Genomic DNA, 113,441 nt, shown 5'->3' with positions numbered 1-113,441 from the left:
GGCCTCGCCGCCCGTCTGCCATGTCGCGCCCGCGAGCGGCTGGCTTCTCAAGGCAAGTCGCTCGATCGATCTGCAGCGCGGCTCAGGCCTTGATCCCGCAAACCTCCGATTGTTTCTTTTCGCAGGGCAATCTTAGCGGAAAAATAGGCTGCCTTCTCTGGACCACTCCGTCGAATGCTCCATCTCCTCTTCTGAGCATGTGCTCTGGCGCTAAGGAGGGATGCTGAGAATGGGTATTTTCGACAAGATCAAGCACGCGATTTTTGGTGAAGCCGTGGCCGCTCCGGTCACACCGTCCGCGACACCCACGCCACCGCCGACCGCAGCAGCGCCAAGCGCCGCGCCCTCAGCCCCATCGCAGCCGACACCGGCCACCGCTTCGCCCGCCGCAGCTGCGATCGATATCGTGCCGCTGCTCGATGCCGCTGTGAAGAAGAGCGGACAGAAGCTGGATTGGCGCCGTTCGATCGTCGATCTTATGAAGGCTGTCGGTATGGACGCGAGCCTTGCTGAGCGCAAGGAACTTGCGGCAGAGCTTGGCTTTACCGGCGATCCGCACGACACCGCCACCATGAACATGTTCCTGCACAAGGCATTGATGAAACGGCTTGCCGAGAATGGCGGAAGAGTTCCGGCAGACCTCCTTGATTGACAGCTCAATGCTGGCGGCGCCGCACCGAAATTCTTCGAAAGCTCTTGGTTGCGGCGCTCCTGATATATTTTAGCAAAATCAACTATTGGAGATGGTGCCGTTGTGTCCTGCCCGAAGAAAACAGGCGTGGATGCAAGTTAGGGTTGTTTTGCAATGCACAATCGTGCTTGACTATTTGTGCGTTGCAGCTACGCTTCATCCTGCTTGCAAAGGCCAAGGAGGATGATGGTCATGTTGAATTTCGATGACGCCAACCGGAAGAGCAAGGAAGCCATGGATACCATGCTGAAAAGCTATTCGGACACAGCCAAGGGCTTCCAGGCGATTGCCGCTGAAGCCGTGGAGTATTCCAAGAAGTCCTTTCAGGACACGGTCACACATTTTGAAAGTCTTTCCGGAGCACGCAGCTTTGAAGCTGCCTTCGAGTTGCAGACCAACTATGTGAAAAGCGCATACGAGAACTTCGTGAGCGAGGCGACCAAGCTCGGCGAAATGTATTCCGATCTCGCCAAAAGCGCTTACAAACCATACGAAGCGCCTGTTGCTGCAGCGACCGCGAAGGCGACGAAAGCAGCCACAGTTGTCGCGCCCGCAGCGGCGTAACGATAGGCGGCAATCGCCGCATAGCCCTTGAAAATCGAGGACCGGCTACGCATCTGCGGCCGGTCTTTTCTTTTTTCGCGACGTCCGTCATCTGCTTTCGCCAGTTTCTGTGTCTTTGCGTCGGCACCGGCCGAAATGTGATTGCAGTGTGAAACGAGGGGCTTAAAATCGCGCAAGGATGGACTAAGTTAGTAGTTCGAATATTCGGTGGGTAATCACGCCTCCCAGGCCCACCGGAATGATCGAGGAATGATAGAAAATGATCGCCAAGCCGATCCGGATGCAAAACGACAGCGAAAGGAACGGGGACAACGGAAATCGCGGAACCTCGGTCATCACGCGCACGAAGCCAAAGACCAAGAAGCCCAATCTCTACCGCGTGCTGCTCCTGAATGACGATTACACACCCATGGAATTTGTCATTCATATCCTCGAGCGTTTTTTTCAGAAGGATCGTGAAAGTGCCACCCGCATCATGCTCCACGTCCACAACCACGGCGTCGGTGAATGCGGGATATTTACATACGAGGTGGCGGAGACGAAGGTGAGCCAGGTGATGGACTTCGCCCGACAGCACCAGCATCCGCTGCAATGCGTCATGGAAAAGAAGTGAGGATCTGAACGTGCCAACATTTTCGCCTAGTCTTGAGAAGGCGCTCCATCAGGCACTGACCTTTGCCAACGAGCGGCATCATGAATATGCCACGCTCGAGCATTTGCTGCTCGCCCTGATCGACGATGCCGATGCGGCCGCGGTCATGGGTGCCTGCAATGTCGACCTCGACGCGCTGCGCAAAACGCTTGTTGAATATGTCGATAACGAACTTTCCAATTTGGTCACTGGCTATGACGAGGATTCCAAGCCGACATCAGGCTTCCAGCGTGTCATCCAGCGAGCGGTGATCCATGTGCAGTCTTCCGGTCGCGAAGAGGTTACGGGGGCAAACGTCCTTGTTGCCATTTTCGCCGAGCGCGAGAGCCATGCTGCCTACTTCCTGCAGGAGCAGGAAATGACCCGCTACGACGCCGTCAACTATATCTCGCACGGGATCGGCAAGCGGCCGGGCTCGTCCGAGTCCCGTCCGCCGCGTGGCGCGGACGACGGCGAGTCCGAGAGCAAGCCGGCTTCTCGCAACAGCGGTGATCAGGAGGAGGGCGGTCCGAAGAAACAGCAGGACGCCCTGAAGGCCTACTGCGTGAACCTCAACGAGAAAGCCAAAAGCGGCAAGATCGATCCGCTGATCGGCCGCCAGGCTGAAGTCAACCGCACCATCCAGGTTCTGTGCCGTCGCTCGAAGAATAACCCGCTCTACGTCGGTGATCCCGGCGTCGGCAAGACGGCGATTGCCGAGGGCCTTGCCAAGCGCATCGTCGAGGGCAAGGTGCCGGAAGCGCTGGCCGATGCCACCATCTTCTCGCTGGATATGGGCACGCTGCTGGCCGGCACACGCTATCGCGGCGATTTCGAGGAGCGCCTGAAGCAGGTCGTCAAGGAACTGGAAGAATATCCGGGCGCCGTGCTGTTCATCGACGAGATCCACACCGTCATCGGGGCGGGTGCGACGTCGGGCGGCGCGATGGATGCATCGAACCTGCTGAAGCCGGCTCTGTCCTCGGGCGCGATCCGCTGCATCGGTTCGACCACCTATAAGGAATACCGCCAGTTCTTCGAGAAGGACCGTGCCCTGGTTCGTCGTTTCCAGAAGATCGACGTCAATGAACCTTCGATCGACGATGCGATCGAGATCATGAAGGGCCTGAAGCCTTACTTCGAGGAATATCATCACCTGCGTTATTCGAACGAAGCGATCAAGACCGCCGTCGAGCTGTCCGCCCGTTACATTTCGGACCGCAAGCTGCCTGACAAGGCAATCGATGTGATCGATGAGACTGGTGCTGCTCAGATGCTGCTGCCGCCGTCCAAGCGCCGCAAGCTGATCACCGAGAAGGAGATTGAGGCGACGGTCGCGACGATGGCGCGAATCCCGCCGAAGACAGTGTCGAAGGACGACGAAGCCGTTCTTGCCAATCTCGAGCAGGAACTGCGCTCGGTCGTCTACGGCCAGGACAATGCGATCGAAGCGTTGTCGACGTCGATCAAGCTCGCCCGTGCGGGCCTGCGTGAACCGAACAAGCCGATTGGCTCCTACGTCTTTTCCGGCCCGACAGGCGTCGGCAAGACCGAGGTTGCAAAGCAGCTGGCGTCGTCTTTGGGTGTTGAGCTTCTGCGCTTCGACATGTCCGAGTACATGGAGCGGCACACGGTATCGCGCCTGCTCGGTGCACCTCCCGGCTATGTCGGCTTCGACCAGGGCGGTCTCCTGACCGATGGCGTTGACCAGCATCCGCATTGCGTTGTGCTGCTCGATGAGATCGAGAAGGCGCATCCCGACATCTACAACATCCTGTTGCAGGTGATGGACCACGGCGCGCTGACGGACCACAACGGCAAGAAGATCGACTTCCGCAACGTCATCCTGATCATGACGACCAACGCGGGCGCATCGGAGATGGCCAAGGCCGCGATTGGCTTCGGGTCGTCCAAGCGGACAGGCGAAGACGAAGAGGCGCTGACCCGCCTGTTCACGCCCGAGTTCCGCAACCGCCTCGACGCGATCATCCCGTTCGCGGCGCTGCCGACGGAAGTCATCTACAAGGTCGTGCAGAAGTTCATCATGCAGCTCGAAGCACAGCTTTCCGAACGGAACGTCACCTTCGATCTGCACAAGGACGCCATCGCCTGGCTGGCCGAGAAGGGTTACGACGACAAGATGGGTGCTCGCCCGCTTGCCCGCGTCATCCAGGACGTCATCAAGAAGCCGCTTGCCAACGAGATCCTCTTCGGCAAGCTGCGCAAGGGCGGCGTCGTCAACGTCACGGTCGGTCCGAAGGAAGATGGCAAGCCCGGCATCATCCTCGAAGCTGTGTCGGACAGCGCTCCGATCAAGCCGAAGCCGGAAGCCGAAGTCGTCCATTCCGAGGCCGATGATGAGGATGACGGCGAGTTGAAGACGAAGGCCCGCCCGAGAAAGGCAACGGCCAAGAAGGCGAAGGCAGCAGCCGAACCGGTAACCAAGAGCTTGCCCAAGAAGGGAAGCGCGGTTCCGAGGGTTCCGAAGAAGTAAACTGAGCAAAAGGCGGCCGAAGGCCGCCTTTTGTCTTTCCACTAGCGGTTGCTTAGACGATTCTTAAGTGAACCGGCTTTATATCGGCTCCAGCAAGGAGCCTTATGATGGTGTTTCTGCCGGCTGAACGTTTCATTGTTTTCATCATCGCGACCTTGGCACTTCTTGATGCCTGCCTGTTGTTGTTGAAGGGCGTTGGCATAGACTTTGTAGGATATGCGAGCCTCATTGCTTGCGGCGCGTTCCTGGTTGCCCTTGGCCAATTTTATCGGCGTGTCCGCCACAATGACCGGATCGCGGCACCGGCGACCGCTGCGGGTCTCTTCGTGCTCTTCACGATTGCCGGTTCTATCTTCAACTATCTGTTGTTGCCTTCCTACTTCGCGCAGATTGACGGCACGCTAACGCAGATCGACGGCATGCTTGGGTATTCCTGGCCCGCTATCGTCGAATGGGCTGCGCGCCATCCGTTGGTTGGTCTCGTGTTGTACGCGGTCTACACGAGTTCGCTGATGCAGCTGTTGGGCGTGATCCTGGTTCTTGGTTTTTCTGGAAGAACAACGAGACTGCAGCATTTTCTGCTGACGGGAGTTATCGGGGCGCTGCTGGCAATCATGTTCTGGTTTTTCTTGCCGTCGATCGGTCCCGCTGCATTCCAGCGGCTCCCTCGGCAGGTCGTCGAGGCAATGCCGCTGGCTGTTAGTCCCGCCTATGGAACGGAACTCGGCCGCGTGTTGCGCGAAGGAAGCACTTATCTGACGCCAGCCAATGTGCTCGGCCTGATCGCATTCCCTTCCTTCCACATGGTCATGGCGTGCATGTCGGTCTGCTTCCTTGCCCGTGTCCGGTTCGTCTTCGTTCCAGCGGCCATCCTGAATGCGCTGATGATGCCCGCAATTCTCGTACACGGAGGGCATCATCTGGTCGATCTTGTCGGCGGTGGTGTGACCTTTGCTATCGCCTATGCACTGGCGCGATCTCTACTTGAGAAGGCGACGCCGGCGGATGCGCAAAATTCAACAATACGGCTGGCGGACTAGAGCTCAGCCTTAATCTTCTCCGCGTTCGCCGCGAGTACGGCATTGTCTTCCATCTGCCCGGAATGCGGACGCAGGGCCGTACCTTCATAACGCGGGATTATGTGGAAGTGCAGGTGAAAGACGGTCTGGCCGGCGGCTGGTTCGTTGAACTGGCAGACGAAGACGCCGTCGGCGTCGAAGGCTTCCTTGACGGCATTGGCGATCTTCTGGACGACGGGGATGGTCTTGGCGAGAACGGTCGGATCCGCATCGAGCAGGTTGCGTGACGCCGCCTTGGGAAGGACAAGCACATGGCCCGGAGCCTGCGGCATCACATCCATGAAGGCGATCGTGTCGCTGTCTTCGTAAATGCGGTGCGAGGGAATTTCGCCACGCAGGATCTTGGCGAAAATGTTGTTGCTGTCGTAGGCGGCGCTGGTCATACGAACTCTCCTCGTTGCTGCTGTGATCGCGTAGCGCGGCAGGGGCGAAAGCGTCAATCCTCCTGCTGGCGCTCGCCCTTTCGAAACGGGCTGTGCTCCGTCAGGATCTCGTTCATGTGCTCTACGTCGTCACGCTCGCGCTCGAGATAGTCGGCTATCGCCCGCCGCAACCCAGCATGAGCAACATAATGCGCGGAGTGAGTTGTCACCGGCAGGTAACCTCGTGCTAGCTTGTGCTCGCCCTGGGCGCCGGCTTCCACCCGTTTGAGGCCTTTCGCCAATGCAAAGTCGACTGCCTGATGATAGCAGACTTCGAAATGCAGGAACGGATGGTCCTCGATGCAGCCCCAATGACGGCCATATAGCGTATCGCCGCCGATGAAGTTGATCGCACCGGCAATATAGCGACCGTCACGCTTTGCCATGACGAGCAGGATGTCATCGGGCATGCGCTCGCCGATCAGGGAGTAGAACTTGCGCGTCAGGTAAGGCCGGCCCCATTTTCGTCCGCCCGTGTCCATATAGAATTCGAAGAACTGATCCCAGATCCGTTCTGTCAGATCGCGACCGGTCAGCCAATCAATTTCAATGCCCTGTTCGAGTGCGGTGCGGCGTTCCTTGCGAAGTGCTTTGCGCTTGCGCGACGCGAGCGTTTCCAGAAACTCATCGTGATTGGCGTAGCCTTCGTTGATGAAGTGGAACTGCTGATCCGTCCTGTGCAGGTAGTCCTCATCTTCGAAGATGCCGATCTCGTCTTCGGGCAGGAATGTGATGTGGGCGGAAGAGACGCCAAGCCGTCGCACGACCTCCTTGAGGCTCTCGGCAATGGCGTGCTGGATCGGCAGGCGCTGCAGACCTTCGGCGACAAGCAGGCGCGGGCCGGTCGCAGGGGTAAAGGGGATGGAGCATTGCAGCTTCGGATAGTAGCGTCCGCCGGCTCGTTCGAAAGCATCGGCCCAGCCGTGGTCGAAAACATATTCTCCCTGGCTGTGGTTCTTGAGATAACCGGGCAGGGCGCCGATGAGTTCGCCTTTGTCGGTTTCCAATAGAAGATGATGACCCATCCAGCCGGTTTGTGCGGTCGCCGAACCTGATTCCTCCAGCGAAGACAGGAAAGCATGCGACACGAACGGATTGTAGGCGAGAACGCTGCCTTTGCGGGAGGCCCCGGAAAGCTGAGACCAGCTCTCCGGGGAAATCGCGGTGAAAGACCGCTCGATGCGGATTGAAAGTTCGTCTGTCATGGAGCGAATGCGAGACCGTTTGGGAGGAAAATAGGGCTCACCAACAGTCTGAGCATGATCTTGTCCAAAAAGCGAGCGTCAAACCGAAACGCGCGGATCGAATCCTTCGAACGTCATCTGATCGGCATTCTCGAAGGTATGCTTTCGCCCCTTTTCGTCGCGGACGGTCCAGGTGATGACAACCATGCCCTTTTCGCGCTGGGCGGTTATGAACGGGTTCGGCAGGTCGGCGACGAAATAGGAAATGAAGTCAAGGCCGAGTTTAATCGCCTTTTCATGCACTTCGAATTCTTCCGGCTTGTTGCCGCCTGCCGTCAGCCCGAGAGGATAGGGGGCATTGAGCGCCTTCAGATCGCGAAGCAGCCAGTGGTCGAAGCTCATGAGGGCGACCTTGCCTTCATAGCCCTCAAGCACTTCGAGAACTGCTTCGGCAAAGCCCTCGTCATCGGCCTCGCGGCCTTTCAGCTCGATGACCAAGGGAACCTGACCCTTCACGAGATCGAGCAGCTGCCGCAGCGTCGGGATCTTGTCGGTCGTCCCGCCGACGGAGATGAGACCGAGCTCCTTGGACGTGCGTTCGCGCACGTCTCCCTTCAGATTGCACAGACGCTCCAAATCCTCGTCATGGAAGACAACAGGAACGCCGTCGGACGCATAGTGCAGATCGCACTCGATCGCGAATCCTGCATCGACTGCGCGCGTGAAGGCGGAGAGTGTGTTTTCCCAGACCGTCTTGTTGAGGTCATGATAGCCGCGATGGGCGACCGGTTGCTCCTTGAGCCATACTGCTGAGGTCATCAGGCAATTTCCACGATCGCATCGATTTCGACAGCGGCGTTCATCGGCAACGCGGCCATGCCGACGGCGGCGCGCGCATGCTTTCCGGCCTCGCCAAGCACGCCCGCAATCAGGTTGGAGGCGCCATTGATGACGAGGTGCTGTTCGACGAAATCAGGAGTTGAGGCCACGAAGCCGTTGAGCTTGATGACGCGCTTGATGCGACCGAGATCGCCGCCGAGGGCAGCGCTTGCTTGGGCGAGGATGTTGATGGCGCAGAGTTCCGCGGCGCGCTGGCCGGTTGCGACGTCTACATTCTTGCCCAGGTGACCGAGAACAGCAATCTTTCCGCCCTCGAGCGGCAGCTGTCCGGAGATGTAGAGAAGGTTCCCGCTGATGACGTAGGGGACGTAGTTGGCGGCCGGTGCAGCAGCCTCAGGCAGGGATATCCCCATTTCTTTCAGGCGCGCAGCGATTTGATCGGGCATTTTCCTCTCCGCTTTTATTGTCAATAGTTCTAAAATTATGCATCAAGGCTTGGAATCTGCTTTGTGACATTTTCGAGCCTCGATTTGGCCGAAAGCGTTCTTATAACATTGCAGGCGAGTCCAACAGGAGATTGTCAATGTTCCGATCGAGTCTTGCCGCACTTCTTCTGGCGAGCGTTTCGACGACCGTCCATGCGGCCGCGCCGGTAACGAGTGCGGCGATCGCGACTGGCCTCGTTGCTCACCGGGCGGTCTACGATCTGGAATTGAAGGATGCCTCCGAGCGCTCCGGCATTTCGGGCATGTCGGGCCGCATGGTTTATGAGTTCGACGGCAATTACTGCACGGGCTTCACCACTAACTTCCGTTTCGTGACCCAGATCGATACGGGCGATGCCGTACGCGTCAGCGACCAGCAGACAAAGACCTTCGAGAACCTCAAGGACCGCCGGTTCACCTTCGACACCAAATCCTTCACCGACGACCAGCTCGACAAGGAGGTTAACGGTGCCGCGCAGGACCAGGCTGAAGGTGTCAAAGTTGCCTTAACCCAGCCGACCAGCAAGGAGTTGCAGCTGGCGGCAAGCCGGTTCCCGACGGAACATATGCTGGACGTGATCCAGAACGCCAAGGCTGGCAAGCGCCTGTTCGAGGCGCGCGTCTTTGACGGCTCGGACGATGGAGACAAGGCGTTGGTGACGACGACGGTGGTCGGAAAGCAGGTGGCGCCCGCAACCGACGAGGCCGATGCGGGCAATGCTGGCGCCTTCTCGAAGGCAGCCTTCTGGCCGGTCACGATCTCGTATTTCAACGAGAATACGAAGACGGACGCTTTGCCGGTCTACCGTATGTCGTTCAAGCTCTATGAAAATGGCATCACGCGTGATCTGACGATGGACTATGGCGATTTTGTATTGAGCGGCAGGCTTGCGAAGCTCGAACTGCTCGACAGCAAATCGGCTGCCTGCAAATAACCGGAATGTAGCAAGTGCAACAAGCAGGACATCCCTACCTGAACTCGCACTTCATGGACTTTGTCGCGGGCTGAAGGTTCGATTTCCCAGCTTGAACGGGCCTGCTCAGTCTGAAACAGGCGCCCTTTGAACAACCTCTAGAACGTCACGCGTCCGTGTGGCGCGTGAGCCCCATGTGACATCGAATTCTTGGCCCGGCGATCCCATCGCGGCGTTCGCTGCCTCCAAACTAGAGAATTCATAGAAGGCAGTGTGCTTCGAGGGATTTGTTCGGCTCCAAGCGCGCCACGCGTGGAGTGCCCCAAAAGCGCGTAATGCGTCTGGCATATGGCGATCATACCATTCGTCGAAAGGCGCTCGGTCCGCTTCGTTAGGAATATCTGCCTGCACTATTAACAGCGCTAGAGTGGACATTTTCCGTCCCTTCTCAGATCGCGCATGACAGGGCGCTCGCCGCTAAGCATATAGGAGATCCGCACGGTTCGCGACAACGCTCTGTCGCATTGCCTCCGACCTTCGACGAACGCTTGGACACGGCTTTGAGCAGCAATTTTTTATGGCATTCGCTGTCTAGTTTCGCAAATAACCGTCACGAATGCGCACGCCGACGATTGTCGCTAAGTAAACCCTCTCTATGCTAATAATTCGAAAGGCGCGTTGATTTGGGCGCTAGAGTCGGATTGGAGTGAGAATCTTGACGATGCGGCATGGTGTTTTGAGTGGTGGACTCTATGGTATTTCAACGGGACTGGTTGCGCTGACGTTGTTCGTGAGCCCTCCGGCCCTCGCTGCAGATTGCGGCAGCACGCCGGCGGCAGGAGTTAATTGGAGTGAATGCACCAAGAGGAATCTCATGTTGCAAGGGAGCGACTTCCAGGGTGCCAACCTGGGAGATGCCGATCTCAGCCTGACCAATCTCAGCCACACCAACCTGACCGGAGCGAATTTCGAGAAGGCAACACTGGTGCGGGCATGGTTTACGGGAGCGCAGGCCGGCAAGGCGAACTTCTCGAAAATCGAGGCCTATCGATCCGGCTTCGAGAACGTCTTCGCAGAAGGAGCGTCGTTCGCCGGCGCGGAACTCCAACGCTCCAATTTCAATGGTGCAAAGCTCAGTGGTGCGAATTTTGAGAAGGCCGAACTTGGCCGCGCAAGTTTTGACCGAGCCGTTCTAACGGGCGCACGGTTCTCGCTCGCCAATCTATCTCGCGCTGACCTCAGCGAGGCAACATTTGAAGGACCGGTGGCGTTCGATCGCGCCTTCATGTTTCTGACGCGGATCGAAGGGCTTGATTTGTCCGCCGCGACTGGTCTCGAGCAGGCTCAGGTCGATCTTGCCTGCGGGGATGCCAAGACCAAGTTGCCCGCCGGTCTCTCCGCGCCGACAAGCTGGCCCTGCGAGTCCGATTGACGCTTGGCGCGGTGGTGGACGCCAAGGGCCTGCCGGTCCATCCTCTCCACCCCACGCCGGCTGCCGGCTCCGAATGTCGCTTTTTTCGCAGGAAGCCTTGATTTTCTGCGGAAGGGAGGGTAAGGCCACCCGCATTCCACACGTAAGGCATGGGATGGTCCGGGAGAAATCCGGATTGTTCCGCCCGGTGGCATCCTCGAAGAGGGTGCTGTTAGCCTTGCGGAGGTTCAACCGGAAAAGGATAACAAGGCATGGCATTGCCCGATTTTTCTATGCGCCAGCTCCTCGAAGCAGGCGTCCACTTCGGCCACCAGACGCACCGCTGGAACCCGAAGATGAAGCCGTACATTTTCGGCGATCGTAACAACATCCACATCATCGACTTGGCTCAGACCGTTCCGATGCTGTCGCGCGCCCTGCAGGTTGTCTCCGACACCGTTGCTCGTGGCGGCCGCGTTCTCTTCGTCGGCACCAAGCGCCAGGCTTCCGAGCTGATCGCTGACTCGGCCAAGCGTTCCGCTCAGTACTATGTCAACTCGCGTTGGCTCGGCGGCATGATGACCAACTGGAAGACGATCTCCAACTCGATCCAGCGCCTGCGCAAGCTCGATGAAATCCTGTCTTCGGAACAGTCCGGCTACAACAAGAAAGAGCGCCTGAACCTCGAGCGCGAGCGCGAAAAGCTCGACAAGGCTCTCGGTGGTATCAAGGATATGGGCGGCACGCCGGACCTGATGTTCATCATCGACACCAACAAGGAAAAGATCGCGATCGACGAAGCCAAGCGCCTCGGCATCCCGGTTGTCGCAATCATCGACTCGAACTGCGATCCTGATCTGATCGACTATCCGATCCCGGGCAACGACGACGCCTCGCGCGCCATCGCTCTCTACTGCGACCTGATCGCACGCGCTGCCATCGACGGTATCGCTCGCCAGCAGAGCTCGTCGGGCCGCGATCTCGGCGCATCGATCGAAGCTCCGGTTGAGCCGGCGCTCGAAGGCGAAGCCGAAGCCTGATAAAAGAAGCAGTCGGGCTGGATGGCCCGTCATGCTTTCCAGAGATTGGGAAAAGGCCGCTCGCGACTTTCTAAAGTTCGGCGGCCTTGACCGTTTCAGGCGAGGGCGATCAGTCTCTCGCCATTTGAGTTTCGTATGAGGCGTCTTTCATCACGCTGTCATACATACAGGTACATTTCGTGCCTCAATCCGGTGTTGTACCGCCTTTGCGGGCCACCGTTTGAACCGACAAGAGGAAGCTTATGACCGAGATTACGGCTGCACTGGTGAAGGAACTGCGCGAGAAGTCCGGCGCAGGAATGATGGACTGCAAGAAGGCGCTGCTCGAAAACAACGGCGACATCGAAGCATCGATCGACTGGCTGCGCGCCAAGGGCATCTCCAAGGCCGACAAGAAGGCCGGCCGCGCTGCTGCTGAAGGCCTGATTGCCATTGCCGGCGCCGGTCACAAGGCTGTTGTCGTCGAGCTGAACTCGGAAACGGACTTCGTTGCCCGCAACGATGCCTTCCAGGATCTCGTTCGCGGCATCGCCAACGTTGCCCTGTCCACCGATGGCACGGTTGAAGCCATTGCTGCCGCGACATACCCGGCATCCGGCAAGCCGGTCGCCGACACCATCAAGGACGCGATCGCGACCATCGGCGAAAACATGACGCTCCGTCGCGCTGCCAAGCTCGAAGTCGAGCACGGCGTTGTTGCGACCTACATCCACAACGCTGCTGGCGACGGCATCGGCAAGCTCGGCGTGCTCGTCGCCCTGAAGTCGGAAGGTGACAAGGCCGTCCTGACCTCGATCGGCCGCCAGGTTGCCATGCACATCGCTGCGACCAACCCGCTCGCCATCCGCGCCGAAGAAGTCGACGCTGCCGTTGCCGAGCGCGAACGCAACGTCTTCATCGAGCAGGCCCGCGAATCCGGCAAGCCGGAAGCCATCATCGAAAAGATGGTCGAAGGCCGTATGCGCAAGTTCTTCGAAGAAGTTGCTCTGCTCTCGCAGGCTTTCGTCATCAACCCCGACCTGACGGTCGGCGCTGCTGTCAAGGAAGCAGAAAAGGAAGCCGGCGCCAAGATCGAAGTCGTCGGCATGGCACGCCTTCTCCTCGGCGAAGGCGTCGAGAAGGAAGAGAGCGACTTCGCTGCTGAAGTGGCCGCTGTCGCCAAGGGCTGATCGACCTATACATGTGAAAACCGAAGGGCATCGCGTGACAACGCGGTGCCCTTCGTGTATCCGGCACACAGCGGTAATATACGAGGAGCCACGATGTCGTCAGAGCCTGTCTACAAACGCGTTCTACTCAAGGCTTCCGGCGAAGCCCTCATGGGCAGCCAGGGATTTGGAATTGATGTAGCGGTCGCAGACCGCATTGCGGCTGACATAGCCGAAGCGCGGCAGATGGGTGTGGAAGTCGGCGTCGTCGTCGGCGGCGGCAACATCTTCCGCGGTGTCGCAGTTGCCTCCAAGGGTGGCGATCGCGTTACCGGCGACCACATGGGCATGCTCGCGACCGTCATCAACGCGCTGGCGCTGGCAACGTCGCTGCGCAAGCTGAACATCGACACTGTTGTGCTCTCGGCGATTGCGATGCCGGAGATCTGCGAGAGTTTCTCGCAGCGCGCGACGCTCTACCATCTGTCGCTCGGCCGCGTCGTGATCTTCGCAGGCGGCACCGGCAACCCGTTCTTCACGACGGACTCGGCAGCCGCGTTGCGCGCCGCCGAAATGGGAGCGGAAGCGATCTTCAAGGGAACGCAAGTCGATGGTATTTATTCGGCTGATCCGAAAAAAGATCCCGAGGCGACGCGCTTCGACCACCTGACGCACAAGGAAGTCCTCGACAAGGGACTGGCCGTCATGGACGTCGCGGCAGTGGCGCTTGCACGGGAGAATTCCATTCCGATCATCGTCTTCTCGATCCACGAGAAGGGTGGTTTTGCTGAAATCCTCAAGGGCGGTGGCCTCAAGACCATCGTCTCTGATAACTGATTGAGTGGGCGGCCTGCTTTGCCGCAGCTTCTACCAAGACGGGAGCAATAAAATGAGTGAAGGCATCGACATCAAGGAACTCAAGCGCCGCATGGATGGCGCGATTTCCGCGTTCAAGCACGATATCGCATCGCTGCGCACCGGCCGCGCCTCGGCCAACATTCTCGACCCTGTCATGGTCGAGGCCTATGGTTCGCGCGTGCCGCTGAACCAGGTGGCAAACGTGACCGTTCCAGAGCCGCGTATGCTTGGCATCTCCGTCTGGGACAAGTCGATGGTCAACGCCGTCGATCGCGCGATCCGCGAGGCCAACCTCGGCCTCAATCCGATCATCGATGGCCAGAACCTGCGTATCCCGCTGCCGGAGCTCAACGAGGAGCGCCGCAAATCGCTGGTGAAGGTCGCCCACGACTATGCCGAGAAGAGCAAGGTTGCGATTCGCCATGTACGTCGTGACGGCATGGACGGCCTTAAGAAAGCCGAAAAAGACGGTGCGATTGGCCAGGACGAAAGCCGGGCACAATCAGATCGTGTGCAGAAGATGACCGACGAGACGATTTCTGAGGTCGACCGCTTGCTTGGCGAGAAGGAAAAGGAAATCATGCAGGTTTAAGGCGCGCTGCGGCTGCGCCTTGGCTGCAAGAACCGGACGGGAAATGTCGGAACGAACATTTTTGACTGTGCCAGAACACGTTGCCATCATCATGGACGGCAACGGCCGATGGGCAAAGCAGCGCGGGCTTCCGCGGACGATGGGGCATCGAAAGGGCGTTGACGCTGTGCGCGAGGCCGTGCGCGCAGCGGGCGACGTCGGGATCAAATATCTCACGCTCTTCGCCTTCTCGTCGGAAAACTGGCGGCGTCCGGAAACGGAGGTCTCGGATCTCCTCGGATTGCTGAAAGCCTTCATTCGTCGTGACTTGGCGGAACTGCATCGCCAGAACGTGCGCGTGAAAGTGATTGGCGACCGGCACAGCCTCAAGAGCGACATCCTCGATCTTCTCGTGGATGCGGAAGAGACCACAAAGACGAATACCGCGCTGACGCTCATCATCGCCTTCAACTATGGCTCGCGCGACGAGATCGCGCGTGCGATGGCGAGCCTTGCACGGGATGTCGAGGCAGGCCGGCTGAAGCCGCAGGATATTTCTCCGGCGCTGATCGATGCGCGGCTCGACACGGCCGGGATCCCGGATCCGGACCTGATCATCCGCACAAGCGGTGAAGAACGCCTTTCCAACTTCCTGCTCTGGCAGGCGGCCTACTCCGAGTTCATTTTCGTGCCCGAGTACTGGCCCGATTTCAGCCGGGAGATCTTCTACTCGGCATTGGAAACCTTCGCGTCGCGCGACCGTCGCTTTGGCGGACTGGTGGCACAGACGGCTGCGGCAGTGGGCACCTGATGCAGCAGGAGCTGAAGCTACGCATTATTTCGGGCGTAATCCTTGCCGTTATTGTTCTGCTCGCCACCTGGTACGGCGGCGTTGCCTTCAGCCTGCTGTCGGCAGCGATCGGACTGCTGATCTACTATGAATGGTCGACCATTACGAAGCTTGCCACGGAACAGCCGGTCGCCAATGCGATCGGTTGGATAGGGCAGGCGGCAATCGCGGTGGCCGTCGTTGCGGGGACGCTCGGATATTCCCTGTCACTACTGGTGCTGTTCTTCCTGATTGCTGTCGGCTTCGTGCTTGTGTCCGGCGTATCGCGCTGGTTTCCCACGGGGATCGTGTACGCCGGTCTTACGGGAATTGCCCTTTCGAGCATCCGCGGCTCCGATAGCGTCGGCCTTTTCGCGATGCTCTTTGTATTCGCAGTCGTGTGGTCGACCGACATTCTTGCTTATTTCGTCGGGCGCGCCATCGGTGGCCCGAAGCTGGCGCCGAAGATATCTCCCGGAAAGACATGGTCCGGCGCTATTGGCGGCGCCGTTTCCGCTGTGATCGCCGGTAGCCTGGTTGCCTATTTTGCCTTTCCGCAGAGCCTCGTGCTCGCGGCTCCGGTTGCGTTCATCCTATCGGTATGCAGTCAGAGCGGCGATCTCTTCGAATCCTTCATCAAGCGTCGCTTCGGCGTCAAGGATTCGAGCCACCTGATTCCAGGGCATGGCGGCGTCATGGACCGTGTCGACGGGCTCATTTTCGCCTGCTTTGCGGCGTTCTTGCTAGCTGGGCTTTTTTCGCTGATAAGGGGCGGCGAAATAACGTCGCTCGGTGCAGCCCTGTTCGGCGTATAATGTCTGCAAAGGCTGGCGGAAAAATCAGATGCTTGGCTTGACCGGTATATTGGCATTCCTGACGGGCTATATCGTGCCCTTTGTCCTCGTGCTGTCATTGCTCGTTTTCGTGCATGAAATGGGCCACTATCTGGTGGGGCGATGGAGCGGCATCCGCATATTGGCGTTCTCGATCGGCTTTGGTCCGGAATTGCTCGGCTTCACCGACAAGCATGGAACCCGCTGGAAGCTCTCACTGATACCGCTGGGCGGCTATGTCCGCTTCTTCGGCGACGAGGATGTATCGAGCAGGCCCGATGACGACAAGCTCGCGTCAATGTCGGAAGAGGATCGTGCGCGGTCCTTCGCCGGCGCGAAGCTGTGGAAGCGTGCCGCAACGGTTGCTGCTGGCCCGATAGCGAATTTCATCCTGGCGATTGCGATTTTTGCGGTTCTCTTCTCGATCTACGGTCGATCGGTTGCTGATCCTGTGGTTGCGGAAGTCAAGCCGGGCAGCGTTGCAGCCGAAGCGGGCGTCGTGCCTGGCGACCTTCTGATCGCCATCGATGGAACGAGGGTCGAGACTTTTGACGACGTCCGGCGCTACGTCAGCATTCGGCCCGAGCAGCAAATTGTCGTGACGATCGAGCGCAACGGCCAGAAGCTGGATGTGCCGATGGTGCCGGCGCGAACCGATATGACCGACCAGTTCGGCAACAAGATCGAAATCGGCCTGATCGGCATCGTCACCAACCAGGAGGTCGGCCACTTCCGGGTACAGACCTACTCGCCGCTGGAGGCGGTCAAGGAAGGCGCGATCCAGACCTGGCACATCGTAACTGGCACCTTCAAGTATATTGGTAACCTGATCTCCGGTTATATGAAGCCAGACCAGCTTGGCGGACCGATCCGCGTGGCTCAGGCTTCCGGTCAGATGGCGACGTTGGGCGTTGCAGCTTTGCTTCAGCTTGCCGCTGTCTTGTCTGTTTCCATCGGATTACTGAACTTGATGCCGGTTCCGGTACTTGATGGCGGACATTTGATGTTCTATGCGATTGAAGCGGTGAGGGGAAAACCGTTGGGTTCGTCTGCGCAGGACATTGCGTTTCGCATTGGCTTGGCGATGGTTTTGAGCTTGATGGTTTTTGCCACCTGGAACGATATAAGCGCTTTGATTGGTTGATTGCTCGACGAGGGAAATTACCATTTATTTACGATGTTTCAAAGCTGTAGTGGCGAATGCGTCACGCTTTGAAATGAAGTAAACAGAAATTAACTTGCTCCCTTGCTTGTAAGGCAAAAGCGGGTAAAACGACACACGTGACCGGAATCGGGGGACGCCTGGGGCCGGGGACGAGAAAAAAGGTAATGGGTGAAATGAAGGCTGGTTCAAGATTTTTGAACGCAGTATCGGCGGTTGCGCTGTCTGCAGGTATTGTTGCTTCGGGAGCAGGTGCAGCGGTTTTCGTCTCCGCTACGACGGCAGAAGCTGCAGTGATTCAGCGCATCGATGTGCGCGGCGCCAGCCGTGTCGGCGCTGAGGCCGTTCGCTCGAACCTCACAATCCAGCCTGGCCAGAGCTTCTCCAACACCGACATCGATGACTCGGTGAAGCAGCTTTACGACACGGGCTATTTCTCCGACGTCAAGATTTCCGTTTCCGGCGGCACGCTGGTCGTGACGGTCCAGGAAGCGCAGCTCATCAACCAGGTCGTCTTCAACGGCAACCGGAAGATCAAGGACGACAAGCTTGCTGCGATCGTGAAGACGCACGCGGCCGGACCTTTTAACGACGCGCAGATCCAGGCGGACATTCAGTCGATCAAGGACGCGTATGCGGCAACCGGTCGCAGCGAGGTCCAGGTGACCACGCAGGTCGTGCCGCTCGGCGAAGGTCGCGTCAATCTGGCTTTCGTCATTGACGAAGGTGATCGCACCAAGATCGGCGCCATCAATTTCGTTGGCAACAATGCCTATAGCTCCGGCCGTCTCGCTTCGGTCATCAACACGAAGCGCTCCAACTTCCTGTCGTTCCTGACCCGCAAGGACGTCTACAGCGAAGACAAGCTTCGCGCTGACGAAGAGGCGCTGCGTCAGTTCTATTACAATCGCGGCTTTGCCGACTTCCGTATCATCTCGTCGGACGCGACCTTCGACGAGGCGACCAACAAGTACACGTTGACCTTCAATATCGAAGAAGGTCCGCGCTACAATTTCGGCGCCGTAACCGTGCAGTCGACGGTTCCCGGAGTTGATGCCACGCAGTTGCAGGGGCTCGTCCGCACTCGCGAGGGCCAGGTCTACAGCGCCAAGGAAGTCCAGAAGTCGATGGAAGCGATCTCTGACCAGGTCGCCTCCGCTGGATATCCTTTTGCGCGCGTAACGCCGCGCGGCAATCGTGACCTGGCGAACAACACGATCGGCGTCGAATACCTCGTTGACCAGGGCGAGCGCGCCTATGTCGAGCGTATCGAAATCCGCGGCAACAGCCGCACGCGCGACTTTGTCATTCGTCGCGAGTTCGACATGAGCGAAGGGGACGCCTTCAATCAGCAGATGATCACGAGGGCAAAGCGCCGTCTCGAAGCTCTCGGCTACTTCTCGTCGGTCAACATCTCGACGCAGCCGGGCAGCTCTCCGGACCGCGTTGTCGTTGTGGTCGATGTGCAGGACCAGTCGACGGGTTCGTTCGGTATCGGCGCGGGCTATGCGGCCGGCGGCGACGGCCTGCTGCTTGAAGCCTCGGTCGAGGAAAAGAACTTCCTGGGTCGCGGTCAGTATATCAAGATCAGCGCTGGTGGTGGTCAGGAAGGTTCTCGTACCTATGGCCTGAACTTCACTGAGCCTTACTTCCTCGGTTACCGTTTGGCTGTCGGTTTCGACCTCAATCACAGCGAGACGTCGAGCAACGATAACTACGACTACGAAGAAAACAGCGGTGTTCTTCGTGCCACGGCGCCGATCACGGAAGATCTGGCGACGACGTTCCGCTACAACTACAAGCAGATGAAGTACGATCCCTCGGGTTCGCTGAGCGATCTGTCTGCGCCGTATCAGAACCTTGTTGAGAATAGCCCATGGGTAAAGTCGTCTGTTTCGCAGACGCTGACCTACAACACGCTTGACGACATGACGCTGCCGCGCGAAGGCATCTACGCAAGCGTTACGCAGGAAATTGCTGGTATCGGCGGTGACTCGCAGTTCTATAAGATCTACGGCAAGGCGCGGTATTTCCATCTGCTGGCCGATGATGCTGACATTATCGGCTCGGTTACGGGTTCGGCGGGTTATGTTGTAGGCTTTGACAAGAGCCTGAACGTCTTTGACCAGTTCACGCTGACCAACGGCGATATCAGAGGCTTCGAAAACAAGGGCATCGGCCCGCGCATTGCCGGGGCAAACGACGATCCGCTCGGCGGTACAACCTATTTCACGGTCTCGGCTGAAGCGACGTTCCCGCTCCCGTTGGTTCCGCGCGACTTTGGCCTGCGTGGCGCCTTGTTCGCCGACGCTGGCACGTTGTTCGGCAATGATGTCGACCCGCTCGGTGATACTGTGAACGGCGAAGATGCGTCACTCCGTGCGTCCGTCGGCGTTGGTCTTATGTGGGCGTCGCCATTCGGTACGCTGCGCGTCGACTACGCTATTCCGGTCGCCAAGGAAGACTTCGACAAGACGCAGCACTTCAAGTTTGGCATAAACAACCAATTCTGATATCGGCAGTCCGGAACCGTAAAGCCGAATTCCGTTCTGGAGATTTGCCGATGGAGCAAAATAGCTTTTTTCTGCCCCATGATGGCGTGAAACTCTCGGAGTTAGCGCAGTATCTTGGGGCAGAGCTTGCTGACCCCAAAAATGCAGATGTCGTGATCCGTTCCGTTTCCCCCGTAAGTCGGGCGAAGGCGGGCGATCTCTGTTACATCATCTCGAAGCGGAGCAAGGACGAGCTTGCGACATGCGCAGCGTCTGCAGTGCTTTGCAGCGCGGGGCTGCGCTCGCTGGTGCCGGATCATCTGCCTGTTCTGATTTCGAAGAATGCCCATGCGGCCTTTGCGATGGCGGGTGGATTCCTCTACCCGAAGGCGCTGCGGCCAGATGCCCTTTTTTCCGAAGCCCCTGGTATTTCGGATCGCGCGGTTGTTGATCCTACGGCCCGTCTCGAAGGGAAGGTTTCGATCGAGCCGATGGCGGTGGTCGGTGCGCACGCTGAAATCGGCGAGGGCACACATATTGGCGCCGGCGCTATCATTGGCCCCAACGTCAAGATCGGCCGCAATTGTACGATCGCGGCTGGCGCAAGCGTGCTCTGCGCACTCATTGGCAACAGCGTCATCATTCACAATGGTGCACGGATCGGCCAGGATGGTTTCGGCTACGCTCCGGGTCCACGCGGGATGATCAAAATCGTTCAGATCGGCCGGGTGATCATCCAGGATCATGTCGAGATTGGCGCGAATACAACGATTGATCGTGGTACGATGGATGATACGGTCGTCGGCGAGGGCACGAAGATCGACAATCAGGTCCAGATCGGCCACAACGTCCGCATCGGGCGTCACTGTGCCATCGTTTCGCAGGTCGGCATTGCCGGCAGCACGGTGCTTGGCGACGGCGTGCAGATCGGCGGTCAGGCAGGACTGAACGGACATATCAAGATTGGCGACGGGGTGCAGATCGCTGCAAAGAGCGGCGTGATCGGAGACATCCCCGCTGGTGAGCGCTACGGCGGTGTGCCGGCCCGCCCCATCAACGATTTTCTACGGGAGACGGCCGCGATTTTGGCGCGATCAACCGGCGGCAAGAAAACGGGAGAAAAGAATGACTGAGGAAGCAAAGACTTCGCTCTCTTCGGCAGATATCATCGAGATCATGAAGCTGCTGCCACACCGGTATCCGTTCTTGCTCGTAGACCGGATTATCGAGATCGATGGCGACGAATCCGCGGTCGGTATCAAGAACGTGACTGCAAACGAACCGCATTTCACCGGTCACTTTCCGGAATCGCCAATTATGCCGGGAGTTCTGCTCATCGAGGGGATGGCGCAGACGGCCGGCGCGATCTGCGCCAAGAAGCAGGGCGAAACCGGCAATCTCGTCTACTTCATGACGATCGATAACGCGCGTTTCCGCAAGCCGGTCGTTCCCGGCGATCGCGTCGAATACCACGTGAAGAAACAGAAACAGCGCGGTAATATCTGGAAGTTCCATTGCGATGCTAAGGTTGATGGAGCGCTCGTCGCCGAAGCCGACATCGGGGCGATGATCGTTCGCAAGGATCAGGCATGAGCACGATAGCAGCCAGCGCCAGCATTCACGCCATGGCGGTCGTCGAAGATGGCGCCGTGATTGGCGAGAACGTGAAGATCGGCCCTTTCTGCCATGTCGGGTCGAAGGTCGTGCTGGGTGATAACGTGGAGTTGCTGGCGCATTCGGTCGTATCCGGCAGGACGACGCTCGGTAAGGGGTGCCGCGTTTTCCCGATGGCCGTGATCGGCGGCGATCCGCAGAGCGTCCATCACGGCGGCGAAGAAACGACCTTGACGGTCGGCGACAACTGCACGTTCCGCGAGGGCGTCACGGTGAACACGGGTACCGCCGATTTTGGTGGCCAGACGATTGTCGGCGACAACAACCTTTTCCTGGCGAATTCGCATATCGCCCATGACTGCCGGGTAGGAAACAACGTCATCATGTCCAACAACGTGATGCTCGCCGGCCATGTGACTATTGAGGACCGTGTCATTCTTGGTGGTGGCTGTGCCGTGCACCAATTCACGCGTGTCGGTCGCCAGGCGTTCGTCGGCGGTCTCTCTGCGGTCAGCTATGACGTCATTCCCTATGGCATGCTGAACGGCAATCCGGGCCTTCTGAGTGGACTGAACGTCGTTGGCATGACTCGCGCCGGTGTTGACCGGGCGACGATTCATGCCGTGCGGCGCGCCTACAAGGCGATCTTCGAAGGCGCCGGTTCGATCCGTGCCAACGCCGCCGCGATCCGGGATGAATACGCCGATTGCGAGCAGGTCCTTCAGATCCTCGACTTCATCGCAGCCGATAGCGATCGCGCTCTTTCCTCTCCGACCAGGGGACAGAAAGGGTGATGCTTGGCTCTCGCGGGTGACATGGCAAAAGGCCGCTTGGCCATCATCGCAGGTAGCGGGCTTCTGCCGTCCTATGTCGCCACCGCGGCGCGGCAAGCAGGTGAAAATCCCTTTATTATCGCTCTGAAGGACGAGGCCGATCGCTCTTGGGAAGGCTTTGACCATGCGGTTATCGGGGTCGGAGATTTTGCCGCTCTCAGTCGGATATTCGAAGGCAACGGCATCGACCGCGTCGTGATGTCAGGTGGTGTACGCCGGCGTCCGGAATGGCGCGAAGTGCGGCCGACGCTGAGGACCCTCGTGAAATTACCGTCGACAATCCGGACGCTGCTCGCTGGTGGCGACGATACCGTGTTGCGGATGGTCATCACGCTGATCGAAGAGAATGGGCGCCGGGTCGTCGGCGCGCACGAGATCGCACCGGATCTGCTGGCATCGGTCGGTCCGCTGGGCGCTGTGCGACCAAGCCTCGATGATGCGAAGGACATCGCGCGAGCCGCAGAAGCAGCGGATGCGCTCGGCAGGCTGGACGTCGGCCAAGGGTCGGTGTCGGTCGGCGGTCGCATTGTCGCGCTCGAAGGCGTGGAAGGCACGGACAGCATGCTGGAGCGTGTCACCGAGCTGCGGTCGGCGGGGCGAATTTCTCAGCGCCGCCGCGGCGTGCTGGTGAAACTGTGCAAACCGCAGCAGGATATCCGCGCGGACCTGCCATCGATCGGCATTTCGACCATCGAGAACGTGCAGAGAGCAGGACTTGCCGGAGTGGCTGTGGAGGCAGGCCGCTCGCTCATCCTGGAGCGCGACGCCGTCATCAAGGCTGCCGATGAAGCCGGTATCTTTGTATGCGGACTGGATAGGGGATTGTCATCCTGGGGGCTGGCGTGAGCGAAGCTTCACTGAGAGTTGCCATTGTTGTTGGAGAGGTTTCGGGCGACCTCCTGGGTGCCGACCTGATCGCCGCTCTGAAACGAAAGTTTCCTGGCGACGTGGAACTCATCGGCGTTGGCGGCGAGGGGCTGGAGGCGCAGGGTCTGCGCTCGCTTTTCGATTTCGCCGACCTTCAGGTCATGGGCATCACCCAGGTGCTTTCGAAGCTGCCGCGGCTCGTTCGGCGTATCGGTGAGACGGCGTCGGCCATCATCGCCGCAAAGCCTGATGTGCTTATTATCGTCGACAGTCCCGACTTCACGCACAGAGTCGCAAAGCGTGTTCGCACGGCGCTGCCCAGCTTGCCTGTCGTCAACTACGTTTGCCCCAGCGTATGGGCGTGGAAGGAATACCGGGCGCAGCGCATGCTCGCCTATGTCGACCATGTGCTCGCTGTGTTGCCATTCGAACCGGACGTGATGCGCAAGCTGGGCGGGCCGCCGACAACTTATGTCGGCCACCGCTTGACAGCCGATCCCAACCTGTTGGATGCACGACGCCAGCGCGCGCAGACGAAGCCGCGAAACCAGGCCGACCGCAAGACAGTCATGCTTCTGCCGGGTTCGCGCTCGTCGGAGATCGCCAAGCTGCTGCCACACTTTGGCGATGCCATTAGCGAGTTGGTAGCGCGCAACGGCGAGATGCGTTTCATCTTGCCGACGATGCCACGCCGTGAAGCCATGATCCGTGAGCTCGTCAAGGATTGGACGGCCAAGCCGGAGATCGTGACGGGAGCCGAGGCGAAGTGGCGAGCATTCACGGAGGCCGATGCCGCCATGGCTGCCTCCGGCACTGTCGTGCTTGAGCTGGCTTTGACGGGCGTTCCCTGTGTTTCGGCGTACAAGACGGACTGGATCATCAGGCTCATGACCAGCAAGATCAAAACGTGGAGTGCTGCGCTTCCGAACTTGATCGCCGATTACGCTGTTGTGCCCGAGTATATCAACGACGTGGTCCGCGGCGGCAGCTTCGCTCGCTGGATGGAGAAGCTTTCAGCGGATAGCCTGCCACGGCAGGCAATGATGCAGGGCTTCGACGTTCTCTGGCAGAGAATGCAGACCGAGAAGCCGCCGGGAGAACATGCGGCAGAGATTGTTCTCGACGTTCTCCAAAAGAAAAAGCCCGGTCGTTTCTGACCGGGCTTTTTGCTGTCTGTGATCGCCGATTAGCGCTTGGAAACCGGCACGTAGTCGCGCTCCGGTTCGCCGACATAAAGCTGGCGCGGGCGACCGATACGCTGCTCCGGATCTTCGATCATCTCGTTCCACTGGGCAATCCAGCCGACCGTACGGGCCAGGGCAAACAGCACGGTGAACATGGTCGTGGGGAATCCCAGGGCCTTCAGCGTGATGCCGGAGTAGAAGTCGATGTTCGGATAGAGCTTCTTCTCGATGAAGTATTCATCGGTCAGGGCGATGCGCTCGAGTTCCATCGCAACTTCGAGCAACGGATCGTCCTTGACGCCGAGTTCGCCGAGAACCTCATGCGTCGTCTTCTGCATGATCTTGGCGCGCGGATCGTAGTTCTTGTAGACGCGGTGACCGAAGCCCATCAGGCGGAACGGATCGTTCTTGTCCTTGGCGCGGGCGATGTATTCCGGAATGCGGTCAACAGTGCCGATCTCAGTCAGCATGTTCAGCGCTGCCTCGTTGGCGCCGCCGTGTGCCGGGCCCCAGAGGCATGCAATGCCGGCTGCGATGCAGGCAAACGGGTTTGCACCCGACGAGCCGGCGAGGCGGACGGTCGAGGTCGACGCGTTCTGCTCGTGGTCGGCGTGCAGGATGAAGATGCGGTCCATGGCGCGGGCCAGAACCGGATTGACCACATATTCCTCGCAAGGAACTGCAAAGCACATGCGCAGGAAGTTCGACGCGTAGTCGAGATCGTTCTTCGGGTAAACGAAGGGCTGGCCGATGTGATACTTGTAGGCCATGGCGGCCAGCGTTGGCATCTTGGCGATCATACGCAGGCTTGCGACCATGCGCTGATGCGGATCGGTGATGTCGGTGGAGTCGTGGTAGAACGCCGACAGCGCGCCGACGCAACCGCACATGACAGCCATCGGATGTGCATCGCGGCGGAAGCCCGTGAAGAACCGGCTCATCTGCTCATGCACCATCGTGTGATGCGTCACGCGATAGTCGAAGTCCTTCTTCTGGGCTGCGGTCGGCAGTTCTCCGTAGAGAAGCAGATAGCAGACTTCGAGGAAGTCGCCGTGCTCGGCGAGCTGCTCGATCGGATAGCCGCGATGCAGCAGTACGCCGGCGTCACCGTCGATATAGGTGATTTTCGATTCACAGGACGCGGTCGAGGTGAAACCAGGATCGTACGTGAAGGAAGCCGTGTTCTTGTACAGGGCGCCGATATCGATGACGTCAGGACCGATCGTGCCGCTCTTGACGGCGAGATCGACTGATTTGTCACCGATTTTCAGTGTTGCGCTTTGTTCCGTCATTATGATCCTCCAAACTGGCGGTTGGCGCCATAAAAGCGCCATAGGGTTAAGCGTCGTCGATGATTGCTATATGATCGCGCGCCTAATGCCAAGTTACCGTGACGCCATTTTGTGCATCGCAGTATCAACTTTTGGGCACTTCTGCGATGACCCCTGCGCATAGCAGAAGCTGATGATTATCCTTAGCTTTTCCGGCTTCCGATTTTCCTTCAGATTTTCAATCGATTATTCTTGCTTGGAAGCCCGTGAGCTTTCATTCTGGTTGTAGGGGCGGCTGTTTTTGGGCGCAATGCATGCCGGGGTTGAGGCCATTGGAGGTGAGGGAAGCCACACCCGGCGCGGACGCGTTTGGGCGCGCGGCACAGCCTTCTTTCCTCGTGCCACGAGTTCCTGCGGAACCACCGCTAACTTTCCGGACGCAATCCTTCGTGCCGTGGCCGACACGGATAAGGACTGCGTCGGATCGTTGTACCTTGTGGCTTCGGCTCGCCGTGGCAACGGAGATAGAGCATGGGGGGTTCTTCCTGGTTTCGCCCGTCTTCGCTGGGGCGGGCGCGATCCTCTGGTTCGTGCTTGGAAGTGCCCCGGCCGAGCTCCCGATGGTGGCGTGGTTCGCGGCATTCGCCGTTGTCGCGCTGATGGCGGGCCCGGGGCGCAAGCTCATTCGAAATCTCGCATTGGCGGGCTTGCTCTGCGTAACGGGGATGTTCGCGGCCCAGTTCGAGACGTGGAGCAAGGCGACCATCATATTGGACAGCGGTGACGACGACGATCATCGGCCGTGTCGAGCGCCGGGAAGGGGATGGCCGTGGCCGGTGGCGTTACATCGTCTCCGTCTCATCGACGCAATCGCCCGAGATAAAGCGGCCACCTGAGCGTGTTTCCATGGTCGCGCGAGGGCAGGCGGAACCTTTCGCCATCGGTGAGTGGGTGACGGGCCGGGCGCGATTGACGCCGCCGGCTGGGCCAGCACTGCCCGGCTCAATGATTTTGCCTTCAGCGCCTATTTCGATGGCATCGGCGCGAATGGCTTCTTCTATGGCGCGCCAAGCGCTTCATCGCCTGTAACCACCGATCAGCGGTCCGTTTGGGACAGCGCTGTGAACTGGTTGGACGTGCTTCGAAGCGGAATAGGGGACCGTATCCGCGAAATCCTGCAGGGCGACACCGGCGCCTTCGCCGCTTCTCTTGTCACCGATGAGCGACGTGCGATCTCGCAAGAATCGACCGAGGCTCTGCGGCAGGCGGGGCTGGCTCATATCGTGGCAATCTCCGGCCTCAACATGGCGCTGTCTGCCGGCATCTTCTTCGTCGGCCTGCGCCAGTTGCTGAGCCTGTTTCCATCGTGCAGGCATACCCGACCAAGAAGATTGCCGCTGCCGGAGCGCTCGTGGCGCTGACGACCTACTACATGATCTCGGGCTTCGCGGTATCGGCGGAGCGTGCACTCATCATGATGGCGATCATGCTCGCCGCGGTGTTCTTCGATCGCCCGTCGATAAGCTTGCGCGACATTGTCTTGTCCGCGAGGGTGATCCTACTCCTGTTACCATCCGAGGCCCTGGGCCCGAGCTTCCAGATGTCGTTTGCGGAGACGCTTGCTCTCGTCCCGGGTTACGCGATCTGGTCAAGAAGGCCGCCGCGCGAACATCCCTTGCTGCAGGTCGCCGCAGTAAAGCCCGTCGTTTTCATCATACGCTTCTTTGGTGGCATCCTGCTGACCTCGATGATCGGCGGCTTCTCGACCGCGCTTTTCGCCGTCGAGCACTTCCACCGGCTCAGCGCTTATGGTCTGCCGGCAAATCTCATGGCCATGCCGGTGATCTCTTTCGTGGTGATGCCGATGGGCATGTTCGCTATGCTGCTGACACCGTTTGGCCTCGACGTCATTCCGTGGAAAATTGCCGGTTTCGGGCTCGACATCGTGATCGCCATTGCCCAGATGGTCTCGGCCTGGGGCGGCAATATCGATATCGGCAAATTGCCGGGTTGGTATTTTCCTGTGGCGGTTGCAGGGTTCCTCTTACTTGCCATTCTGCGCACCAAGATCCGCTACCTCGGCGCTGGTATTGCGGCGCTGGCAACAGCGCTTGTTGCGGTTGCGCCGAGCGAACCGCCGCCCGACATCGTCATTGCCGAAGACGGCAATCTCGTCGCGATTGTGAGAGGACAAGTCCTTGCACCGAACCGGCCGCATCCGCCTGACTTCATTTTCGACCAATTGCGAAGGGCGCTCGCCGCGGAGCTAGATCAACCACCGCGATTGTTGGAGGGTGTCAACGCTATCAGGCGGCGGGACAGTCAAGGCAGATCGGAAAGGTTATCTGCCGTGGAATTGCGCAATGCCCGCGATGCGTTACGTCAGGCTGCGACGAGCGCTGAGAACCGATTTGTATGCCTGAAAGGCGCCTGGTGCACAGCCACGCACGATAGCGGCTACGTCGTGACGATCGTCGAAAATCCCGCTTACTTCGGCGCTGCGGGCGATACGGCCGATATCGTCGTGACACCCGCTCGCCTCCGCACGACGGGGTGCCGGTCAGGCGCACTTTTGTTCACCGGCGAAACCTTGCGTCGCTTTGGTGGCGCTGAGGTAAGGATCGACGATCAAGGTAGCCCCGTCGTCACGACGGCCTATACGAGGCTCGACCGCCCTTGGATCCGCCATCGGGCGTATAATTGGCGAAGCGGCACCTTTGACGGCGAGCCGCTTGCCTTCAATGATAGCGGCGAATGAGGCCGACAAGCTTGCCCTGGACCTTGACACGGTCAGGCCCGAAAATGCGCGTCTCGTAAGCCGGGTTCGCCGCCTCAAGTGCAATGGAGGCGCCTTTCCGGCGGAAGCGCTTGAGCGTCGCTTCCTCATCATCGACAAGCGCAACAACGATGTCGCCGGCATTGGCGGTGCTGCCGTTGCGGATGATTACCGTGTCGCCATCAAAGATGCCGGCCTCGATCATCGAGTCGCCCTTGACCTCAAGCGCATAGTGCTCGCCTGGGCCAAGCATGTCCGCCGGAACCGTGATGTCATGGGTATTGTTCTGAATTGCCGAAATCGGTACGCCGGCAGCAATCCGTCCCATGACCGGTACAGAGGCAGAACCGCCGTTGTCACCCTGCGGCGCTGGCTTCGGCGCCACAACTGGCTGTGGTTTGCCGAGGCTGCCTTCGATAACGCTCGGCGAAAAACCGCGGCGGGGCTGCAGGCTCGGGTTATATGCCTCGGGCAGTTTGATGACTTCCAGAGCGCGGGCCCGATTCGGCAGTCGGCGAATGAAGCCCCGTTCCTCCAGCGCGGTAATCAGGCGGTGGATGCCTGACTTCGACGCGAGGTCCAAGGCATCCTTCATTTCATCAAAAGAAGGGGGGACACCGGACTCCTTCATTCGCTCGTGAATGAAGAGAAGAAGCTCCTGTTGCTTGCGCGTCAGCATCGAAGTTGAACCCCAGAGTCGTGAAACAAAGCCAGAACAGACACTATATGTTCCATATGTGTTCCGCAAGTACCTAAATTTTCGTAAAACTTGCCTGCAACTTGCTGAGTTTTTGCGTCTCATTTGACCGAAAGCGTAGAAGGGGGTTGCATTGTCCTGTTGCCCGGCGCACATCTTCGCAAATTCCGGAGAAGTTGCCATGAGCGAAGCACATCCGCTGGACCACATCGTGCTGCCGGTTCCAAATATCAGGCTCTCACGCGAGCGTCTCGGAAAGCTGGGATTCACCGTCGCGCCCGACGCCCGGCACCCGTTTGGGACCGAGAATGCCTGCATATTCTTCGCCGACGAAACTTATCTGGAGCCTCTCGGGGTCGCTAATGCCGAACTGCATGAAGCTTCGGCGCAGAAAGGCAATGTCTTCACCGCGCGGGACCGTGCCTTTCGATTCCGATGTGGAGACGATGGGCTGTCTGCCGTGGTCTTTGCGACGGCGGATGCCGATCGCGACCATGCCCGGTTTCTGTCCGAAAAGATCAATGGCGGCGAGATGCTGCAGTTCGAGCGGCCGATGAAGATGCCCGGTGGCTCGGAGGTGACGGCCGCATTCAAGCTCGCCTTTGCAGTTGACCTGCGCGCTCCCGATTTCTTTTTCTTCACATGCCAACGTGTCAACCCGCTGCCAGCCGACCGGAAAGCCCTGCAAGTGCATCCAAATGGGGTGGTTGGGATCGCAGAGATCGTGCTTGGGGCACCCGACCCCAAGGCGTTTGGACCATTCCTGCGCGCCGCCGCCCACAGTTTGGGAACGACCAATGAGGCCTTCGGTGTGAGTGTGACAACTCCGAATGCCAGAGTGAGTGTTCTCTCCCCGGATGGACTGGACGCCTACTTCGACATCCCTGCGCCTTCCGACGATCGCGGTCTGCGTGGTGTTGCCATCGTTTTCAAAGTCGGCGATCTCGCCGTGACAGAAGCGCAATTGGCTGCTAACGGGATGACCTATACGCGCAAGAACAATCGAATTCTGGTGAAGGCCGCGCCCGGACAGGGCGCTCTCTTCGCCTTCGAGGAGAAACGATGAGCCAGACAAATTCCGAAGTCGTGGTCGGCGAAGGCGCCGGCCGCGTCACCTTTTCGAATTCCGGCAAGCTGTCGCTGATTGCCGGGCCTTGTCAGATGGAGAGCCGCGAGCATGCCTTCATGGTCGCCGGTGTGCTGAAGGAACTGTGCGACAAGCTTGGTCTCGGCCTCGTCTACAAGTCCTCCTTTGACAAGGCGAACCGGACGTCGCTGTCAGCGCAGCGCGGTATCGGCCTCGAAACGGCGCTTGAAGTGTTTGCCGATCTCAAGAAGGAATACGGCTTTCCTGTCCTGACCGACATTCATACCGAAGAGCAGTGTGCCAAGGTGTCCACCGTCGTCGACATCCTGCAGATCCCAGCTTTCCTCAGCCGTCAGACCGACCTGCTCGTTGCCGCCGCCAAGACCGGCCGCGTCATCAACGTCAAGAAGGGGCAGTTCCTCGCGCCCTGGGACATGAAGAACGTCCTCAACAAGCTGAATTCGAGCGGAAATCCGAACATCTTGCTTTGCGAACGCGGTGCTTCCTTCGGCTACAATACGCTGGTCTCCGACATGCGATCGCTGCCTATCATGGCGGCGATGGGCGCCCCCGTGGTCTTCGACGCCACGCATTCGGTCCAGCAGCCGGGCGGGCAGGGCGGTTCGAGCGGAGGGCAGCGCGAGTTCGTGGAGACGCTCGCGCGTGCGGCGGTCGCTGTCGGCGTCGCTGGCGTATTCGTGGAAACCCACGAAGATCCTGACAATGCGCCTTCGGATGGTCCCAACATGGTCTATCTGCGGGATATGCCGCGGCTTCTCGAAAAGCTGCTGGCCTTCGATGCGATTGCCAAGGCGGGATAAATGGATGGACGTGCACGCTGTCAACCGGCGAGCGCCAACCTCGTCTTTGTGGGATATGCCGATCCTGCCGTCCTCTCCGTGCCTTCGAGAGCGAAGCGAGAGAGCAGGTGATTGAGGTGTAGAGCCTCGTTGCCAAGCTCGCGGCAGGCTGCGCTGGTTTCCTCCGCCATCGCGGCGTTTTGTTGGGTGACGCTGTCCATGGTGTTGACGGCGGCATTGACCTCGACGAGCGCGGTCGTCTGTTCAGAGGAAGAGCGCACGATCGCCTCGATCAGCGTCGTCACCTTCAGCACCTGCTGATCGATACTGTTCAAGGCTTCGCCGGTGCGGTTCACCAAGGCAACGCCGGTTGACACCTGACTGGACGAAGTCTCGACCAACTGCTTGATTTCCTTCGCCAGCTTGGCAGAGCGGCCGGCGAGGTCGCGCACTTCTTGCGCCACGACGGCAAAACCCTTTCCGGCCTCGCCTGCACGAGCGGCCTCAACACCAGCATTGAGCGCGAGCAAGTTGGTCTGGAAGGCGATCTCGTCGATGACGTTGATGATTTCGCCGATCTGCACGGATGATGCTTCGATCTTCTCCATCGCAGCTACGGCCTCGTGCACGACAGTTGCCGAATAGCTGGCGCTTTCCTTCGTCACCGTCATCATCGCGTTTGCTTCATGGGCGCGTTCCGACGAGTTTTTGACCGTAACCGTGATCTGATCTAACGCCGAGGCTGCCTGCTCCAGCGATGCGGCCTGATGTTCCGTTCGCCGGGCCAGATCATCCGTGCTTGTTGCGATTTCGCTGGTGCCAGTCCTGACCGTAGTGGTTGCTGTCGCGATATCCCTCATTGTGCCGGAAAGCGTGCGGACGCTCGAATTGAACTGCTCGCGTAGCCTCTCGTAGTCTGGCGCGAACGGTTCGTTGAGCTGGACGGTGAGGTCGCCGCGGGAAAGACGGTCCAGGCCGCGGCTTAGGCTCACGATGATGCGTTCGCGGCCGGCATCCTCATCAGCCTTGGAGGCGGCCAGCGCCGCATCGCGCTGGGCTTGGGCCAGGCGCTCCGCATCCTGGTGTTCGCGGATTTTGTTCCGTTCTTGCGCCGATTCGCGAAACACGGTGACGGCGCGTGCCATTTCGCCAATTTCATCGACACGGTGGCTGAAGGGGACTTCCTTGGAATAGTCGCCGCCCGCCAGGATCGCCATGTAGTCGCGCATCGCCGAAAGTGGCACGATTGCGCGCCGGCGGAAGGCGTAGAGGCCGCCAAGAAGCAGGCAAAGCGAGACCGCCGCAGATGCAACCGTAATCGCCGAGAGAATGCTTGTCTGTTCGGCCGCGTCTTTTTCAGCCTTTGCCAGGAAAGCGTTCGCCATATCAACGAGCTGGTTGACCGCCGTTTCGTGGATATGAAAATTTGTCGCAAGCTTCTCGAAGGCTGTCGGGATGACCGCAGAGTCGTGGTTAAGGATGGCGGGCGCGAGTTCGTCCTGCATCACCTTCCAGAACGTATCGCCTTTGATGAGGACGTCGTTCACAAGCTTTTCCTTGAGGTCTGCGCTGAGCGCGGTTGCCTGCCAATACTTGCGGCGATCCTCATAGGCGGGCTTCAGGACATTCTGAATGCGGTCGATGTTCTTTCCGGCGACCTCCGGGCGCTGCACCGCCTCGAGTGCAAGCATGTAGGATTCAACGACATAGAGGGGCGGCGGCAGAATATCGGCAACGAGATCCTTGCCGTAGACGATTTGCCGGTACATCTCGCCGTTCACGCGTAGCTTATTGAAGGCGTAGTTTTGTATGCTGATCGAAGCAATGAGCCCGGCGGCGACGACCACCGCGAAGATGGCAAGGCTTCGTGCAATATTGAGTTTCATCCTATGCCCCGTAAATTGTAATAGTGAACGACGTCGCTTCTGAAACCATTGGAAATTTTCGAGCAGCAGCTACGGATCGTGGCAGGCGGCTTGGCCGCATAAGGAAGCGCATCATGCAATAACGCCTGCCGAAGAAGGTGTTATTTCCTTTCGGCCATTAACTATAAATGTGATTGGTTACTGGTCGATAAATTTGCAACCAGCTTGAAAGTCAAAATTTATATTTCCAAAACTTCAGGTTTTGAAAGTTGATAAGCGTTGTCTCGAACCAACGGCCGGGGCGTGGCTTCAAAAGCCTGACATATTCACCCGTTAGGGCCGTGGCATGCCATCTGTCGTCAGTGTGGCATTGTAATTTGTGTGCCTTCGATTAAACAGGCTTCCAACGTTATCACCCACCGAGCAGGAAGAACCGATGACTGCAATTACCGACATTATCGCCCGCGAGATTCTCGACAGCCGTGGCAATCCGACTGTCGAAGTCGATGTCTATCTCGAAGACGGCAGCATGGGCCGTGCGGCGGTGCCGTCGGGCGCTTCCACCGGTGCTCACGAAGCTGTTGAAGTTCGCGATGGTGGCAATCGCTATCTCGGCAAGGGTGTTGAAAAGGCTGTCGAAGCCGCCAACACCGAAATCTTTGACGCGATCGGCGGCATTGATGCCGAAAACCAGATCCAGATCGACAACATCATGATCGAACTGGACGGCACGCCGAACAAGTCGCGCCTCGGCGCCAACGCCATCCTCGGCGTATCGCTCGCGGTTGCCAAGGCTGCTGCCCAGGCTGCCGGCCTGCCGCTCTACCGTTATGTCGGTGGCGCCAGCGCCCACCTGCTGCCGGTCCCGATGATGAACATCATCAACGGTGGCGCGCATGCCGATAACCCGATCGACTTCCAGGAGTTCATGATCCTGCCGGTCGGCGCCGATTCCATTCGCGAAGCCGTTCGCATGGGTTCGGAAGTTTTCCACGTCCTCAAGAAGGAACTGTCGGCTCAGGGCCACAACACCAACGTCGGCGACGAAGGCGGCTTCGCACCGGGCCTGAAGAGCGCCCCTGAAGCCCTCGACTTCATCATGAAGTCGATCGAGAAAGCCGGCTACAAGCCTGGAGACGATATCTGCCTTGGCCTCGATTGCGCCTCGACGGAATTCTTCAAGGATGGCAAGTACGTTCTCGAAGGCGAAGGCCGCACGCTGGAGCCGGGCGCCATGGCAGAATACCTCGCGCAGCTCGCGGGCCAGTATCCGATCGTCTCGATCGAAGACGGCATGGCCGAGGACGATTGGGACGGCTGGAAGGCGCTGACCGATCTCGCTGGCAAGAAGGTTCAGCTGGTCGGCGATGATCTCTTCGTCACCAACTCGGCTCGCCTGCGCGACGGTATCAAGATGGGCGTCGCCAACTCGATCCTCATCAAGGTCAACCAGATCGGCTCGCTGACGGAAACGCTCGATGCCGTCAACACCGCGCACAAGGCAGCCTACACCGCCGTCATGTCGCACCGTTCGGGCGAAACCGAAGATTCGACGATTGCCGATCTGGCGGTTGCCACCAACTGCGGTCAGATTAAGACCGGCTCGCTGTCGCGCTCGGACCGCCTCGCCAAGTACAACCAGCTGATCCGCATCGAAGAAGGTCTTGGCCCGCAGGCCCGCTATGCCGGTCGCTCGATCATCCGCGGCTAATTGCGCCTGATTTCAACCACTTCGACCCGCGCCTTCGAAAGGCGCGGGTTTTTTCTTGCCCGATTTTTCATAGTCAACGGACAGTTAATCTCTGCCCGGTAGTCTTGAGCGCATCGAGGTAATGCGTTCGAGCGTGCGTTTATGTGGACAAAGCATCACAAGAAGAAAAAGATCGGTCGTTTCGTGGTTCCCGCGATGACGGTCGCGTTTCTCTCCTACTTCGGCTATCATTGCATTCATGGTGATTACGGTCTGCGGGCAACCGAGGGGTTCGAGCGCCAGCGGATAGCGCGCGAAAGGGAGTTGGCGGTTCTGAAAGGCAAGCGCGAGCATCTTGAAAAGCAGGTCGCGCTGCTGAGCGACGGTTCGATGGACAAGGACATGCTGGACGAGAAAGCGCGTCTTCAGCTTAATGTTTCTCGCGCCGATGAGATCGTCATATTCAATCACTATTCGAATTAACCGAAATTCAGTTAATCGAAATAAAGCGTTATTTATCAGTGATTTAATGATGAATACGAGCCATGCATTTATGGCATTGCTGTGGCTAAATTTCTTCCCTATGGTGTGCGCCACCAAAGAACCGACAAACCCATAGGGAGGGTTGAATGGCGCCGCGAAAAACCGCGACCGTTTCCAGCCGTAAAACTAGCGCAAAGCCGGCAAACAAGGCCTCGAATGGTGGTCCTGTCGCTGATTTCACGCGCGACGAGGAGCTCAAGGCCTACCGCGAAATGCTGCTGATCCGCCGCTTCGAAGAGAAGGCCGGGCAGCTCTACGGCATGGGCTTCATTGGCGGTTTCTGTCACCTCTACATCGGTCAGGAAGCTGTCGTCGTCGGCATGCAGATGGCGCAAAAAGAAGGCGATCAGGTTATCACCGCCTATCGCGATCACGGCCATATGCTGGCGACCGGCATGAGCGCGCGTGGCGTCATGGCCGAACTGACCGGCCGCCGTAGCGGTTATTCGCGCGGCAAGGGCGGCTCGATGCACATGTTCTCGAAAGAGAAGCATTTTTACGGCGGTCACGGCATCGTCGGCGCCCAGGTTTCGCTCGGAACGGGTCTCGCTTTCGCCAATCGCTACCGCGGCAACGACAGCGTTTCCGTCGCTTACTTCGGTGACGGTGCTGCGAACCAGGGCCAGGTCTACGAGAGCTTCAACATGGCTGCTCTCTGGAAGCTCCCGATCATCTACATCGTCGAAAACAACCGTTACGCCATGGGCACCTCGACTGCCCGCGCGACCGCGCAGTCGAACTACTCCCTGCGTGGCTCCGGCTTCGGCATCCCCGGCATCCAGGTCGATGGCATGGATGTCCGCGCCGTGAAGGCCGCAGCCGACGAAGCCCTCGAGCATTGCCGCTCCGGCAAGGGTCCGATCATCCTCGAGATGCTGACCTACCGCTATCGCGGTCACTCGATGTCCGACCCGGCGAAGTACCGCACGAAGGAAGAAGTGCAGAAGATGCGCTCCGAGCAGGATCCGATCGAGCAGGTGCGTGCGCGCCTCCTTGAGAAGGGTTGGGCCTCGGAAGACGATCTGAAGGCGATCGACAAGGATGTCCGCGATATCGTTGCCGACAGCGCCGACTTCGCCCAGTCCGATCCTGAGCCGGATGCATCCGAGCTCTACACTGACATTCTGCTCTAATCGGGGAGGGACGACCCATGCCAATCGATATTCTCATGCCCGCCCTCTCTCCGACGATGGAAGAAGGCACGCTTTCCAAGTGGCTCAAGCAGGAAGGCGACGCCGTCAAGTCTGGTGACGTGATCGCCGAAATCGAAACCGACAAGGCAACGATGGAAGTCGAAGCCGTCGATGAAGGCGTCATCGGCAAGCTCCTGGTTCCGGCCGGCACAGAAAACGTGAAGGTCAATGCCAAGATCGCGGTCCTGCTTCAGGACGGCGAATCGGCGTCCGACATCTCTGCCGCACCTGCCGCGCAGCGCGCACCTGCCGCTGCCGCTCCGCAGGCGGAAAAGCCTGCTGCCGCTGCTGCTCCGGTTCCGGCCGAGCCGAAGGCTGCCGTGCCGAACGATCCGGAAATTCCGGCTGGTACGGAAATGGTCTCCATGACTGTTCGCGAAGCGCTTCGCGATGCCATGGCCGAAGAAATGCGCGCCGACGACAGCGTCTTCGTCATGGGCGAAGAAGTTGCCGAATACCAGGGCGCCTACAAGGTCACCCAGGGTCTTCTGCAGGAATTCGGCGCCCGCCGCGTCATCGACACCCCGATCACCGAGCACGGCTTTGCCGGCGTCGGCGTCGGTGCTGCCATGTCCGGTCTGAAGCCGATCGTCGAGTTCATGACCTTCAACTTCGCCATGCAGGCGATCGACCAGATCATCAATTCCGCCGCCAAGACGCTCTACATGTCCGGTGGCCAGATGGGTGCTCCGATCGTCTTCCGCGGCCCGAACGGTGCAGCTGCCCGCGTCGGTGCCCAGCACAGCCAGGACTACTCGGCATGGTACAGCCAGATCCCGGGCCTCAAGGTCGTCATGCCCTACACGGCATCCGACGCAAAGGGTCTGCTCAAGGCTGCCATCCGCGATCCGAACCCTGTTGTCTTCCTCGAGAACGAAATCCTCTACGGTCAGCATTTCGATGTGCCGAAGCTCGATAATTTCGTTCTCCCGATCGGCAAGGCTCGCATCCATCGTCCGGGCAAGGACGTCACGATCGTCTCCTTCGGCATCGGCATGACCTATGCCACCAAGGCCGTCGCCGAACTCGAAAAGATCGGCATCGATGCCGAGCTGATCGATCTGCGCACGCTGCGCCCGATGGACCTTCCAACCGTGATTGAATCGGTCAAGAAGACCGGCCGTCTGGTCACCGTCGAGGAAGGCTATCCGCAGAACTCGGTCGGCACCGAAATCGCTACCCGCGTCATGCAGCAGGCCTTTGACTACCTCGATGCGCCGGTTCTCACGATCGCCGGCAAGGACGTTCCGATGCCCTACGCCGCCAATCTCGAGAAGCTCGCACTGCCGAGCGTCGCCGAGGTCGTCGATGCCGTAAAGGCCGTTTGCTACAAGTAACAAGGGGAGGGTATTTCGATGCCTATCAACATCACGATGCCTGCCCTCTCTCCGACGATGGAAGAAGGCAATCTGGCCAAGTGGCTCGTCAAGGAAGGCGACACGGTCAAGTCGGGCGACATCATTGCGGAAATCGAAACCGACAAGGCAACGATGGAAGTCGAAGCCGTCGATGAGGGCACGGTTGCCAAGATCGTCGTTCCTGCCGGCACGGAAGGCGTCAAGGTCAATGCCTTGATCGCCGTACTTGCTGCCGATGGCGAAGATGTATCCGCTGCTGCAAGCGGTGCAGGCTCTGCCGCACCGGCGCCGAAGGCTGCTGAAGCCCCGAAGACGGAAGCAGCGCCGGCAGCACCGGCTCCGGCTGCTGCCGCACCGGTTCCTGCAGCCGCTCCCGCAGGCGGAAATCGCACCTTCTCCTCGCCGCTTGCGCGTCGACTCGCCAAGGAATCCGGCATCGATCTCTCGGCCATATCAGGCTCCGGCCCTCACGGCCGCGTTGTCAAGAGCGATGTCGAAGCGGCCGTGTCAGGTGGTGGTGCAAAGGCTGCTCCGGCTGCTGCTGCTCCGCAGGCTGCCGCACCGGCTCCTGCTGCAGCCCCGAAGGGCGCATCGGACGAGAGCGTTCTCAAGCTGTTCGAACCGGGCTCTTACGAGCTCGTGCCGCATGATGGCATGCGCAAGGTCATCGCCAAGCGCCTCGTCGAGTCCAAGCAGACTGTGCCGCACTTCTACGTCACCGTGGATTGCGAGCTCGATGCACTGATGTCTCTGCGTGCCCAGCTGAACGATGCCGCTCCCCGCAAGGATGGTGCGCCGTCCTACAAGCTGTCGGTCAACGATATGGTCATCAAGGCTATGGCGCTGGCTCTGCGCGATGTTCCGGATGCGAACGTCTCCTGGACCGAAGCCAACATGGTCAAGCACAAGCACGCCGATGTCGGCGTTGCCGTCTCGATCCCTGGCGGCCTGATCACCCCGATCATCCGCAAGGCCGAGGAGAAGACCCTGTCGGCCATCTCCAACGAGATGCGTGATCTCGGCAAGCGCGCCAAGGATCGCAAGCTGAAGCCCGAAGAATACCAAGGCGGAACCAGCTCGGTCTCCAACATGGGCATGATGGGCGTCAAGCAGTTCGCAGCCGTCATCAACCCGCCGCATGCAACGATCCTCGCAGTCGGCGCAGGCGAGCAGCGCCCCGTCGTCAAGAACGGCCAGCTGGCTGTCGCAACCGTGATGACGGTCACGCTGTCGACCGACCATCGCTGCGTCGACGGCGCGCTTGGTGCGGAACTGCTGCAGGCGTTCAAGGGCTACATCGAAAATCCGATGGGTATGCTCGTCTGAGACCGGAGCGGAGGCGGAAATGACGAAGACCGTTCTTTGCTATGGTGACTCGCTGACTTGGGGCTATGACGCCGACACGATCGGACGTCATGCCTACAAGGATCGTTGGCCAAGTGCGCTTCAGGCGGCACTCGGCAACGAAGTGCGGATCATCGCCGAAGGATTGAATGGGCGAACCACCGCCTTCGACGACCATCTCGCCGACTGCGACCGGAATGGCGCACGCATCCTTCCGACGATTCTGCAGAGCCATGCGCCGATTGATCTCGTCATTTTGCTGCTCGGCACCAACGACATGAAGCCTGTCGTGGCGGGTTCGGCCTTTGCCGCCTGCCAGGGCATCGCCCGGCTGGTGCGGTTGATCCGCAACCATGCCTGGCCCTTCGAATTCGACGGTCCGGACATCCTGATCGTCGCGCCGCCGAAGGTGCGTGAGACGGCAAACGTGCCATTTGCGGCATCGTTCGTCGGCGCTATCGAGGAGTCGGCGAAGCTTCCGACCCTTTATCGTGATCTCGCGGACGAGCTCGGCTGCGGCTTCTTCGACGGCAATTCAGTGGCGAAGACGACACCTCTCGACGGTATTCACCTCGACGCTGAAAATACCCGCGCTCTCGGGCGCGGCATGGAATCGACTGTGCGGATGATGCTGGGGCTTTGAGCATGGGATCCTTCGCTTCGCTTCGTCCCGCGACGCGGGAGGATGCGACGGAGCTGGCTTTACTCACGGACATCGCTTCCCATGGTTTCGCCTCCTGGCTCTGGCTGGTGGAGCTTGGAAACGGTGGGGGCGATACGCCGATGGAGCGTGGACGGCAGAAGCTGCGTGGCGACCAGGGGCAAGGCAACTGGAGCGACGCCGTGATTGCAGAAGCCCATGGCGAGATCGCGGGAGCCGCGATCGGCTACGGTCTCGGCGAAGGCATACGGAATATCGAGGCGGATCGCCCGGCGCTGAAGCCGGTCATCGATCTGCAGAAAATGGTGGTGGGAAGCTGGTTTGTCGGAACGCTCGGTGTCTACAGCCATCTGCGTGGCATCGGGATCGGTCGACGGCTTCTCATGGATCAGATTGAGCGTGCGGAAAATGCGCCGGTCAGCCTGATTACCGCAGGTTACAACGAGGCGGCTCTGTCGCTTTACAAGAAGAATGGATTTTCGGAGGCGGCGCGAACGAATGCCGTGGCCTTCTTCGAAAACGGCAGGAAACACGAGTGGGTGCTTCTCACCCGCGACGCCCGATAGCAAAGGCAGGGAAACATGGCTGAGAACTACGACGTCATCATCATCGGCTCCGGACCCGGGGGCTATGTCGCCGCTGTGCGCGCCAGCCAGCTCGGTCTCAAGACCGCGATCGTCGAACGCGAGCATCTGGGCGGCATTTGCCTGAACTGGGGCTGCATTCCAACCAAGGCTCTGCTCCGCTCGGCCGAAATTCTCGACCATTCCAATCACCTGAAGGACTACGGTCTCGTGCTGGAAGGCAAGGTCAGCGCCGACGTGAAGGCGGTCGTTGCGCGCTCGCGCGCCGTCTCCGCACGCCTCAACGGAGGCGTCGGCTTCCTGATGAAGAAGAACAAGGTCGACGTGATCTGGGGCGAGGCCAAGATCACCAAGCCGGATGAGATCGTCGTCGGCAAGTCGTCGAAGCCGGTCGTCGAGCCACAGCATCCCGTGCCGAAGGGTGTCAAGGGCGAGGGCACTTACACCGCCAAGCACATCATCGTTGCAACAGGTGCGCGTCCCCGCGCCCTGCCGGGCATCGAGCCGGACGGTAAGCTGATCTGGACCTATTTCGAAGCGCTGAAGCCGGATGTACTGCCGAAGTCGTTGATCGTCATGGGCTCGGGCGCGATCGGCATCGAATTCGCAAGCTTCTATCTGTCGATGGGCGTGGACGTGACGGTGGTCGAAGTCTTGCCTACCATCATGCCGGTCGAGGATGCGGAAGTTACTGCGATCGCCCGCAAGCAGATGGAAAAGCGCGGCATGAAGATCTTCACGAGCGCCAAGGTCGCGAAGGTCGAAAAATCCGCCAACAGCATCACCGCGCATGTCGAGACGTCGGATGGCAAGATACAGCAGATCACGGCGGATCGCATGATTTCGGCTGTCGGCGTGCAGGGCAACATCGAAAACCTCGGCCTTGAGGCAGTTGGCGTCAAGACGGATCGCGGCTGCGTCGTCATCGACGGTTACGGCAAGACCAACGTTCCTGGCATTTACGCGATCGGTGACGTCGCCGGCCCGCCGATGCTCGCTCACAAGGCGGAGCACGAAGGCGTCGTCTGCGTCGAGAAGATCGCCGGCCTGCCGAACGTTCATGCGACCGACAAGGGCAAGGTCCCGGGCTGCACCTACTGCAACCCCCAGGTTGCCTCCGTCGGTCTCACGGAAGCCAAGACCAAGGAATTGGGCCGCGACATCCGTGTCGGTCGCTTCTCCTTTGCCGCCAACGGCAAGGCGATCGCGCTTGGCGAAGATCAGGGTCTCTGCAAGGTCATCTTCGACAGGAAGACCGGCGAGCTGCTCGGCGCCCACATGGTTGGCGCTGAGGTCACCGAGCTCATCCAGGGCTTTGTCGTCGCAATGAACCTAGAGACCACGGAAGAGGAACTTATGCACACGATCTTCCCGCATCCGACGGTTTCCGAAACGATGAAGGAAGCGGTTCTGGATGCTTATGGTCGTGTCCTGAACGCTTGATCGTTTCCTCCCTATTGTCGAAGGTGGAAAAAGCAAAAGCCGATCATCATGTTTATGGTGTGTCGGCGCCATCATCGTGGTTCTGATTGCAAGGGCGATATCGTAAAGAGGCGAGGGCAGATGGAAGGCGTAGGCTGGATCGCAGCGATCATCATTGGCGGCTTTGCGGGTTGGCTCGCGGGCAAGCTGATGGAGGTTCGCTACGGAGTATTGCTCAATATCGTGCTCGGCATCGTCGGCTCGGTGGTCGCAACTGCGATTCTGGCGCAATTTCATATAGAGGTGGCCGGCGGCAGGCTCGGCTACTTCATCACGGGTTTTCTTGGTGCCTGCTTGCTGATATTCGTCGCGCGGCTAGTCCGCCGATAGATAGGGCTTTTGCCGCATGGAGCGGCGGAGATTTGAACTGCCATGGTAACCATTCTCGATACGATCAATCCTGACACCAAGCGTGTGCGGCATCCCGAAAAGGCCCATCGGCCTGACCAGGAGGTCCTGCGCAAGCCGGATTGGATCCGCGTCAAGGCGCCAACCTCCAAGGGGTACGCGGAGACGCGCTCGATCGTGAAGGAGCATAAGCTCGTCACCGTTTGCGAAGAGGCTGGTTGCCCCAATATCGGCGAGTGCTGGGACAAGAAGCACGCGACCTTCATGATCATGGGCGAGATCTGTACCCGCGCCTGCGCCTTCTGCAACGTCTCGACCGGCAAGCCGAACGCGCTCGACATGGCCGAGCCGGAGAATGTCGCCAAGGCGGTAAAGGAGATGGGGCTCTCCCACGTCGTCATCACTTCGGTCGACCGCGATGATCTGGAAGACGGCGGCGCCGAGCATTTCGAGAAGGTGATCTGGGCGATCCGTGCTGCCTCGCCGACGACGACCATCGAAATCCTGACGCCCGACTTCCTGAAGAAGCCAGGTGCCCTGGAGCGCGTCGTTGCCGCAAAGCCCGACGTCTTCAATCACAACATGGAAACGGTTGCCGGCAACTACCTGACGGTTCGTCCGGGAGCTCGTTACTTCCACTCCATCCGCCTGCTGCAGCGCGTGAAGGAACTGGACCCCACCATGTTCACCAAATCGGGCATCATGGTCGGTCTCGGCGAGGAACGAAACGAAGTGCTGCAGCTGATGGACGACTTGCGGACCGCAGACGTCGACTTCCTGACTATCGGCCAGTACCTGCAGCCAACCCGCAAGCACCACGCGGTGATGAGCTTCGTTACGCCTGACGAATTCAAGTCCTACGAGACGGTCGCCTATACCAAGGGCTTCCTGATGGTGGCTTCGAGCCCGCTGACGCGTTCGTCGCACCATGCCGGCGACGACTTCGCACGCCTGAAGGCCGCACGCGAGAAAAAGCTGCTGATCGCAGCGGAATAATCAACGAGCGCTTGCATTTTTCAAAAGCCGCGGCGATCTTCCCGCGGCTTTTTGATTGCAGAGGCGACGAGAATGCCGGCTTATATCGACGATATGCGCAAGGTTGCCGGACTGCTGCGCCAGTCCGAGCGCATCATGGTCATCGGCTGCTCCGGCGGCGGCAAGAGCACCTTGTCGCGAAAACTCAGCCGCAAGCTCGATCTTCCTTATTTTTCCATGGATAAAGAGTTCTTCTGGCTGCCGGGCTGGGTCAAGCGCCCGAAAGGGGAAGAGCGCCATCTGATCGGTAACGTCGTCGCCGGCGAACGTTGGCTCATGGACGGAACCGGCCCATCCACCTTCGATATTCGTGTCCCCCGCACGGAGCTGGTCGTCTGGGTACGCATGCCGCGCTGGCTTTGTCTGTGGGGAATCTGCAAACGCGCGTTCCTCCATCTCGGAAGGACGCGGCCAGACATGGCGCCCGGATGCCTGGAGCGAGTGCCGGACCGGGAGCTTCTCACTTACATCTGGATGTTCGAGAAGCGGTTCGCGCCCCTGGTGATTGCTGCTCTCGACAAGCATGGCCCGAATGTTCCGGTTTTTCAGCTGAAAAGCCGGCGGGAGGTGAACCACCTTCTTGATCTTCTCGGCGCTCCTACTTAACTGCCGATCATGCCTCAGTTCGAAACGCATCACTCCGTCCCGCATTCCGCCGATCAGATGTTCGATCTCGTCGCCGACATCGAGCATTATCCCCAGTTTCTTCCGCTCTGCGAGGCGCTAAGCATTCGCAGCCGCAAGGAACGTGACGGCAAGGTTCTGCTGATCGCCGATATGACCGTCGGTTACAAGGCGATCCGCGAAACCTTCACGACGCAGGTGCTGTTGAACCGGGCCGAGCGCCTCATCGAGGTCAAGTATATCGATGGACCATTCCGCTATCTCGACAACCGCTGGCGTTTCGAGGAGACGGCAACAGGCTCCAACATTCACTTCTTCATCGACTACGAGTTCAAGAGCCGCATCCTGGGGGCAGTCATGGGGTCGATGTTCGATCGCGCCTTCCGCATGTTCTCGGAAGCCTTCGAAACGCGGGCGACGAAGATTTACGGCTGAGCCAGTTCCTGGATCATGCCAAGCGCGGTCCTGACCGTCGCAAGCCGCACCTCACCGCGACCGATGTCGCCGTAGAGCATCTTCCGATGAATAAGCCCGCCAGAGCGCGACTTGGCCGCGAGGTGGACGAGACCGACCGGTTTCTCCACCGATCCACCGCTTGGCCCGGCAACGCCCGTTACGGCGACGGCAATGGCCGCGCGGGAGCGGAAGAGGGCGCCGTGCACCATTTGCCGCGCCGTCTCCTCCGAGACCGCGCCGAAGCGGATCAGCGTTTCTTCCTGCACGCCAAGCATCTCCATCTTGGCGGTATTGGTATAAGTGACGAAGCCTCTGTCCACGACAGAAGACGATCCTGAGATTTCCGTGAGCGCGCCAGCGATCAGTCCGCCGGTGCAGGATTCTGCCGTCGAAACCATCAGCCCCGCCGACGTGAAATCGCGAATGATCGCTTCTGCTTGCACGATGATGTCGTTCGGGAAGGTGCTCATCTCATGTGCTCCGATAGGCGACGGTTGCCGTGGCGATCGCGGCGATGCCCTCGCGCCGGCCGACAAAGCCGATCTTCTCGTTGGTCGTCGCCTTGACTGAGCAGCGGTCGATCGAGATGCCCAGGAACTCGGACAGCTTGGCGCGCATCTCGTCGCGATGCGGCCCGACTTTCGGTGCTTCGGCGATCAGCGACACGTCGGCGTTCATGATGGCGCCGCCACGCTCGCGCACGATCTTTGCCGCATGTTCGATGAAGATGCGCGACGGCGCGCCCTTCCACTGCGGATCAGATGGCGGAAAATGATCGCCGATGTCGCCCGCTCCACAGGTCGCAAGCAGTGCGTCAGTCAAAGCGTGGAGCGCTACGTCCGCGTCGGAGTGACCCTTGAGCTTCTGGTCATGCGGTATGAAGACGCCGCAGAGTGTTACGCCGTCGCCCGGCTCGAGCTGATGGACGTCGTAGCCGTTGCCGGTGCGCACATCGGGGAGCGCCTGTACCGAAAGTCTGCTGTCTGCCATTGCGATGTCCCGTTTGACCGTCAGTTTTACATTGTCCGCCAGACCCTCGACGATCCGCACCGGAATACCGGCCCATTCGGCAATGGCGGCGTCGTCGGTGAAATCGGTGAAATTTGCCACGGCCGCCTTTTCGTGGGCGGCAAGGATGGGCTCGAAGGCGAAAGACTGCGGCGTTTGCGCTGCGTAGAGATGATCGCGGGAAACGGTGTCGAGGACCGTTCCATCATGATCTGCTCGCTTCAGCGTGTCGGCGACGGGCATGGCGGGGAGAATTGCCGGCACGCCCTCCGAGAGCAGGCCAGCGATGCGATCGAGAAGCGCATGATCGAAGAAGGGCCGCACTGCGTCGTGGATCAGAACATGCGAGATATTCTTGCCGCGCAAATGGCGCAGTCCCGCTAAGACGGATTGTTGGCGCGTAGCGCCGCCGTGAACCGCATCGATCGGCGTGCCGGACTGGACCTGCCCGGCAGCCTTAGCAAACAGCGCCTCGTCGTCGGGGTGAATGACCACGACGATGTGGCGGGCAAGCTCCCAGCTGGCGAACTTCTCCAGTGTGTGAGTGATGACAGGCCTGCCGCCAATCGCCCGATACTGCTTCGGTCCCTCTTCGGAGGCGCCCGCGCGTTCGCCGCGGCCGGCCGCGACGACGACGATACCTATTGCTGGTTGCTTTTGATGCATTTGCGGCATAAATCCTCAAAGCGCGATTTTTACACCGGTGCTTAGCGGCTTGGCGCATCGAATTCCAGCATTTGCTCGAAAAATGTCAATTCGCGCACTGCCCTCTTGGCAAGCCATTCAAACCTGTCTAAAAATAGTGCACGCATTTTGCGTGCCTGAAAGATAATCAATTGTTGAGCTTCGACCTCGCATCACCTTTGCGGATTGGACCTGTGGAAGTCAGGAACCGTGTTGTGCTGGCGCCTATGTCTGGCGTGACGGACATGCCGTTCCGGCAACTGGCGTGGCGCCATGGCGCAGGGCTTGTGGTCACCGAAATGGTAGCAAGCCGCGAACTGGTCAACAGCACTGCCGAATCATGGGCACGCCTCGAAAGCGCGGGGTTTGAGCCCCACATGGTTCAGCTCGCTGGCCGTGAAGCCCATTGGATGGCGGAGGCCGCGAAGATCGCTGCCGACCATGGCGCCGACATCATCGATATCAACATGGGATGCCCCGCCAAGAAAGTGATTGGCGGTTACTCCGGCTCCGCCTTGATGCGCGATCCCGATCACGCCCTCAGCCTCATCGATGCGACAGTCAAGGCCGTCAGCGTTCCCGTGACCCTGAAGATGCGGCTCGGTTGGGACGAGAATTCGATCAATGCGCCCGAGATTGCGCGCCGCGCCGAAGAGGCTGGCGTTCAGCTTATTACGATTCATGGCCGCACGCGCATGCAGTTTTACGAGGGTCGGGCAGACTGGGATGCGATCCGCGCGGTTCGCGATGCCATTACCGTACCCTTGGTTGCAAACGGCGATGTCGAAACCGTCGAGGATGCACATGAGATTCTGCGTCGCTCGGGAGCCGATGCCGTCATGATCGGTAGGGGCTGCCAGGGCAGGCCGTGGCACGCCGGCGTATTGGCTGGGCAACCGGCGCCCGAAGTGTGGGAAGTCCCCGACATTGCGACCGAGCACTACAGAATGATGCTCGAATTTTACGGTGAGGCAGTCGCCGTTCGCCATGCAAGGAAGCACCTTGGCTGGTATCTCGACCGTTTTGCGCCTGGTCTTGCAGCGCAGGAAAAGGCCGCGATCATGACAGCGCGGGAGCCCGACGACGTAGCTGCAAGGTTTTATAATGCATTTATGGCTGCGGCATCGAACACGCAGACCCGGGAGGCTGCATGACGAATGACGTGCCATCGTCGATCGACAACGGCGGTAGCGCAGTTGCGATCGCTGTGCTCAACGCGATCCAGAATCCGGTCGTGATGGTCAACGAGGCTGGCCTCGTCGCCTTCGCAAATTGGGAAGCGGAAGCCTTCTTCGGTGCCAGCGCCGCCCACCTCGCGCGGTACAAGATCTCGACCTTTATCCCATTTGGCAGTCCGCTGCTGGCCTTGATCGACCAGGTTCGCGAACGGCGAGCACCGATCAACGAGTATCGCGTCGACTTGAGCTCGCCGCGCCTCGGACAGGACAAGCTTGTCGACTTGTATGTTGCCCCTGTCGTCAGCGATCCAGGCTCCGTCGTGATCGTGTTCCAAGAGCGGTCGATGGCGGACAAGATCGACCGGCAGCTGACGCATCGTGCGGCGGCCCGCTCGGTCACGGGGCTTGCCTCCATGCTGGCGCATGAGATCAAGAATCCGCTTTCCGGTATTCGCGGTGCAGCGCAGCTGCTAGAGCAATCGGTCGTCGACGACGACCGCGCATTGACGCGGCTGATCTGCGACGAAACGGACCGCATCGTCTCGCTCGTGGACCGCATGGAAGTCTTCTCGGACGAACGCCCCGTTGATCGGATGCCGGTCAATATCCACTCCGTTCTCGATCACGTGAAGGCCGTGGCGAAGGCGGGATTTGCGCGGCACCTCCGGATCACCGAGAACTACGACCCGTCGTTGCCGTCGGTCTACGCGAACCGCGATCAGCTTGTTCAGGTGTTCCTCAATCTCGTAAAGAATGCCGCCGAAGCCGTCGGCGATCGCCCGGATGGCGAGATCGTTTTGACGACGGCTTACCGCTCCGGCATTCGTCTGTCGGTCGCCGGCACGCGCGAAAAGATTTCGCTGCCGCTGGAGTTTTGTGTTCAGGACAACGGTCCGGGCGTGCCGGCGGACCTTCTGCCGCATCTGTTTGATCCGTTCATTACGACCAAGACGAACGGCAGCGGCCTTGGCCTCGCGCTCGTCGCTAAGATTATTGGGGACCACGGCGGCATTATTGAATGCGACAGCCAGACCAACCGCACGACATTCCGCGTCTTGATGCCGGCCTCCAAGGACGCATCGGTGGACGACGCAACGACCATAACTCCCACAGGACCTACTCGATGACAGCAACGATCCTCGTCGCGGATGATGATGCGGCAATTCGTACCGTGCTTAATCAGGCTCTGAGCCGCGCCGGCTATGACGTGCGAATTACCTCCAACGCCGCCACGCTCTGGCGTTGGGTGTCGGCAGGCGAGGGCGATCTTGTCGTAACCGATGTTGTGATGCCGGATGAAAATGCGTTCGATCTCCTGCCGCGCATCAAGAAGGCCCGCCCGGATCTCCCCGTGCTTGTCATGAGCGCCCAGAACACCTTCATGACGGCGATCAAGGCTTCCGAAAAGGGCGCCTACGATTACCTGCCAAAACCATTCGACTTGACGGAACTGATCGGCATCATCGGCCGTGCGCTGGCCGAGCCGAAGCGCAGGCCAGCCAAGCTTGACGAGGACATGCAGGACGGAATGCCGCTTGTCGGCCGTTCGGCCGCGATGCAGGAAATCTATCGCGTCCTTGCGCGCCTGATGCAGACCGATCTGACGCTGATGATCACCGGCGAGTCCGGTACCGGCAAGGAACTGGTGGCGAGGGCGCTCCATGACTACGGCAAGCGCCGCAACGGGCCGTTTGTCGCGATCAACATGGCGGCGATCCCGCGCGATCTGATCGAATCCGAGCTCTTCGGCCACGAGAAGGGTGCGTTCACCGGCGCTCAGACGCGTTCGACCGGTCGCTTCGAGCAGGCCGAAGGCGGCACGCTTTTCCTCGACGAAATTGGTGATATGCCGATGGATGCCCAGACGCGCCTCCTGCGCGTCTTGCAGCAAGGCGAGTACACCACTGTCGGTGGCCGCACACCGATCCGCACCGACGTTCGGATCGTCGCGGCGACCAACAAGGATCTGAAGCAGGCGATCAATCAGGGACTTTTCCGCGAGGATCTCTACTATCGCCTAAACGTCGTTCCGCTGCGTCTGCCGCCGTTGCGTGATCGTGCGGAGGATATCCCGGATCTTGTGCGCCACTTCGTCCAGCAGGCGGAAAAGGAAGGCCTTGGCTCCAAGCGCTTCGATCAGGAGGCGCTCGATCTGATGAAAGCCTACGCCTGGCCGGGCAACGTGCGCGAGCTCGAGAACCTCATTCGCCGGCTGATGGCGCTTTATCCACAGGATGTGATCACCCGCGAAATCATCGAAGCCGAGCTTCGGTCCGATGTGCCGGATAGCCCGATCGACAAGGGGCCGATGCGTAACGGCAACATGACTATCGCCCAGGCTGTCGAAGAAAATATGCGCACATACTTCGCCGGTTTCGGCGACGGCCTGCCGCCACCGGGGCTTTACGATCGTGTATTGACGGAAATGGAGTATCCGCTGATTCTGGCCGCACTGACGGCGACGCGCGGCAACCAGATCAAGGCGGCTGACCTTTTGGGGTTGAACCGCAATACGCTGCGCAAGAAGATCAGAGAGCTTGGCGTATCGGTGTACAGAAGCTCCCGCACTGCTTGACAATGTGACTGGCGACGTTGCATTTTCGCCACAATGCGTTGCTTAGAAGTCACGCATGGGGTTCGGGTTTTCGGAGCTGTCCAAGAGAGTAGCGGCACTTGCCGTTGCATCGATGGGGCAGGCTGGCGGCTTCCGCCCTGGTCCGCGGGAGCGGCGGAGGCGATTGCCTGCCGCCAGGAGAAACAAGCGAATGGAACAGGATGCAATGCCGCCTGCGGCGGAAGGCGAAGCTGTCACGGCCGTGACCGATCGCCGTGCCCTGTTTGCGCTGCCGGGCCTGATCCTTGCCGGTGGTGCGCTTCTCTGCGCCACGCTGACGCTCTTCGTGCTGCTCGGGCTGACCCCGATCGCGCCGACTTACCATGTCGTCGTCACCTCCGTTGTGGTGAACTCGTTCTTCGTGTTGGGTCTGATGGCCCTGATCGCACGCGAGGTCTCCCGCCTGCTCAAGGCGCGGAAACGCGGGCGAGCGGCGGCGCGCCTTCATATCCGCATCGTTGTGCTCTTCTCAATCGTCGCGATCACCCCGGCGATCCTTGTTGCGATTTTCGCCAGTATTACGCTGAATGCCGGCCTCGACCGGTGGTTTGCGCTCCGCACGCAATCGATCGTCAGTTCCTCCCGAAACATCGGGCAGGCCTACATGATGGAGAATGCGAGCTACCTGCAGGGCCAGACTGTCTCGATGGCGAATGACCTCGAGCGCAACAGGGCTCTGTTCAATCTTGATCGCACGGGCTTTTCCGATTTGATGACGCGGCAGGCGCGCGGGCGCGGGCTACTCGGTGCTTTCCTTGTCCAGTCTGACGGCTCGGTGATCACCCAGGCTGACATCAAGACCGAGAAGCCGTTGCCGGCAATTCCGCAGGATGCGTTGAACAAGGCCGCGGCCGGCCAGCCGACCTTGATTCCGCCGGGCATAACCAACTTGGTGGGCGCCATCATCAAGCTCGATGCGATTGACGGCGCGTTCCTCTACACGGTCCGTGCGGTCGATCCCAAGGTCATGGGCGCAATGCGTCTCATGGAGGAGAACGCCACAGAATACAAATCCATGGAGGCAGGGCGCTTCTCGCTGCAGATCGCCTTCGCGGTTCTCTACATCGGCTTTGCCCTTATCGTTTTGCTGGCCGCCATCTGGACGGCAATTGCCGTGGCTGACCGGATCGTGCGTCCGATCCGTCTGCTAATTACGGCGGCGGACAGCGTGGCCTCCGGCAACATGGACATTGTCGTGCCTGTCCATTCCGTGGACGGCGACGTTGCCAACCTCTCGCGGACCTTCAACAAGATGATCTCGGAAATTCGTACACAGCGCGACGAGATCCTGGAGGCCAAGGATGAGGTGGACGACCGCCGTCGTTTCATCGAAGCGGTTCTATCCGGCGTGACCGCCGCGGTCATCGGTGTCGAGCACGACCGCAGGGTCACCATCGTCAACAGTTCCGCAGAAGCGCTTATGGCATTGCCGGCGTCGGACATGCTCGGCAAGCAACTCTCCGAGATTGCGCCCGAAGTCGACCAGGTACTGACGGAAGCCGCCTCCCGCTATCGTGGCGATTTCCGCAAGCAGATTGCCCTCGTGCGAGCTGGCACCGTGCGGACGCTGAGCGTCCAGGTGACGCGCGAGGAAGTGCGTGACATGAGCGAATCCTATGTCATCACGCTCGATGACATCACCGACCTCGTCATCGCACAGCGCTCGACGGCATGGGGCGACGTCGCCCGCCGCATCGCTCATGAAATCAAGAATCCGTTGACGCCGATTCAGTTGTCTGCAGAACGCATCCAGCGCCGCTACGGCAAGCAGATCAACCAGGATGACCGCAGTGTCTTCGACCAGTGCACGGAGACCATCATCCGGCAAGTGGGTGACATTGGCCGCATGGTGGATGAGTTCTCGTCGTTTGCCCGGATGCCGAAGCCGATCAAGGAGCCGAGCGATCTCCGCAAGATCCTGCATGATGCGGTGTTCCTGCGCGAGATGGGCAACAGTCACGTGAGCTTCCAGCAGGAACTTGGCGACCAGCCGCTGGAAGGGCTGTTCGACAGCCGCATGCTCGGTCAGGCATTCGGCAATCTGATCAAGAATTCCGTGGAGGCGATTGAAGCCGTGCCGAGCGGAGAGCGCGACGAGCGCAAGATCCTCGTTCGTGCCTCGCTCGATCCGGCGCGGGATCGCTTCACCGTCGATGTGATCGACAACGGTCGCGGCCTGCCGGTCGAGAACCGCCACAGCATTCTGGAACCCTATACGACGATGCGCGAGAAGGGCACCGGACTTGGCCTGGCGATCGTAAAGAAGATTATTGAGGAACATGGTGGGCAGCTCGAATTGCATGATGCGCCCGCTGATTTCGACCAGGGAAGAGGGGCCATGATCCGCGTGCATCTGCCACGTCTGGAAACTGCACCTTCTGCTCCGGCCGCAAGTGACAAGGAAAGTGTTTATGGCCTCTGATATTCTGGTCGTCGACGACGAGCACGACATCCGCGAGATCGTCTCCGGTATCCTGTCTGACGAAGGACATGAGACCCGTACAGCACATGACAGCGACAGTGCGCTGGCCGCGATCTCCGATCGTGCGCCGCGGCTGATCTTCCTCGACATCTGGATGCAGGGCAGCAAGCTCGACGGTCTGTCGCTTCTGGACGAGATCAAGACGCGCCACCCGGACATCCCTGTCGTCATGATCTCGGGTCACGGCAACATCGAGACGGCTGTTTCCGCCATCAAGCGGGGCGCGTTCGACTTCATCGAAAAGCCATTCAAGGCCGATCGACTGATCCTGATCGCGGAGCGCGCGCTAGAGAATTCGAAGCTGAAGCGCGAAGTATCCGAACTCAAGCGCAAGGCTGGCGATCCGGTCGAACTTATCGGTACCTCCGTTGCCGTCTCGCAGCTCCGCCAGACGATCGAGAAGGTATCGCCGACCAACAGCCGCATCATGATCCTTGGCTCGTCGGGTTCCGGCAAGGAGCTTGTGGCCCGTATGATCCACAAGAAGTCGACGCGCGCGAATGGTCCCTTCGTGGCACTGAATGCCGCCAATATCACGCCTGATCGCATGGAGATTGCGCTGTTCGGTACGGAAGGGTCGCCTGGCCAGGCGCGCAAGATCGGCGCGCTGGAAGAGGCACACCGTGGCATTCTCTACCTCGACGAAGTCGGCGAAATGCCGCGCGAGACGCAGAACAAGATCCTCCGCGTTCTTGTCGATCAGCAGTTCGAGCGCGTGGGGGGCTCCAAGCGGGTGAAGGTCGATGTGCGCATCATCTCGTCGACGGCCTACAATCTCGAGACCCGCATCGCCGAGGGTTGGTTCCGCGAAGATCTCTATCATCGCCTTGCCGTGGTGCCCGTGCGCGTACCGGCACTCGCCGAACGGCGCGAAGACATTCCGTTCCTGGTCGATCAGCTGATGCGGCAGATTTCCGAACAGGCCGGCATCCGTCCCCGCCGCATTGGCGACGACGCGATGGCCGTGCTACAGGCCCATGATTGGCCGGGCAATATCCGCCAACTGCGGAACAACATCGAGCGGCTGATGATCCTTGCCCGTTCCGACGGTCCGGATGCGCCGATCACTGCCGAGATGCTGCCGACTGACCTTGGCGACATGTTGCCAAAGGTTTCGGCCAAGAACGACTATCACATCATGACGCTGCCGCTTCGCGAGGCACGAGAGATGTTCGAGAAGGACTACCTGATCGCGCAGATCAATCGCTTTGGCGGCAATATCTCGCGCACCGCGGAGTTTGTCGGCATGGAGCGCTCGGCGCTTCACCGCAAGTTGAAGTCGCTCGGCGTCTGAGACACGGGCGGCGCTGCGGCGCCGTCCTAATTCTCTCTGCTACAACTCCCGCACAGGTTCACCATGCCCAGAATAGCCTATGTGAACGGCCGCTATGTCACGCACTCGAATGCCATGGTCCATATCGAGGATAGAGGCTATCAGTTCGCGGATGGCGTCTATGAAGTCTGTGAAATCAGGCATGGCTATATCGTTGATCTTACACGCCATCTGAACAGGCTGGACCGATCGCTTGGTGAGTTGCGTATTGCCTGGCCAATGAGCCGCAACGCGCTGACCCGTGTCATTCGCGAAACGCTGCGGCGCAATCGCGTCCGCAACGGTCTCTTTTACCTGCAGATCACCCGTGGGGTTGCACGGCGCGATCACGTGTTTCCCGCAGAAGGAACGCTGCCCTCGCTGGTCATCACCGCAAAGAGCACCGATCCTTCGATCATCGCGAGGAAGAACGCGACAGGCATCAAGGCGATCACCGTGCCCGACAATCGCTGGGACCGTGTCGATATCAAGTCCGTCGGTCTCTTGCCGAACGCCATGGCGCGCCAGCACGCGAAGGAAGCGGGTGCGCAGGAGGCAATCTTTGTAGACGCCGATGGCATGGTGAAAGAGGGAGCGGCGACCAATGTCTGGATCGTCGACCGCGACGGCACTCTCATCACGCGTCCGGCCGAACATGGCATCCTGCGCGGCATTACCCGCACGACGCTGATCGATGTCGGCGCCAAGCTGGGCCTGAAGATCGAGGAGCGGAAATTCTCGGTCGCGGAGATGCTTGCGGCGCGTGAGGTGTTCATCACGGCGGCCACGAGCATCTGCTTTCCGGTTGTGTCGATCGATGGCCAGCCGATCGCAAATGGCCATCCAGGCAGCGTCTCCCAGAAAATTAGGGAGGCCTTTTTCGACGTTGCGGAAAAGATTGCGATTTGATACCAAGACTTTCTGGGCAGATGGGATGAGGGTTGTCGGCTGCCTGCAGGCGAGGTTGATTAGTATTTCACCGGCGGAATGAAGCCGGCAATAAAGAAAGAAGCGGCGCGATGGCGGAACGTTCTCAGAATCTGCAGGACTTATTTCTCAATACTGTACGCAAACAAAAGATTTCACTGACAATCTTCTTGATCAATGGCGTGAAGCTGACCGGAGTTGTCACCTCGTTCGACAATTTTTGCGTTCTGCTTCGCCGTGACGGCCATTCGCAACTCGTGTATAAACACGCAATCTCGACCATCATGCCCGGCCAGCCGATGCAGATGTTCGAAAGCGAAGAAGCTGCTTCCTAACGGGACCTGCAATTATCTCGACACGCGATACCAAAAACGATTCGATAATCCCGGAAGCAGCCAAGCACCGGGATGATATGCGCGCGACCGTCGTCGTGCCCGTGCTCAAGCAGGGGCGCGCCGGACGCAGTGCGGGCGATGCTGCGCCTGTGGTCACCCGCACGCCCGAGAGCCGCCTGGAAGAGGCGACCGGTCTTGCGCAGGCGATCGACCTCGATGTGGTGAATGGCACGATCGTCACCGTCAGCGATCCGCGACCCGCAACATTGATGGGCACGGGCAAGATCGAAGAGATCAAGGCGACGTTGGATGCGAATGATTCCGGTCTCGTGATCGTCGACCATCCGCTGACACCGGTACAGCAGCGCAATCTCGAGAAGGAATGGAACGCCAAGGTCATCGACCGCACCGGCCTCATCCTCGAGATCTTCGGCCGTCGTGCTTCCACCAAGGAAGGCACGCTGCAGGTCGATCTAGCTCATCTGAACTATCAGAAGGGCCGTCTGGTTCGCAGCTGGACCCACCTTGAGCGTCAGCGCGGCGGTGGCGGCTTCATGGGTGGTCCCGGTGAAACCCAGATCGAAGCCGACCGTCGCTTGCTGCAGGACCGCATCGTCAAGCTTGAGCGTGAGCTGGAACAGGTGGTTCGCACCCGCCAGCTGCATCGCGCCAAGCGCAAGAAGGTGCCGCATCCGATCGTGGCGCTTGTCGGCTATACCAACGCCGGCAAGTCGACACTGTTCAACCGGATCACCGGGGCAGGCGTGCTGGCCGAAGATATGCTGTTCGCAACGCTCGATCCGACGCTGCGCCGAATGAAGTTGCCACATGGCCGCACGGTGATCCTCTCAGACACCGTCGGTTTCATCTCGGACCTTCCGACCCACCTCGTCGCCGCTTTCCGCGCTACGCTGGAAGAGGTGCTGGAAGCCGACCTGATCCTTCATGTCCGCGACATGTTCGACGTCGACAATCAGGCGCAGAGTGCCGACGTGCTCCGCATCCTGAAGGACCTCGGCATCGACGAGGAAGAGGGCGACAAGCGCATCATCGAAGTCTGGAACAAGATCGATCGCCTTGAGCCGGAAGCGCACGATGCCATCGTCCAGAAGGCGAGCGGTGCCGAGAACGTCGTCGCCCTATCCGCAATCAGCGGCGAGGGTATCGATACGCTGATGGGAGAGATCAGCCGCAGACTGTCAGGCGTGCTGACCGAAGCGACTGTCCGCTTGCCTGTCGACAAGTTGGCGCTGCTGCCTTGGCTCTACGATCATGCGATCGTCGATAACCGCGAGGACAACGAGGACGGGTCGATCACGCTCGATGTACGTCTCTCGGAAACCGAAGCGGTCGAACTGGAGCGCCGCCTGGGCAACGGGCCGAAAGCCGCGAAAGAGGATTGGGAACGCTAGAGCTTCCTGCAGCGGGCTTCGCCTTACGCCGGATTGGGCCTCACGCAAGGTAAGGATGTCGGCTCAGCCCAGTTGCCGCTCGATAGCCTTTGCCGCCTGCCAGATTTCTTCCATCCGCTGCAGACTCGCCGCTTCCAAAGTTTCGCCTTCCGTGTCAAGAACGGCTTCAATATGACTGAAACGTCTACGAAATTTTGTATTCGTTCCGCGCAAGGAATCTTCCGGGTCAGCCTTTACATGCCTGCCGATATTGACCACGGCGAAGATGAGGTCGCCGAGCTCATCACTGACCTTTGCTTGATCGCCTTCCGCTAAGGCGACACGCAACTCGCCGATTTCCTCCTCGATTTTGTCGAGGATCGGTTCGGGCGCTGACCAATCGAAGCCCACCTTTGCAGCGCGTTCCTGCAGCTTCAGCGCCTCTGTCAGGGCAGGGAAGCTCCGCTGGACCGATCCGAGGAACCCCACCTTGAAATCCTCGCTGACGCCGCCCTTGGCTCGCCGTTCGGCGCGCTCGCGCTTTTCTGCCTGCTTGATGTCGTCCCACTGCTTCTTCACCGCATCGGGCGTGTCGGCATCAGAACGGGCGAAGACATGCGGATGGCGGCGGATCATCTTGCGGGTGATTGCCTCAACGACGTCGCCAAAGGAGAATTCTCCCGCTTCCTCGGCCATGCGCGCATGGAACACGACCTGCAGCAGCAGGTCGCCCAACTCCTCGCAGAGGTCGTCCATGTCATTGCGCTCGATTGCGTCGGAGACTTCATAGGCCTCCTCGATCGTGTAGGGCTTTATCGTCTCGAACGTTTGGACGATGTCCCAGGGGCAGCCGGTTGCTGGATTGCGCAGCGCGGCCATGATCTCGATCAGGCGCGAAATGTCTTTTGAGGCTTCCATGGTCACTCAGTTCAGTGGAATGTCGTTGTCGCTCTTCGACGCCTGGTAGCTTTCCGAGAGCGCATCGTACCGCGCCTTGATGCGCGCAGTCTGTGTTTTCAGTTCGGCCTTCAAATGCTCTTCTTCGGTCTCGACGAGATCGGCAATGGCAAAGCTGTTCCAGAATGCATTGCTGCGCCTGTAGCCACCCGGTTCCAGACCGAAAACCTCCTTCAGGATCTTCAGGTCGTGAGGAATGGCGAAGGCGTCGCGCGAGTCCTCGTGGCTGAAGAAATAGTAGAAATTGTCGAACCCGGCCCAGGTGATCGCCGACATGCACATGGTGCAGGGTTCGTGCGTCGACAGAAAGATGAGATCCTTGGTGGCTTGCTTCTCGCCCAGTTCGTACAAGCGCTTCAGCGTGTGCACCTCGCCATGCCACAGCGGATTTTCAAGCTCGTTGTTGGTCTCGGCGATGACGAGCGAGAGGTCGGACTTGCGCAGGATCGCAGCGCCGAACACCTTGTTGCCGGCAGCGACGCCGCGTTCGGTCATCGGCAGGATGTCCTGTTCCATGACGTTGAGCAGGCGGGCGGCGATGGTCTGGTCGGACATGGCTTTCTCCTTGGTAGCCGCACTCTACCGGTAGCGGCAGGCGAGGCAAATGCCGATTTCGACGGGGAGCGGGATTTGTCACAGTCTTTCTGCTGCGCTGCGGCAGACGCAGGTGTGTCCGCTGCGCCGCACCGGTGACTTTTACTCAAATCATTGAGAGAGCGAGTAAAAGAATACGTGCGCGCGCGGGCATTGGAATTTCTGTTTCTTCATTTGCCTGGGCAGAGAGTGCATATTCCGGCAACTTCGAAATGGATTGATGATGTCTCCCAAGACTGAACAACTGTCGGTATTTCCTGCCTTCTTTCGCGTCGAGGGTAGGATCGCGGCCGTCTTCGGCAATGGCGACGAGGCTTTCGCCAAGGTTCGCTTGCTGCTGAACACGCAGGCACGGGTTGTTGCCTATACCGATCATCCTGAGGCCGATTACCACGCCTATCTGATCGCCAATCGGATTGAGACGGTGCGCGCAGTTTTTGTGGACGAGCAAGTCCGTGGGGCAACACTCGTCTTTGCTGCGACCGGAGACGCGGTGCAGGATCGCGCCATCGTTGAGGCCGCGCGCGCCGAAAAGGTGCCCGCCAACGCCGTCGATCAGTCTGACTACTGCGATTTCTTCACGCCTGCTCTTGTCAATCGCGCGCCGGTCGCTGTCGCTATCGGCACCGAAGGTGCCGGGCCGGTGCTCGCACAGATGATCCGTGCACAGGTCGATCAAATTCTTGCACCGTCGCTGGGCCGGCTGGCCGATCTTGCCATCGGCTATCGAAAGACTGTCGAGCATCTCGTGCCGAAGGGCGCTGCGCGTCGCCTGTTCTGGCGGCGTTTCTTCTCCGGCGCGGTCGCCGATGCTGTCGCCAGCGAGAACCTGCCGCAGGCGCGTCGTGCAGCCAACAGCATGTTGCAGTCCGCTGAGAAGGTCGAGGGGCACATCTGGCTCGTCGGCGCCGGGCCGGGTGCTGCGGACCTGCTGACGCTGCGCGCCCAGCGCGTGATGATGGAGGCCGATGTCATCGTCTATGATGCCCTCGTGCCGCAGGAAATCGTCGACATGGGCCGCCGCGACGCCGAGCGCCTGTCGGTCGGCAAGCGCAAGGGATGCCATTCGAAGTCGCAGGAAGAGATCAACGATCTGCTCGTATATCTCGGTCGCGAAGGCAAGCGCGTGGTTCGCCTGAAGTCCGGCGATCCGCTGGTCTACGGCCGGGCAGGTGAGGAAATGGCGGCGCTGCGGGCTACGGGCATTTCCTATGAAGTGGTCCCCGGCATCACCTCGGCCTTCGCCGCCGCCGCCGATTTCGAGTTACCGCTGACGTTGCGTGGCGTGGCATCTTCGCTGGTCTTTACGACCGGCCACGATCTGACGGGTGATGTCCTGCCGGATTGGGCAAGCCTCGCCGTCTCAGGCGCAACGATCGCCGTATATATGGGGCGCACCGTCGCCGCTTCCGTCGCCGAGCGCCTGATGCAGGCTGGCCTTCCGGCAGAAACCACTGTCGCCGTCATCGAGAATGCCAGCCGTCCCAATCGCCGGCTGTTGCATGGGATTCTGCGGGATCTTCCTGATCTGCAGCACCGTGACGAGTTGACCGGCCCCGTTATGGTCATTATCGGCGATGCTGTAGCAGGCGCCAATTTCGAACTGTCGGAACCGCTCGTGCGCGAACGCGCCCGGTCCGAGGAATTTGCAAGGAGCTGAACATGGTGGACAAGGTCCTGACTGCCAACCGACTGACGGATGGCATCGCCGTCTGGCTGAACGCCAACGGCCAATGGGTGACCTCGCTGCAGGAAGCCCTTGTTGCTCGCCATACAGAAGCCGTCGATGCGCTGGAAGCAATTGGCAAGAAGTCCTATGCCGACAATCAGGTCGTGGACGTAGCCGTCGTCGAGGTTCAGGAGAGCAATGGCGTGCTGTGGCCGCTGCGCTTGCGCGAACGCATTCGTGCCCAGGGCCCAACCATGGAATACGCGCCGGGCTACAAGCCCGCCGACCCCGCATTCATCGCAGTCTGAGGAAGCAGATGTATCGTTACGACGAATTTGACCACGCTTTTGTCGCCGAGCGCGTCGAGCAGTTCCGCGACCAGGTGCAGCGCCGCCTTTCCGGTGAGCTTGCCGAAGACGCGTTCAAGCCGCTGCGCCTGATGAACGGCGTCTATCTGCAGCTTCACGCCTACATGCTGCGTATCGCCATTCCTTACGGGACGCTGAGCTCGCGCCAGGTGCGGATGCTCGCTCATATCGCGCGCAAGTACGACCGCGGCTACGGCCACTTCACGACCCGCCAGAACCTGCAGTTCAACTGGCCGAAGCTCTCCGAAATCCCGGATGCGCTGTCCGAGCTGGCATCCGTTGAGATGCACGCTCTGCAGACGTCGGGAAATTGCATTCGCAATGTCACTGCTGACCATTTTGCAGGTGCAGCCGCCGACGAAATCGCGGATCCGCGTCCCTACGCCGAGATCCTGCGCCAGTGGTCCTCGGTGCATCCGGAATTCTCGTTCCTGCCGCGCAAGTTCAAGATTGCCGTCACCGGTGCCGAACGTGACCGCGCCGCGATCCAGGTCCACGACATCGGCCTGCATCTGAAGAAGAACGAGAAGGGTGAAATCGGCTTTGCCGTTTATGTCGGTGGGGGCCAGGGCCGCACGCCGATGATCGCCAAGCTGATCCGCGATTTCCTTCCGGAGGAGGACCTGCTGTCCTATACGACAGCCATCGTGCGCGTTTACAACCTGCATGGCCGTCGCGACAACAAGTACAAGGCTCGCATCAAGATCCTCGTGCACGAAACAGGCGCGGAAGAGTTGGCGCGTCAGGTCGAGGCAGAGTTCGCGGAACTCAAGGACTCCGAACTGAAGTTGCCGGAAGCTGATGTCGAAGCCATCGCCGCCTATTTTGCGCCGCCGGCCCTGCCAGATCGTGCCGAAGGCTGGGAAAATCTCGCTCGCTGGAAGAAGGCCGATCCGGCTTTCTCTCGCTGGGTGCAGCAGAACGTGCAGCCGCACAAGCATCCCGACTACGGCATGGTGACGATCTCCCTGAAGCCGATCGGCGGCATTCCGGGCGATGCTTCGGATAGCCAGATGGATGCCATTGCCGATATCGCTGAGGAATATGCCTTCGACGAAATCCGCGTCAGCCACGAGCAGAACCTGATCCTGCCGCATGTGGCGCTCGCCGATCTCGAAGCGGTCTATCGCGGTCTCGTCGCCATCGGCCTCGCCGAGGCCAATGCCGGTCTGATCACCGATATCATTGCCTGTCCGGGGCTGGACTATTGCGCGCTCGCCAATGCGCGCTCCATTCCTGTTGCGCAGGAAATTTCCCGGCGCTTCGGCGATCCGGATCGGCAGGCTGAGATCGGCGAGCTGAAGATCAAGATCTCCGGCTGCATCAATGCCTGCGGCCATCACCATGTCGGCCATATCGGCCTGCTGGGCGTGGAGAAGAAGGGCGCTGAGCTCTACCAGATCACGCTTGGCGGTTCGGGCGACGAGCATACGTCGATCGGCGAGATCATCGGCCGCGGCTTCGAGCCTGACAAGGTGACCGACGCGATCGAAACGATCGTCAACACCTATCTGACAATCCGCAAGGAGCCGTCTGAGATCTTCCTCGAAACCTATCGCCGCGTTGGTCCTCAGCCGTTTAAGGACGCGCTGTATGGTTCGGCGGCAGAAGCGGCGTAAGGAGGGGACGATGACCAAGATCTGGAGAGAAACCGGCTTCGTAGAGAACGATCCCTGGGTGATCGAGACTGAAGAGGTGAAGGCAGTCGAGGGGCAGAGACCCCTTCTCGGCCTGGACGAGCTGATCGCCAGGGCCGACGAGAGCAACGAGGTCGGCTTCGGCGTGCTGATCAAGCCGGCGGACGATATTCGCAAGCTCGAGCCCTACCTCTATCGGCTTGAGATCGTCGCTGTCGCCTTCCCGGCGTTCAACGATGGCCGGGCCTTCAGCCATGCATCCCTCCTGCGCGACCGCCTTGGATACACCAACGAACTGCGCGCCGTCGGCGACGTGCTGATCGACCAGATTCCGCTGATGCAGCGGGTCGGCATCGACAGCTTCGCTGTCACCAACGAGACTGCGATAAAGCGCCTCACGGAACATCGCCTGCCGGGAATTCCGCATCATTATCAACCGGCTGTGCGTGACGCGGACGCTGGCAAGGGCTATAGTTGGCGCCGTCAGGCGAAGCCGGCTGCATAAGCACCGGATCGCCGTCAAAGAATTGACGGAACGGTGCAATGAAGACTTTTGAAATCGCGGTGATCGGTGGCGGGCTTGCTGGCATGATCGCCGCCATCGCCTTGGCTCGCGGCGGACGCAACGTGGCTCTCGTTGCCCCGCCATCGCCGAGCCAGGACCGGCGCACGACCGCGCTCATGGATCAATCGATCCGTTTCCTCGACAGGTTGACCTTGTGGGAAAAGTTGCGGCCAGCGGCCGCGCCGCTTTCCACCATGCGCATCATCGACGGCACGAATCGCCTGCTGCGGGCGCCGATCACCACATTCCGTTCGGTCGAACTCGATCTTGAGGCCTTCGGCTACAATTTCCCGAACAAAGCCTTGATGGGGGTGCTGGAGACCGCAATCGCCGGTGAGGGGAACATCACGCGCTTTACCTCGTTTGCCGACGTGATCGATATCGGCACCGAGGCGGTGACGGTCACGCTTGCCGATGGCGAAATCCTGTCGGCGACGTTCGCGGTTGGCGCTGATGGGCGCAAGTCGAAGCTGCGCGAAACCGCCGGCATCGACGTTCGCACCTGGTCTTATCCGCAGTCGGCCATGGTGCTGAACTTCGAACACACGCTGCCGCATGAGAATATCTCGACGGAGTTCCATACGGAAAGCGGACCCTTCACTCAGGTGCCGCTGCCCGCCAATCGCTCCAGCCTCGTTTGGGTCCAGAACCCATCGGATGCCGTCGCCCGCAATGAACTCTCGCTCGTCGAACTGAGCAATGTCGTCGAGGAGCGCATGCAGTCACTGCTCGGTAAGGTGACCGTCGAGGAAGGTGTGCAGCTCTGGCCTCTATCAGGCATGATGGCCCATCGCTCCGGCAAGGGGCGGATTGCCCTCATTGGCGAGGCATCGCATGTCTTCCCGCCGATCGGCGCGCAGGGGCTGAACCTCAGCCTGCGCGATGTCATGGCGCTTCAGGACATTCTTTGCACGCGACCCGAACTGCCGATCGCGGCTGATGCCGGCGACCGTTTCGATCGGAAGCGTCGCGCCGATATCATGAGCCGCACCGCGAGCGTCGATCTTCTCAATCGCTCGCTATTGTCCGATTTCCTGCCTGTGCAGATGATGCGCGCTGCCGGCCTGCACATTCTGTCGGCACTCCCCCCACTGCGCAGCATTGTCATGCGTGAGGGCATCGAGCCTGGTCGTTCGTTCCGCGATATTCCCGGCGCGATCAAGGAAAAGCTAAGCCGGAAGAAAGCCTGATTTGATCGCAATCAGGAAGAGCGAGACGGTCACGACGGAAAGCGCCGTCGTGATCAGGATCGTTGCCGAAGCGCGTTCCTTCCAGACGCCATATTGCTGTCCGATGACGAAGACGTTGGTTGCCGTCGGCAGGGCGGCAAGCAGTACCGCGGCATAGATCCAGACCGGCTCGAAGCCACCGATGGCGGTCAGCGCGAGATAGACGACAATCGGGTGCACGATGAGCTTCGCCAGAACGATATAGCCGATTTCGGCCGGTATGCGCCTCACCGGCCGAAGCGCCAGCGTGACGCCCATGGCAAACAAAGCGCAGGGGGCGGCAGCCTGCGCGAGATAGTCGACGAAATGCTGGAATGCGGCCGGCTGATCGATGTGAAAGGCGGCAGCAACGAAGCCGAACGCCGTCGACAGGATAAAGGGGTGGAAGGCCACCTTCCGAGTAATGTCGATCGCCAGCCGTCCCGCGGAACGCCGGTCATCGCCTGCCGCTGCCATCAGCGCCGGCGCGACGATAAAGTGCAGCGCGTTCTCGAGGCAGACGATCAGCGCGACCGGGACGGCCGCTGCTTGGCCGAGCGCCAGCAGAGCGAGGCCAGGCCCCATATAGCCGATGTTGCCGTAGGCGCCGGCAAACGACTGGATCGTGCAGTCGGCGAGCGAATTACCCCGGATCCAGCGACCGATCGCGAACAGCGCAATGAAGATCGAATAGGTTGCCGCGAGATCGGTGGCGATGAAGTCGATCCTTGTCAGATCTTCGAAGGGCGTGCGTGAGACGAGCTTGAAGAACAACGCCGGCAGCGCTGCATAGATGATGAAGGTGTTCATCCAGCCGAGCGCGTCGGCCGGCTGCTTCGTCACCTTGCCTGCGATATAGCCAATGAGGATCAGGCCGAAGAACGGCAGGAGCAGACTGACAATGTCGAACAACGGCTATTCCAAATGCAAATTTCTGCAGGGTGATTTCGGCTTAGCCGATTTTCATCAGGATTGGAAAGGTCTGCTGGAACCAGATTGCGACGTCACTGACGAAACCGAACATGAAGGCGAGGCCGGTCAGGACGAGGAATACGCCCATGACTTTCTCGACCGTTCCGAGATGCCGGCGAAAGCGCGTCAGGAAGTTCATGAAGGCGCCGGAAAAGCCAGCGGCGATCCAGAACGGGATGGCAAGGCCGAGGGAATAGACGGCCAGCAGCCCAGCACCTGAGCCAACCGTCTCCCGCGAGGCCGCAACGCCAAGGATCGCACCGAGTACCGGACCGATGCAGGGTGTCCAGCCAAAAGCGAAAGCCAGGCCCATGATATAGGCACCGGTCAGCGTCGCGGGCCTGCCGCTGCCCTGGAAGCGCGCCTCGCGGGCCAGAATTCCAATCCGGAAGACTCCGAGGAAATTCAATCCCATGACGATGATGATCAGGCCGCCGATCTTTGCCAGGAGATCGAGATGCTGGCGAAGCGCCATGCCGATGCTGGATGCACCAGCTCCGAGCGCCACAAAAACGGTCGCGAAGCCGAGTGTGAAGAAAAGCGCCGAAAACAGCACGCCCCGCCGCGCGTCCGGGGCAACGGCAACGGCGCTGCCACCGCGAAACTGCTCGACGGAAATGCCGGCCATATAGCAGAGATAGGGGGGAACGAGAGGCAGGACGCAGGGCGACAGGAACGACAGCGCGCCGGCAAAAAGGGCGCTCAACAAGGAAATATCGGCAATCGACACTTAGGCACTCCGGCGGCAGGCAATGATGCGCGAAGTCCTATCGCAACCTAACCATCGGGGCCAATCACCTTTTTGCGCTTTCGTTGAAAAAGGAAGGAAGGACGCAGGATGCGGAAGCGGTGATCGTGCGCCGCCGGGCGCACCATCATTGCCTTCCGCACTACATGTTAGCGGTCGCGGCAGACCGTCCTGTATTTGGTGATGTAGTGGTGATGGCTCTTTTTCTGGTAGGGCTGGTCCCAGCACACCTGTCGCGCATAACGCGGGCGATAATAATCATCGCCATCATCGTCGTACGCATAGCGCGGGCCGTGCCTATAGTAGCGCGGCGGAGGCGGATCGTCATAATAGCGTGGGCCGGAGCCGAACTCGAAGTATACGCCGTCCGCGAAAGCCGGTGCGCTTACGAGCAGCGTCGCTAGTCCGGCGGCTGCAACAACTAGCTTTCTCATGATCGGTCTCCATCTGTATCTGTCAACGCAACGCTTCGGAGCGCTGATGGTTGGGCAGATTAGATGTGGCGAATGAATGCGCACTGAAACCGGCGTTCATGTCCCAGTCATGCGGATGATCGCGCCGAATCATGATTCGGTTGAGTTTGGTCGGCGGCAGACGCAGCGAAAGCAACCGCCTGGAGTCAGCGGCGCGCCATTTCTGTCGTTGCCGTCACCGCTCAGTGATCCGTATCCGAGATATGGGGAATGTGCAGTACCTGCCCCTCGAGCAGGAGCAGAAAATGATCTTCATCGAGTCGATTCACGATCTCGCCTTCTTCGGTCATATAGTCGGTCTTGGGCGAAGGCGCGTTTTGGCCAGAAATCCTGATCTGCTGAATGACGACATAGGTTTTTCCTCTGTCGTCCTGACACCGAAACCGCCTTTCCTCTTTATAGTTCGACATGGCTAGGCCTCCATCGCATCCAGACGAATCTTTGCTTCGATCGATGCGATTTCAAGGCCCGCCGGCTATTTCCGTCGATTAACGCGAAGAGATTGAAACGCTCCTTTCGAACGCGCTCAGGTTGTCCACCAGAAAACGCGTCTCGGCGGGTTTCAGACCGGAAGCATGCAGGGTCCGGTTGTTGGCGGAGAAGCCATCAACGAGATTAGCGGGACGCAGCATTCGCTACACGATTGCCGGCGTTCTGGGTCGCATTGACGGTATTAGCCGTATCGCGCCCAATGCCCTTGATCGTGTTTGCGCAAGAACTCAGTGCCATGAGCATGCATAGGGCGGCGGCAACTTTGGCGGTGATCGTCATTGGGTTGTTTCCTGGTTGCAGACGATAGTTAATGCTCGAGAGCGCAAGTTGTTCAAAACGAACGACAATCGAAGGAGAAAAAGCGGGGGAAGGGACCAAGAAAAGCCCGGCGGGATAGAAACCACCGGGCCTTTTTGACGAACCTACATAGGCGATGCTGGTCCGGCAGCGCGGATTTCAAACGCTGCAATCACACAACGAGCGGCGCGGCCAAAGGTTCCAAGAAAAACGCGTATGCCGAGACAGAAAGCTTGCGGCACACCTTGGAACTTTTGAACGGCCGGGCCGTAGCAGGCGCACGCGATTACACAGTCTGGCCGTCGCTCTCTGCCGCCTCATAGGTTTGCTGTTCAACAGCTTAGGAGAGTTGCAGAAGCCAGGCTGCGTGACGGCGCGTGCGAGGGCATCGAATTTCACGGTTCTCCTAGATAACGGAACGTCATTTCTTTTGTTCATAAAATTTATAGACAATATTCGGTCTAACAACAAAGGAGAGAGATCTATGTCGCTGCGATTGGTGGGTATTGCCGGTAGCTTTAACCGTCCGTCCAAGACCTATGCCCTGGTCGAGCATATTGTGGGGCTTGCTGCTGAAAACTACGGCTTTTCAAGCAAGATCTACGATCTGAAGGACGTCGGTCCGTCGCTGGGCACTGCGCTCTGGCGTCGCGACCTGGATGAACAGGCCAGCCAGGTTCTCGATGATATCGTGAAGGCGGATGTCCTGGTCATCGGCTCGCCCACCTACAAAGGCTCGTATCCCGGCCTGTTCAAGCACTTGATCGATCTAATCGAGCCGAGCGAACTGCGCTCGAAGCCCATCATCATTTCTGCCACCGGAGGCGGAGACCGCCATGCCCTGATTGTCGAGCATCAGCTGCGGCCGCTGTTCGGATTCTTCATGGCCCACACGTTGCCGACGGCCGTCTATGCCGCTGACCGCGATTTCGTCGACTACAAAATCGCTTCGGAGGCGCTGTCTGGCCGCATCGGTTCTGTCGTCGATGAACTCGCTGCCTTCTCTTTCGTCCCGTCGGCAAGGGCCTCGCTTCAGGCGGCCGAATGAGATTTGGAGGAATGGTGGCATGGACAGTTCGGAGAAACGGGCGATGGGGAGCGAGCTTTGGAGCGTCTTCGACTTTGCGCGTCGCTATCGGCTGACGATGCGCGAGCAAAATCGACTGCTGATGTTGTTCGGCCCGGTCGCCAGTGCCGCGGACCTGCTTTCGAATGCGAGGCGCAACCAGCTGATCTGAGGTAGGGCAAGGAGAAAACGATGATGCAGTCTCTTCTTCTTTGGTTCCGGTCGATGGTCCTCATCGGACTTTCCCAACCGGCAGTCGCACCACGGTTTGAGCCGCATGGCGACGGCGAACTGACGGCACGCGACTATGAAATCTACTATTGGAGTTCGTCTCCGGCGCCTTGGTACTGAGGGATCGTCATGGCCGTTTTCGATGCTCGCCATATTGCTCCGCGTAGCCGGCTTGCCGATGCCGCGGCGGATGTGGCTGCTTCCGCGGCGACGGTGTTCGCCTTCGGGTTCCTATTCGCCATCACCCTCGGCGTTCTCTAGGAACAGATACTCCTTCACACAACGCGGATAAGGATTGATGATGGCGCCAGTACTTATTCTTCCCGGGCTCTTCGGATCAGAAGATGCGCACTGGCAAACCGCATGGCTGCGGGACCATCCCGAAAGTCGCCTTGTCGGGCAGGACAACTGGGATCATCCGCACCTCAGCCTCTGGCGGGCGAGGCTCGAGGCCGTGCTCGAAGATGCCGGTGAAGCCTATATCGTTGCTCACAGTCTTGGATGTCTGCTCGCGGCAAGCCTTGCCGGGCGGCCTGCTGCGGCGCGGGTGAGGGGAGCGCTGCTCGTGGCGCCGTGCGACCTGCTGGTGACTGAGAAGCTGCATCCCGGGCAGATTGCGTTTGGTACAATGCCGACGGCCGAGCTGCCGTTTCCGAGTATCGTCGTCGGCAGCCTGAACGATCACTACATGTCGCTCGATCGGCTGACACTGTTTGCCCGTCTCTGGGGCAGCGAGCTTCGCAATGCCGGTTTGGCCGGGCACGTCAATGTCGCCAGCGGCTATGGCCGGTGGCCGGGGGGCTACCGTGCCTTCGAAACCCTGAAAGCCAGAACGCGGCATCTCGATAAGATACCGCCGAAAAAGCCGTCTCTTGGTAGAGGGGCCTCGTCCGCGTGGTAGTCGATGTCATCGACGAGGCAACTGGCCGGCACGCGAACTTTGCGGCCATTGATCACCGGCATCGTGGCACAAGTGCTTGAACAGTGCCAGAAAACGACTACAGAATCGCCTGTCATTGAACACCAGCGCCATTTCCAACAAGGTCACTACTCATGAGCCTCCGCATCAACGATATTGCCCCTGATTTCACCGCCGACACCACACAAGGTCCCATTCAGTTCCACGACTGGATCGGTGACGGCTGGGCCGTACTCTTCTCGCATCCGAAAAACTTCACGCCGGTTTGCACGACCGAGCTTGGGGCGATGGCAGGGCTGGAGCCCGAATTCCGCAGCCGCGGCGCCAAGATCATCGGCATCTCCGTCGATCCGGTGGAAAGCCACAGCAAGTGGAAGAGCGATATCAAGACGGCGACCGGCTTTGATGTCGACTATCCATTGATCGGCGACAAGGACCTGAAGGTTGCCAAGCTCTACGACATGCTGCCGGCTGGAGCCGGAGAAACGTCGGAAGGCCGCACGCCAGCTGACAACGCAACCGTTCGTTCCGTCTTCATCATCGGCCCGGACAAGAAAATCAAGCTGATCCTCACCTACCCGATGACGACGGGGAGAAACTTCAACGAGATCCTCCGCGCGATCGACTCCATTCAGTTGACGGCAAAGCATCAGGTCGCGACGCCGGCGAACTGGCAGCAGGGCGATGACGTCATCATCACGGCTGCCGTCTCCAACGAGGACGCGGTAACGCGCTTCGGATCGTTTGACACGGTGCTGCCGTACCTGCGCAAGACCAAGCAGCCGCAGGCGTAGTCGGCGGGCACGGGCAGGCATAAGGCGGGACGACTTGATGGCACACGAGCGACAATTGCATCTCGGCGCCTTCATGCGCCCCGTCAGTCTGCATACCGGAGCCTGGCGCTATCCCGGCGCCTACCCGGACGCGAACTTCAACTTCAAGCACTTAAAGGAGTTTGCGCAAAGGCTGGAGGCGGCGAAGTTCGATGCCTACTTCATGGCTGATCATCTGGCCGTGCTCAACATGCCTTTGGAGGCACTGAAGAGGAGCCAGACGGTAACCTCCTTCGAGCCGTTCACACTGCTGTCGGCGCTTGCCGCCGTCACCGATCGGATCGGGCTCGTTGCGACAGCCTCGACGACCTTCGACGAGCCCTATCACGTTGCGCGCCGCTTCGCCTCGCTTGACCATATCAGCGCCGGGCGCGCGGGCTGGAACATTGTGACGACGGCTAATCCCGACGCCGCGCTGAATTTTGGCCTCGATGAGCATGTCGAACACGGCGAACGGTATCGCCACGCCCGCGAGTTTTACGACGTCGTCACCGGCCTCTGGGACAGTTTCGCCGACGACGCATTTACGCGCGACGTGGAAAGTGGCCAGTTTTTCGACCCGGCCAGAATGCATGTCCTCAATCACAAGGGCGAGGAGCTCAGCGTGCGCGGTCCGCTCAATATTGCCCGCCCGCCTCAGGGATGGCCGGTGATCGTGCAGGCGGGGCAGTCAGAGCCGGGCCGCCAGCTTGCCGCCGAGACAGCCGAAGTCGTCTTCTGCTCGCCGCGCGATCTCCCGGCGGCGCAATCACTCTATGCCGATATCAAGGAGCGGATGGCCGCCGTCGGCCGCGATCCTGATAGCCTCAAGATCCTGCCGGCCGCCTTCATCGTCATTGGCGACAGCATTGAGGAGGCGCGCGCGAAACGGGCGCTGCTCGACAGCCTCGTTCACTATGACAGCGCCGTCGCTTCGCTCTCGATCGCCCTTGGTCATGATGCTTCCGGCTTCGATCCGGACGGGCCGCTGCCTGAGATACCCGAGACGAACGCCAGCAAGACCGGCCGCGCGCAAGTGCTGAAGTTCACCCAGGAAGAGCAGTTGACCGTTCGGCAGCTCGCGCAGCGCTATGGGGGCTACGCGGGCCTTGCCTTCGTAGGAACGCCGGAAACGATCGCCGATGAGATGGCGCAATGGCTGACGGCACGCGGCAGCGACGGTTTCAACATCGTCTTCCCCTACCTTCCCCAAGGTCTCGACGATGTCGTTGATCGGCTTGTACCCGAGCTGCAGCGACGAGGCGTTTTCAGGAGGGATTACGAGGGTGCGACGCTACGTGAACACCTTGGCCTATCTCGGCCCGTCAACAGGTTTTTTGCAAGCCGCTGAGTCGCAACAACTGGCGGAGAAGCATCCTCTTACGGCAAGGAGAGGCAAGGGGGGGAGGCCGGCCGCCGCGGATCAGATTCGGAAAAGATAAGCACCGAATCGAAGGCCGCGCGTTGGCTTTCCCGTGCGCTCACTCACCCAAGGGAAGGGCATTCCAAGCCCGCTTGCACGGCGCGGTTGGTCCTATTAGCTTGAAGAGATAAAGAGCGAAGCGAAGGGAGCCAAACGCCGATGTCGACAGCGGTTGCCATTCTCGGTGGAATTGGGCTCTTTCTCCTCGGCATGACCGTCATGACCGAGGGCCTCAAGGCATTGGCGGGATCGGCGTTACGGACCGCCTTGGGCGCGGCAGTCGCCACGCCGCTCTCCGGCGCTTTCTGGGGCGCTGTCGTCACCTTGCTCGTCCAGTCGTCGAGCGCGGTGACGATGACGACGATCGGTCTCGTCAACGCCGGGCTCTTGACCTTCCCGCAGGGGCTTGGGCTCGTTTTCGGCGCCAATGTCGGCACAACGGGAACGGGATGGCTGGTTGCGCTGATCGGCATGAGAGTCTCGCTCTCAGCCTACGCGCTGCCGATGATATTCATCGGAGCGCTGGCCAAGCTACTGAGCGGTGGGAGGATCGCGGCGGGGGGCAGTGCGCTTGCGGGTTTCGCGCTCATTCTTTACGGGCTGACGACGCTGCAGCAGGGCATGGGGGAACTGGCGGAGACGTTGCATCCGTCCGATCTGCCCTCGGTGCTTGGTTCTCCGGGAGTTAGCTGGGGCGCGGGTTTGGCTGGCCTCATGATGCTGATCGGCGTTGGCTTGGCGATGACGGCGGTCATGCAGTCCTCGACGGCGGCGATCGCCGTGACCATTTCCGCCTTCTACGCCGGGGCAGTGAGCCTGGAGCAAGGCGCAGCACTGATCATCGGCCAGAATATCGGGACGGCGACGAGTTCCGCCTTAGCCGCGATCGGCGCCAGCACGACGGCCAAGCGCCTCGCCCTGGCCTATGTGCTGTTCAAGATGATCGCGGCGCTTATCGCGATCATCGCCTTTCCGTTCACGACTGTACTGATGAAACGCTTTTCCGCGTCGGTCGACGGGATGACGCAGCTTGCTGCCTATCACACGGCCTATAACGTCGTAGGGGTTGCGGTGCTGCTTCCGGCGACGCAATGGTTTACCCGCGTTGTCGAGCGTATGTTGCCGTCGAGGCAGACAGCCGTTCAGCGCGCGCTTGATCCAAGCGCCCTTGCCAGTCCGGTCATCGCGATCGAGACGGTCAGGCGCGTCCTGGCGGACGTCCTCGCGACGAACACTGCCTCGGTTTCTGCTGCGCTCTCGGGCCTGACGAGGATTGCGACCGGAGGCGTTTCGACCGGCATTGTGCTGTCGGAGATACGGGATTTTCTCTCCGAATTGAAGGAGCCGCCCGAGACTGAGGATGAGCGGTTGCGCATGACGAGCATGCTGCACGCGCTCGATCACGCTTCGCGCCTTGCGGAGGTCCTGGAGGAGGGGGAGCTCCCCGGCCGGCCGGTCGAAGCCGTTCTCGAAAGCCGCGCGACCGAGCTATGCGCACGTGTGATGATCGCGGCCGAAGCGATTGGTCGCTCGATCACTTCTGAAACCGCCCTCAGCGCTCAGGCCGCGGCTATCGGTTGGAGCGTGTCACCCGAGGTCGCCGCGACGCTTTTGGAAGCCGAACGGGCGGCAAAAGAACTCAGCGCGCTGAAGCAGGACCATCGCGCGACAACTCTTGCCTCGGTTGCACCGGGAGAGCTGGTAGCTGCAAGTGCCTTCGCGCGGATCGACGCCGCTCGACGACTCGACCGAATCGCGCATCACACCTGGCGGTTGGCTGCCCATCTTCTCCGGCGCGGCGGGCATTAGCCATCAGGATACCCCTTTGCGGTCGGTCGTTCCGCAAGGCGGTGCAGCTGCTTGTGTAATCCCTTGATTGAGGTGATTAAAATCAATCGGGAACATGCTCCATGATGATTTGCGTGTGCAGCATCGGCGCCTCGGATCCGAAATAGCCTTCCAGCAGCGGCAGAAAATCGTCCGACAGATAGAATGCCGTCAACGCACGGTCGGCCAGCAGGCGGAAGTCGGCGTCGTCGCGACGCAGCGCTATTGCATAGGGTTCATGCGTAAAGAGCCGATCACCGATCTCGAGCGACGATGGATCGCGTGCCCTCTTGGCCAGGCTGATTAGTAGCACCTGATCGGCGATATAGGCGTCGATCTTGTGATCCTCCAGCGCCTTAAGCCCGTCCTCGTGCGTTTCGAAATCGGAAAGCTTCGTCTTCGAGGCTTGGATGGCCAACGCCTCGCGCAGGGTCGTTCCAGTTGTTGTGCTTGCCCGCACCCCGATTACGCGTGTGGAGGGGACACGCTGGCTGACCGGGCGAACAGCGGGCTTCTCGAGAAAAAGAGTCTGCAGATAGTTAGGCGAATCTTTGCGGAGCAGCGCGGTCGCCCCCGTCAGAAAGATTGGCTGTGAGAAGTCAACGATTTCTCGCCTCTTCAAATTGACTGTGATCGCGCCGCAAAGCAGGTCGATCTGTCCGTTTTTCACTGCATCGAAGCCGTTGGCGAGCGTCATTTCAACGTATTCGCGCTTCAGTTGCGGAACCCGATACTCTATTTCGTCGGCGATCTTGCCACACAGGTCGATGGCATATCCCATCGGATCGGCGCCCGATTTGACGGAGGAAAAGGGCGCCTCGTCGGTAATGTAGCCGATACGCACACTGCCGCGCTGGGTGACCGTATCGAGCGTCGCAGCGCCCGCCGCGATCGCGGAAAGCCAAAGGGCAACATTCGCCAGCAGAAATCGTCTCATGCACTTTGCCATGGGCATGAACCTCACCACGAAAAAAAACGGCGATCTAAAAGGCGTACGCGCAGATTATGGGCAGTCAGCCATTTGTCAACTCAGGGCACCTCGCTGTCGCGGGACGGAAAAGCCCCATCTTGCACTGCAGGTCGGGCGCCTGGATCGACATGTGATGCCGTTGGCAGCCATTACAGCCGCGCGCGTGACGCTCACGTCGGCAGCCACACGGTGCTTTATGGATCAACTCCACGGCGCTATTTTTCGACAGGAGAGATGCGGGTTGGCATAGAGCCACTACGCGCGTTATGCCTTGTTTTGTTCCATCGCCAGTTCTGCCTCGAGGCTTTCCGCATCGCGGAAGATCGTGACAACCGCCAGAACGCGTCCGCCGTGCGTGAAGCGCAGGAGGCAGTCCTTCGCAGCAATGTCGCCCTCGATCTCGATCGCGTCCCATCTCTCGGCGTGTCCGACATAATTGATCGGGATGTCGTAATGCTGGCTCCAGAAAAACGGCACATCCGTGAACTCCTTCCGGCGTCCGAGCATGTTCAGCGCGGCGGTAGCACCCTGCCGCTCGGCCACGACCCAATGCTCAACTCTGATGTTCTCGCCGCTGTGGGGGTCGGGCCACCGCGCGATATCGCCGGCCGCATATATCCCCGGCGCGCTGGTCTCCAGATAGGCATCGACCAGGACACCCCGATCGATGGTAAGCCCCGCTCTTTCGGCGAGATCGACCCGCGGGCGCACGCCGATGCCGGCAACGACCAGGTCGGCAGTCAGCGTGCTGCCGCTCGTCAGCAAAACCTCGCTGGCGCCGATGCTCGCAGCGGTATCTTTCAAATGGAAGACGACACCATGTTCATCATGCAGGGCGCGGATGAAGTCGCCCATCTGGGGACCTAGCACCCGTTCCATCGGCCGTTCCTCAGGCGCCACGACATGCACTTCGACACCGCGGGTCCGAAGCGCGGCAGCGACCTCGAGGCCGATGAAGCTGGCGCCCAGCACGACAGCGCGCCGCGCCGCGCCGCTCTGCGCGATGATCGCGCGACTGTCGGCAAGCGAGCGCAGTGTGTGGACATGAGGCTGGTTGGCATCCGGTATGCTGGGGCGCACCGGTTCGGCGCCGGTCGCTAGCAGCAATTTGTCGAAGGCGACCCGGCCGCCATCGGCGAGCACGACCTCTCTGGCGCGGACATCAATGTCGGCAACCTTCGTTCCGAGGCGTACCTCGATGCCGTTCTTGGCATAAAAGCCTTCCGTGCGCAGTGGGATCCAGTCTTCGGGAGCCTTGCCCGCAAGATAGTCCTTCGAGAGGTTGGGGCGGTCGACCGGCAACGCCTCGTCGTCGCTGATCATGACGATGGCGCCCTGATATTGTTCGCGCCGCAGTCTTTCGGCCGCGGCAAAAGCCGCCGCGCCACCGCCGACGATGACGATTCTTTCCGGCAAGACCTCGGCATTGCTATCGCGCGAGGCTTGCGACGATTTCTTGCGTTTCTCGCCAACGAAAATCCTATCGCCGCGCTGCTCGACCGACCAGCACGTGAGCGGCGACAGGGCCGGTGCGCGCAGGGCCTCTCCGGTTCGCAGGTCGAAGCAGGCATGATGCCAGGGGCAACGAACACTGTCGTCGACAACCAGGCCGTCGACCAGCGGTCCGCCATAGTGCGAACAGGTGGCGGCGACGGCAAATATCTCTGCTCCACGACGCACGAGAAGCACGGACTCGCCGTCTTTGTGACCAACCAGCTTGCCTCCATCGGGAAGGTCGTCGAGTGCTATTCCGAGGGCGAGATCGGGTCCCTTCGGATCTGAGCGGCTATCGGTCATTTTCTCCTCCGTCAAAAGGCAGCTGCCGGTATTGCCTGCTGCGAGGAGGTTGTTGCCCAGGCAGCTCCCTTAAATTCTCGGGCTACTCTGCCCTTTAGGTAAGTGAATATGGCTCGAAGTAAACGTCGCCAAATACATCTGGAGTCGCTTTCGCTGTTTCCAATGATGCCGCGTTCGGAACAGGTGGCCCGCTCGTTTCGCACCTTGACCCAGCGCAAGCTTGAGGACCCAGGGAGGGCAACGATTATCTACAAAGCTGTCCAGCGCGACATGGCGGTGGAGTTTTCGGACTCGCCATCAAATCGCTGCGCCTTGGGCGCCGCGCCAGTTCGTCGCGCGAGGGTGCAGCGAATTTCCTCGGATCGTGCTTGTCGAGCTTAAAATGAGGTTGTCTGGATAAAGCGCAACCGCCTCGGGCAACGCTCTCCTTGTGACAGTCTAGGGGCGTCCAATAGGATGCAAGTCACTGCGCTGCAGCGTTGTGCTGCAAAAGCGCGGAGCCTTGCATAATGAGATATCTACAGGAAAAACTGACATCCAAACGAAACGACGGCAATGGCCAATGGCATCGTTAGCACGGCGATGCTTTGCCAGTCGGTTTGATGTCCATAGTCTCGCGCTTCCGAGTTCATTCCAGCTACCCCCTTCATGGAAGCAGCCTACCCGACTTAGTGGCCGTGTCGTCTCAAAATAAGTTTCTGGTTGTAATATTCGCGGCAGATCGAGACCGCGTTCGACGCTCAGCCTAAACCTTTCTGACATCTTGCAATTTGAGGCTTTCAATGACGGGCTTCCGGTCCCCCAAAGGTATTGCCGCGTGCATCGCCGATGCAGATCGGCGTCGTATCAGCGTCGAGACACCATATGCGTCTCAGCTAGGGAGAGGCTAGTCATTGAGAGGCACCGTAGCGTTCTGCCTGGGATTGGAGCTCGACAGGGTTAACCCGTGTGCCCACTGCCGACACGTTTCTTGGTGTTACTCGCAGCGCGCGCAAGGCGTTCAGGATGACCGCAACATCGATTGCCTCCTGAAGGAGCGCGCCTTGGACTGGCGTGAGGTAGCCAAGGGCTGCCGCAACCATTCCGGCCATGGAAAGACCGATGCCCGCGACGACGCTTTCGACCGCGATCCCGCGTGATCGCTTAGCCACTTCTAGCCCCGAAACGAGCCGACCGAGGTCGTCAACCAGCAGAACAACGCTAGCAGCCTCGGCGGAGGCGGCCGCCCCCCGTGCTCCCATTGCTACGCCGATATCGGCGGCCGCCAATGCGGGAGCGTCGTTGACGCCGTCGCCCACCATCATCACCGGCCCGTTCTTGCGTTCGGTCAGCACCAGAAGAACTTTCTGGTCGGGCGTCAGGTCGGCGCGGACGGCATCAAGCCCGAGCCCTTCAGTAACGGCCTCGGCGACGGCGTGACGGTCGCCTGTGGCAAGCACAATCCGTCTAATGCCACTGCGGCGGATGCCGGAAAGGAAGCCTGCCGTTTCCCGGCGCAACGGGTCGGACAGGACCAGATTTCCCGCGAGCTGGCCGTCCACCGCGACCGCGACCAGCACAGAGCCCGCTTCGGATTCCTGATCCGGAGCCCGCGATCTGCCAATCTTGCTGATGACGAAATCTGTCCCGCCCACGACGACGGATCGGCCGTCCACCTGAGCCGCGACCCCGTCTCCTGGAACTTCCTCGATATGCGTCGGTATTGGCAGGGGCATGCCCTGCGCGCGTGCCGAGGCAACGATCGCCTGTGCCATGGGGTGCTTCGATGCCTGATCGGCTGCCGCACCCAGGCGAAGCACTTCACCCGGCGGCAAGTCAGCATAAGTGTCGACCGACACAATCTGCGGACGGCCGTCCGTCAGTGTGCCGGTCTTGTCGAGGATCAATGTTTGGGCCTGCGTGAGTGCCTCGAGGGCCCTCGCGCCCTTGATCAGCACGCCAAAGTGCGCTGCCCTCGATAGGCCCGCGACCAGCGCGACCGGCACCGCAAGGATCAGAGGGCAGGGTGTGGCTACGACCAGCACGGCTACGGCCCGGATTGGGTCATCGGTCATCCACCACGCGGCAGCGGCAAGCGTGACCGTAACGACGAGAAACAGGATCGAATAGCGATCTGCCAGTCGAGACATCGGCGCCTTCGACCGCTGCGCCTCCTCGACCAGACGGACGATTCCTGCATAGGTGCTCTCCGCAGCGCGGCGGCTTGCGCGCAGATCGAAGGCATCACCCACATTGGTCGAGCCGCTCATCGCCTCTTGCCCGTGCATCAGTCTCACAGGCATCGATTCACCTGTCATGGCTGACTGGTCGACGACCGCGCGCGCGCTCTCGACAGTTCCGTCGACAGGCGCGACGTCCCCTTGCCGAATGAGGAGAAGGTCGCCGGGTGCGATTTGGTTGAGCAACACCTCTTCCAACGCGCCGTCGCGGTATCGGGCGGCGGTGCGTGGAATGCGTGAGAGGAGGGCTTGCATGTTACGACGGGCACGGCCTTCGGCAAAGCTCTCGAGGAATGTGCCTCCAGTGTACATCAGCGCGACGACGGCCGCGGCGAGCGTCTCACCGAACACAAGCGCGGCCGACATGGACAGAGCCGCCACGATGTCGAGGCCGACCTCGCCTCTCCAGAGGCTTCGGACAATCTCGATGATTAGGACGGCAAGGACAGGAACGACCCCCGCGACCCAGACCATCTCGGCGAGATCAACATTTCCGGCAAGCCTCAGGGTGGCCCCAACCGTAAGGCCGGTAAGGGCAACGGCCAGAATGGCAATCTTGAACCTGTCCCTGCCTTGCCCGCTCATCTCGCCTTCGGTTCACCTGGTTTATGTTGCCCCGGCTCAGGGCGCCCGGAATTGTGCCCGAGCGTTTGTCGCAGTTCTCATCGCCGTTGATGAGGAGTGCGTCCAGGCCGACTTTAGGGGGCATTGAGGCGCCCTCCAAGTGTTCTTGACCACCAGCACACTCACTCGTCCAAGCATCATCCAGCCTGCTGTCACCACGGGCATGCCGACGAGGCATTCAGCGGCCGCGACGCGCCGAGGAGGCCATCTGTATGCGAGAGCCCGCAGATCGACAGTCGCCAGAGGTCACATAGCGGCTTCAACGTGCAGCCAAATGACACGCGGATGTAACCGAACGACAGAGGCTTCAAGCACATGTCGATCGCGGGTCGGGAGCAGCCGAAATCGAAGCCCTCCTGAAAATGCCGAGGCCGCGGCTATTGTCGCGGCCTGGCTGTAGAACAGAGAAGCGCAAGGCTCGACGGGGTTCTGAGGGGCCCTGAGTTAACCCTGCTCACAGAGGGACTGCGAACAAGTTTCAGAATAACCTATTGGGGCGAAGGGCAGGATGCCTCCGTTTGAGGGGGAGGGCTAGTCATTCGGTGGGAGGCGCAAAGGACGAGGCCCGCAGGGGTGTGCGCGGACCTCGGAACACTATCACAGGAAGTGGCCGCATTTTCTGGCCGGGCTCATAAAAGCACAGCCGACCATCGATCGCACGTACGCCAATGTTGGTAACTGGCGCTACCGCTGGTAGGAACTGTTTCGAGAGTTCTGAGAGGCGTAGGCGTTGCGGCCGAGTTCACCCCTTGGGTGTCTCCCGATCAGGCAAGATCTTCGTCTGACAAGACTAGAAAGTGGTTTCCTGCACCAACCACCAGACAGGAAGAAATGCCAACGCGATCGCTGCCAGCCAGACCGAGGCGAACTTGATCAGGTACTGCCGTCTCGCTTTGGCTTCGTTCCACTCGTAGTACATCGCCAACTCCCAACTTTAGCCTGTTGTTACTGGAGCATTGCTTTAACGGCGAGTCGAGTGCGGAACTGCAACACTCGTGATCTCGCTTGGGGGGCGGTTTCCAAAATGGGGTCCGCAAACCCTATTCCTGACGCCGCGAGGTGGTTCGTCGCGCCTGACGGCTACGGAATTTGCAGCAGTGCGAACATCGCCCAGATGTCGTCTGAGAAGTCTCGATTTAGGCGCCAATCGAAGCGCCACTCGCGACTGGCAACTCGTAGCCATAGACGGACGAAAGGAATGCAGGCTTGTCTTTCCCAGTCACAGGCGGCAAGGGACGCATCGCATTCGAATTTTGTCCGAACGTTGCGAAATGACTCCCATCGGCGGGGCGGTGCCAAACGTCAGTTTGAAACGATGTCCCATTTTTCGTCAGGGTTGAAGCGCGTCATTTTCGCGACCGCCGCGGCGGTGTTGGTGCCGAGATCGCGTTCGTAGACGACGCCCTTCTCGCTCACCAGGAACGTCTTCACTCCCGTCTCACCATATTTGACGGGCCATCCGACGAGCGCGAACCCGACGATCATGTTGCCGTTGATTATGTAGCTGTAGTCGCCACCGGCTATGTTGGCGCCCTGGCCCTTCAGGATACGAAAACGGTAGCCGAAATAGCCATCCCCGGCCTTCGCACGCTCGAGAGCGGCCTGTTCGACGAAGGCTCCGGCGGGACTGTCTGAGTCTCCCTGGTTGGAGGGCCAGTAAAGGCCGTCTGTCTTGCCAGGGCTACTTATGAGGTTCTGTGCATATTCGAGAACGCCGTCGCCGTCGTGATCGGCCGAGGCGTATTCTTGCTGCGCGTCGACGTAGTTGCGCATGGTGTCGATCGCTTGGAGTTCATTCTCGCCGATCCGCCTGTCGAGGATCTCCTCGAAGCCCGCCTTGGTATCGAAGGCCCATTTGCCATCACCACGTTTCGCGAGCGGGAAGGGGAGCGGCCAAAGCTTGTCGCCGATCTCGACGATCTTCTTGCCGTCCCGGTCCTCCACGACCACCTGCTTTGCGGCGCCCTCGCGGATTTGCCGGTAGGTATTCATGGCGTCCTCGTTGGCCTTTAGCTTGACCGCGTCGATGCCGAGCAGCACAGCAAGACCATCGACGTCGCCGGACGACAGAGCTGCCTTCAGCTTGTCGACCGCCGCAACCGGGTCGTCGAATTGCGGCGCCGGAGTTGAGGCCGTGAAGCTGTCGAACGGCGTATCCTGGGCGAGCACCGGTGCAGTTCCGCAAAGAACGGTCGTTGTTGCAAGAACGGCCCAGAGGCCTGCAGACTTGAAGAACGTGTTCATCGTTTTTCTCCCCAAAGGTCGCTCAACGTCTGCCACCACCGCGTCCGCCACCGCGGCCGCCGCCGCCTCGAGGCATTTGTCTACCGCCGCCACCGCGGCTCATCTGTTGCCGTCCGCCACCGCCACGGCTCATCTGCGACCGTCCACCCCCACCGCGCTGAATGTTGGAACGGTTGGGTGAGCGCTGGACGTTGGAACGGTTGGGGCGCTGGGCGTTGGCGCGGCTCTGCGCTCCACGCCTCGAAGCGTCGACCTGACCGCGCTTCGACGAGACGTTGCCGAGCGCGTTTGCGCGGCCGCGGTTGTCCGCCTTGCCGGCGAGCTTACCGTTCGCGGGCCGCTGGCCGGCCGCAGGCCGGTTTCCGCCACCGGGGCGATTTACGCCCGCGCCGGCGCCCGGTCGATTTCCTGCCGCTGGCCGGTTGGCGACCCCACCGCCGGGGTGGTTGAGGCCGGCTTGCCCGGCGTTACCGCCGCGGTTTTTCAGACCCTCCGCGGTGCTTCTGCGCACGTCGGCTGCGCGGTCCGCCCGGTTGGCGACGCCAGCGCCGCGCTCACGGTTGATCTCGGAGGCGCGATTGCGCAGGTTGTTGGCGCCATTGGCCTGGAGATTGTTTCGGATAGTGTTTCGGTCGACGTTCGCCAACTGACTTCTGTCGATGTTGAGCTTGCTGCGGTCGACGTTCTTCCAGTCGACGTCGTTCCACTTAACCTTGCCGTTGAAATTGCGGTTGTTGAAACAATTGTTGCAATCGACGTCGATGTCGCCGCCCCAGTTGCCGCCCCAAACGCCCCAGTTGTCCCAGTTGACCGCGGCCGCCCAGGCAACGCCCGTTACGGCTGCGGCGAAGAAGGCAGCACCGGGATACCAATAGTTCGAATAGGGCTGGTCGTAGTAGCTAATAGGCTCGTAGGCGTAACCGGGTTCGTAGAGCATCTCCGGCGGATATTTCGGGATGTAGACCTTCTCGGGGTCGGTCGGCCGGATGACAACGTTGTCGCCCTCGTTGACGATCGTGATCTTGTCGTCCGTCTTGATCGCGCCCTTGGCCACCGCTTGGTCGCGCAGCTGTTGAATGGCCACAAGGACGTCCTTCTGCTGATAGGTGATCGCCTGTCCGAGCGTCTGTGTCCATTCCAGGTCGTCGTTCATCATCTTGACGACCTCAGGATAGTTGAGAAGAGAGATGATACTGCCATCCCAAGTCTCCTTGGGCTTAAGCTTGTCATCAGTCTTCTTCGTTTCAAGGAACCGGTTCGCCTCGACGATCTGCAGCGGAAAGAGCGAGCTAGCCGTGATCAGTGCCACGAGGTCATCCGGATAAAGTGCGATGCGCGCGACAAGCGTCTCGAGTTCGTCCTCAGTCAAGGCCTGAGGCGCTGCTGCTGTTTCGGCGGTACTCGCTGCCGGCGCGGCGGCCGAAGCGGAAGCGGGCGCAGGTGCTGGCTGCTGCGCGTAGGCCGTCGGTAGCTCTGTCGGAATGGCGAGCCAGGACACCGCCGCCAGCCAAGTTGCACACCAAGCAAGAAACCTTGTCATGATCGCACCTTTTCTTTCTTTGGTGGAAGACGGATCACCGTCTCCACTGGACGTCTGGGCAACCTCGCTTGCACCCGCAGAAAATGCAGCCGCCGGTCGAGCGAAAAATACTTGCGGATGCGGAGGCCCCTCGCAACTCCATGAAGATAGGCTAGCAGCAATCAGTCCCGGCCGCACGTACGTTACGGTAAATTACGGGAGCCGATCTATGCCCGCCATGGCTGTCCAATGCGGAGAATTGCTGTCGACGTGCAGTAGGAACGCAAAATTCATGCCGATCGTGCGAAATAGCGCGCTCGTGATCGCCGGACGAGCTAGTCAGATCGGATTGATCAAGCAGTCACGGGCGCTACGATGAACTGTCATGTGTCACAGCGATCTAAGTCATCGCTGATGGGCGCGGAAACGGAAGTCGAACAGCGCCGAATGTTCGAACCACGGTGGCCCGCCTTCTTGTGAGGCCACGGGAGGTGAGATCAGCTATCGCCGCTACTCAAACGGCCGCGCAGATCCTCAGCAAGGAACGTTTGGTTTTCGAGCAGACGCTCATAGAGAACGAGCATCTCCGGCGTAATGTCCTCCCAGGACCCACCAGCGAATCTGGCCTGATGCTGCACCTCGCCCGTTTGGATCCGGGAAATGCGTTGCTGCGAGGCGCTCGACGATCGTCGCGCCCATGTCTCCCTCCATGAAATACGCATGCTGCTGAACTGAACAACGAGCGCTGCCGAAATGCAAGCGGCTATCGGGTTGGTTCCCAACCCCGTCGTGTATTGGGACATGGTCCAATCCTGGGCCGGACTTCGACTTCAAATGGCCGACCGGGCGTGGGGAAGCCACTGAAGCCAGTGGCCGCTTCGACCCCAAGGCGAAATGGCGGTCGAGAACGGAAAGTGGTATGAGGCGGGATCGCAACCCGGTTCCGCTGATATGGCTGACGAACACCAGGCGACCCATACCACAAAAGCAAAGGAACCCGTGCGGCGATATCTCCTGGCGTCTGTTCTCGCTTTGGTTTGGGCGGTGAGCGTTCCGGTGCAATCCGTTGCGCAATCCTTGCCCCCGCCGGAGTTCCCAGAGGTGGAATTCGGCTCACGCAAGATATTCCTGATGCTTTTTTTGATGCTCGGCCCAATTAAGATACTGGTGCCATTCAAGGTCCTTGCGGGCAGCTACGAGCCCAGCGTTCGGCGACAATTAGCCACCAGAGCGATCCTGTTCTCGGCGGCGGCGCTCGCCATCGCCGGATTTCTCGGACGCACCATGCTTGAAAATCTGGAGATTTCGTTGCCGGTGCTGGCGATGACGGGCGGCATTATCTTGTTCATGGTGGCTTTGCGAACCGTTTTGCAGCCGACCGCGGACCCAATGATACGGCCAACGGAGCAGGGCCAGATAGATTTGAAATTTGCTCTGACACCGTTGGCGTTTCCAACAATTGTGACACCCTATGGTATAGCTGCCGTCATCGTCTTCGCTACGTTGGCGGGTGACCGGCAAGCGGAAGGCGTCACCCTGGCGGCGATCGTATTGCTGATCCTGACGCTTGACTGGCTGGCCATGATGTTTGCTGAATCCATCCTCAGATGGATCGGAACGTCATTGCAGGTTTTGGCGGTTGTGCTCGGCGTTACCCAAGCCGCTCTGGGACTGCAGATCATTCTGCATAGTCTAAGCATGATTGCTTGGTAACCGCCGCATTCTCACTAGGGAAGTTTCGCACGCCTCGAATGTCCGCCTTGGCACTCGGCGGCTTGATTACTTCAGTGGCACACGCGATGGCGAAGGAGTGTTTGCTCATGCCACAGTTGACCACACCCTCAGATTACATTTGCCCCAGTGGCAAGGCGGGAACCTCGCCGAGTATTACGTCAGCTCGCGCTTGCTGTCGTGGCCTCTGCCGAATCTCAGGGCCCCGAGGAAACAATCGACGTTCCGTCGCCTGGTGAGGCGGAACTGCCCCTGGAGGATGGAATTGTCGCTAAGAGCGCTTTGCTGCAACAAGCCCGGTCAGCGCGGTCCGCGATCGAAAAGCACGCACCGGATCGCATCCTTACAATCGGAGGCGACTGTCTCGTCGATCTGGCCCAATCGCGTATCTCCAACAAGCGATACGGTGGGACGTCGGAGTGCTCTGGATAGATGCACATCCAGATATCCAGACGCTGAAGGACACCGGTCACGCGCACGCGCAGGTGCTCGATATGCTCCTTGGCGAGGGCGACCGCGATTTCGTCGGCGAGGTTGATATCCCTGTTCGACCGTCCAAGGTCATGTATGCGGGGCTGGACGAGTGGTCTGCTAGTGAGCAGAAGGTCATTGATCGCCTAAACCTCCGACACACATCCTCGCGTGAGTTGTCTGGCGACAGTAACGCAATCCTGAAGTGGATTGCGGACGAGGACATCAAGCAGCTTGCAGCGCATCTCGACGTCGATGCGATCCTGCCCGGCCGTTTCCCGCCAATTCTTTTCAATAAACCGGGTACTGATAAAACGATTCTATCCGGTGTCCCCAGGGGGCGTCTGGAACCTGAGCACGTGGTGCGGCTCCTTCGGATGTGTCTGCTGCTTGCGAAATCGTGGGGTTGGCCATCACCGAATACATTCCCTGGGATGGGATCGAAACCAGAAAACTTCTGAGCCAACTCCCGCTGGTCTAGCCGGGACCGATACATCGATCCAGTCATGAGACTAAGCCGATGGCAACGGACATGGAGCTACCTCCCAGATGTCGCGGGCATATTCGGCGATCGTGCGATCGCTCGAGAACCTTCCTGAAGCCGCGATGTTCAGGATCGCCTTGCGGCTCCAAGCTTCCGGTTTCCGATAGAGTGATTGAAGATTGGAATCTGCATCCATGTAGGAGGTGAAATCGGCCAAATGCATGTAAGTATCGCCGCCGACCAGAAGTATGTTGCGCAGCGCGTCCGTGACTGCCGGCTCATTTCGCGAGAATTCGCCTGAGAAGATCAGGTCGAGGACAGCGCGTATCTCTGGCTCGTTCTCATAGTGCCAGCCGGGGCTATACCAGCAGCGGCTGTTTGCAACTTGGTCTGCGGTCAGCCCAAACAGGAAGAAATTTTCTTCGCCCGCGGCCTCGGCCATTTCGATCGTTGCGCCGTCACGCGTGCCGATGGTCAACGCCCCGTTCATCATGAACTTCATGTTGCTCGTGCCGCTTGCCTCGTATCCCGCCATTGATATCTGGTTGGATACGTCGCTGGCAGGAATGAGCTGCTCGGCGAGTGACACGCAGTAGTCGGGCAGGAATAGTAGCCGAAGGCGACCCCGCACCAACGGATCGCCGTCGATCGTGGCGGCAAGATTGTTCAAGAACTTTACAATCAGTTTGGCAGCGTGGTAGGCGGGAGCCGCCTTTCCTGCAAAGAAGAACGTGCGTGGCGGCATATCGAGACTAGGATTCTGCCGCAGCCGATGGTACAGGGCGACGACTCGCAGCCCATTCAGGAGCTGTCGCTTGTATTCGTGGATGCGCTTCACCTGGCTATCGAAAATCGTGTCAGGATCAACCAGAACACCCGCCTGCGCCTTGAGCCAATCGGCAAAACGGACTTTGGCCTTGCGTTTTGCGGTTTGGACGGCGGAAATGAACCCGCTGTCATCGGCAAGCGACCTCAGACGTTCGAGGTCCGTCGCGTTCGCTATCCAGCGGTCGCCGATAGCTTCGGAGATGCATTCGGCAAGACCCGGATTTGACAGCAATAGCCAACGGCGTGGCGTGACGCCGTTTGTCTTGTTGTTGAAACGGTCAGGATAGAGTTCTGCGAGGTCGCTCACGGTGACGTTTCGGAGCAGCTTCGAGTGTATCTCCGCGACACCGTTCGTGCTGTGGGAGCCGGCTATTGCGAGGTGAGCCATCCGCACCAGGTGATCGCCTTGCTCGACAATGGCTATGCGCTCGATGCGGCCATTGTCGCCCGGCCAGCGAGTTTGCACCTCTTCCCGCAAGCGGCGATCGATTTCCAGGATGATTTCCAAGTGCCGAGGAAGCATCAACTCAAACCAGCGCACCGGCCACTTTTCCAGCGCTTCCGGGAGGAGGGTGTGGTTTGTGTAGGCAAGGGTCCTTTTCGTGAGGTCCCATGAACGCTCCCAGTCAAGTTTTGCCGTATCCAGGAGGATGTGCATGAGCTCCGCGACGGCGAGACTCGGATGGGTGTCATTGAGCTGGATAGCCACCTTCGTCGGCAGATCATCCCAACTACTGTTGCTTTTTTGGAAGCGTCGAACCAGGTCGGCCAATGAGCACGCTACAAGGAAATATTCCTGCACGAAGCGAAGGCCCTGTCCCATGCTGGTGGAATCGTCCGGATAAAGAACACGTGTCACGGTTTCCGCTGTCAGCCGTTCGGCCAGCGCGCCAACAAAGTCACCTGCGCTGAATTCCTGGAAATCGAATACGTGGGGAGTTGCGGAAGCCCATAGCCGCAACGTGTTTATCGTTTTTCCGCCGTAGCCGACGACAGGCCTGTCGTAAGGGATTCCGAGCAAGCTTGAAGGCACGCCGGCGATCGCTCTCAGGCTTCCCCCGCGCACTTCGAACGAACATCCAAGCTCGACCGGCACGGCCAAGTGAGGTCGGGCAACTTCCCAGGGATCAGGCCTGCGCAACCAATTGTCCGGTTGTTCGCGTTGCCAGCCATCGACAATCGACTGTTTGAATATCCCGTACTCGTAGCGCAAGCCATAGCCCATTCCAGGCAATTGCATCGTCGCCATGGACTCGAGAAAGCATGCTGCCAAGCGTCCAAGGCCACCATTGCCGAGCCCGGCGTCGGGCTCTTCGGAAAGCAAGGCCAATTCGTCCAGCTGATGTCTTTGAAAGAAGCGATCCGCAAGAGGGCCTAGCCCCAGGTTGACAACGTTGTTGTTAAGGGAACGACCGATCAAGAACTCCATCGAGAGATAATAGACCCGCTTGGGGTTCTCGCGATCATAGACCTCTTCTGTCTTTTCCCAGCGCTGGGAAAGAATATCCCGAACGGACCGTGCGACTGCCTCATACCGCTCGCGGTTTCCTATCTCGCTCGATGCCCGCACGTTGTCGAACAGAAGATGACGTTCGTACAACGCGTTGCTGCTGCCACTTAGCTTGAGGGGGCCGCAATCATACTGCGGGGGAATGGAGTCCGTCGCCTCCAATTCAGGAGCTTGGGCTGATGTTTCCTGGTCGTCTGCCATTCCATGCCTCCGAACCTGCCGGTCACGATCTTCGGGATTGGTTTACGAGCCATCGCAGTGCCATGCCGTCTTTCACGCGCTCAAAGGTCGAGTTAACGGTCCCGCGTGTTGCATGAAGGGGCGCTTTAGCGGGGCGGATGCCGGGTTGATGGTGCCTGAAACCAACAGCGCAGTGAAGTATGTTACCGTAAACGACGCACGTAACGACACTGGTGAGGCTGCGGTGGCAAGCTCTAGGGCCGGGCCGCTGGGATCCAAAGTAGACATCATGATTGGCGGTCTAATTTCAAGAGTGTCGTAAAATCGTCCGGGCGACACGCCATGGACCGTTCGAGACCATGAAAGCGCCGCGATCCGATAGGAGTCTTTGCCCGTAGCGACTCAGGGGAGGAGCACGCACATGCTTTCAACGAGCGATTGGACCTTTGGTCTGGAAATCTGGCTGCCTGACTTTCCGCAACCCATCGATATCAAAGGAACTGGCGAAGCTTCCGCATTACTAGCTGACAAGTGGCCGGTAACCTTTGGGCCGGCGTTTGAGCGTGCGCTTGCCGTTTGCGCGGCAGTTATGGAAGGGTTGCTCCCGGCAGACGATGCAAAGCTGGCCCTCATTGATGCGGCCGAAGAAGTCGGAATTTCCTGGATGGACCGGATCTATTATGTTCCCGATCGTCCGGATGGTCTGACGAAATCGCCACCTGCCGGGCAGGTTCACTAGCGCCGATGTCGGCTCAATCTTAAGCCGTCCTAAAGGCGAACGAAAAGAAGTACGTCACACGTTGCTGCCTGTGGATCCTCGCAGCTAGAACCGCTGCGCCGCCGCCGGCTTGTTTCCGGTAATTGCATCGATCCGATCGAGCACGTCGGAAGTCAACTTGTCCCTATGCGAAAGGGCCGCAAGATTGTCCTCCAATTGACTCGTGCGCGACGCGCCAAGGATCACAGTTGAGACATTCTTGTTGGCCAGACACCACAGCAGAGCAAGGTGCGTGATCGAGATCCCGATCTCGTCTGCGAGCTTCGCCAAATCGCGGACTTTCGCGATCTGGGCGCGGCCAGCGTCGCTCGATAGCTTCTCCTTCAGCCACTCGTATCCGGGAAGGTTCATTCGGCTGTCAGCCGGCACGCCGTCGTTATATTTGCCGGTGAGGACGCCTGATGCAAGCGGCGACCAGATCGTGGTTCCGAGACCGAGAAGGTCGTAGAGCGGCCGATAATCGGCTTCCACCTTTTGGCGCTCGAAGATGTTGTATTGGGGTTGCTCCATCGTCGGCGGCGTGATGCGAAGATCCCGCGCGACGGCGTAAGCCTCGGTTAACTGCTGCGCCGACCATTCCGAGGTTCCCCAGTAAAGGATCTTCCCCTGCGCCACGAGATCGTGCATCGCCCGAACGGTCTCCTCGATCGGCGTATCGAGATCCGGCCGGTGGCAGAAATAGAGGTCCAGGTATTCTACCTGCAGCCGCTTGAGCGCGGCGTGGGCAGCATCGGTTACGTGCTTGCGCGACAGCCCGCGTTGCGTCGGCTTCTCCCCGCCCCAGAACACCTTGCTGGAGACGATGAAGCTATCGCGGCTCCAGCCGAGCGTCTTGAGCGCTTCGCCCATCACAAGTTCGGATTTTCCACTCTCGTAGCCTTCGGCATTGTCGAAGAAGTTCACCCCCCTGTCATAAGCGAGCTTCATTAGGCTGACCGCATCGCCGCCATCAACCTGCTTGCCAAAGGTGACCCATGATCCGAAGGAGAATTCGCTGACTTTCAGGCCCGATTTGCCGAGACGACGATATTCCATAACGAACCTCCTACGAATGTTTACAAGAAATCAGCCGAGCAGCTGTTCGTAGCGAACCTAGCCCTATCCCGCTTGGGCGCAAGGCCAAAAACGAGAACGCGGAGCCGAGCATTTCCTCAGCCTTCGGGTTCCTGCTTGCTGTCCTTAGCCAGGCAGCCGAGACTTGCCAACTGATTGGGAAGGTTTACCGCAAAGGGGCGGCAGCGTTCTGTTTTGGTTCTGCAGGATCTTCACCACCGCCGATCCTTCCTGAAAATGCTGTCCGGCCGCGATATGCCCTCTCTTAGGTTCGTGACGGGCGGACACAGCAGACTTTCGTTCATGGCAAAACGCCGCCCGCAATCTTGAGGTCTTCGGTATCAAGCGCTTCGTCAAACTTATCCAAGATCGGCTGAAGCAGCGCTTCCGCATCGCTTATGCGACCCTCAGCCGCTAAGAAACGAGCTAAGTCGGTCGCGGCACGAAATTCCCAGCCGCGGGCACCCATGTTCCGGATTGTGTCGAGGGCCTGCAACAAGCACGTGTGCGTCTCGTCTGACGCCGACATCGACAACAACAGGTTCGCCTTTACACGCAGAAGTTACGACATATAGCAGAGATCGCCGTTGGCCTTGACTCTCCTCGCAAGCGCAGGCCGGGTGTTACGACTGCCGCGAAGCCGACATGCGGCGCCGCTCCCCATCTTCGGAGTGAGCTCCGACGGATCTCCGGGCGGCAGGAAGCATATGGTGATTATGCCGTTTGGCGGATGAGTATCCTCCTTCTGTCGCCAATTCTCCCGAAGCTGGCGAGCATCTAAATCAATTGCACCGACGCCACTGGCGTTGGACGGACCGATGGATCGGCCGTCGCAATCGAAAGGATGCAATCATGAGCAGTCATCAGAAGGTAGCCATCATCACCGGCGCGTCCCAAGGCATCGGCGAAGGCCTCGTCCGCGGATACCGGGAAAAGGGCTACAACGTCGTAGCCACCTCGCGTTCCATCAAAGCTGGTTCCGATGCCGGCGTTCACGCTGTCGCCGGCGACATTTCGAAGGTCGAGACCGCTGAACGCGTCGTTCGCGAAGCCATCGAGCGCTTCGGCCGCATCGACACTCTCGTCAACAACGCCGGCGTATTCACAGCCAAGCCGTTCGTCGACTTCACGCAGGAAGACTACGATCTCAACTTCGCCGTGAACGTCGCTGGCTTCTTCCATATCACGCAGCGCGCCGCAAAGGAGATGCTGAAGCAGGGATCCGGTCACATCGTCTCGATCACCACAAGCCTCGTCAACCAGCCGATCGCTGGCGTCCCGGCGGCCCTTGCTTCGCTGACGAAAGGCGGCCTGAATGCCGTCACCAAGGGACTCGCGCTTGAGTATGCCAAGACCGGGGTTCGGGTGAACGCCGTGTCGCCCGGCATCATCAAGACCCCCATGCACGCCCCTGAAACGCACGAGTTCCTTTCGGCCCTGCACCCGGTCGGCCACATGGGCGCGATCAGCGACATCGTGGACGCCGTTCTCTACCTCGAGAACGCCAGCTTTGTGACCGGCGAGATCCTGCACGTGGACGGCGGTCAGAACGCCGGTCGCTGGTAACACGCCTTCGGACCGAACGGCCTGACGCAAGAGCGTCAGGCCTCCCAGACGATAACGATTGGAACAACGATGGAACTGGTACTGGCCGCAGACCCGATGTGCTCGTGGTGCTATGGGTTCGGAAAGGAAATGGAACTGCTGCTCGAACGGCGCCCGGAAGCCTCTCTGCAAATCATACTTGGCGGTCTCCGCGCCGGCGCGACCGACGTTCTCGACGATGCCGGAAAGCAATTCAGGCTGCATCACTGGGTTAGGGTCGAAGAGGCAAGCGGTCTTCCGTTCAATCGTGAAGGGCTGCTGGCGAGACAAGGGTTCGTCTACGATACCGAACCGATTTGCCGCGCGGTCGTCGCCGCTCGCATCCTGCGTCCGGAAGCCAACCTTCTCAAGGTCTTCAGGGCGTTTCAGCATGCCTTCTACGTCGACGCGCTTGATACCACCGATGGCGTCGTCCTCGCAAACGTTGGTATCAGTGCCCTGACGACTTTGGGCCATCCCACAACTGCTGAAGAGTTCCTGGAGACGTGGAAGCGAGGCAGCACGATCGCGGAAGCGGCGAACGACTTCGCCACCGCCCGAGCAATGAGCGTTTCGAGCTTCCCGACACTTTTCGTCAGGAAGGATGCCAGGCTGGCCAGGGTTGGCTCGGGGTATGCACACGTCGACGCGCTCGAGCAGCACCTGTCGGCGCTGGGCTTCTGAAGGCAGACGGACAATTGGAAGGTACCAAACGATGACTATTGTAAACGTGCAGGTTACTCGCGAAGGAACTGCGCCGGGCCGCCAGTCGGTTAGAAGGCCCGCCTCATTGCGGGCGTGAGCCAGATGCTGCTCGAGGTCCTCAACAAGCCGCTCGAATCCACTTACGTGGTGATCGAAGAAGTGGACTTCGACAACTAGGGATGGGGCGGGCTGCCGACCGCGGAATATCGAAAGCTCGCCGCCGCCAAGGGCACCTGGTCCGCTTGGGGGCGGCAAGCGCGCAGTTTGATCGTGTCAATCCGGAAGATCGGCCCCTGCTTGCTCGGCAAGCATGTATGCGGCGTACCAATCGGGCCAGTCATCGTCATGCTTGCCCCCGTTTCGCTTCTCATGCTCGCCATGGGCAGCCGCAGCGCGCCGAAGGGCTGCTGCCATATCGCTACCGGAGGTGAACGTCGCGCCGTTGGCCTCTTTTCGACCCGGTAGCCTCGTCGTAATCTCCTGGAGGAGCCATCCGTTGCCGTCCGGGTCGCTAAAGGATGCGAACGATCCATAGCTGGCGCGCGAAGGGTGTGGGCCGGGCAGCCGTCCATCGGTGTTCTTGTGGTGGAAGACGCCGCCGACGTCGTGGAAGACCCCGCTCATTTCAGCACCATGTGAGGCCAGTGCCGCGTGAGCCATCTCAATGTCCGATACGATAAGATGCAGTCCCTGAGCGGAACCCGGCGCCGCGGATGTGACGTTCGATCCGAAGATCACCGAGCAGGGAGATCCCGGCGGCGTGACTTGAACGACGCGGAAGCCGTCCTTGCCGGGCACGTCGGCGTCGAGACGCCATCCAAGTCCCGTATAGAATGCCTTGGCACGGTCGACGTCCGAAACTGGGATCACGACGACCTCCAGTTTCATGTCGGCATCCTTCACTGTCTTTGTCGCGGTCGTGCTACGCTCCTGAATGGTCATCTTGTCATCCCTCGGTAAAATTGCCGCGGGGAACTTCCCGCGACCAGGCCCACGATGCGCTCGCCTCGGGGGACCGTCCATTATCCAATGGTGTCGCCGCCAACGCCCCCATTGACTCTGGCATCCAGCGGGTGAGGAACGGGAGGAGTAAGACGGTTCAAATCGACAATTGAGTGTCGGTTTCCCTCTCGCTCATCATCCAGAGGCGCTCAGCAGAAGCAGGATCTACCGCATAAGGCGCGACTTTCGACGTTCGCCGGTCCCGCCCATCGAGCAAGGTGACGATGGACCCGTCCTCGAGAAGCGCTATGTCCGAATTCGCGCAGAACACGCCCCCGAGGCCGGCGAGCTGAGGGCTGACTGCGCACCAAACATGGGTTGCCGCACCTTGCGGAATCGATTTCATGTCCCTGTCAGGATCGATGACAGGCACACCCTTCTCGTCGAGATTTCCCATTTCCTTCAGGCGTTCGGTCGAGATGTGCTTCGCCAGACCAGTCACGATACCGCCGGGGTGTAACGAGAACGCGCGGATCCCGAAGTCGCGCCCTCGGCGATCAAGTTCGACAGCAAAGAGGATGTTGGCTGTCTTCGACTGTCCGTACGCGCTCCAGCCATCATATGGGCGGCGCTCGAAATTGAAGTCGTCCCAGACGATGTCGGAAAAGCGGTGACCCATTGAGGAGACCGAAACGACGCGCGCGCCTCTAGCTCGAACCAATGCAGGCCACAGGCGGAGCGTGAGCTGAAAATGACCGAGGTGGTTGGTCGAGAACTGCAGCTCGTTGCCTCGGGAGTCGCGGCTCAGTTCCGGCAGCGCCATGATGCCCGCGCTGTTGAGGAGAATGTGCAACGGAAGCCCCGACCGGACGATGTCACAGCTAAAGGCGTCGATCGAGGCTGGATCGGTGAGGTCCATCGGCCGGACTTCGATCCCGCCACCAGTCTCCGCGATAGCACGTGGCGCGCGATCTACGTCCCGAGCCGGCACGATCACCCGGGCTCCAGCCGACGCCAGCGTCCGCGCGGCTTCTAGCCCAAGGCCCGCATAGCCGCCTGTCACGATCACCAACTTTCCGGTGAGGTCGATACCGGCGATGATGTCGAGCGTCGTGCTGGAGGCATGGAAGCCGGATCCGAGTGGCGTCTGCGTCGTAGGCATTTGGTGAGTTCCTTTCGGTGACTGTTCGCCCTTGGATATGCTCTCCGATTGCCGTACTTTGAATATTCAGAAGTTCCAGTTTCTTTCGCCAAAGTTCAAAATGACACGCGATCCGCTATCACATACCCTCAAGGTCTTTGACGCTCGTACGATCTATGCCGGCGGCTTTATTGGTGGCGGCGACTGGGCCATCCGTTTCGAACCACCGCGCAAGATCAAGTTCTTCGTTGTCGGTCGCGGGCACTGTTTCCTTGCCCTTGACGGCACAGTCGCAAGATTCCGGCTCGAGGCCGGCGACATCTTCATCTTGACGCGTGACGTCGGGTTTGTGGTCGCGAGCGATCTGGCGCTTGCTCCGCAGCCGGCGGCCGAGATCTTCAGGGGCGCCGGGAAGTCCATCATTCCAGTCGGGCAGGGCGACGACTTCCTGTTTCTCGGAGGTCATATCGATACACACCATGCCGGCGGACGCCTGATGATCGAAAGCCTGCCGGATTTTGTTCATCTTCCGGCGGCCGAAAGTGGAGCGAGCCGACTTGGAGCTTTGATCGGCGAACTCGTCGAAGAGGCGGCAGGCGACGCTCCAGGGGCCGAAATGGCGTGTTCAAGTCTAGCCCATTTGCTGCTCATCCAGATCCTACGTCGGCACCTTTCATCAGGAGACCAGGTTCGTCCCGGCTGGCTTCGCGCCGCCTGCGATCCAAAACTCGCCCCAGCGCTCAACCTCATGCACGGCGACATTGCCCGTTCCTGGACGCTTCCTGAACTCGCCCGTGCGGCGGGAATGTCTCGGACGGCTTTCGCGGTTCACTTTCGTAATGTGACCGGACGCCCGCCGCTCAACTATCTGACTGAATGGCGAATGCTCCAGGCCGAACGCGCGCTTCGCCAGGAGGGCAGTTCTATCGCCAGGGTTGCGGCCTCAGTCGGATATGGTTCCGAGGCGGCCTTCAGCACCGCTTTCAAGCGCGTGATGGGCGTATCGCCTCGACGTGGAGGCCGACTTTATCTCGTCGAGGAAGCGGCGCACGCTTCCTAGTGTTGTTTGCCCGTGCTCGCACGAATCATGTGAGGTGTCCGTGCGATTTGCCATGGACTGTACGGACACTTGTTTACCTATTTGTCGGCCAAAGTCCCTGTGTAGTGGCCAAGTCTGGCCTCGATGTCCGGATTGGTCTGCAGGCCCATGTCCATCAGCTTGCCAATGTTCTTCTGTGCGACCGGGCGCTGTACGGAGGTGATGAACGCGTCCCACCCGGCGCCGATCTCGGGGTTGGACGGCAGGCTTGCATAGTCGACGAGACGCTTGGTGTCGGCAATCGCCTGCCGGTCGAAGCCGGAGATGCGAGTGGCGAGGGCGTCTACGAACGGGTCAAGCTTGTCGTCGGGGAACGACCGGTTGACGTAACCATACTCCTCGGCGAGATCGCCATTGATGTCGTCGGAGCCGAGCAGAACCTCAAGCGCTCGGCCCCGGCCCATCAGACGGGGAAGCCGGGCCATAGGACCACCACCGGGTACGAAGCCTGCGCCGACCTCCCATTGGGAAAGGATTGCCTTCTCCCGGCTCGCAAAGCGCATGTCGCTGGCCAGCGCAAGTTCGCTACCGACCCCCGTTGCGCGTCCGCGTATCAGTGCGATGGACACCACTGGCGCCTTGCTGATGCGAACCAGCATGTCCGGAAGCGGATGAAGTCCCGTCGTCCCTGATGGCAGGCTGGTGGATTCGGAAAGCTTGGGCGTGAAGTTGTAGTGGGTCAGGAAAAAGCCCGGCACCGCACTGTCGAAGACAATGACGCGCAAATCGGGATCCGACTCGATCTCGGCGACGACCTTCTCCATCTGCGGAATGGTCTCCGGCCCGAAGATGTTGAAGGGCGGGTTGTCGAAGGTCACCCGCCAGTACGCCGGGGTTCTCTTGTCGACCTTGATCTGTGTCTGCTCGCTTGCAGGCTGAGCTTGCTCGCCCGCCGGACGGGCCGTCTTTTCGGCGACGCCCGCCTGGCCGGAAAGCGCAAGGGCGGGCAGCATCAGAAGGGCGGTGGCCGTCAGAAACTTCGACGAGACAATGACGACGTTCCTCGCATCCGTTGGCTTGATCTTCATGACTTACTCCATCGTTCAGATTGGAAGAGAAAGGTTTGCTAGGGCTCGATCTCGAAAACGAGTTCGACTTCGACCGGCATGCCGAGTGGTATGCTGGCGACGCCGAGGACGATACGCGGTGGGACCCGATCCGCTCCGAAGACATTGAGCAGCAGTTCCGAAGCGCCGTCGGCGACCTTCGGATGTTCACGGAAATCTCCCGGCGTAGCGATGTAGACGCCGAGCTTGGCGATGCGACGAATGAGATCCAGCGATCCGAGCTGCGCCTTGGCAGCGGCAAGACCGCTGAGGCAGGCCGTCCGCGCCGCGTCATAACCTTCGAGGACAGACAATTCCTCGCCGACGCGCCCATGATAAACCGGATCGTGTCCAACCACTGGCAACATGCCGCTGAGGAACAACAGGGTGTCGCACTGGACAGCTTCGACGTAGGCGCCGAATGGGGTGGGCGGAGGAGGCAAGGCAATGGCCAGTTCCTCCAGTCGCGCTTCTGGGCCGCGGGCTACCATTTGCCGAGATGTGCGCCGTTGTCGACGTGCAGCACCTCCCCGGTGATATTTGCGGACTCCGTCAGATAGACGACACCGTCGACGATCTCCTGCACCGCGGTGATCGTTCCCATCGGCGACAGCGATTTCAAAAAGTCCTTGGGGTTGGACGCATGAAGCGGCGTGTCGACGACGCCTGGAGACACTGCGTTGACGCGAATATTGTCTGCCGCAAATTCCAGCGCGAGGCTTTTGGTAATCGCGTTGAGTCCACCCTTTGTGATCATCGGCAATGACGCGTTCACGCCCGCGATCGGGTGATCCGTAAGGGACGACGTGATGGTGACGATGCTTCCGCCAGACTTCTGGCGAAGCATCTGCCTGATCGCGTGATTGGTGAAAAGGATGAAGCCTTCCACGTTGGTCGCGGAGAGCTTCCGGAAATCGTCGACCGTGTATTCTAGGAAGGGCTTCGTAAAAAAGATTCCGGCGTTGTTGACGAGGGCGTCGACGGATCCGAAGCGGTCGATTGCCCGCTGCGCGACCCGTTCGGCGGTGTCGGGATCGCTGACGTCGCCGTCGACGAGTTCCAGACGGTCGGCGCGGTCGAATGGCGTCGTCTCGCTGATGCGTCTCGAGGTTCCCACGACGTTGTAGCCCTTGTCGAGGAAGGTCTGCACGATGCCGGCTCCGATCCCTTGCGAGGCACCGGTTACCACCACTGTCTTCTGCACACTCATGGATGCCTCCGTTTTGATGCAAAGAGCCATTCGCCTGCCGTGGGGGCAGGTCGGCTTGTTTCGAAATTGATGCGCTGATGCCGGCCGTGCCGGAAACGAAGGCGCTTACGCCCTGCGTTCTCCGCAACCATCGCGCCGATTTCCTCGAGGCGCTATTGTACCAAGGTGTCCCCGATACTTTGGGATCGATTGGCGCGCGTAGACACCAAGGTGCAATGGACCGCAACGAGCACCGGAGATATGACGGTCAGACCCAGGATACGAAATGGAGTCCGACATGACGCGCTGGCCCGACCGCCGAATCCTCGACTTATTCGGGATTGAAATCCCCATCATTCAAGCGCCCATGGCTGGTTCGACCACGAACGAGATGGTCATCGCCGCTGCACAGGCGGGCGGCCTCGGGTCGCTGCCAAGCGCGTTGTTGAGCATCGATCAGCTAAAGGCGGCTCTGACGAGCATCCGCAGCTCGACGAAGGCTCCTTTGAACGTGAACTTCTTTGCGCATCACACGCCGCCCTCCGATCCAGCCGCGCAGATGCGGTGGAGGGCGCTGCTCGCGCCATATTACGTCGAATCCGGCCTCGATCCAGCGGCGCCGGTGACGGCAGCCGGACGTGCACCGTTCGACTCCGCTTTCTGCGAGGTGGTGGAGGAGTTCAAGCCGGAGATCGTGAGCTTCCATTTCGGCCTGCCGGAGAAGTCCTTGGTGCAGCGAGTGAAGGCGACCGGCGCGAAGATCATCTCGTCGGCCACTACTGTCGCCGAGGCCGTCTGGTTAGAAGAAAACGGCGTCGACGCTGTCGTGGCAATGGGTTTTGAAGCCGGCGGTCATCGCGGAAATTTCCTGACGCATGACATGTCCACGCAGGTCGGAACGATGGCGCTGGTCCCGCAGGTCGTTGACGCGGTGAAGGTCCCCGTCATCGCGGCAGGAGGCATCGCTGACGGCCGAGGCGTGGCGGCCGCCCTGATGCTCGGTGCTTCTGCGGTTCAGATCGGAACTGCGTACCTCTTCTGCCCCAAAGCAAAGATTCCTGCCGTTCATGCGCAGGCGCTCGGTGATGCGCGCGACGACAACACCGCGATCACCAACGTCTTCACCGGCAGGCCCGCCAGAAGCGTTGTCAATCGCATCATGCGCGAGCTCGGGCCCCTCTCCGAAAGCGCTCCACCGTTTCCAACCGCCGCGGCCGCTCTCGCCGCAATCAAGGCGAAAGCGGAGGAGGCGTCCAGGAACGACTTCACGAATCTTTGGTCAGGGCAGGCGGCGAAGCTCGCACCGAGGCTGTCCGCCGGCGATCTGACCCGGCGCCTGTATCAGGATGCCCTCAAAGTCATCGAAGGACGGACGCAAGGCTGAGCCTGGGAAGTGTGTCGGATTGCGCTTCTGATACGGGGGCCGCAGTCGAGTGGCACGCGGGAGGTTGATGGGCTGGCTTCTATTTCCCAACGGTCGCTTTTGAAGAAACGAAAGGATTCGCGATGGAACGGCATTTCGTTGAAATCAGTGGAAGCGAAGCCAAGGCCGGCGACGGTAGCCCTCTCGACGCTCTGATAGAGTTTTATAGAGCGTTCAACAGCGGAGACATGGCCGGGCTGGAGTCGGTCTGGTTCAACGGGGAGGCTCCAAGCATGGACAATCCCATCGGCGGCATCCGCCGAGGGTGGCCTTCGATCTCCCAAGGCTATTCCAGGCTTTTCGAGGGCCAGGCTGAGGTCCGCGTCACCTTTCACGATTTCACGAGCCAGGGTGGCGCCGACTGGCATCTCTTCGTCGGTCGCGAGCGAGGCCAATGCAAGACGCCGCGTGAGACGATCGACGTTGCTTTCCGGACGACGCGGTGGTTTGTCCGAAAGGACGATGCCTGGCGGCTGCTCCACCATCACGGATCGGTCGAGGACCCAAAGATGCTTGCCGATTACCAACGGTTGATCTCTAGCGAACGCAAATGACCAAGCGGCAGAGCCGGCGGTTGTCGGCGCTGTCTCGTTCACGACGTATGGCCATGGCCATAAATCGATAAAGCCGGGACCTTCGAGATTACCCGCGAACTCCGCCAGCCTGATGTGCCCTACATCACCCGCATGATTGGCTCCGTACAATCAACCATCGGCCGACCCACACTCCAATGCAGGGAAGGCCGTCTCCAGGCGGATTGGAGACGGCCTTGGCGGATCGTGGGAGGGGGATCCGCGAGCTCCAGCGGCGGGAGGAACACTGGAGCGCTTGCTGCGCAAGCTTATCGCCAACTAGGGAGGCGATAAAACATAGCCTAAGCCGTGACGGCCATTCTGGTAAGTAAACTTAGGTATTGCCCGAATATACCTGATGGCAATTTCGGCAATCACCCGAGAGATTGATAGGAAGCATCCGAGGGCTAAGGACAAACGTCTCGGGCGGTAGCACGGGTCCAATGATCTCCGTCGAAGGCAGTCAGAGAAAAATGGATCGGCGAGGACGCCTCCGACCTCTTTCGCTGACAGTTCTCGGCGTCCCGTCGGAGCCGGCGGCAAATAGTGGTGCCCCGGCTGGATCCGTGTTTAGTGTAGCGGTGCAGCGCCAAGTTCGAGTTTGGCAGCCATGTTTACGAGCTCTGGCAACGATCGTGCACGCATCTTCCTCATCACCTGCCCGCGGTGGGCCTTGATCGTGATTTCGCTGAGGCTCAGTTCATAGGCGACCTGCTTGTTGAGTAGCCCAGCCACCACGAACTGCATGACCTGGCGCTCGCGCACCGAGAGGGACCGATAACGCCGGTCGAGTTCATTGACCTTGATGGTTGATTCAATGGCGGCCTGTATCTCTTCAAGGAGAGCAACCGTGTTCACCGGCTTCGACATGATTGTAAAGTTGAACCGAGATGCCGTCATGGTCATGCCGCGATGGTCGTGGCTCGTTAGCAGAATGACCGGGCAATGCATCGCATAAAAGCAGATGATCCGGGTGAGAGTCTGGACATCCAGATCGGGCAGATCAGCATCGAGAACGATGCACCCGAAGCTCGAAACGCGTCGGGCGGAGAGAAATTCAACTGCTGATCCGAAGATGTCAGGTCGCCAGCCGCACGACCGCAACTCGTCGGGCAGGATCTCGCCGATCTCATCATTGTTGCTCACGACGGATACGGACGGCGCGTCCGACGTCGATATCTTGTTACTTGGGAATGTCTGAGGCAGACCGCCATTGTACATGCCATTCTCCTCCGGTTCAAAGATGAATTCACGTCGAAGTGGTATCTATCTTAGAATGCGCCGACAGCGCGAAGCTCGCCAACAAGAATGGCTATTGTCTAAGCCAATACCGCCCGTGAAGCGACTTAAGTGGGTTGAGAGAATCTGAAATATCCTGAAGTATCCGGTGCGGCGTCTCCGCCGTCATGAATCGCCGCGGCGGTTACAGATGCCGCTGAACTATTTGGCATTGGCAAGAGAGATCGGATCGCTTTGGGACAGATCGAACGGGGCCTTTTCGAATTCTGCGGCTGGGAGATGGATCTCGCAAAGCGGGAACTCAGGGCTCTCGGCGCACCCGTTCCGATCGGAAGCCGCGCATTCGACATCCTCGAGGTCCTCGTTGTGGCCGGTGGAGACGCCGTGTCGAAGGAGGATCTGATGCGCCGCGTATGGCCTGGGATCGTCGTAGAGGAGAATACACTCCAGGTCCACATATCGGCCATTCGAAAGGCTCTGGGAAAAGACCGGAATCTGCTCAAGACGATCTCCGGCCGTGGATACCGACTTCTTGGCAACTGGAAATCTGGCGCGCCATCGCTCAACGGAGCGGCGCCGTCGGTGAAAACTCATTCAGCCGACGCCCGTTACGTTTCCAAGATCCCGGCGTCGATATCTGATCTTATCGGTCGTGAGAATGCCGTGGCTGAGCTTCTTACGCTCGCATCCGCTTATCGGGTCGTGACGCTGACAGGCCCTGGCGGGATCGGCAAGACGGTACTTGCATCCGAAATCGCCCGTAGTCTTTTGCCCAGCGTCGAAGGAGACGCCTTCTTCATCGAGCTGGTTTCGCTGCAGGACCCCAACCTAGTTCCGACAGCCTTGGCTCAAACTCTCGACCTCCAACTTCAAGGTGACGAAATCTCGGCCCAGGTCGTCGCGCGTTGCATTGGTGGGCGAACGATGCTGCTCGTTGTCGACAACTGCGAACACGTCATCGATGCTGCGGCAGCGATGATCGAGGCACTTGTCCGCACGTGCCCAAATGTGACGGTCCTTGCGACAAGTCGAGAATTGCTGAGGATCGAGGGAGAGTTCGCTTATCGCGTCCCACCTTTGGAGGTGCCAGCTAGGGAGGAGGCGACCAGCGCTCTGGAGCACAGCGCCATCCAACTCTTCGTGGCGCGCGCTCGAGCGCTGCAACGGGATTTCGCGGACGACACGGAGAAGCTCTTGGCCATTGCCGGGATTTGTCGGCATCTCGACGGCATACCGCTGGCAATCGAATTCGCAGCGGCACGTGCTGCGACGCTGGGAATAGAGCAGATCGCCGGCCGGCTCGACGATCGTTTCGTGCTGCTCACTGGCGGGCGCCGGACGGCACTGCCTCGTCATCAGACGCTCCGCGCTACCCTGGACTGGAGCTATCAACTTCTGCCGGACGTGGAACGGGAATTGCTTTGTAGCCTGGCGACTTTTCCTGGCGGCTTTACTCTGGACGCGGCGGTAGCGGTCAGCGGCGACGGGGAAGCAGAAACGGCGCTCGTGATATCAAATCTCGTCTCAAAATCTTTGATCGCATTCGACGGTTTCGACGCTGCTCCGCGCTGGCGCCTTCTTGAGACTGTGCGGGTCTACTCGCTGGAAAAGCTGGGAGCTCGGGACGAGTTTCGGCGAACAATGTCTCGAGTTACGAAATACTTCCTCAAGCTGTTTAAACCTTTTTCGGAGGAGCGCTCCCTTCAGACGGCGCTCGACAATATCGGTCGCTACCGAAAGGAGACCGACAACGTGCGTGCGGCCTTGAGATGGGCGTTCTCGGAAACCGGCGATGGCGTGCTCGGCGCGAAGCTTGCTGCCGCGTCGAGCGACTTTTGGACGGCAATATCGCTGGTCTCCGAAGCTGGCGACTGGGCTGAGCGCGCGCTGGAGAGCATCGGAGAAGAAAACGGCTCGCGCACCGAGATGGTCTTGCGATGTGCTCTGGGATACGCGCTCATCTACACTCAGGGAATGAACGAGCGCGGAAAGGAAGTGCTCACCGGCGCGCTGGCACTTGCCAGGGATCTGAACGACTACGACTATCGCCAGCGCCTAACCTGCGCCCTGTGGCTCTTCTCCGCCCGCTCGGCGGAATTGAGCGACGCTCTAGCCTATGCGCGCGAATATGAGGGGGCAGTTGAAGAACACGATATGCGCGGACGCGCAACGGCCTCATGGCTTGTCGGCATTCCCCAGACCTATCAGGCGCTGCATCAAGAAGCCGGCGAGAGGCTTGAATGGGCGGCCACACACTATCCGCTGGTGAACCGCCGGACAGACTTGCTGCGATTGGAAGCGGACGTACGAACGTCTTCTCTGGCTCACAACACAGTGAACCTGATCGCAGGTGGCCGACTGGACGCCGCAATTCTTACAGCAGAGGTCGCCATACAGGAGGCCCGAGAGACACGGCAGCCTTTCGTCCTCTGCGTCGCGCTCGCATGGTCGGCTTCCTTCGTTTCGTTAACGCTTAACGATCTGGACCGCGCGCAGGAATGGGGCGAGGAGCTTTTAGCGGAGGCATCCAAGCACGGTCTTCGACCCTTCCATGCCGCCGGCTTGTGCATCAAGGGCAGTCTCGCCTATCGAACGGGTAGCCCGGCCGAGGGTATCGAGGCTCTTCGAACCGGCCTCGTGGAACTGCGTAGTGGGGCCTACCTGTTGTTCTATCCTTTCTACCTCTGTGAGTCCGCAGCTGCGCTACAGTCAATGGGGCGTTTCAACGAGGCTTTGAACGAGGTCGCCAACGCGTTGCTGTTCTCGGAAGAGAAAGGCTACCGTTGGATGGTGCCCGAAATCCTGAGGCGGAAAGCAGAAGTGCTCAAGGCGCAAGGCTCAAGCGAGACGTCCCTGATCGAAGGTCTTTTTCAACAGGCGATGGCGGAAGCGGCGAAGCAGGGAGCACTGTATTGGGAATTGAACGCGGGCGTCAGCCTTGGTGCGTTCCGCCAGGCAAGCGTTCCGAGTGTTCTGCTTCCTGTCTATCGGCGATTCACTGAGGGCTTCAGCAGTCCGAGGCTTCTCGAGGCAAAGGCATTGATCGAGGCATCGGCTGTGTGAAGCTGCGATGGAACCGACGGACGTCGTTTTCGGTCCCGTACGACCGACGAGCAGCGCCGGCGTCTGTGGGCAGGCGCTATGACTGGTTGTCTCAGGTGGCAGGGGCCACGGGCTCCATGGTTTTCAGCGCATCAACAATCTGCTCAGTGGTTACGATCGCGCTCGCATAGTTCGGCATATTGATCACCAGCGCCGCGTGCATCATCTCGTCGGAGTAGTCGGCGACGGCGTCCTTCACGACTGTCACGTCGTATCCAAGCTCTGCCGCGAAACGCACGGTCGCCTCGATGCAGGTGTGTGCGATCAGCCCTATGACAATGAGTTTGTGAATGCCCTGCCTCTTGAGCTGCAGATCGAGATCGGTGTTGGCAAAGCCGCTGGAGCACCAATGCTCCGAGGCGACAATCTCGCCGGACGCGGGTACAAATTCGGCCTTGAACTCTCCGCCCCAGGTCCCGTATTCAAAACTCCTACGGTTCCACGCAAGCTTTTGAATAGGCGCAATGTACTTCCAGTTCTTGTAGTCGCCTTCGCGGTACCTGTGGTGCATGGCAAAGAAGACGGGAATCTTGACCTGTCGTGCCGTACTGAGGATTTGCTCCATGTGCGGCACGCAATTGTTGGCTTCGGCGACTTCCTTGATGCGTGGCCAGATCTTGCCGCCTTCAGAGATGAAGTCGTTGTACGGGTCGACCACCAGAAGACCGGTGATACCGCGCTCGTAGGACAGATGCATGATTATCGGCTCCTTTGGGCTTCAGGCTGCTTTCGACGGCTGTTGGCTGCGGAGCGCGTGGCGCTCGATGCTGGCTGCGAACAGTGGCGTCTCGCCCTTGTTATGGGCGATCGACATCGGCTGGCGCTGCGTGCGGAAGATCTCGAAAGGAATGCCCTGCCGGTCGAGAGAGGCGAGCATGTCCGGGGTCGCGAAGGACTGAACCCGGTTGGTAAATTCGCAGTGATTTTTGTCGATTGCCTTGACGCTTAGTTCCCAGATCACGTGAATGGCTACCCGGCCCGTCGGCGTGAACACATCAGAGTCGGAATCAAGGATCAGATGATCCCTTTCGCCGAGCGTTTCGACGTAGTGCTGCACCATCAGGCTGCCGCCGATCGTTTCGACGTTGATCGACATGCGCGTACCGTCTGGAGCGGTAGTGAAGCCGGCAGCGATATGGGCGGGCGAACAGCTCTGGTATTCCTTTTCGGGCAGCGTGAAGCACCACGTCGGGATGTCGATCTTCTCGATCGACGCGTTGATGATGGCCGTGAAGCTGGAATCGACGATCTGGTTGTCTGACATTGTCTTTCTCCTTCATCCAATGGGTGGGAATTTTGCGGCACCAGGGAACGCCGCAGACGCCGTCACATCGATTTTCGGAGCGGCTTGAAGGCGGCGCGCAGATCGGCCGTGAGAAGCATCGGCTGCTCCCAGGCTGCGAAATGGCCGCCCTTGGGAGGCCGGTTGTAGAAGATGAGCTTCGGGTATGCCTTCTCGGCCCAGCTCTGGGGAGCCTGGTAAATCTCGTCCGGGAAGGCACTGACCGCGACCGGTATCTTGATGCCGCGCGGATCGAAGAAACCACCCGAAGGGAAGTGCGCGTTATCCCAGTACAGTCGGGCGGAAGAGATCGCCGTATTGGTCAGCCAGTAGAGCGTGATATTGTCGAGGATATCGTCCTTCGTCAGGCCTTCCGTTTTGCCGTCGAAGACGCGAGCGATCATGTCATAGCTGCGGATGTCATGGTCAAGCATCCATGAGGCAAGACCGATCGGTGAGTCGACGATGCCGTAAAGCGTCTGCGGACGGTTGTTCATCTCGATGGCGTAGCCAAGACCATTCTTGTAGAAATCGTCGAGCTGGTCCCACGCGCGCTTTTCTTCAGGCGTAAGGTTGGCAGGCGGCGTGCCGGCTGACAGCGCCTTGGATATGTCGGCGGGAACGGTTGCTGCCATGTTGGTATGGATGCCGAGCAGTCCCGGAGGCTCTTGCACAGCCATCAGCTCGGTAACGGCATTGCCCCAGTCGCCGCCCTGCGCGACATATTTTGGGTAGCCGAGGCGCTGCATCAGTACAGCCCATGCCTTGGCAATGCGGGGAGGGTTCCATCCGGGCTCTGTCGGTTTGCCGGAGAAGCCGTAACCCGGAAGCGATGGGATGACGACGTGGAAGGCGTCGTCGGCGCTGCCGCCGTGCGCGGTCGGATCGGTCAGGGGCTCGATGATTTTGAGCTGTTCGATGATGGAACCGGGCCATCCATGGGTGACAAGGATCGGGAGGGCATTTGCGTGCTTCGATTTCACATGGATGAAATGAATGTCCAACCCGTCGATCTTCGTGGTGAACTGCGGGTAGGAGTTCAGTTTCGTTTCGATTTTGCGCCAGTCGTAGTGCTTGACCCAGTGGTCGGCGAGCTTCCTGATGCTAGCGAGCTGGACGCCCTGCGAGTGATCCTTCACCGTTTCCCGGTCGGGCCACCTGGTCGCCGCGACCCGTCGGGCAAGGTCGGATAGCTCCGCATCCTTAGCCGAGAATCGAAATGGTTTGATCTCGTTTGGATCGCCACTCGCGGCAAACGCTTCTGGAAGCACGCCCAATGCACTGATTGATGCCGCCGCTGCAAGAAGTATACGACGCGAAACCGCCGGTTGGTTATGGGACATGAGAGCCTCCTGGAGTTAGCTTGCTGGCGAGTAACAAGTCACCAAAGAGGAAATGCAGCCATTGAACTAAGGTATCGGCGACACCTTCGTATAGTGGAAACGAGAGCACGTTTGGATGTTCGTATTCAACTCTGTCCGCTATGGTTCCGATCGATGCAGCCAACCTGAGAACATCGTCGCTCCGGTTTGGCCATTGGCTAGTGGATCGCGAATACCATCGTCTGGCTTCGATTCGGGTACTGCGCAAACGAGGGCTTTCAGCGCACGATGTTACCCGATGCCAAGGTATTGCCGATACCAAGGTGCAAGTGCGCTTCCCGGCAGTCGTCGGCATACTCTCCTAACGCAGCCGGTTTGCTGCGTAACGACAAAGGAAGGAGCCGACAGATGAAGATCCTGATGGTTTTCACATCGCATGACATACTCGGAAGCACCGGCCGCAAGACGGGCTTCTGGCTCGAGGAAGGCGCAGCACCATATTACGTCTTTCGCGACGCTGGCATCGATCTGACGCTCGCCTCGCCGAAGGGCGGTCAACCGCCAGTCGACCCAAAGAGCGATCTGCCAGAAAATCAGACCGCTGCGATGGCTCGCTTCAAGAAAGATCCGGACGCGCAGCAGGTGTTCGCGACGACGAAAAAGCTGAAGGATATGCGGTCGGACGATTTCGACGCGGTCTTCTATCCTGGCGGCCACGGGCCGATGTGGGATCTTGCCGAGGATCCGGACTCAATCGCCTTGATCGAATCCTTCTATAACGCCGGAAAGCCCGTCGCGGCGGTGTGCCACGCGCCTGGCGTCTTGCATCACGTGACCTACAAGGGGGAGCCGATCGTCAAGGGAAAGCGCGTCACAGGGTTCACCAACACCGAGGAGGAGGAGGTTCAACTGACCAACGTCGTGCCATTCCTTGTTGAGGATGAACTGAAACGGCTCGGCGGACTTTTCGAGAAGAAAGACAACTGGCAACCCTTTGCCATCACCGACGGTCGGCTCATCACCGGCCAGAACCCTGCCTCGTCCACGTCAGGTGCACAGGCCCTCGTCAAGCTTCTGAAAGGCGCAACGGAGCAGACAAGTTCCACGGCTGCGTAACTGGCCATGCGAACTGCGTAACGACAAATCTGCGGTCGCAATTCTAGCCGTTGTGGCCGCTCGCAGCCCTGCGCCTTGCCTCGGCCTCGCCAGCCGGCACATTCATTAGCTCCGCTGCGGCTGCCAGGCTTCAGTTCCTCACGCCGAAGGATTACACGCTGATCATGATCGACTATCAGTCGCAGATGGCTTTTGCGACGAAGAGCATCCTGCCGTCAATCTTCGGAACAACGCAGATCTCGTCGCCCATGGAGCCAAGGGTTTCGGCGTTTCCACCAGTCTGACCACCATGGCTTATGATTGTCCGAAGCAAGTTCTCCGTCTTTGAACCTCGACGTTGAGCGAGGGAACTTTAATGCAGGCAGGCAGTTCTGGTGGCGCAAATCGATTTCTAACGGCGATATCCGCGAAATGCTGTGGCTGGTCTCAGCCGCGCCTCAACCTCGACATGAGCAAGCCCACATCGAAATGTTTCAGTTAAAGTAGCAGGCATCACTCGTCTGTCCCATTATGAAGCTAGTCGATGACGTACGCGAGTAGGGAGATCACCGATGGTCGTTTCGTGGATTGAAGTGAACGATCGGATGCAGCAGGGTTATCGATATCAGCTGACCGCGCCCACGGGCCAAGACTTCCACCAGGGCTTTGCGCCGGAACTGACACCTGCGGAGATGCTAAGGCTCGGTGTATTCGGGGGCAAGTACATGACCGATTGCACGGACGAATTCCCCAAAGAATGGTTCGCCGCGGCCAAGATTTCATCCTGGTGTGATCCGAGTTTGAATTTCTTTGGCGTGGGTGCCAGCCAACCACTCAGCGTCTGGCGAGCCAAAGGCTGGATATATTCGGACGATCCCCGCGGGTGGTTTCAATGGTACTGCCGCTATTTCCTGGGCCGCAGGTTGTCCGGCGAGGATGAACGCCAGATTGGGCGTTGGAAGTCTATGAAACGACATGCATCACAGCTACGTCGCCACTGCGAGCCCCACGACTGGTTCTGCCGTCCTCGGCAGCGACAGGCACTACTTCAGTGGGCTTATGATAGCCGAGCCCTATGAACTCGCCCGATCCTGCGCCGAGGACGTGGCTGCAACCTTATCGAAGCTGCCGGCCTTTCGGCACTGCGGCGGCTCCGTTAGTCAGCAACCACCATTTCTTTGATATCGGCGGAGCGCCATCTTCTCGCTGTATCCGCCTCGGCTGCCAGAACTGCATAAACAATGCGAGCGCGCCGCGCGCATGGCGCCAGCGGTGCCACGATGTCAGTACACTCGCGCTTGAAGAAATAGGGTGGGATTCCAGAATGCTCGCGCGACCAGTGTCTTCGGCGTCAAGGAAGTAGGTGCCGAGGCTGTTGCATGTCGGCTTTCTCAGAAGCAGGAAGACAAGGGGCAGCATGCCGAGGTCCATACCGCCCATCTTCCGCCCGAATATCGGCGCTGTAGTCTGGCTCATAGAACATAACGGTAGCAGCGCACGGATCTTGCTTTAATGTTTCGAGGACACCCGATGGCCCTGAGAACACTGACACTCTTCGCGGGTGCGCTCGCCAGTCTAGTTCTGTTTGCCGCGTTGGAAGGCAAGGTTAGGGCCGAGCCGCAGCCGGCACTTGCCGAGCAGGCCAGCCCGAAAAATGCCTACGCGGTTCCTGTGCGCCGGGCTGTCCACATTTCTCGGCAGGGAGCCAGTTCGTTCTCGACACTGTTTGAGACTGTTGGAGGTAATCAATCAAGGGTACTGCGCGAGATGGGCGGCGTCTCGATCGTGATGAACAACGATATAGCGGACGCAGTCGAGGCCTATTACGGCAATCCGAAAGCAAAACTTATCTGGGTCGATGGCAGAGGTCCCACCGCCAAGGCAGTGCAGGCGATGAACCTGTTGAAGCAGGCGGATGATTGGGGCCTGAGCGCCAGTGACTATGCGGTCGCCACGACGTTTGAGACGGTTCCGCGGGGCTCGCCCGAATACGCGAAGTCTTTGGCCCTATTTGAAGCATCGCTGTCCGGCAAGTTCTTGATGTTTCTGCAGGATAACTACCGCGGGCGGATCGATCCCAACCAGCTCTCCAACTACTATGACTTCAAGCGGAAGCAAGTTGATCTGAAGGCGGCCATCGACCAATTGTCTGCCCATCCGGATCTGATGCCGGTCGTCGACCGACTTATGCCGAGCAATCCGAAGTTCGCCCAGCTTGCAGCGGAACTTCATTGGCTGCGATCGACGGGTCAGGGAGGCGATAGCGCCGCCAACATTGATAGGGTCATTGTTGCGATGGAGGAAATCCGTTGGCTGCCTCAGGAGTTTCCTGATCGCTATGTCTTCATCAATCAACCGGCTTACATGGCGTATTACTATGAGCAGGGTCAGTTGGCACTTTCGATGAAGGCCGTAATCGGGCAACAGGATCATCAGACGAACTTCTTCGATGCTTCGATCAAGACTGTTCAGTTCAATCCCGACTGGGGCGTGCCGCAATCGATCATTCGCAACGAGATGCTACCGCATCTGAAGCGCGACCCCGCATATCTCGACAGGGAAGGTTACAAGGTTTCTGTAAAAGGAAAGCCGATGTCCTCCGCGAAGGTCGATTGGGCCCAGCCTCTCGAGAACATCTCTGTTGTTCAGCCGCCGGGGCCGGACAATGCCCTAGGACAGCTAAAGATCCTGTTCCCGAACCCCCACGACATATACATGCACGATACTCCGGCGCGTGGAAAGTTCGCCGCGCAGGATCGAATGTTTAGTCACGGATGCGTACGGTTGGAAAACCCACGCGCAATGGCGGCTGCGGTTCTGAAAACATCCGTTGAATTTGTTGCACAACAGATAGCCGATGGGGGAAAGAAGGACATGCAAGTACCGGAAGAAGTTCCGGTATATGTCTCATACTTTACAGCATGGCCAACCGCAGATGGCGTCGTGCACTATTTCGATGATATTTACGGTCGTGATGCAGAGACACTCGCCGCGATATCGATGACGACCTCAAGCCGCAATCAATCCTGATCGGCGGAACAATACAAGGCGCCTAACTTACACAGTTTGTCAGCTTCGCACTTGATGCGTGGAACGCGGCTCTGATCGTTCGTCAAGCGGTTTGGGGCAACGCGTTGCGACCCCCTCAAGTCAGCCGCGCAAGACTTCGTTGGCGGCCCTTATACCGCTTTCCCAGGCACCATGCGCCGTCGAGAAATCGGAGATGTGAGTGGCCTCGCCCGCAAAGAACAGCCGATCATCGACCGGCCGCGCCAGTATGTTGCGGGAATCGGAGTGATTTGGGAGCGCATGACTGTAGGAACCGCGTATCCAATCGGTACGACACCACGAAGTCGCGGCCAGTGGCCGCAGATGCCGTCGTATGCCGCTACCCAGCAGGGACGACAACTGTTCAATCGCGAAAGCGAACGCATCCAGCAGCCCCGCACGCTCAATGACCAGGGCACCTGCGCCTCCGAAGAAGCCCTCGATAATCGGTCGGCCAAGCGGACAGATATAGTAGCTGCCAGTTTCAGCGTTGCGGGGATCGCCGAGAAGATGGGTCTCGGGTTCGAGGCCATGGTTCCCGTGCAGTTCGAGGAAAAGCTTGTCTGCCAGGCCAAGCGGCAATTGGGTTGCCGCGTGAAGATGATCGTCAACTGCCGCATCGAACGCGATCATACCGTTGGCAAGGACGTTGGTCGACGACGTGATCACAGCCTTCCGGGCAGTGATCGGACCGCGGTCAGTCTCCAGCCGGACTCCGCGATCGGACAGCGCGATACGGCGCACTGCTGTCGAGGGTCTCAATGCGACATCAGGAATGCTCGAAGAAATTAGAGCGCCGTAGCCTTCGTGAACCCGCCAATTGGCATCGGATGCAGCGTTGTCGTATGCAAGGAAGTCTTTGATCGACAGCAGCTCGAGCGGTGTCCCATTCATGTATCCGCTTGTCGCGTCGCAATAGGCATTCCATTCCGCGTTTGCCGGCAACGCATCGGAAGCACGGTCGCTTGGTTGACGATCGTTGCGAATGCGGGTTTGGAATGCGTCCCACGCTGCTTCCGCCGCCTTTTGATCTTCCGGCGTGAAGCCCAAATCGCGCCACTGCCTTCGCCATGCTGTCGGGCCGCTTTCGATGGTAAACCCGGCGGCACGAGCCATCTTGACGAGTGTATTCCGTTCAGCCGAATGAAGCCAACCACAACCCATGTCGAGCGGCATTCCGCTGATCTCGATTGTCCAGGCGCGACCGCCGATGCGGTCACTCGCTTCCAGGAGGATGACCGAGGAGCCGGCGCTGGACAGGGTCCGTGCCGCCGCAATTCCAGCAGCGCCGGCACCGACAATCGCTACGTCGTAATCCATGGTCGCCGCTCCGCCTTGAGGCGCTCATCGCTCGTCTTTGACTGGTTCTACTACCGGGTTCTACAAGGGAATCGATCCCTCTTCAACGCGCGCTAAAGACTGCTACTATTCGGGGCATGACATTCTTCGAAACACTCGTTGCACTGCTTGCTGTCGCAATCCTGCTATTGCAGGTAACCAGGCGAATGCGGCTGCCGTATCCCGGCATCCTCGCCGCAGCCGGCGTTGCCGTCGCGGTGTTGCCGGGTGCGCCAGATATACCCATCGACCCTCCGACCGCCCTTGCATTGTTCATCGCCCCCGTACTTGTCGATTCCGCCTACGACTTTCCTCTCGGTGCGGCGCGGCGCATGCTGGTGCCGCTGTTCGTCTACGCGGTTGTGGCAGTGCTGTTCACGGTTGGAGTCGTGGTGTCGATCAGTGCACTTACCGTCGGGTTGCCCATCGCGGTGGCAGTCACTCTCGGTGCGATCGTCGCACCGCCGGATGCAGCTGCGGCCACCGCGGTCCTGTCCAATCTGCCGGTCGACCGCCGGGTCGACGCACTTCTCAAAGGCGAAAGCCTGTTCAACGATGCCACGGCGCTGCTGCTGTTCAGCGCGGCTTTGACCATCCAGGCGAGGAGTGGGTTCGATACTGAAACCGTAGCGCGGATGGCCTTTGCGGCGCCGGGCGGAATCTCGTTCGGCATTGGCTTCGGGTTTCTGGTTTCACGACTTCGTCCCGCCACCGACAATACGGTTGGCGGCACGCTGCTTCAGTTCGTCTATGCATTCGCGACGTGGCTGATTGCCGAGCGTCTGCACCTGTCTGCCGTGCTGGCAACAGTGGCAAGTGCGATGACACTCGCTACCCTTGCCAAGGTCGACGATCCTCCGCGCATGCGGGTCCACTCGTTTGCCGTCTGGACGACCGTGGTCTTCTTGTTGAACGTGGTTGCCTTTCTGCTGATGGGACTGCAGGCCCGCCGCATTGTTGGCGCCATGTCGGCGGCCGAGCTGGAGAGGGCGATCGGGTTCGCTGCGATCGTCGTCGTAGGCGTTATTGCGTCGCGCTTGGCGATTGCATTCTTTTTTCACGCGGTTGTCGGCTATCGGCATCGGCGCGGTCATGAACTCGCACCCTTTGAACATGGTGAAACGCTGCTGGTTGGGTGGTCGGGTATGCGCGGACTGGTTACTCTTGCCACCGCATTCGTGTTGCCCGCGGACTTCCCCGACCGAGACCTCGTGGTTTTGACGGCCTTCTCGGTCGTGCTCGCAACACTGGTCATCCAGGGCGCAACGCTCGCGCCCATGATCCGCCTCCTGAAGCTCGGGAGGGAGGACAAGGCGAGGCAGGAAGTCCACATGGCACGCAAGTCTCTTGCCCAGGCTGCCCTTGGCCGCCTTGAAGGCGAGAAGGGCCCGGAGGTCGAGGCCATCAGAATAGCCTATCGAGAAATCTGCGAAAACGGCCCTGGGTCTTTGCCGGCACGCCGTCGTGATCTGGCCCTTGCCGCTGTACTGGCACAACGCAAGCGCCTCGACGAACTGCGCGACGCGGATCTTGTCGGTCCTAGCCAGTATCTTGAACTGCAGGAGGATCTCGACTGGAAGCAGCTTGCCGTGGCTTTGGACGAGGAGCGGCGAATTACCGAGAGTTAGGTTCGCACCAAGAGCGGCTCGCGCCTGGATGAACTCCATTTTCCTGGTTCCTGATGAAGGACAAGATCCTAGAAATTCAGAGAGTTCTCAGGAAGGTCGAGGTTGGATCATCAGTGGAATGTTTGTCTGGCTAGCCCAAGCGCCTCGCTCCTTGGGCAGCGTTTGCCTGGCATTCGACTCCGATCATTTCAGGCTGCATTTGTGCTCGACATCAAGGCTGGGGAATTCTTTCTGTTGATGCTTCCAACGGTCGTAGCCGTCACCTTTGGCATAAGCTTGACTTTCGACCGTCCGCCAATCCCGCGCATATCGGACGGCAAAACCCTCCACCCCCCATTCCCGGAATTGGTCGACATGCGTCAACTCATGGGCCCACGCACAGGGACTCGCGGCTACACGCGGGTCTCTGAACACAACGACATCGATTAGGGTAACTGCATCTGCAAAACCGCCATGCTCCAGCAAGTAGCCAAGGCTGAAGGAACTGTCGCTAATGATTTTGTATCTGACGCGATTCATTGAGTCTTCGCTGGCATAGCCGGCCAACTGACGGCGAATCTCTGCAGGTATCGGCAGGGCGTCGTGCATGGCCTCATTGCGGCTGGCAGTGATTACGCTCGCGAGTATCGGGCCGCTCAGAGCATGTGCCTGAAACTCGTTGAGAGCGCCAACCACACTTTCATTTGCCATAACCACGAAGCTCGCATCGGAATTGTCCCTGCGCTCAGCCTGATAATGAGCAAGGGCGGATAGTCCGTCGAGCATCAGACCAACGGCAAAGATGGCAGACGGAACCCATATAGTGGCGCAGCGTCGCTTCATCGCAGGAATTTTTTCTCATCGGTAACATATCATAGCCGTGTGGGCCGTCCGCGGCTACCGCGTGGAATTCTCTTATGGAGCGCCGAGCCTCGGTCCCAGTATAGGTTTCTCGTCCCATCTGGCCGCCCACCATGGCTGAAGGGAGGTGCGAGCGAGAACGAGCTATCGATGAAAATCGTCTGATATCAGTGTTATGATTAATGCCCGACCTGAGAGATAGGTGACAGAACGTACCGGAGACATGGGTTACATTTTTCGATTTTGGTCGGGAGGTGTGGATGCCGTGGAGAGAGACTTCGGTCATGGA

General features: G+C 59.6%; 104 protein-coding genes and 3 pseudogenes. 71 read left to right on the top strand and 36 right to left on the bottom strand.

The genetic code is table 11. The features are described from left to right. The first annotated feature begins 229 nt into the window (after positions 1-229). The 5 genes from RHIBUN_RS0107305 (at position 230) to RHIBUN_RS0107285 (ending at position 5,420) form a co-directional block, all read left to right on the top strand. Positions 230-652, top strand: a complete 423-nt coding sequence (locus RHIBUN_RS0107305; RefSeq protein ID WP_025659050.1) for a DUF3597 domain-containing protein — start codon at positions 230-232, stop codon at positions 650-652. 231 nt (positions 653-883) lie between these two features. Beyond that, the gene (locus RHIBUN_RS0107300) at positions 884-1,255 is read left to right on the top strand and encodes a phasin family protein (protein ID WP_025659049.1); all 372 of its coding nucleotides are present in this window, start codon (positions 884-886) and stop codon (positions 1,253-1,255) included. Positions 1,256-1,514: 259 nt separating this feature from the next. Next, the gene (gene clpS, locus RHIBUN_RS0107295; RefSeq protein WP_008526939.1) at positions 1,515-1,868 is read left to right on the top strand and encodes an ATP-dependent Clp protease adapter ClpS; all 354 of its coding nucleotides are present in this window, start codon (positions 1,515-1,517) and stop codon (positions 1,866-1,868) included. Positions 1,869-1,878: 10 nt separating this feature from the next. Next, a complete protein-coding gene (gene clpA / locus RHIBUN_RS0107290) occupies positions 1,879-4,380 on the top strand; it encodes an ATP-dependent Clp protease ATP-binding subunit ClpA (protein ID WP_025659048.1) in 2,502 nt (833 codons plus the stop codon). Positions 4,381-4,487: 107 nt separating this feature from the next. After that, complete coding sequence (locus RHIBUN_RS0107285) at positions 4,488-5,420, top strand: phosphatase PAP2 family protein (protein ID WP_025659047.1); 933 nt, start codon at positions 4,488-4,490, stop codon at positions 5,418-5,420. Here the strand turns inward: RHIBUN_RS0107285 and RHIBUN_RS0107280 are convergent. The 4 genes from RHIBUN_RS0107280 to RHIBUN_RS0107265 all read right to left on the bottom strand — a co-directional run bounded on the left by RHIBUN_RS0107280 (position 5,417) and on the right by RHIBUN_RS0107265 (position 8,351). Further along, positions 5,417-5,842, bottom strand: coding sequence for an HIT family protein (locus RHIBUN_RS0107280; protein ID WP_025659046.1), 426 nt, complete (start codon positions 5,840-5,842; stop codon positions 5,417-5,419). The two genes, RHIBUN_RS0107285 and RHIBUN_RS0107280, sit on opposite strands and share 4 nt — an antisense overlap. 53 nt (positions 5,843-5,895) lie before the next feature. Then, positions 5,896-7,086 (bottom strand): GNAT family N-acetyltransferase, encoded by a 1,191-nt coding sequence (locus RHIBUN_RS0107275; RefSeq protein WP_025659045.1) that lies wholly within the window; start codon positions 7,084-7,086, stop codon positions 5,896-5,898. A gap of 78 nt (positions 7,087-7,164) precedes the next feature. After that, on the bottom strand, positions 7,165-7,884 hold the full coding sequence (locus RHIBUN_RS0107270) for a glycerophosphodiester phosphodiesterase (RefSeq protein WP_025659044.1): 720 nt from the start codon (positions 7,882-7,884) through the stop codon (positions 7,165-7,167). Beyond that, positions 7,884-8,351: a RidA family protein gene (locus RHIBUN_RS0107265; RefSeq protein WP_025659043.1), complete on the bottom strand. Its 468-nt coding sequence runs from the start codon at positions 8,349-8,351 to the stop codon at positions 7,884-7,886. Before RHIBUN_RS0107265 ends, RHIBUN_RS0107270 begins: the two co-directional genes overlap by 1 nt. A gap of 137 nt (positions 8,352-8,488) precedes the next feature. Here RHIBUN_RS0107265 and RHIBUN_RS0107260 point away from each other — a divergent pair, with 137 nt between their 5' ends. The 15 genes from RHIBUN_RS0107260 to lpxB all read left to right on the top strand — a co-directional run bounded on the left by RHIBUN_RS0107260 (position 8,489) and on the right by lpxB (position 24,119). Further along, on the top strand, positions 8,489-9,325 hold the full coding sequence (locus RHIBUN_RS0107260) for a cell envelope integrity EipB family protein (RefSeq protein ID WP_025659042.1): 837 nt from the start codon (positions 8,489-8,491) through the stop codon (positions 9,323-9,325). Between the two features lie 700 nt (positions 9,326-10,025). Beyond that, positions 10,026-10,736, top strand: a complete 711-nt coding sequence (locus tag RHIBUN_RS0107255; protein WP_198021134.1) for a pentapeptide repeat-containing protein — start codon at positions 10,026-10,028, stop codon at positions 10,734-10,736. Between the two features lie 251 nt (positions 10,737-10,987). Then, positions 10,988-11,755: a 30S ribosomal protein S2 gene (rpsB, locus tag RHIBUN_RS0107250; RefSeq protein WP_016553822.1), complete on the top strand. Its 768-nt coding sequence runs from the start codon at positions 10,988-10,990 to the stop codon at positions 11,753-11,755. A gap of 242 nt (positions 11,756-11,997) precedes the next feature. Further along, positions 11,998-12,924 (top strand): translation elongation factor Ts, encoded by a 927-nt coding sequence (tsf, locus tag RHIBUN_RS0107245; RefSeq protein WP_025659039.1) that lies wholly within the window; start codon positions 11,998-12,000, stop codon positions 12,922-12,924. 93 nt (positions 12,925-13,017) lie between these two features. Then, positions 13,018-13,740, top strand: a complete 723-nt coding sequence (gene pyrH, locus RHIBUN_RS0107240; protein WP_018858824.1) for a UMP kinase — start codon at positions 13,018-13,020, stop codon at positions 13,738-13,740. Between the two features lie 52 nt (positions 13,741-13,792). Beyond that, entirely contained in the window at positions 13,793-14,353 is a 561-nt protein-coding gene (gene frr, locus RHIBUN_RS0107235; RefSeq protein WP_018858823.1) for a ribosome recycling factor, read from the top strand. A 43-nt stretch (positions 14,354-14,396) separates the two neighbouring features. Then, positions 14,397-15,143 (top strand): isoprenyl transferase, encoded by a 747-nt coding sequence (locus tag RHIBUN_RS0107230; RefSeq protein ID WP_025659038.1) that lies wholly within the window; start codon positions 14,397-14,399, stop codon positions 15,141-15,143. After that, positions 15,143-15,976, top strand: coding sequence for a phosphatidate cytidylyltransferase (locus RHIBUN_RS0107225; protein ID WP_025659037.1), 834 nt, complete (start codon positions 15,143-15,145; stop codon positions 15,974-15,976). Before RHIBUN_RS0107230 ends, RHIBUN_RS0107225 begins: the two co-directional genes overlap by 1 nt. A 28-nt stretch (positions 15,977-16,004) precedes the next feature. Beyond that, entirely contained in the window at positions 16,005-17,138 is a 1,134-nt protein-coding gene (gene rseP, locus RHIBUN_RS0107220; protein ID WP_025659036.1) for an RIP metalloprotease RseP, read from the top strand. A gap of 194 nt (positions 17,139-17,332) precedes the next feature. Then, positions 17,333-19,669: an outer membrane protein assembly factor BamA gene (gene bamA / locus RHIBUN_RS0107215; RefSeq protein ID WP_025659035.1), complete on the top strand. Its 2,337-nt coding sequence runs from the start codon at positions 17,333-17,335 to the stop codon at positions 19,667-19,669. A gap of 50 nt (positions 19,670-19,719) precedes the next feature. Continuing rightward, on the top strand, positions 19,720-20,781 hold the full coding sequence (gene lpxD / locus RHIBUN_RS0107210; protein ID WP_025659034.1) for a UDP-3-O-(3-hydroxymyristoyl)glucosamine N-acyltransferase: 1,062 nt from the start codon (positions 19,720-19,722) through the stop codon (positions 20,779-20,781). After that, a complete protein-coding gene (gene fabZ, locus RHIBUN_RS0107205; RefSeq protein WP_018858817.1) occupies positions 20,774-21,241 on the top strand; it encodes a 3-hydroxyacyl-ACP dehydratase FabZ in 468 nt (155 codons plus the stop codon). The genes lpxD and fabZ overlap by 8 nt, the downstream gene beginning before the upstream one ends. Next, positions 21,238-22,056: an acyl-ACP--UDP-N-acetylglucosamine O-acyltransferase gene (gene lpxA / locus RHIBUN_RS0107200; RefSeq protein WP_025659033.1), complete on the top strand. Its 819-nt coding sequence runs from the start codon at positions 21,238-21,240 to the stop codon at positions 22,054-22,056. The genes fabZ and lpxA overlap by 4 nt, the downstream gene beginning before the upstream one ends. 3 nt (positions 22,057-22,059) lie before the next feature. Beyond that, entirely contained in the window at positions 22,060-22,941 is an 882-nt protein-coding gene (locus RHIBUN_RS0107195) for an LpxI family protein (protein WP_025659032.1), read from the top strand. Continuing rightward, complete coding sequence (gene lpxB, locus RHIBUN_RS0107190) at positions 22,938-24,119, top strand: lipid-A-disaccharide synthase (protein ID WP_025659031.1); 1,182 nt, start codon at positions 22,938-22,940, stop codon at positions 24,117-24,119. Before RHIBUN_RS0107195 ends, lpxB begins: the two co-directional genes overlap by 4 nt. A 29-nt stretch (positions 24,120-24,148) precedes the next feature. Here lpxB and gltA read toward each other — a convergent pair whose 3' ends face one another. Beyond that, on the bottom strand, positions 24,149-25,438 hold the full coding sequence (gene gltA, locus RHIBUN_RS0107185) for a citrate synthase (RefSeq protein ID WP_018858813.1): 1,290 nt from the start codon (positions 25,436-25,438) through the stop codon (positions 24,149-24,151). A gap of 446 nt (positions 25,439-25,884) precedes the next feature. Here gltA and RHIBUN_RS33155 point away from each other — a divergent pair. Beyond that, positions 25,885-28,175: pseudogene (locus RHIBUN_RS33155) on the top strand (ComEC/Rec2 family competence protein). Here the strand turns inward: RHIBUN_RS33155 and lexA are convergent. After that, on the bottom strand, positions 28,156-28,872 hold the full coding sequence (gene lexA, locus RHIBUN_RS0107175; protein WP_025659030.1) for a transcriptional repressor LexA: 717 nt from the start codon (positions 28,870-28,872) through the stop codon (positions 28,156-28,158). The pseudogene RHIBUN_RS33155 and the gene lexA sit on opposite strands and share 20 nt — an antisense overlap. A 199-nt stretch (positions 28,873-29,071) precedes the next feature. Here lexA and RHIBUN_RS0107170 point away from each other — a divergent pair, with 199 nt between their 5' ends. Further along, complete coding sequence (locus tag RHIBUN_RS0107170) at positions 29,072-29,956, top strand: VOC family protein (protein ID WP_025659029.1); 885 nt, start codon at positions 29,072-29,074, stop codon at positions 29,954-29,956. Beyond that, positions 29,953-30,798: a 3-deoxy-8-phosphooctulonate synthase gene (gene kdsA / locus RHIBUN_RS0107165; RefSeq protein WP_025659028.1), complete on the top strand. Its 846-nt coding sequence runs from the start codon at positions 29,953-29,955 to the stop codon at positions 30,796-30,798. Before RHIBUN_RS0107170 ends, kdsA begins: the two co-directional genes overlap by 4 nt. A 20-nt stretch (positions 30,799-30,818) precedes the next feature. On the opposite strand, the gene RHIBUN_RS0107160 is transcribed toward kdsA, so the two are convergent. Continuing rightward, the gene (locus RHIBUN_RS0107160; RefSeq protein ID WP_025659027.1) at positions 30,819-32,663 is read right to left on the bottom strand and encodes a methyl-accepting chemotaxis protein; all 1,845 of its coding nucleotides are present in this window, start codon (positions 32,661-32,663) and stop codon (positions 30,819-30,821) included. Positions 32,664-33,078: 415 nt separating this feature from the next. On the opposite strand from RHIBUN_RS0107160, the gene eno reads away from it, so the two are divergent. The 12 genes from eno (at position 33,079) to RHIBUN_RS0107100 (ending at position 43,939) form a co-directional block, all read left to right on the top strand. Continuing rightward, on the top strand, positions 33,079-34,353 hold the full coding sequence (eno, locus tag RHIBUN_RS0107155; protein WP_025659026.1) for a phosphopyruvate hydratase: 1,275 nt from the start codon (positions 33,079-33,081) through the stop codon (positions 34,351-34,353). A 141-nt stretch (positions 34,354-34,494) separates the two neighbouring features. Then, a complete protein-coding gene (locus tag RHIBUN_RS0107150; RefSeq protein WP_007532419.1) occupies positions 34,495-34,815 on the top strand; it encodes a septum formation initiator family protein in 321 nt (106 codons plus the stop codon). 146 nt (positions 34,816-34,961) lie between these two features. Further along, positions 34,962-36,008, top strand: a complete 1,047-nt coding sequence (pdhA, locus tag RHIBUN_RS0107145) for a pyruvate dehydrogenase (acetyl-transferring) E1 component subunit alpha (protein WP_025659025.1) — start codon at positions 34,962-34,964, stop codon at positions 36,006-36,008. Between the two features lie 17 nt (positions 36,009-36,025). Continuing rightward, positions 36,026-37,405: a pyruvate dehydrogenase complex E1 component subunit beta gene (locus tag RHIBUN_RS0107140; protein WP_025659024.1), complete on the top strand. Its 1,380-nt coding sequence runs from the start codon at positions 36,026-36,028 to the stop codon at positions 37,403-37,405. Positions 37,406-37,423: 18 nt separating this feature from the next. Beyond that, positions 37,424-38,752 carry a pyruvate dehydrogenase complex dihydrolipoamide acetyltransferase gene (locus RHIBUN_RS0107135; RefSeq protein ID WP_025659023.1) on the top strand — a complete coding sequence of 443 codons (1,329 nt, stop codon included), beginning with the start codon at positions 37,424-37,426 and terminating at the stop codon, positions 38,750-38,752. A 19-nt stretch (positions 38,753-38,771) separates the two neighbouring features. Further along, positions 38,772-39,413: an SGNH/GDSL hydrolase family protein gene (locus RHIBUN_RS0107130; protein WP_025659022.1), complete on the top strand. Its 642-nt coding sequence runs from the start codon at positions 38,772-38,774 to the stop codon at positions 39,411-39,413. 2 nt (positions 39,414-39,415) lie between these two features. Beyond that, positions 39,416-39,997, top strand: a complete 582-nt coding sequence (locus tag RHIBUN_RS0107125) for a GNAT family N-acetyltransferase (protein WP_018858803.1) — start codon at positions 39,416-39,418, stop codon at positions 39,995-39,997. Between the two features lie 15 nt (positions 39,998-40,012). Then, positions 40,013-41,458 carry a dihydrolipoyl dehydrogenase gene (gene lpdA / locus RHIBUN_RS0107120; RefSeq protein WP_025659021.1) on the top strand — a complete coding sequence of 482 codons (1,446 nt, stop codon included), beginning with the start codon at positions 40,013-40,015 and terminating at the stop codon, positions 41,456-41,458. 120 nt (positions 41,459-41,578) lie between these two features. Then, entirely contained in the window at positions 41,579-41,827 is a 249-nt protein-coding gene (locus RHIBUN_RS0107115; protein ID WP_025659020.1) for a GlsB/YeaQ/YmgE family stress response membrane protein, read from the top strand. A 42-nt stretch (positions 41,828-41,869) separates the two neighbouring features. Further along, positions 41,870-42,841: a lipoyl synthase gene (gene lipA, locus RHIBUN_RS0107110; RefSeq protein WP_025659019.1), complete on the top strand. Its 972-nt coding sequence runs from the start codon at positions 41,870-41,872 to the stop codon at positions 42,839-42,841. Positions 42,842-42,934: 93 nt separating this feature from the next. Further along, on the top strand, positions 42,935-43,486 hold the full coding sequence (locus tag RHIBUN_RS0107105; protein WP_037215206.1) for an ATPase AAA: 552 nt from the start codon (positions 42,935-42,937) through the stop codon (positions 43,484-43,486). Between the two features lie 9 nt (positions 43,487-43,495). Then, positions 43,496-43,939, top strand: coding sequence for a type II toxin-antitoxin system RatA family toxin (locus tag RHIBUN_RS0107100; protein ID WP_025659017.1), 444 nt, complete (start codon positions 43,496-43,498; stop codon positions 43,937-43,939). Here the strand turns inward: RHIBUN_RS0107100 and RHIBUN_RS0107095 are convergent. After that, a complete protein-coding gene (locus RHIBUN_RS0107095) occupies positions 43,930-44,430 on the bottom strand; it encodes a CinA family protein (RefSeq protein ID WP_025659016.1) in 501 nt (166 codons plus the stop codon). The genes RHIBUN_RS0107100 and RHIBUN_RS0107095 overlap by 10 nt on opposite strands. Position 44,431: 1 nt before the next feature. After that, the gene (locus RHIBUN_RS0107090; RefSeq protein ID WP_025659015.1) at positions 44,432-45,643 is read right to left on the bottom strand and encodes a bifunctional 2-C-methyl-D-erythritol 4-phosphate cytidylyltransferase/2-C-methyl-D-erythritol 2,4-cyclodiphosphate synthase; all 1,212 of its coding nucleotides are present in this window, start codon (positions 45,641-45,643) and stop codon (positions 44,432-44,434) included. A 146-nt stretch (positions 45,644-45,789) separates the two neighbouring features. On the opposite strand from RHIBUN_RS0107090, the gene dusB reads away from it, so the two are divergent. The 8 genes from dusB to hflX all read left to right on the top strand — a co-directional run bounded on the left by dusB (position 45,790) and on the right by hflX (position 55,912). Beyond that, the gene (gene dusB / locus RHIBUN_RS0107080; protein WP_084659661.1) at positions 45,790-46,806 is read left to right on the top strand and encodes a tRNA dihydrouridine synthase DusB; all 1,017 of its coding nucleotides are present in this window, start codon (positions 45,790-45,792) and stop codon (positions 46,804-46,806) included. Continuing rightward, entirely contained in the window at positions 46,803-47,957 is a 1,155-nt protein-coding gene (locus RHIBUN_RS0107075) for a nitrogen regulation protein NR(II) (protein ID WP_018858795.1), read from the top strand. Before dusB ends, RHIBUN_RS0107075 begins: the two co-directional genes overlap by 4 nt. After that, positions 47,954-49,405 carry a nitrogen regulation protein NR(I) gene (gene ntrC, locus RHIBUN_RS0107070; RefSeq protein ID WP_025659013.1) on the top strand — a complete coding sequence of 484 codons (1,452 nt, stop codon included), beginning with the start codon at positions 47,954-47,956 and terminating at the stop codon, positions 49,403-49,405. The genes RHIBUN_RS0107075 and ntrC overlap by 4 nt, the downstream gene beginning before the upstream one ends. Before the next feature lie 190 nt (positions 49,406-49,595). Then, positions 49,596-51,866 carry a PAS domain-containing sensor histidine kinase gene (locus tag RHIBUN_RS0107065; protein WP_018858793.1) on the top strand — a complete coding sequence of 757 codons (2,271 nt, stop codon included), beginning with the start codon at positions 49,596-49,598 and terminating at the stop codon, positions 51,864-51,866. Beyond that, positions 51,856-53,220, top strand: a complete 1,365-nt coding sequence (locus RHIBUN_RS0107060) for a sigma-54 dependent transcriptional regulator (RefSeq protein ID WP_025659012.1) — start codon at positions 51,856-51,858, stop codon at positions 53,218-53,220. The genes RHIBUN_RS0107065 and RHIBUN_RS0107060 overlap by 11 nt, the downstream gene beginning before the upstream one ends. Before the next feature lie 63 nt (positions 53,221-53,283). Next, a complete protein-coding gene (locus RHIBUN_RS0107055; protein ID WP_025659011.1) occupies positions 53,284-54,147 on the top strand; it encodes a D-amino-acid transaminase in 864 nt (287 codons plus the stop codon). 110 nt (positions 54,148-54,257) lie between these two features. Further along, positions 54,258-54,500 carry an RNA chaperone Hfq gene (gene hfq / locus RHIBUN_RS0107050; protein WP_003539403.1) on the top strand — a complete coding sequence of 81 codons (243 nt, stop codon included), beginning with the start codon at positions 54,258-54,260 and terminating at the stop codon, positions 54,498-54,500. Between the two features lie 77 nt (positions 54,501-54,577). Next, positions 54,578-55,912 carry a GTPase HflX gene (gene hflX / locus RHIBUN_RS0107045; RefSeq protein ID WP_025659010.1) on the top strand — a complete coding sequence of 445 codons (1,335 nt, stop codon included), beginning with the start codon at positions 54,578-54,580 and terminating at the stop codon, positions 55,910-55,912. Between the two features lie 63 nt (positions 55,913-55,975). Here hflX and mazG read toward each other — a convergent pair whose 3' ends face one another. Then, positions 55,976-56,809: a nucleoside triphosphate pyrophosphohydrolase gene (mazG, locus tag RHIBUN_RS0107040; protein WP_025659009.1), complete on the bottom strand. Its 834-nt coding sequence runs from the start codon at positions 56,807-56,809 to the stop codon at positions 55,976-55,978. 6 nt (positions 56,810-56,815) lie between these two features. Beyond that, the gene (locus RHIBUN_RS0107035) at positions 56,816-57,403 is read right to left on the bottom strand and encodes a nucleoside deaminase (RefSeq protein WP_025659008.1); all 588 of its coding nucleotides are present in this window, start codon (positions 57,401-57,403) and stop codon (positions 56,816-56,818) included. Between the two features lie 262 nt (positions 57,404-57,665). On the opposite strand from RHIBUN_RS0107035, the gene cysG reads away from it, so the two are divergent. From cysG to RHIBUN_RS0107010, 5 genes are read left to right on the top strand one after another with little or no spacing between them, the layout of a single operon-like run. Beyond that, positions 57,666-59,102 (top strand): siroheme synthase CysG, encoded by a 1,437-nt coding sequence (gene cysG, locus RHIBUN_RS0107030; protein ID WP_025659007.1) that lies wholly within the window; start codon positions 57,666-57,668, stop codon positions 59,100-59,102. Between the two features lie 2 nt (positions 59,103-59,104). Then, the gene (locus RHIBUN_RS0107025) at positions 59,105-59,419 is read left to right on the top strand and encodes a DUF2849 domain-containing protein (protein ID WP_018858786.1); all 315 of its coding nucleotides are present in this window, start codon (positions 59,105-59,107) and stop codon (positions 59,417-59,419) included. Between the two features lie 8 nt (positions 59,420-59,427). Further along, positions 59,428-61,098, top strand: a complete 1,671-nt coding sequence (locus tag RHIBUN_RS0107020; RefSeq protein ID WP_025659006.1) for a nitrite/sulfite reductase — start codon at positions 59,428-59,430, stop codon at positions 61,096-61,098. Positions 61,099-61,108: 10 nt separating this feature from the next. Further along, on the top strand, positions 61,109-61,621 hold the full coding sequence (locus RHIBUN_RS0107015) for a DUF934 domain-containing protein (protein ID WP_025659005.1): 513 nt from the start codon (positions 61,109-61,111) through the stop codon (positions 61,619-61,621). Between the two features lie 38 nt (positions 61,622-61,659). Continuing rightward, a complete protein-coding gene (locus RHIBUN_RS0107010) occupies positions 61,660-62,871 on the top strand; it encodes a UbiH/UbiF family hydroxylase (protein WP_025659004.1) in 1,212 nt (403 codons plus the stop codon). Here RHIBUN_RS0107010 and RHIBUN_RS0107005 read toward each other — a convergent pair. The 5 genes from RHIBUN_RS0107005 to RHIBUN_RS0106970 form a co-directional block, all read right to left on the bottom strand. Beyond that, a complete protein-coding gene (locus tag RHIBUN_RS0107005; RefSeq protein ID WP_025659003.1) occupies positions 62,851-63,801 on the bottom strand; it encodes an AEC family transporter in 951 nt (316 codons plus the stop codon). The two genes, RHIBUN_RS0107010 and RHIBUN_RS0107005, sit on opposite strands and share 21 nt — an antisense overlap. Positions 63,802-63,841: 40 nt before the next feature. Beyond that, a complete protein-coding gene (locus RHIBUN_RS0107000) occupies positions 63,842-64,591 on the bottom strand; it encodes a cytochrome c biogenesis CcdA family protein (protein WP_025659002.1) in 750 nt (249 codons plus the stop codon). A gap of 167 nt (positions 64,592-64,758) precedes the next feature. After that, the gene (locus RHIBUN_RS0106990; RefSeq protein WP_025659001.1) at positions 64,759-65,043 is read right to left on the bottom strand and encodes a hypothetical protein; all 285 of its coding nucleotides are present in this window, start codon (positions 65,041-65,043) and stop codon (positions 64,759-64,761) included. Between the two features lie 221 nt (positions 65,044-65,264). Next, a complete protein-coding gene (locus RHIBUN_RS0106980; RefSeq protein ID WP_025659000.1) occupies positions 65,265-65,492 on the bottom strand; it encodes a hypothetical protein in 228 nt (75 codons plus the stop codon). Positions 65,493-65,697: 205 nt separating this feature from the next. Next, complete coding sequence (locus RHIBUN_RS0106970) at positions 65,698-65,853, bottom strand: hypothetical protein (RefSeq protein WP_018858777.1); 156 nt, start codon at positions 65,851-65,853, stop codon at positions 65,698-65,700. A 502-nt stretch (positions 65,854-66,355) separates the two neighbouring features. On the opposite strand from RHIBUN_RS0106970, the gene msuE reads away from it, so the two are divergent. The 8 genes from msuE (at position 66,356) to RHIBUN_RS0106930 (ending at position 72,131) form a co-directional block, all read left to right on the top strand. Next, positions 66,356-66,919, top strand: a complete 564-nt coding sequence (gene msuE, locus RHIBUN_RS0106965; RefSeq protein ID WP_025658999.1) for an FMN reductase — start codon at positions 66,356-66,358, stop codon at positions 66,917-66,919. Positions 66,920-66,938: 19 nt separating this feature from the next. Next, positions 66,939-67,109, top strand: a complete 171-nt coding sequence (locus tag RHIBUN_RS36765; protein ID WP_167354930.1) for a hypothetical protein — start codon at positions 66,939-66,941, stop codon at positions 67,107-67,109. Between the two features lie 20 nt (positions 67,110-67,129). Continuing rightward, positions 67,130-67,288: a hypothetical protein gene (locus RHIBUN_RS36315; protein WP_156932677.1), complete on the top strand. Its 159-nt coding sequence runs from the start codon at positions 67,130-67,132 to the stop codon at positions 67,286-67,288. 9 nt (positions 67,289-67,297) lie between these two features. Next, positions 67,298-67,429 (top strand): hypothetical protein, encoded by a 132-nt coding sequence (locus tag RHIBUN_RS37895; protein ID WP_280949572.1) that lies wholly within the window; start codon positions 67,298-67,300, stop codon positions 67,427-67,429. 40 nt (positions 67,430-67,469) lie between these two features. Next, positions 67,470-68,069, top strand: a complete 600-nt coding sequence (locus RHIBUN_RS0106945; protein ID WP_025658998.1) for an alpha/beta hydrolase — start codon at positions 67,470-67,472, stop codon at positions 68,067-68,069. 152 nt (positions 68,070-68,221) lie between these two features. Next, positions 68,222-68,881 carry a peroxiredoxin gene (locus RHIBUN_RS0106940; RefSeq protein ID WP_018858771.1) on the top strand — a complete coding sequence of 220 codons (660 nt, stop codon included), beginning with the start codon at positions 68,222-68,224 and terminating at the stop codon, positions 68,879-68,881. A gap of 37 nt (positions 68,882-68,918) precedes the next feature. Then, the gene (locus RHIBUN_RS0106935) at positions 68,919-70,250 is read left to right on the top strand and encodes an LLM class flavin-dependent oxidoreductase (protein ID WP_025658997.1); all 1,332 of its coding nucleotides are present in this window, start codon (positions 68,919-68,921) and stop codon (positions 70,248-70,250) included. A 231-nt stretch (positions 70,251-70,481) separates the two neighbouring features. Further along, positions 70,482-72,131 (top strand): Na/Pi symporter, encoded by a 1,650-nt coding sequence (locus RHIBUN_RS0106930; protein ID WP_025658996.1) that lies wholly within the window; start codon positions 70,482-70,484, stop codon positions 72,129-72,131. 82 nt (positions 72,132-72,213) lie between these two features. Here RHIBUN_RS0106930 and RHIBUN_RS0106925 read toward each other — a convergent pair whose 3' ends face one another. From RHIBUN_RS0106925 to RHIBUN_RS0106895, 6 genes are all read right to left on the bottom strand, one after another. After that, positions 72,214-73,086 carry an amino acid ABC transporter substrate-binding protein gene (locus RHIBUN_RS0106925; protein ID WP_245271638.1) on the bottom strand — a complete coding sequence of 291 codons (873 nt, stop codon included), beginning with the start codon at positions 73,084-73,086 and terminating at the stop codon, positions 72,214-72,216. A 297-nt stretch (positions 73,087-73,383) separates the two neighbouring features. Then, positions 73,384-74,916 (bottom strand): FAD-dependent oxidoreductase, encoded by a 1,533-nt coding sequence (locus RHIBUN_RS0106915; protein WP_025658993.1) that lies wholly within the window; start codon positions 74,914-74,916, stop codon positions 73,384-73,386. Between the two features lie 890 nt (positions 74,917-75,806). After that, complete coding sequence (locus tag RHIBUN_RS0106910) at positions 75,807-77,720, bottom strand: heavy metal translocating P-type ATPase (RefSeq protein ID WP_025658992.1); 1,914 nt, start codon at positions 77,718-77,720, stop codon at positions 75,807-75,809. A gap of 829 nt (positions 77,721-78,549) precedes the next feature. Beyond that, complete coding sequence (locus RHIBUN_RS37890; protein WP_018858765.1) at positions 78,550-78,678, bottom strand: hypothetical protein; 129 nt, start codon at positions 78,676-78,678, stop codon at positions 78,550-78,552. Between the two features lie 383 nt (positions 78,679-79,061). Further along, on the bottom strand, positions 79,062-80,003 hold the full coding sequence (locus RHIBUN_RS0106900; protein WP_025658991.1) for a DUF2950 domain-containing protein: 942 nt from the start codon (positions 80,001-80,003) through the stop codon (positions 79,062-79,064). Positions 80,004-80,025: 22 nt separating this feature from the next. Further along, the gene (locus tag RHIBUN_RS0106895) at positions 80,026-81,543 is read right to left on the bottom strand and encodes a DUF3300 domain-containing protein (protein ID WP_025658990.1); all 1,518 of its coding nucleotides are present in this window, start codon (positions 81,541-81,543) and stop codon (positions 80,026-80,028) included. Positions 81,544-82,416: 873 nt separating this feature from the next. Here RHIBUN_RS0106895 and RHIBUN_RS35160 point away from each other — a divergent pair. Next, the gene (locus RHIBUN_RS35160; RefSeq protein ID WP_084659659.1) at positions 82,417-83,235 is read left to right on the top strand and encodes a MarC family protein; all 819 of its coding nucleotides are present in this window, start codon (positions 82,417-82,419) and stop codon (positions 83,233-83,235) included. 377 nt (positions 83,236-83,612) lie between these two features. Continuing rightward, positions 83,613-84,185 carry an arginase family protein gene (locus RHIBUN_RS34700; protein WP_084659657.1) on the top strand — a complete coding sequence of 191 codons (573 nt, stop codon included), beginning with the start codon at positions 83,613-83,615 and terminating at the stop codon, positions 84,183-84,185. A 51-nt stretch (positions 84,186-84,236) separates the two neighbouring features. Here the strand turns inward: RHIBUN_RS34700 and RHIBUN_RS0106875 are convergent, their stop codons facing one another. Beyond that, on the bottom strand, positions 84,237-86,747 hold the full coding sequence (locus RHIBUN_RS0106875) for a glycogen/starch/alpha-glucan phosphorylase (protein WP_025658987.1): 2,511 nt from the start codon (positions 86,745-86,747) through the stop codon (positions 84,237-84,239). A 400-nt stretch (positions 86,748-87,147) separates the two neighbouring features. On the opposite strand from RHIBUN_RS0106875, the gene RHIBUN_RS0106870 reads away from it, so the two are divergent. Beyond that, positions 87,148-87,465 (top strand): DUF982 domain-containing protein, encoded by a 318-nt coding sequence (locus tag RHIBUN_RS0106870; RefSeq protein ID WP_025658986.1) that lies wholly within the window; start codon positions 87,148-87,150, stop codon positions 87,463-87,465. A gap of 84 nt (positions 87,466-87,549) precedes the next feature. On the opposite strand, the gene RHIBUN_RS0106865 is transcribed toward RHIBUN_RS0106870, so the two are convergent. Continuing rightward, a complete protein-coding gene (locus tag RHIBUN_RS0106865; protein ID WP_025658985.1) occupies positions 87,550-88,539 on the bottom strand; it encodes an aldo/keto reductase in 990 nt (329 codons plus the stop codon). Between the two features lie 319 nt (positions 88,540-88,858). Then, complete coding sequence (locus RHIBUN_RS0106860; RefSeq protein ID WP_025658984.1) at positions 88,859-89,095, bottom strand: hypothetical protein; 237 nt, start codon at positions 89,093-89,095, stop codon at positions 88,859-88,861. Positions 89,096-89,409: 314 nt separating this feature from the next. On the opposite strand from RHIBUN_RS0106860, the gene RHIBUN_RS0106855 reads away from it, so the two are divergent. The 3 genes and pseudogenes from RHIBUN_RS0106855 (at position 89,410) to RHIBUN_RS33145 (ending at position 91,023) form a co-directional block, all read left to right on the top strand. Continuing rightward, on the top strand, positions 89,410-90,123 hold the full coding sequence (locus RHIBUN_RS0106855) for an SDR family oxidoreductase (protein WP_025658983.1): 714 nt from the start codon (positions 89,410-89,412) through the stop codon (positions 90,121-90,123). A gap of 69 nt (positions 90,124-90,192) precedes the next feature. Beyond that, positions 90,193-90,825 (top strand): DsbA family protein, encoded by a 633-nt coding sequence (locus RHIBUN_RS0106850; protein ID WP_025658982.1) that lies wholly within the window; start codon positions 90,193-90,195, stop codon positions 90,823-90,825. Between the two features lie 31 nt (positions 90,826-90,856). Further along, positions 90,857-91,023, top strand: a pseudogene (locus RHIBUN_RS33145) (tautomerase family protein). 96 nt (positions 91,024-91,119) lie between these two features. Here the strand turns inward: RHIBUN_RS33145 and RHIBUN_RS0106840 are convergent. Together RHIBUN_RS0106840 and RHIBUN_RS0106835 are read right to left on the bottom strand one after the other, a co-directional pair. Further along, positions 91,120-91,788 (bottom strand): VOC family protein, encoded by a 669-nt coding sequence (locus tag RHIBUN_RS0106840; protein ID WP_025658981.1) that lies wholly within the window; start codon positions 91,786-91,788, stop codon positions 91,120-91,122. A 157-nt stretch (positions 91,789-91,945) separates the two neighbouring features. After that, positions 91,946-92,950, bottom strand: coding sequence for an SDR family NAD(P)-dependent oxidoreductase (locus RHIBUN_RS0106835; RefSeq protein ID WP_025658980.1), 1,005 nt, complete (start codon positions 92,948-92,950; stop codon positions 91,946-91,948). 100 nt (positions 92,951-93,050) lie between these two features. On the opposite strand from RHIBUN_RS0106835, the gene RHIBUN_RS0106830 reads away from it, so the two are divergent. Continuing rightward, positions 93,051-93,989 (top strand): AraC family transcriptional regulator, encoded by a 939-nt coding sequence (locus RHIBUN_RS0106830; protein ID WP_025658979.1) that lies wholly within the window; start codon positions 93,051-93,053, stop codon positions 93,987-93,989. A 77-nt stretch (positions 93,990-94,066) separates the two neighbouring features. Here the strand turns inward: RHIBUN_RS0106830 and RHIBUN_RS0106825 are convergent, their stop codons facing one another. The 3 genes from RHIBUN_RS0106825 to RHIBUN_RS0106815 are packed head-to-tail and all read right to left on the bottom strand — an operon-like array spanning position 94,067 to position 96,284. Continuing rightward, positions 94,067-95,056 carry an enoyl-CoA hydratase/isomerase family protein gene (locus RHIBUN_RS0106825; protein WP_025658978.1) on the bottom strand — a complete coding sequence of 330 codons (990 nt, stop codon included), beginning with the start codon at positions 95,054-95,056 and terminating at the stop codon, positions 94,067-94,069. A gap of 38 nt (positions 95,057-95,094) precedes the next feature. After that, complete coding sequence (locus RHIBUN_RS0106820) at positions 95,095-95,565, bottom strand: RidA family protein (protein WP_025658977.1); 471 nt, start codon at positions 95,563-95,565, stop codon at positions 95,095-95,097. Next, entirely contained in the window at positions 95,559-96,284 is a 726-nt protein-coding gene (locus RHIBUN_RS0106815) for an SDR family oxidoreductase (RefSeq protein WP_025658976.1), read from the bottom strand. The genes RHIBUN_RS0106820 and RHIBUN_RS0106815 overlap by 7 nt, the downstream gene beginning before the upstream one ends. Positions 96,285-96,561: 277 nt before the next feature. Between RHIBUN_RS0106815 and RHIBUN_RS0106810 the strand changes: the two genes are divergently transcribed. After that, positions 96,562-97,647: a nitronate monooxygenase family protein gene (locus tag RHIBUN_RS0106810; protein ID WP_025658975.1), complete on the top strand. Its 1,086-nt coding sequence runs from the start codon at positions 96,562-96,564 to the stop codon at positions 97,645-97,647. Between the two features lie 122 nt (positions 97,648-97,769). Further along, positions 97,770-98,240, top strand: a complete 471-nt coding sequence (locus RHIBUN_RS0106805; protein WP_025658974.1) for a nuclear transport factor 2 family protein — start codon at positions 97,770-97,772, stop codon at positions 98,238-98,240. 588 nt (positions 98,241-98,828) lie between these two features. On the opposite strand, the gene RHIBUN_RS0106800 is transcribed toward RHIBUN_RS0106805, so the two are convergent. After that, positions 98,829-99,479: a LuxR C-terminal-related transcriptional regulator gene (locus tag RHIBUN_RS0106800; protein ID WP_025658973.1), complete on the bottom strand. Its 651-nt coding sequence runs from the start codon at positions 99,477-99,479 to the stop codon at positions 98,829-98,831. Positions 99,480-99,731: 252 nt separating this feature from the next. On the opposite strand from RHIBUN_RS0106800, the gene RHIBUN_RS0106795 reads away from it, so the two are divergent. Next, on the top strand, positions 99,732-102,560 hold the full coding sequence (locus RHIBUN_RS0106795; protein WP_025658972.1) for a winged helix-turn-helix domain-containing protein: 2,829 nt from the start codon (positions 99,732-99,734) through the stop codon (positions 102,558-102,560). Positions 102,561-102,651: 91 nt separating this feature from the next. Here RHIBUN_RS0106795 and RHIBUN_RS0106790 read toward each other — a convergent pair whose 3' ends face one another. The 3 genes from RHIBUN_RS0106790 to RHIBUN_RS0106780 all read right to left on the bottom strand — a co-directional run bounded on the left by RHIBUN_RS0106790 (position 102,652) and on the right by RHIBUN_RS0106780 (position 105,224). Next, the gene (locus RHIBUN_RS0106790; protein ID WP_025658971.1) at positions 102,652-103,299 is read right to left on the bottom strand and encodes an isochorismatase family cysteine hydrolase; all 648 of its coding nucleotides are present in this window, start codon (positions 103,297-103,299) and stop codon (positions 102,652-102,654) included. Positions 103,300-103,317: 18 nt separating this feature from the next. Continuing rightward, positions 103,318-103,863 carry a hypothetical protein gene (locus tag RHIBUN_RS0106785; RefSeq protein ID WP_025658970.1) on the bottom strand — a complete coding sequence of 182 codons (546 nt, stop codon included), beginning with the start codon at positions 103,861-103,863 and terminating at the stop codon, positions 103,318-103,320. 62 nt (positions 103,864-103,925) lie between these two features. Next, positions 103,926-105,224 carry an epoxide hydrolase gene (locus RHIBUN_RS0106780; protein ID WP_025658969.1) on the bottom strand — a complete coding sequence of 433 codons (1,299 nt, stop codon included), beginning with the start codon at positions 105,222-105,224 and terminating at the stop codon, positions 103,926-103,928. A gap of 387 nt (positions 105,225-105,611) precedes the next feature. Here RHIBUN_RS0106780 and RHIBUN_RS0106775 point away from each other — a divergent pair, with 387 nt between their 5' ends. From RHIBUN_RS0106775 to RHIBUN_RS0106755, 4 genes and pseudogenes are all read left to right on the top strand, one after another. After that, positions 105,612-106,319 carry a type 1 glutamine amidotransferase domain-containing protein gene (locus RHIBUN_RS0106775; RefSeq protein ID WP_025658968.1) on the top strand — a complete coding sequence of 236 codons (708 nt, stop codon included), beginning with the start codon at positions 105,612-105,614 and terminating at the stop codon, positions 106,317-106,319. A gap of 164 nt (positions 106,320-106,483) precedes the next feature. Beyond that, a pseudogene (locus tag RHIBUN_RS0106770) lies at positions 106,484-106,614 on the top strand (hydrolase); the annotation flags it as partial. Positions 106,615-106,870: 256 nt separating this feature from the next. Continuing rightward, positions 106,871-107,377, top strand: coding sequence for a hypothetical protein (locus RHIBUN_RS0106765; protein WP_025658966.1), 507 nt, complete (start codon positions 106,871-106,873; stop codon positions 107,375-107,377). Between the two features lie 514 nt (positions 107,378-107,891). Then, positions 107,892-109,328 (top strand): L,D-transpeptidase family protein, encoded by a 1,437-nt coding sequence (locus RHIBUN_RS0106755; RefSeq protein ID WP_245271637.1) that lies wholly within the window; start codon positions 107,892-107,894, stop codon positions 109,326-109,328. A gap of 120 nt (positions 109,329-109,448) precedes the next feature. Here the strand turns inward: RHIBUN_RS0106755 and RHIBUN_RS0106750 are convergent, their stop codons facing one another. Continuing rightward, positions 109,449-110,666: an NAD(P)/FAD-dependent oxidoreductase gene (locus tag RHIBUN_RS0106750; RefSeq protein ID WP_025658963.1), complete on the bottom strand. Its 1,218-nt coding sequence runs from the start codon at positions 110,664-110,666 to the stop codon at positions 109,449-109,451. A gap of 116 nt (positions 110,667-110,782) precedes the next feature. On the opposite strand from RHIBUN_RS0106750, the gene RHIBUN_RS0106745 reads away from it, so the two are divergent. Beyond that, positions 110,783-112,312, top strand: a complete 1,530-nt coding sequence (locus RHIBUN_RS0106745) for a cation:proton antiporter (protein ID WP_025658962.1) — start codon at positions 110,783-110,785, stop codon at positions 112,310-112,312. Positions 112,313-112,495: 183 nt separating this feature from the next. On the opposite strand, the gene RHIBUN_RS34695 is transcribed toward RHIBUN_RS0106745, so the two are convergent. Then, positions 112,496-113,134 carry a DUF4157 domain-containing protein gene (locus RHIBUN_RS34695; protein WP_025658961.1) on the bottom strand — a complete coding sequence of 213 codons (639 nt, stop codon included), beginning with the start codon at positions 113,132-113,134 and terminating at the stop codon, positions 112,496-112,498. Positions 113,135-113,441 lie beyond the last annotated feature (307 nt).

The sequence above is a fragment of the Rhizobium sp. IBUN genome (genome assembly GCF_000510625.1).
Lineage (GTDB): Bacteria > Pseudomonadota > Alphaproteobacteria > Rhizobiales > Rhizobiaceae > Rhizobium > Rhizobium altiplani.
The sequence above is the reverse complement of the archived record's forward strand: the minus strand, read 5'-3'. Positions and strand labels throughout refer to the sequence as shown.

Coding starts and splice junctions, on each gene's coding strand:
- frr (WP_018858823.1), top strand. CDS start 13,793: ATGAGTGAAGGCATCGACATCAAGGAACTCAAGCGCCGCATGGATGGC.
- RHIBUN_RS0107090 (WP_025659015.1), bottom strand. CDS start 45,643: ATGCCGCAAATGCATCAAAAGCAACCAGCAATAGGTATCGTCGTCGTC.
- RHIBUN_RS0107065 (WP_018858793.1), top strand. CDS start 49,596: ATGGAACAGGATGCAATGCCGCCTGCGGCGGAAGGCGAAGCTGTCACG.
- RHIBUN_RS0107135 (WP_025659023.1), top strand. CDS start 37,424: ATGCCTATCAACATCACGATGCCTGCCCTCTCTCCGACGATGGAAGAA.
- RHIBUN_RS0106820 (WP_025658977.1), bottom strand. CDS start 95,565: ATGGTAGCCCGCGGCCCAGAAGCGCGACTGGAGGAACTGGCCATTGCC.
- RHIBUN_RS0107285 (WP_025659047.1), top strand. CDS start 4,488: ATGGTGTTTCTGCCGGCTGAACGTTTCATTGTTTTCATCATCGCGACC.
- RHIBUN_RS0107275 (WP_025659045.1), bottom strand. CDS start 7,086: ATGACAGACGAACTTTCAATCCGCATCGAGCGGTCTTTCACCGCGATT.
- RHIBUN_RS0107225 (WP_025659037.1), top strand. CDS start 15,143: ATGCAGCAGGAGCTGAAGCTACGCATTATTTCGGGCGTAATCCTTGCC.
- RHIBUN_RS0106750 (WP_025658963.1), bottom strand. CDS start 110,666: ATGGATTACGACGTAGCGATTGTCGGTGCCGGCGCTGCTGGAATTGCG.
- RHIBUN_RS0107015 (WP_025659005.1), top strand. CDS start 61,109: ATGACCAAGATCTGGAGAGAAACCGGCTTCGTAGAGAACGATCCCTGG.
- RHIBUN_RS0106850 (WP_025658982.1), top strand. CDS start 90,193: ATGGAACTGGTACTGGCCGCAGACCCGATGTGCTCGTGGTGCTATGGG.
- lipA (WP_025659019.1), top strand. CDS start 41,870: ATGGTAACCATTCTCGATACGATCAATCCTGACACCAAGCGTGTGCGG.
- RHIBUN_RS0107055 (WP_025659011.1), top strand. CDS start 53,284: ATGCCCAGAATAGCCTATGTGAACGGCCGCTATGTCACGCACTCGAAT.
- pyrH (WP_018858824.1), top strand. CDS start 13,018: ATGTCGTCAGAGCCTGTCTACAAACGCGTTCTACTCAAGGCTTCCGGC.
- rpsB (WP_016553822.1), top strand. CDS start 10,988: ATGGCATTGCCCGATTTTTCTATGCGCCAGCTCCTCGAAGCAGGCGTC.
- RHIBUN_RS0107170 (WP_025659029.1), top strand. CDS start 29,072: ATGAGCGAAGCACATCCGCTGGACCACATCGTGCTGCCGGTTCCAAAT.
- pdhA (WP_025659025.1), top strand. CDS start 34,962: ATGGCGCCGCGAAAAACCGCGACCGTTTCCAGCCGTAAAACTAGCGCA.
- RHIBUN_RS0106780 (WP_025658969.1), bottom strand. CDS start 105,224: ATGTCCCATAACCAACCGGCGGTTTCGCGTCGTATACTTCTTGCAGCG.
- RHIBUN_RS0107140 (WP_025659024.1), top strand. CDS start 36,026: ATGCCAATCGATATTCTCATGCCCGCCCTCTCTCCGACGATGGAAGAA.
- RHIBUN_RS35160 (WP_084659659.1), top strand. CDS start 82,417: ATGGCGGTCGAGAACGGAAAGTGGTATGAGGCGGGATCGCAACCCGGT.
- gltA (WP_018858813.1), bottom strand. CDS start 25,438: ATGACGGAACAAAGCGCAACACTGAAAATCGGTGACAAATCAGTCGAT.
- RHIBUN_RS0106830 (WP_025658979.1), top strand. CDS start 93,051: ATGACACGCGATCCGCTATCACATACCCTCAAGGTCTTTGACGCTCGT.
- bamA (WP_025659035.1), top strand. CDS start 17,333: ATGAAGGCTGGTTCAAGATTTTTGAACGCAGTATCGGCGGTTGCGCTG.
- hflX (WP_025659010.1), top strand. CDS start 54,578: ATGCGCGCGACCGTCGTCGTGCCCGTGCTCAAGCAGGGGCGCGCCGGA.
- RHIBUN_RS0107010 (WP_025659004.1), top strand. CDS start 61,660: ATGAAGACTTTTGAAATCGCGGTGATCGGTGGCGGGCTTGCTGGCATG.
- RHIBUN_RS0106785 (WP_025658970.1), bottom strand. CDS start 103,863: ATGTCAGACAACCAGATCGTCGATTCCAGCTTCACGGCCATCATCAAC.
- RHIBUN_RS0106925 (WP_245271638.1), bottom strand. CDS start 73,086: ATGAGACGATTTCTGCTGGCGAATGTTGCCCTTTGGCTTTCCGCGATC.
- RHIBUN_RS0107265 (WP_025659043.1), bottom strand. CDS start 8,351: ATGCCCGATCAAATCGCTGCGCGCCTGAAAGAAATGGGGATATCCCTG.
- RHIBUN_RS36315 (WP_156932677.1), top strand. CDS start 67,130: ATGATGCAGTCTCTTCTTCTTTGGTTCCGGTCGATGGTCCTCATCGGA.
- RHIBUN_RS0106895 (WP_025658990.1), bottom strand. CDS start 81,543: ATGACAAGGTTTCTTGCTTGGTGTGCAACTTGGCTGGCGGCGGTGTCC.
- RHIBUN_RS0107035 (WP_025659008.1), bottom strand. CDS start 57,403: ATGTCCGACCAGACCATCGCCGCCCGCCTGCTCAACGTCATGGAACAG.
- RHIBUN_RS0107230 (WP_025659038.1), top strand. CDS start 14,397: ATGTCGGAACGAACATTTTTGACTGTGCCAGAACACGTTGCCATCATC.
- lpdA (WP_025659021.1), top strand. CDS start 40,013: ATGGCTGAGAACTACGACGTCATCATCATCGGCTCCGGACCCGGGGGC.
- RHIBUN_RS0107160 (WP_025659027.1), bottom strand. CDS start 32,663: ATGAAACTCAATATTGCACGAAGCCTTGCCATCTTCGCGGTGGTCGTC.
- RHIBUN_RS0106745 (WP_025658962.1), top strand. CDS start 110,783: ATGACATTCTTCGAAACACTCGTTGCACTGCTTGCTGTCGCAATCCTG.
- mazG (WP_025659009.1), bottom strand. CDS start 56,809: ATGGAAGCCTCAAAAGACATTTCGCGCCTGATCGAGATCATGGCCGCG.
- RHIBUN_RS0106980 (WP_025659000.1), bottom strand. CDS start 65,492: ATGTCGAACTATAAAGAGGAAAGGCGGTTTCGGTGTCAGGACGACAGA.
- clpS (WP_008526939.1), top strand. CDS start 1,515: ATGATCGCCAAGCCGATCCGGATGCAAAACGACAGCGAAAGGAACGGG.
- RHIBUN_RS0106840 (WP_025658981.1), bottom strand. CDS start 91,788: ATGACCATTCAGGAGCGTAGCACGACCGCGACAAAGACAGTGAAGGAT.
- lpxD (WP_025659034.1), top strand. CDS start 19,720: ATGGAGCAAAATAGCTTTTTTCTGCCCCATGATGGCGTGAAACTCTCG.
- lexA (WP_025659030.1), bottom strand. CDS start 28,872: ATGCTGACGCGCAAGCAACAGGAGCTTCTTCTCTTCATTCACGAGCGA.
- RHIBUN_RS0107130 (WP_025659022.1), top strand. CDS start 38,772: ATGACGAAGACCGTTCTTTGCTATGGTGACTCGCTGACTTGGGGCTAT.
- RHIBUN_RS0107115 (WP_025659020.1), top strand. CDS start 41,579: ATGGAAGGCGTAGGCTGGATCGCAGCGATCATCATTGGCGGCTTTGCG.
- RHIBUN_RS0106870 (WP_025658986.1), top strand. CDS start 87,148: ATGCTTTCAACGAGCGATTGGACCTTTGGTCTGGAAATCTGGCTGCCT.
- RHIBUN_RS0107105 (WP_037215206.1), top strand. CDS start 42,935: ATGCGCAAGGTTGCCGGACTGCTGCGCCAGTCCGAGCGCATCATGGTC.
- RHIBUN_RS0106940 (WP_018858771.1), top strand. CDS start 68,222: ATGAGCCTCCGCATCAACGATATTGCCCCTGATTTCACCGCCGACACC.
- eno (WP_025659026.1), top strand. CDS start 33,079: ATGACTGCAATTACCGACATTATCGCCCGCGAGATTCTCGACAGCCGT.
- ntrC (WP_025659013.1), top strand. CDS start 47,954: ATGACAGCAACGATCCTCGTCGCGGATGATGATGCGGCAATTCGTACC.
- hfq (WP_003539403.1), top strand. CDS start 54,258: ATGGCGGAACGTTCTCAGAATCTGCAGGACTTATTTCTCAATACTGTA.
- RHIBUN_RS0107025 (WP_018858786.1), top strand. CDS start 59,105: ATGGTGGACAAGGTCCTGACTGCCAACCGACTGACGGATGGCATCGCC.
- RHIBUN_RS0107305 (WP_025659050.1), top strand. CDS start 230: ATGGGTATTTTCGACAAGATCAAGCACGCGATTTTTGGTGAAGCCGTG.
- RHIBUN_RS0107260 (WP_025659042.1), top strand. CDS start 8,489: ATGTTCCGATCGAGTCTTGCCGCACTTCTTCTGGCGAGCGTTTCGACG.
- RHIBUN_RS0107100 (WP_025659017.1), top strand. CDS start 43,496: ATGCCTCAGTTCGAAACGCATCACTCCGTCCCGCATTCCGCCGATCAG.
- RHIBUN_RS0106835 (WP_025658980.1), bottom strand. CDS start 92,950: ATGCCTACGACGCAGACGCCACTCGGATCCGGCTTCCATGCCTCCAGC.
- RHIBUN_RS37890 (WP_018858765.1), bottom strand. CDS start 78,678: ATGTACTACGAGTGGAACGAAGCCAAAGCGAGACGGCAGTACCTGATC.
- RHIBUN_RS0106945 (WP_025658998.1), top strand. CDS start 67,470: ATGGCGCCAGTACTTATTCTTCCCGGGCTCTTCGGATCAGAAGATGCG.
- RHIBUN_RS0107150 (WP_007532419.1), top strand. CDS start 34,495: ATGTGGACAAAGCATCACAAGAAGAAAAAGATCGGTCGTTTCGTGGTT.
- lpxA (WP_025659033.1), top strand. CDS start 21,238: ATGAGCACGATAGCAGCCAGCGCCAGCATTCACGCCATGGCGGTCGTC.
- RHIBUN_RS0107270 (WP_025659044.1), bottom strand. CDS start 7,884: ATGACCTCAGCAGTATGGCTCAAGGAGCAACCGGTCGCCCATCGCGGC.
- RHIBUN_RS0106775 (WP_025658968.1), top strand. CDS start 105,612: ATGAAGATCCTGATGGTTTTCACATCGCATGACATACTCGGAAGCACC.
- RHIBUN_RS36765 (WP_167354930.1), top strand. CDS start 66,939: ATGGACAGTTCGGAGAAACGGGCGATGGGGAGCGAGCTTTGGAGCGTC.
- RHIBUN_RS0106805 (WP_025658974.1), top strand. CDS start 97,770: ATGGAACGGCATTTCGTTGAAATCAGTGGAAGCGAAGCCAAGGCCGGC.
- RHIBUN_RS0107300 (WP_025659049.1), top strand. CDS start 884: ATGTTGAATTTCGATGACGCCAACCGGAAGAGCAAGGAAGCCATGGAT.
- RHIBUN_RS37895 (WP_280949572.1), top strand. CDS start 67,298: ATGGCCGTTTTCGATGCTCGCCATATTGCTCCGCGTAGCCGGCTTGCC.
- RHIBUN_RS0106930 (WP_025658996.1), top strand. CDS start 70,482: ATGTCGACAGCGGTTGCCATTCTCGGTGGAATTGGGCTCTTTCTCCTC.
- RHIBUN_RS0107095 (WP_025659016.1), bottom strand. CDS start 44,430: ATGAGCACCTTCCCGAACGACATCATCGTGCAAGCAGAAGCGATCATT.
- RHIBUN_RS0106800 (WP_025658973.1), bottom strand. CDS start 99,479: ATGTACAATGGCGGTCTGCCTCAGACATTCCCAAGTAACAAGATATCG.
- RHIBUN_RS0107020 (WP_025659006.1), top strand. CDS start 59,428: ATGTATCGTTACGACGAATTTGACCACGCTTTTGTCGCCGAGCGCGTC.
- RHIBUN_RS0106855 (WP_025658983.1), top strand. CDS start 89,410: ATGAGCAGTCATCAGAAGGTAGCCATCATCACCGGCGCGTCCCAAGGC.
- tsf (WP_025659039.1), top strand. CDS start 11,998: ATGACCGAGATTACGGCTGCACTGGTGAAGGAACTGCGCGAGAAGTCC.
- msuE (WP_025658999.1), top strand. CDS start 66,356: ATGTCGCTGCGATTGGTGGGTATTGCCGGTAGCTTTAACCGTCCGTCC.
- RHIBUN_RS0106875 (WP_025658987.1), bottom strand. CDS start 86,747: ATGGCAGACGACCAGGAAACATCAGCCCAAGCTCCTGAATTGGAGGCG.
- RHIBUN_RS34695 (WP_025658961.1), bottom strand. CDS start 113,134: ATGAAGCGACGCTGCGCCACTATATGGGTTCCGTCTGCCATCTTTGCC.
- RHIBUN_RS0106910 (WP_025658992.1), bottom strand. CDS start 77,720: ATGAGCGGGCAAGGCAGGGACAGGTTCAAGATTGCCATTCTGGCCGTT.
- rseP (WP_025659036.1), top strand. CDS start 16,005: ATGCTTGGCTTGACCGGTATATTGGCATTCCTGACGGGCTATATCGTG.
- RHIBUN_RS0106915 (WP_025658993.1), bottom strand. CDS start 74,916: ATGACCGATAGCCGCTCAGATCCGAAGGGACCCGATCTCGCCCTCGGA.
- RHIBUN_RS0107075 (WP_018858795.1), top strand. CDS start 46,803: ATGACGAATGACGTGCCATCGTCGATCGACAACGGCGGTAGCGCAGTT.
- RHIBUN_RS0106970 (WP_018858777.1), bottom strand. CDS start 65,853: ATGACGATCACCGCCAAAGTTGCCGCCGCCCTATGCATGCTCATGGCA.
- kdsA (WP_025659028.1), top strand. CDS start 29,953: ATGAGCCAGACAAATTCCGAAGTCGTGGTCGGCGAAGGCGCCGGCCGC.
- RHIBUN_RS0106990 (WP_025659001.1), bottom strand. CDS start 65,043: ATGAGAAAGCTAGTTGTTGCAGCCGCCGGACTAGCGACGCTGCTCGTA.
- RHIBUN_RS0106815 (WP_025658976.1), bottom strand. CDS start 96,284: ATGAGTGTGCAGAAGACAGTGGTGGTAACCGGTGCCTCGCAAGGGATC.
- RHIBUN_RS0106935 (WP_025658997.1), top strand. CDS start 68,919: ATGGCACACGAGCGACAATTGCATCTCGGCGCCTTCATGCGCCCCGTC.
- RHIBUN_RS0106865 (WP_025658985.1), bottom strand. CDS start 88,539: ATGGAATATCGTCGTCTCGGCAAATCGGGCCTGAAAGTCAGCGAATTC.
- RHIBUN_RS0106825 (WP_025658978.1), bottom strand. CDS start 95,056: ATGAAGATCAAGCCAACGGATGCGAGGAACGTCGTCATTGTCTCGTCG.
- fabZ (WP_018858817.1), top strand. CDS start 20,774: ATGACTGAGGAAGCAAAGACTTCGCTCTCTTCGGCAGATATCATCGAG.
- RHIBUN_RS0107255 (WP_198021134.1), top strand. CDS start 10,026: ATGCGGCATGGTGTTTTGAGTGGTGGACTCTATGGTATTTCAACGGGA.
- RHIBUN_RS0107125 (WP_018858803.1), top strand. CDS start 39,416: ATGGGATCCTTCGCTTCGCTTCGTCCCGCGACGCGGGAGGATGCGACG.
- RHIBUN_RS0106810 (WP_025658975.1), top strand. CDS start 96,562: ATGACGCGCTGGCCCGACCGCCGAATCCTCGACTTATTCGGGATTGAA.
- RHIBUN_RS0107280 (WP_025659046.1), bottom strand. CDS start 5,842: ATGACCAGCGCCGCCTACGACAGCAACAACATTTTCGCCAAGATCCTG.
- RHIBUN_RS0106765 (WP_025658966.1), top strand. CDS start 106,871: ATGGTCGTTTCGTGGATTGAAGTGAACGATCGGATGCAGCAGGGTTAT.
- RHIBUN_RS0106900 (WP_025658991.1), bottom strand. CDS start 80,003: ATGAACACGTTCTTCAAGTCTGCAGGCCTCTGGGCCGTTCTTGCAACA.
- RHIBUN_RS0107060 (WP_025659012.1), top strand. CDS start 51,856: ATGGCCTCTGATATTCTGGTCGTCGACGACGAGCACGACATCCGCGAG.
- cysG (WP_025659007.1), top strand. CDS start 57,666: ATGTCTCCCAAGACTGAACAACTGTCGGTATTTCCTGCCTTCTTTCGC.